Origin of the sequence: Sphingomonas gilva, from assembly GCF_003515075.1 — a bacterium.
Taxonomy (GTDB): Bacteria; Pseudomonadota; Alphaproteobacteria; order Sphingomonadales; family Sphingomonadaceae; genus Sphingomonas; species Sphingomonas gilva.
Genome location: NZ_QWLV01000009.1, coordinates 1 through 110,626, shown reverse-complemented (window position 1 = coordinate 110,626; position 110,626 = coordinate 1). Strand labels below are relative to the sequence as shown.

The 110,626-nt window shown below is 67.3% G+C and carries 114 protein-coding genes, 1 tRNA gene, 2 other RNA genes and 1 pseudogene (1 of these 118 cut by a window edge); 55 read left to right on the top strand and 63 right to left on the bottom strand.

The genetic code is table 11. The features are described from left to right. Both D1610_RS15570 and pspF read right to left on the bottom strand, forming a co-directional pair. On the bottom strand, nt 1-388 hold the 5' portion of the coding sequence (locus D1610_RS15570; protein WP_118865114.1) for a superoxide dismutase. 236 nt of this gene lie to the left of the window's left edge; the window shows 388 of its 624 coding nt (coding positions 1-388); the start codon lies at nt 386-388; the stop codon falls past the left edge of the window. Nucleotides 389-494: 106 nt separating this feature from the next. After that, a complete protein-coding gene (pspF, locus tag D1610_RS15565) occupies nt 495-1,502 on the bottom strand; it encodes a phage shock protein operon transcriptional activator (RefSeq protein ID WP_118865113.1) in 1,008 nt (335 codons plus the stop codon). A 163-nt stretch (nt 1,503-1,665) separates the two neighbouring features. On the opposite strand from pspF, the gene D1610_RS17190 reads away from it, so the two are divergent. From D1610_RS17190 to D1610_RS15520, 10 genes are all read left to right on the top strand, one after another. Further along, on the top strand, nt 1,666-1,815 hold the full coding sequence (locus D1610_RS17190; protein WP_182466869.1) for a hypothetical protein: 150 nt from the start codon (nt 1,666-1,668) through the stop codon (nt 1,813-1,815). 70 nt (nt 1,816-1,885) lie between these two features. Continuing rightward, the gene (gene pspA / locus D1610_RS15560) at nt 1,886-2,554 is read left to right on the top strand and encodes a phage shock protein PspA (RefSeq protein ID WP_118865112.1); all 669 of its coding nucleotides are present in this window, start codon (nt 1,886-1,888) and stop codon (nt 2,552-2,554) included. A 4-nt stretch (nt 2,555-2,558) separates the two neighbouring features. Further along, a complete protein-coding gene (gene pspB / locus D1610_RS15555) occupies nt 2,559-2,825 on the top strand; it encodes an envelope stress response membrane protein PspB (protein ID WP_118865111.1) in 267 nt (88 codons plus the stop codon). A gap of 1 nt (nt 2,826) precedes the next feature. Then, complete coding sequence (gene pspC / locus D1610_RS15550) at nt 2,827-3,207, top strand: envelope stress response membrane protein PspC (protein ID WP_118865110.1); 381 nt, start codon at nt 2,827-2,829, stop codon at nt 3,205-3,207. A 26-nt stretch (nt 3,208-3,233) separates the two neighbouring features. Next, nucleotides 3,234-3,521, top strand: a complete 288-nt coding sequence (locus tag D1610_RS15545; RefSeq protein WP_118865109.1) for a hypothetical protein — start codon at nt 3,234-3,236, stop codon at nt 3,519-3,521. 25 nt (nt 3,522-3,546) lie between these two features. Further along, complete coding sequence (locus tag D1610_RS15540; RefSeq protein ID WP_118865108.1) at nt 3,547-3,858, top strand: hypothetical protein; 312 nt, start codon at nt 3,547-3,549, stop codon at nt 3,856-3,858. A gap of 87 nt (nt 3,859-3,945) precedes the next feature. Beyond that, complete coding sequence (locus tag D1610_RS15535) at nt 3,946-4,143, top strand: hypothetical protein (RefSeq protein WP_245942322.1); 198 nt, start codon at nt 3,946-3,948, stop codon at nt 4,141-4,143. A gap of 30 nt (nt 4,144-4,173) precedes the next feature. Continuing rightward, nucleotides 4,174-4,443: a hypothetical protein gene (locus D1610_RS15530; protein WP_118865106.1), complete on the top strand. Its 270-nt coding sequence runs from the start codon at nt 4,174-4,176 to the stop codon at nt 4,441-4,443. A 16-nt stretch (nt 4,444-4,459) separates the two neighbouring features. Further along, nucleotides 4,460-4,705 (top strand): hypothetical protein, encoded by a 246-nt coding sequence (locus D1610_RS15525; protein WP_118865105.1) that lies wholly within the window; start codon nt 4,460-4,462, stop codon nt 4,703-4,705. A 128-nt stretch (nt 4,706-4,833) separates the two neighbouring features. Continuing rightward, a complete protein-coding gene (locus D1610_RS15520; protein ID WP_118865104.1) occupies nt 4,834-5,253 on the top strand; it encodes a SufE family protein in 420 nt (139 codons plus the stop codon). A 154-nt stretch (nt 5,254-5,407) separates the two neighbouring features. Here the strand turns inward: D1610_RS15520 and D1610_RS15515 are convergent, their stop codons facing one another. Continuing rightward, the gene (locus tag D1610_RS15515; protein WP_118865103.1) at nt 5,408-6,001 is read right to left on the bottom strand and encodes an alpha/beta hydrolase; all 594 of its coding nucleotides are present in this window, start codon (nt 5,999-6,001) and stop codon (nt 5,408-5,410) included. A 260-nt stretch (nt 6,002-6,261) separates the two neighbouring features. On the opposite strand from D1610_RS15515, the gene D1610_RS17185 reads away from it, so the two are divergent. Beyond that, nucleotides 6,262-6,435, top strand: coding sequence for a hypothetical protein (locus tag D1610_RS17185; protein WP_182466867.1), 174 nt, complete (start codon nt 6,262-6,264; stop codon nt 6,433-6,435). Then, nucleotides 6,432-6,692, top strand: coding sequence for a hypothetical protein (locus D1610_RS15510; protein WP_118865102.1), 261 nt, complete (start codon nt 6,432-6,434; stop codon nt 6,690-6,692). Before D1610_RS17185 ends, D1610_RS15510 begins: the two co-directional genes overlap by 4 nt. A gap of 31 nt (nt 6,693-6,723) precedes the next feature. On the opposite strand, the gene D1610_RS15505 is transcribed toward D1610_RS15510, so the two are convergent. The 13 genes from D1610_RS15505 to D1610_RS15445 form a co-directional block, all read right to left on the bottom strand. Continuing rightward, nucleotides 6,724-7,041: a (2Fe-2S) ferredoxin domain-containing protein gene (locus D1610_RS15505; protein WP_182466866.1), complete on the bottom strand. Its 318-nt coding sequence runs from the start codon at nt 7,039-7,041 to the stop codon at nt 6,724-6,726. Then, complete coding sequence (locus tag D1610_RS15500; protein WP_118865101.1) at nt 7,038-7,574, bottom strand: J domain-containing protein; 537 nt, start codon at nt 7,572-7,574, stop codon at nt 7,038-7,040. Before D1610_RS15500 ends, D1610_RS15505 begins: the two co-directional genes overlap by 4 nt. A 76-nt stretch (nt 7,575-7,650) precedes the next feature. Next, nucleotides 7,651-8,259, bottom strand: a complete 609-nt coding sequence (locus D1610_RS15495) for a Yip1 family protein (RefSeq protein ID WP_118865100.1) — start codon at nt 8,257-8,259, stop codon at nt 7,651-7,653. 77 nt (nt 8,260-8,336) lie between these two features. Next, nucleotides 8,337-8,699, bottom strand: an RNA gene (gene rnpB / locus D1610_RS15490) — RNase P RNA component class A. 131 nt (nt 8,700-8,830) lie between these two features. Next, entirely contained in the window at nt 8,831-9,505 is a 675-nt protein-coding gene (locus D1610_RS15485; protein ID WP_118865169.1) for an N-acetylmuramoyl-L-alanine amidase, read from the bottom strand. 14 nt (nt 9,506-9,519) lie between these two features. Next, nucleotides 9,520-10,434: a DMT family transporter gene (locus tag D1610_RS15480; protein WP_245942316.1), complete on the bottom strand. Its 915-nt coding sequence runs from the start codon at nt 10,432-10,434 to the stop codon at nt 9,520-9,522. A gap of 18 nt (nt 10,435-10,452) precedes the next feature. Further along, the gene (locus D1610_RS15475; RefSeq protein WP_245942315.1) at nt 10,453-11,307 is read right to left on the bottom strand and encodes a CheR family methyltransferase; all 855 of its coding nucleotides are present in this window, start codon (nt 11,305-11,307) and stop codon (nt 10,453-10,455) included. Then, complete coding sequence (locus D1610_RS15470; protein ID WP_245942313.1) at nt 11,304-12,371, bottom strand: chemotaxis protein CheB; 1,068 nt, start codon at nt 12,369-12,371, stop codon at nt 11,304-11,306. Before D1610_RS15470 ends, D1610_RS15475 begins: the two co-directional genes overlap by 4 nt. 4 nt (nt 12,372-12,375) lie before the next feature. Beyond that, the gene (locus D1610_RS15465) at nt 12,376-12,741 is read right to left on the bottom strand and encodes a response regulator (RefSeq protein WP_118865099.1); all 366 of its coding nucleotides are present in this window, start codon (nt 12,739-12,741) and stop codon (nt 12,376-12,378) included. Between the two features lie 62 nt (nt 12,742-12,803). After that, a complete protein-coding gene (locus D1610_RS15460; protein WP_118865098.1) occupies nt 12,804-13,250 on the bottom strand; it encodes a chemotaxis protein CheW in 447 nt (148 codons plus the stop codon). Then, nucleotides 13,247-15,550: a chemotaxis protein CheA gene (locus D1610_RS15455; protein WP_118865097.1), complete on the bottom strand. Its 2,304-nt coding sequence runs from the start codon at nt 15,548-15,550 to the stop codon at nt 13,247-13,249. The genes D1610_RS15460 and D1610_RS15455 overlap by 4 nt, the downstream gene beginning before the upstream one ends. Nucleotides 15,551-15,641: 91 nt before the next feature. Then, complete coding sequence (locus tag D1610_RS15450) at nt 15,642-16,286, bottom strand: histidine phosphotransferase family protein (protein WP_118865096.1); 645 nt, start codon at nt 16,284-16,286, stop codon at nt 15,642-15,644. After that, the gene (locus D1610_RS15445) at nt 16,283-16,762 is read right to left on the bottom strand and encodes a M67 family metallopeptidase (protein WP_118865095.1); all 480 of its coding nucleotides are present in this window, start codon (nt 16,760-16,762) and stop codon (nt 16,283-16,285) included. The genes D1610_RS15450 and D1610_RS15445 overlap by 4 nt, the downstream gene beginning before the upstream one ends. Nucleotides 16,763-16,780: 18 nt before the next feature. On the opposite strand from D1610_RS15445, the gene D1610_RS15440 reads away from it, so the two are divergent. From D1610_RS15440 to D1610_RS15425, 4 genes are all read left to right on the top strand, one after another. Then, complete coding sequence (locus tag D1610_RS15440) at nt 16,781-17,728, top strand: RluA family pseudouridine synthase (protein ID WP_118865094.1); 948 nt, start codon at nt 16,781-16,783, stop codon at nt 17,726-17,728. Nucleotides 17,729-17,800: 72 nt separating this feature from the next. After that, a complete protein-coding gene (gene rpoH / locus D1610_RS15435; protein ID WP_118865093.1) occupies nt 17,801-18,706 on the top strand; it encodes an RNA polymerase sigma factor RpoH in 906 nt (301 codons plus the stop codon). 146 nt (nt 18,707-18,852) lie between these two features. Next, nucleotides 18,853-19,587: a monofunctional biosynthetic peptidoglycan transglycosylase gene (gene mtgA, locus D1610_RS15430; RefSeq protein WP_118865165.1), complete on the top strand. Its 735-nt coding sequence runs from the start codon at nt 18,853-18,855 to the stop codon at nt 19,585-19,587. Beyond that, nucleotides 19,575-20,195, top strand: a complete 621-nt coding sequence (locus tag D1610_RS15425) for a CAP domain-containing protein (RefSeq protein WP_182466865.1) — start codon at nt 19,575-19,577, stop codon at nt 20,193-20,195. Before mtgA ends, D1610_RS15425 begins: the two co-directional genes overlap by 13 nt. Before the next feature lie 68 nt (nt 20,196-20,263). Here the strand turns inward: D1610_RS15425 and D1610_RS15420 are convergent, their stop codons facing one another. From D1610_RS15420 to ffs, 4 genes are all read right to left on the bottom strand, one after another. Next, nucleotides 20,264-20,560, bottom strand: a complete 297-nt coding sequence (locus D1610_RS15420) for a hypothetical protein (protein ID WP_118865091.1) — start codon at nt 20,558-20,560, stop codon at nt 20,264-20,266. A gap of 70 nt (nt 20,561-20,630) precedes the next feature. Next, entirely contained in the window at nt 20,631-20,966 is a 336-nt protein-coding gene (locus D1610_RS15415; RefSeq protein WP_118865090.1) for a YbaB/EbfC family nucleoid-associated protein, read from the bottom strand. Then, nucleotides 20,963-22,579: a DNA polymerase III subunit gamma/tau gene (locus D1610_RS15410; RefSeq protein ID WP_118865089.1), complete on the bottom strand. Its 1,617-nt coding sequence runs from the start codon at nt 22,577-22,579 to the stop codon at nt 20,963-20,965. Before D1610_RS15410 ends, D1610_RS15415 begins: the two co-directional genes overlap by 4 nt. A gap of 229 nt (nt 22,580-22,808) precedes the next feature. Beyond that, nucleotides 22,809-22,906, bottom strand: an RNA gene (ffs, locus tag D1610_RS15405) — signal recognition particle sRNA small type. Between the two features lie 123 nt (nt 22,907-23,029). On the opposite strand from ffs, the gene D1610_RS15400 reads away from it, so the two are divergent. The 3 genes from D1610_RS15400 to D1610_RS15390 are packed head-to-tail and all read left to right on the top strand — an operon-like array spanning nt 23,030 to nt 23,990. After that, nucleotides 23,030-23,401, top strand: a complete 372-nt coding sequence (locus D1610_RS15400; protein ID WP_245942311.1) for a PilZ domain-containing protein — start codon at nt 23,030-23,032, stop codon at nt 23,399-23,401. A 56-nt stretch (nt 23,402-23,457) separates the two neighbouring features. Next, nucleotides 23,458-23,691: a type II toxin-antitoxin system CcdA family antitoxin gene (locus tag D1610_RS15395; protein WP_222927034.1), complete on the top strand. Its 234-nt coding sequence runs from the start codon at nt 23,458-23,460 to the stop codon at nt 23,689-23,691. Next, the gene (locus D1610_RS15390; RefSeq protein WP_118865087.1) at nt 23,691-23,990 is read left to right on the top strand and encodes a CcdB family protein; all 300 of its coding nucleotides are present in this window, start codon (nt 23,691-23,693) and stop codon (nt 23,988-23,990) included. Before D1610_RS15395 ends, D1610_RS15390 begins: the two co-directional genes overlap by 1 nt. Nucleotides 23,991-23,997: 7 nt before the next feature. On the opposite strand, the gene D1610_RS15385 is transcribed toward D1610_RS15390, so the two are convergent. Genes D1610_RS15385 through D1610_RS15375 form a run of 3 tightly spaced genes read right to left on the bottom strand, consistent with a single transcriptional unit; the run spans nt 23,998 to nt 26,590 of the window. Then, nucleotides 23,998-24,327 carry a 2Fe-2S iron-sulfur cluster-binding protein gene (locus D1610_RS15385; protein WP_118865086.1) on the bottom strand — a complete coding sequence of 110 codons (330 nt, stop codon included), beginning with the start codon at nt 24,325-24,327 and terminating at the stop codon, nt 23,998-24,000. Further along, nucleotides 24,324-25,523, bottom strand: coding sequence for a cysteine desulfurase family protein (locus tag D1610_RS15380; protein ID WP_118865085.1), 1,200 nt, complete (start codon nt 25,521-25,523; stop codon nt 24,324-24,326). The genes D1610_RS15385 and D1610_RS15380 overlap by 4 nt, the downstream gene beginning before the upstream one ends. Further along, nucleotides 25,520-26,590 carry a cysteine desulfurase family protein gene (locus D1610_RS15375; protein ID WP_118865163.1) on the bottom strand — a complete coding sequence of 357 codons (1,071 nt, stop codon included), beginning with the start codon at nt 26,588-26,590 and terminating at the stop codon, nt 25,520-25,522. The genes D1610_RS15380 and D1610_RS15375 overlap by 4 nt, the downstream gene beginning before the upstream one ends. A gap of 110 nt (nt 26,591-26,700) precedes the next feature. Here D1610_RS15375 and D1610_RS15370 point away from each other — a divergent pair, with 110 nt between their 5' ends. Then, nucleotides 26,701-27,357 carry an alpha/beta hydrolase gene (locus D1610_RS15370; RefSeq protein WP_118865084.1) on the top strand — a complete coding sequence of 219 codons (657 nt, stop codon included), beginning with the start codon at nt 26,701-26,703 and terminating at the stop codon, nt 27,355-27,357. Between the two features lie 223 nt (nt 27,358-27,580). Here D1610_RS15370 and D1610_RS15365 read toward each other — a convergent pair whose 3' ends face one another. Next, nucleotides 27,581-27,763 carry a hypothetical protein gene (locus D1610_RS15365; protein WP_118865083.1) on the bottom strand — a complete coding sequence of 61 codons (183 nt, stop codon included), beginning with the start codon at nt 27,761-27,763 and terminating at the stop codon, nt 27,581-27,583. After that, the gene (locus D1610_RS15360; RefSeq protein WP_182466872.1) at nt 27,757-28,668 is read right to left on the bottom strand and encodes a threonine ammonia-lyase; all 912 of its coding nucleotides are present in this window, start codon (nt 28,666-28,668) and stop codon (nt 27,757-27,759) included. The genes D1610_RS15365 and D1610_RS15360 overlap by 7 nt, the downstream gene beginning before the upstream one ends. Nucleotides 28,669-28,870: 202 nt before the next feature. On the opposite strand from D1610_RS15360, the gene D1610_RS15355 reads away from it, so the two are divergent. The 7 genes from D1610_RS15355 (at nt 28,871) to D1610_RS15325 (ending at nt 34,786) form a co-directional block, all read left to right on the top strand. Further along, nucleotides 28,871-30,091, top strand: coding sequence for a type III PLP-dependent enzyme (locus D1610_RS15355; protein WP_118865081.1), 1,221 nt, complete (start codon nt 28,871-28,873; stop codon nt 30,089-30,091). Between the two features lie 128 nt (nt 30,092-30,219). Next, a complete protein-coding gene (locus tag D1610_RS15350; protein ID WP_118865080.1) occupies nt 30,220-31,272 on the top strand; it encodes a 1,9-bis(guanidino)-5-aza-nonane synthase in 1,053 nt (350 codons plus the stop codon). After that, nucleotides 31,269-32,240, top strand: a complete 972-nt coding sequence (locus D1610_RS15345; RefSeq protein ID WP_118865162.1) for an alpha/beta hydrolase — start codon at nt 31,269-31,271, stop codon at nt 32,238-32,240. The genes D1610_RS15350 and D1610_RS15345 overlap by 4 nt, the downstream gene beginning before the upstream one ends. 160 nt (nt 32,241-32,400) lie before the next feature. Then, the gene (gene rpsF, locus D1610_RS15340) at nt 32,401-32,805 is read left to right on the top strand and encodes a 30S ribosomal protein S6 (RefSeq protein ID WP_118865079.1); all 405 of its coding nucleotides are present in this window, start codon (nt 32,401-32,403) and stop codon (nt 32,803-32,805) included. After that, a complete protein-coding gene (rpsR, locus tag D1610_RS15335; RefSeq protein ID WP_066583513.1) occupies nt 32,805-33,029 on the top strand; it encodes a 30S ribosomal protein S18 in 225 nt (74 codons plus the stop codon). Before rpsF ends, rpsR begins: the two co-directional genes overlap by 1 nt. Before the next feature lie 14 nt (nt 33,030-33,043). Then, nucleotides 33,044-33,655 (top strand): 50S ribosomal protein L9, encoded by a 612-nt coding sequence (gene rplI, locus D1610_RS15330; protein WP_118865078.1) that lies wholly within the window; start codon nt 33,044-33,046, stop codon nt 33,653-33,655. Between the two features lie 162 nt (nt 33,656-33,817). Further along, a complete protein-coding gene (locus tag D1610_RS15325; RefSeq protein WP_118865077.1) occupies nt 33,818-34,786 on the top strand; it encodes a hypothetical protein in 969 nt (322 codons plus the stop codon). Between the two features lie 174 nt (nt 34,787-34,960). On the opposite strand, the gene D1610_RS15320 is transcribed toward D1610_RS15325, so the two are convergent. Continuing rightward, on the bottom strand, nt 34,961-35,371 hold the full coding sequence (locus tag D1610_RS15320) for a VOC family protein (RefSeq protein WP_118865076.1): 411 nt from the start codon (nt 35,369-35,371) through the stop codon (nt 34,961-34,963). A gap of 22 nt (nt 35,372-35,393) precedes the next feature. Beyond that, nucleotides 35,394-37,214 carry a DNA mismatch repair endonuclease MutL gene (mutL, locus tag D1610_RS15315; RefSeq protein ID WP_118865075.1) on the bottom strand — a complete coding sequence of 607 codons (1,821 nt, stop codon included), beginning with the start codon at nt 37,212-37,214 and terminating at the stop codon, nt 35,394-35,396. A 126-nt stretch (nt 37,215-37,340) separates the two neighbouring features. Here mutL and D1610_RS15310 point away from each other — a divergent pair, with 126 nt between their 5' ends. From D1610_RS15310 to D1610_RS15285, 6 genes are all read left to right on the top strand, one after another. After that, nucleotides 37,341-38,384: a rod shape-determining protein gene (locus D1610_RS15310; protein WP_118865074.1), complete on the top strand. Its 1,044-nt coding sequence runs from the start codon at nt 37,341-37,343 to the stop codon at nt 38,382-38,384. A gap of 13 nt (nt 38,385-38,397) precedes the next feature. Further along, complete coding sequence (locus tag D1610_RS15305) at nt 38,398-39,273, top strand: rod shape-determining protein MreC (protein ID WP_118865073.1); 876 nt, start codon at nt 38,398-38,400, stop codon at nt 39,271-39,273. Further along, complete coding sequence (mreD, locus tag D1610_RS15300) at nt 39,270-39,782, top strand: rod shape-determining protein MreD (RefSeq protein ID WP_118865072.1); 513 nt, start codon at nt 39,270-39,272, stop codon at nt 39,780-39,782. Before D1610_RS15305 ends, mreD begins: the two co-directional genes overlap by 4 nt. Nucleotides 39,783-40,052: 270 nt before the next feature. Next, entirely contained in the window at nt 40,053-42,071 is a 2,019-nt protein-coding gene (mrdA, locus tag D1610_RS15295) for a penicillin-binding protein 2 (RefSeq protein ID WP_118865071.1), read from the top strand. Next, nucleotides 42,068-43,180 carry a rod shape-determining protein RodA gene (rodA, locus tag D1610_RS15290; RefSeq protein ID WP_118865070.1) on the top strand — a complete coding sequence of 371 codons (1,113 nt, stop codon included), beginning with the start codon at nt 42,068-42,070 and terminating at the stop codon, nt 43,178-43,180. The genes mrdA and rodA overlap by 4 nt, the downstream gene beginning before the upstream one ends. A 110-nt stretch (nt 43,181-43,290) precedes the next feature. Then, nucleotides 43,291-43,366: transfer RNA gene (locus D1610_RS15285), tRNA-Lys, on the top strand. A gap of 105 nt (nt 43,367-43,471) precedes the next feature. Here the strand turns inward: D1610_RS15285 and D1610_RS15280 are convergent. The 6 genes from D1610_RS15280 to D1610_RS17550 form a co-directional block, all read right to left on the bottom strand. Next, nucleotides 43,472-44,116, bottom strand: coding sequence for a hypothetical protein (locus D1610_RS15280; RefSeq protein WP_118865069.1), 645 nt, complete (start codon nt 44,114-44,116; stop codon nt 43,472-43,474). A gap of 102 nt (nt 44,117-44,218) precedes the next feature. Next, nucleotides 44,219-44,557 (bottom strand): hypothetical protein, encoded by a 339-nt coding sequence (locus D1610_RS15275; RefSeq protein ID WP_222927033.1) that lies wholly within the window; start codon nt 44,555-44,557, stop codon nt 44,219-44,221. A gap of 327 nt (nt 44,558-44,884) precedes the next feature. Beyond that, a complete protein-coding gene (locus D1610_RS17180; RefSeq protein WP_182466864.1) occupies nt 44,885-45,040 on the bottom strand; it encodes a hypothetical protein in 156 nt (51 codons plus the stop codon). A gap of 78 nt (nt 45,041-45,118) precedes the next feature. Further along, a complete protein-coding gene (locus D1610_RS17295; protein ID WP_222927032.1) occupies nt 45,119-45,250 on the bottom strand; it encodes an Arm DNA-binding domain-containing protein in 132 nt (43 codons plus the stop codon). Nucleotides 45,251-45,261: 11 nt separating this feature from the next. Further along, on the bottom strand, nt 45,262-47,562 hold the full coding sequence (locus tag D1610_RS15265) for a putative bifunctional diguanylate cyclase/phosphodiesterase (RefSeq protein ID WP_182466863.1): 2,301 nt from the start codon (nt 47,560-47,562) through the stop codon (nt 45,262-45,264). A gap of 79 nt (nt 47,563-47,641) precedes the next feature. Next, entirely contained in the window at nt 47,642-49,567 is a 1,926-nt protein-coding gene (locus tag D1610_RS17550; protein ID WP_182466862.1) for a FecR domain-containing protein, read from the bottom strand. On the opposite strand from D1610_RS17550, the gene D1610_RS15250 reads away from it, so the two are divergent. Next, entirely contained in the window at nt 49,530-51,179 is a 1,650-nt protein-coding gene (locus D1610_RS15250; RefSeq protein WP_118865065.1) for a ShlB/FhaC/HecB family hemolysin secretion/activation protein, read from the top strand. The genes D1610_RS17550 and D1610_RS15250 overlap by 38 nt on opposite strands. A 294-nt stretch (nt 51,180-51,473) precedes the next feature. On the opposite strand, the gene D1610_RS15245 is transcribed toward D1610_RS15250, so the two are convergent. The 4 genes from D1610_RS15245 to D1610_RS15235 are packed head-to-tail and all read right to left on the bottom strand — an operon-like array spanning nt 51,474 to nt 56,023. Further along, nucleotides 51,474-52,265, bottom strand: a complete 792-nt coding sequence (locus D1610_RS15245) for a cyanophycinase (protein WP_118865064.1) — start codon at nt 52,263-52,265, stop codon at nt 51,474-51,476. Next, nucleotides 52,262-53,689 carry a Mur ligase family protein gene (locus D1610_RS17460; RefSeq protein WP_245942307.1) on the bottom strand — a complete coding sequence of 476 codons (1,428 nt, stop codon included), beginning with the start codon at nt 53,687-53,689 and terminating at the stop codon, nt 52,262-52,264. The genes D1610_RS15245 and D1610_RS17460 overlap by 4 nt, the downstream gene beginning before the upstream one ends. A gap of 28 nt (nt 53,690-53,717) precedes the next feature. Beyond that, nucleotides 53,718-54,983, bottom strand: a complete 1,266-nt coding sequence (locus tag D1610_RS17455) for a cyanophycin synthetase family protein (protein ID WP_245942306.1) — start codon at nt 54,981-54,983, stop codon at nt 53,718-53,720. A gap of 38 nt (nt 54,984-55,021) precedes the next feature. Beyond that, nucleotides 55,022-56,023, bottom strand: a complete 1,002-nt coding sequence (locus D1610_RS15235; RefSeq protein ID WP_222927031.1) for a methyltransferase — start codon at nt 56,021-56,023, stop codon at nt 55,022-55,024. Between the two features lie 138 nt (nt 56,024-56,161). Between D1610_RS15235 and D1610_RS15230 the strand changes: the two genes are divergently transcribed. From D1610_RS15230 to D1610_RS15210, 5 genes are read left to right on the top strand one after another with little or no spacing between them, the layout of a single operon-like run. Further along, nucleotides 56,162-56,419, top strand: a complete 258-nt coding sequence (locus D1610_RS15230; protein WP_118865062.1) for a hypothetical protein — start codon at nt 56,162-56,164, stop codon at nt 56,417-56,419. After that, nucleotides 56,419-57,183, top strand: a complete 765-nt coding sequence (locus D1610_RS15225) for a histidine phosphatase family protein (protein ID WP_118865061.1) — start codon at nt 56,419-56,421, stop codon at nt 57,181-57,183. Before D1610_RS15230 ends, D1610_RS15225 begins: the two co-directional genes overlap by 1 nt. Further along, on the top strand, nt 57,180-58,115 hold the full coding sequence (locus D1610_RS15220; RefSeq protein ID WP_118865060.1) for an NAD(P)H-hydrate dehydratase: 936 nt from the start codon (nt 57,180-57,182) through the stop codon (nt 58,113-58,115). The genes D1610_RS15225 and D1610_RS15220 overlap by 4 nt, the downstream gene beginning before the upstream one ends. A gap of 5 nt (nt 58,116-58,120) precedes the next feature. Next, the gene (locus D1610_RS15215; RefSeq protein WP_118865161.1) at nt 58,121-59,713 is read left to right on the top strand and encodes an alpha-amylase family glycosyl hydrolase; all 1,593 of its coding nucleotides are present in this window, start codon (nt 58,121-58,123) and stop codon (nt 59,711-59,713) included. After that, on the top strand, nt 59,713-60,756 hold the full coding sequence (locus D1610_RS15210) for a glycosyltransferase family 4 protein (RefSeq protein ID WP_118865059.1): 1,044 nt from the start codon (nt 59,713-59,715) through the stop codon (nt 60,754-60,756). The genes D1610_RS15215 and D1610_RS15210 overlap by 1 nt, the downstream gene beginning before the upstream one ends. On the opposite strand, the gene D1610_RS15205 is transcribed toward D1610_RS15210, so the two are convergent. The 3 genes from D1610_RS15205 to D1610_RS15195 all read right to left on the bottom strand — a co-directional run bounded on the left by D1610_RS15205 (nt 60,753) and on the right by D1610_RS15195 (nt 64,243). Next, a complete protein-coding gene (locus D1610_RS15205) occupies nt 60,753-61,238 on the bottom strand; it encodes a DUF421 domain-containing protein (RefSeq protein WP_118865058.1) in 486 nt (161 codons plus the stop codon). The genes D1610_RS15210 and D1610_RS15205 overlap by 4 nt on opposite strands. Further along, nucleotides 61,238-61,702 carry a hypothetical protein gene (locus D1610_RS15200; RefSeq protein ID WP_222927030.1) on the bottom strand — a complete coding sequence of 155 codons (465 nt, stop codon included), beginning with the start codon at nt 61,700-61,702 and terminating at the stop codon, nt 61,238-61,240. The genes D1610_RS15205 and D1610_RS15200 overlap by 1 nt, the downstream gene beginning before the upstream one ends. Nucleotides 61,703-61,837: 135 nt before the next feature. Further along, entirely contained in the window at nt 61,838-64,243 is a 2,406-nt protein-coding gene (locus D1610_RS15195) for a membrane-bound PQQ-dependent dehydrogenase, glucose/quinate/shikimate family (RefSeq protein ID WP_118865056.1), read from the bottom strand. Between the two features lie 82 nt (nt 64,244-64,325). Here D1610_RS15195 and D1610_RS15190 point away from each other — a divergent pair, with 82 nt between their 5' ends. Both D1610_RS15190 and D1610_RS15185 read left to right on the top strand, forming a co-directional pair. Next, nucleotides 64,326-65,069 (top strand): cytochrome c oxidase assembly protein, encoded by a 744-nt coding sequence (locus D1610_RS15190; protein ID WP_118865055.1) that lies wholly within the window; start codon nt 64,326-64,328, stop codon nt 65,067-65,069. Next, a complete protein-coding gene (locus tag D1610_RS15185; RefSeq protein WP_245942304.1) occupies nt 65,066-65,728 on the top strand; it encodes a cytochrome b in 663 nt (220 codons plus the stop codon). The genes D1610_RS15190 and D1610_RS15185 overlap by 4 nt, the downstream gene beginning before the upstream one ends. Nucleotides 65,729-65,732: 4 nt before the next feature. On the opposite strand, the pseudogene D1610_RS16900 reads toward D1610_RS15185, so the two are convergent. Beyond that, nucleotides 65,733-66,320 (bottom strand): annotated as a pseudogene (locus D1610_RS16900) (c-type cytochrome); the annotation flags it as partial. A gap of 153 nt (nt 66,321-66,473) precedes the next feature. Between D1610_RS16900 and D1610_RS15175 the strand changes: the two are divergent. From D1610_RS15175 to D1610_RS15160, 4 genes are read left to right on the top strand one after another with little or no spacing between them, the layout of a single operon-like run. Beyond that, complete coding sequence (locus D1610_RS15175; RefSeq protein ID WP_245942303.1) at nt 66,474-66,767, top strand: c-type cytochrome; 294 nt, start codon at nt 66,474-66,476, stop codon at nt 66,765-66,767. After that, the gene (coxB, locus tag D1610_RS15170) at nt 66,730-67,707 is read left to right on the top strand and encodes a cytochrome c oxidase subunit II (protein WP_118865053.1); all 978 of its coding nucleotides are present in this window, start codon (nt 66,730-66,732) and stop codon (nt 67,705-67,707) included. The genes D1610_RS15175 and coxB overlap by 38 nt, the downstream gene beginning before the upstream one ends. Next, on the top strand, nt 67,704-70,241 hold the full coding sequence (locus D1610_RS15165) for a cbb3-type cytochrome c oxidase subunit I (RefSeq protein ID WP_118865052.1): 2,538 nt from the start codon (nt 67,704-67,706) through the stop codon (nt 70,239-70,241). Before coxB ends, D1610_RS15165 begins: the two co-directional genes overlap by 4 nt. After that, complete coding sequence (locus D1610_RS15160) at nt 70,241-70,531, top strand: hypothetical protein (protein WP_118865051.1); 291 nt, start codon at nt 70,241-70,243, stop codon at nt 70,529-70,531. Before D1610_RS15165 ends, D1610_RS15160 begins: the two co-directional genes overlap by 1 nt. A 9-nt stretch (nt 70,532-70,540) precedes the next feature. Here the strand turns inward: D1610_RS15160 and D1610_RS15155 are convergent, their stop codons facing one another. The 9 genes from D1610_RS15155 to secG all read right to left on the bottom strand — a co-directional run bounded on the left by D1610_RS15155 (nt 70,541) and on the right by secG (nt 84,090). Beyond that, complete coding sequence (locus D1610_RS15155; protein WP_118865050.1) at nt 70,541-72,139, bottom strand: long-chain fatty acid--CoA ligase; 1,599 nt, start codon at nt 72,137-72,139, stop codon at nt 70,541-70,543. A 26-nt stretch (nt 72,140-72,165) separates the two neighbouring features. Continuing rightward, nucleotides 72,166-75,789 carry a DNA polymerase III subunit alpha gene (gene dnaE / locus D1610_RS15150; RefSeq protein WP_118865049.1) on the bottom strand — a complete coding sequence of 1,208 codons (3,624 nt, stop codon included), beginning with the start codon at nt 75,787-75,789 and terminating at the stop codon, nt 72,166-72,168. Between the two features lie 146 nt (nt 75,790-75,935). Further along, a complete protein-coding gene (locus D1610_RS15145) occupies nt 75,936-76,412 on the bottom strand; it encodes a glutathione peroxidase (protein WP_118865048.1) in 477 nt (158 codons plus the stop codon). Then, on the bottom strand, nt 76,409-77,005 hold the full coding sequence (locus D1610_RS15140; protein WP_118865047.1) for a GNAT family N-acetyltransferase: 597 nt from the start codon (nt 77,003-77,005) through the stop codon (nt 76,409-76,411). Before D1610_RS15140 ends, D1610_RS15145 begins: the two co-directional genes overlap by 4 nt. Then, a complete protein-coding gene (locus D1610_RS15135) occupies nt 77,002-77,676 on the bottom strand; it encodes an ABC transporter ATP-binding protein (RefSeq protein WP_118865046.1) in 675 nt (224 codons plus the stop codon). The genes D1610_RS15140 and D1610_RS15135 overlap by 4 nt, the downstream gene beginning before the upstream one ends. Further along, a complete protein-coding gene (locus D1610_RS15130; protein WP_118865045.1) occupies nt 77,669-78,919 on the bottom strand; it encodes a lipoprotein-releasing ABC transporter permease subunit in 1,251 nt (416 codons plus the stop codon). Before D1610_RS15130 ends, D1610_RS15135 begins: the two co-directional genes overlap by 8 nt. 502 nt (nt 78,920-79,421) lie before the next feature. Beyond that, nucleotides 79,422-81,824 carry a TonB-dependent receptor gene (locus tag D1610_RS15125; protein WP_118865044.1) on the bottom strand — a complete coding sequence of 801 codons (2,403 nt, stop codon included), beginning with the start codon at nt 81,822-81,824 and terminating at the stop codon, nt 79,422-79,424. A 160-nt stretch (nt 81,825-81,984) separates the two neighbouring features. Then, nucleotides 81,985-83,619: a CTP synthase gene (locus tag D1610_RS15120; RefSeq protein WP_118865043.1), complete on the bottom strand. Its 1,635-nt coding sequence runs from the start codon at nt 83,617-83,619 to the stop codon at nt 81,985-81,987. Between the two features lie 84 nt (nt 83,620-83,703). Continuing rightward, nucleotides 83,704-84,090 (bottom strand): preprotein translocase subunit SecG, encoded by a 387-nt coding sequence (secG, locus tag D1610_RS15115; RefSeq protein ID WP_118865042.1) that lies wholly within the window; start codon nt 84,088-84,090, stop codon nt 83,704-83,706. 241 nt (nt 84,091-84,331) lie between these two features. Here secG and D1610_RS15110 point away from each other — a divergent pair, with 241 nt between their 5' ends. From D1610_RS15110 to eda, 8 genes are all read left to right on the top strand, one after another. Then, nucleotides 84,332-84,658 carry a MarR family transcriptional regulator gene (locus tag D1610_RS15110; protein WP_118865041.1) on the top strand — a complete coding sequence of 109 codons (327 nt, stop codon included), beginning with the start codon at nt 84,332-84,334 and terminating at the stop codon, nt 84,656-84,658. Nucleotides 84,659-84,683: 25 nt separating this feature from the next. After that, a complete protein-coding gene (locus D1610_RS15105; protein ID WP_118865040.1) occupies nt 84,684-84,974 on the top strand; it encodes an SH3 domain-containing protein in 291 nt (96 codons plus the stop codon). Next, a complete protein-coding gene (gene argC, locus D1610_RS15100; RefSeq protein ID WP_118865039.1) occupies nt 84,971-85,888 on the top strand; it encodes an N-acetyl-gamma-glutamyl-phosphate reductase in 918 nt (305 codons plus the stop codon). Before D1610_RS15105 ends, argC begins: the two co-directional genes overlap by 4 nt. A 14-nt stretch (nt 85,889-85,902) precedes the next feature. Further along, nucleotides 85,903-87,360 (top strand): glucose-6-phosphate dehydrogenase, encoded by a 1,458-nt coding sequence (gene zwf, locus D1610_RS15095; protein WP_118865038.1) that lies wholly within the window; start codon nt 85,903-85,905, stop codon nt 87,358-87,360. Between the two features lie 25 nt (nt 87,361-87,385). Next, on the top strand, nt 87,386-88,096 hold the full coding sequence (gene pgl, locus D1610_RS15090; RefSeq protein ID WP_118865037.1) for a 6-phosphogluconolactonase: 711 nt from the start codon (nt 87,386-87,388) through the stop codon (nt 88,094-88,096). Next, on the top strand, nt 88,093-89,913 hold the full coding sequence (gene edd / locus D1610_RS15085) for a phosphogluconate dehydratase (RefSeq protein WP_118865036.1): 1,821 nt from the start codon (nt 88,093-88,095) through the stop codon (nt 89,911-89,913). Before pgl ends, edd begins: the two co-directional genes overlap by 4 nt. 111 nt (nt 89,914-90,024) lie before the next feature. Beyond that, nucleotides 90,025-90,993, top strand: coding sequence for a glucokinase (gene glk, locus D1610_RS15080; RefSeq protein WP_118865035.1), 969 nt, complete (start codon nt 90,025-90,027; stop codon nt 90,991-90,993). A 14-nt stretch (nt 90,994-91,007) separates the two neighbouring features. After that, nucleotides 91,008-91,592 carry a bifunctional 4-hydroxy-2-oxoglutarate aldolase/2-dehydro-3-deoxy-phosphogluconate aldolase gene (eda, locus tag D1610_RS15075; RefSeq protein ID WP_118865159.1) on the top strand — a complete coding sequence of 195 codons (585 nt, stop codon included), beginning with the start codon at nt 91,008-91,010 and terminating at the stop codon, nt 91,590-91,592. 113 nt (nt 91,593-91,705) lie between these two features. Here eda and alaS read toward each other — a convergent pair whose 3' ends face one another. The 11 genes from alaS to dapA form a co-directional block, all read right to left on the bottom strand. Then, nucleotides 91,706-94,360, bottom strand: a complete 2,655-nt coding sequence (gene alaS / locus D1610_RS15070) for an alanine--tRNA ligase (RefSeq protein WP_118865034.1) — start codon at nt 94,358-94,360, stop codon at nt 91,706-91,708. Nucleotides 94,361-94,400: 40 nt separating this feature from the next. Beyond that, nucleotides 94,401-95,624: a M24 family metallopeptidase gene (locus D1610_RS15065; RefSeq protein ID WP_245942301.1), complete on the bottom strand. Its 1,224-nt coding sequence runs from the start codon at nt 95,622-95,624 to the stop codon at nt 94,401-94,403. 14 nt (nt 95,625-95,638) lie between these two features. After that, a complete protein-coding gene (locus D1610_RS15060) occupies nt 95,639-96,955 on the bottom strand; it encodes a dicarboxylate/amino acid:cation symporter (protein WP_245942300.1) in 1,317 nt (438 codons plus the stop codon). Between the two features lie 29 nt (nt 96,956-96,984). Further along, nucleotides 96,985-97,611 carry a glutathione S-transferase family protein gene (locus D1610_RS15055; RefSeq protein WP_118865032.1) on the bottom strand — a complete coding sequence of 209 codons (627 nt, stop codon included), beginning with the start codon at nt 97,609-97,611 and terminating at the stop codon, nt 96,985-96,987. A gap of 137 nt (nt 97,612-97,748) precedes the next feature. After that, a complete protein-coding gene (gene recA, locus D1610_RS15050; protein ID WP_118865031.1) occupies nt 97,749-98,819 on the bottom strand; it encodes a recombinase RecA in 1,071 nt (356 codons plus the stop codon). Nucleotides 98,820-98,948: 129 nt separating this feature from the next. Next, nucleotides 98,949-99,302: a response regulator gene (locus tag D1610_RS15045; RefSeq protein WP_118865030.1), complete on the bottom strand. Its 354-nt coding sequence runs from the start codon at nt 99,300-99,302 to the stop codon at nt 98,949-98,951. A gap of 36 nt (nt 99,303-99,338) precedes the next feature. Continuing rightward, entirely contained in the window at nt 99,339-101,732 is a 2,394-nt protein-coding gene (locus D1610_RS15040; RefSeq protein ID WP_118865029.1) for a hybrid sensor histidine kinase/response regulator, read from the bottom strand. A gap of 235 nt (nt 101,733-101,967) precedes the next feature. Beyond that, the gene (locus D1610_RS15035) at nt 101,968-104,061 is read right to left on the bottom strand and encodes a M13 family metallopeptidase (protein ID WP_118865028.1); all 2,094 of its coding nucleotides are present in this window, start codon (nt 104,059-104,061) and stop codon (nt 101,968-101,970) included. Between the two features lie 63 nt (nt 104,062-104,124). Beyond that, nucleotides 104,125-104,673, bottom strand: a complete 549-nt coding sequence (locus tag D1610_RS15030; protein ID WP_182466860.1) for a DUF2062 domain-containing protein — start codon at nt 104,671-104,673, stop codon at nt 104,125-104,127. A 5-nt stretch (nt 104,674-104,678) separates the two neighbouring features. Continuing rightward, nucleotides 104,679-105,161: an SsrA-binding protein SmpB gene (gene smpB, locus D1610_RS15025; RefSeq protein WP_118865027.1), complete on the bottom strand. Its 483-nt coding sequence runs from the start codon at nt 105,159-105,161 to the stop codon at nt 104,679-104,681. Between the two features lie 116 nt (nt 105,162-105,277). Further along, nucleotides 105,278-106,156, bottom strand: coding sequence for a 4-hydroxy-tetrahydrodipicolinate synthase (gene dapA / locus D1610_RS15020; protein WP_118865026.1), 879 nt, complete (start codon nt 106,154-106,156; stop codon nt 105,278-105,280). Between the two features lie 109 nt (nt 106,157-106,265). Here dapA and D1610_RS15015 point away from each other — a divergent pair, with 109 nt between their 5' ends. Both D1610_RS15015 and greB read left to right on the top strand, forming a co-directional pair. After that, on the top strand, nt 106,266-108,275 hold the full coding sequence (locus D1610_RS15015) for a lytic transglycosylase domain-containing protein (RefSeq protein WP_118865156.1): 2,010 nt from the start codon (nt 106,266-106,268) through the stop codon (nt 108,273-108,275). A 167-nt stretch (nt 108,276-108,442) separates the two neighbouring features. Continuing rightward, nucleotides 108,443-108,919: a transcription elongation factor GreB gene (gene greB, locus D1610_RS15010; protein ID WP_118865025.1), complete on the top strand. Its 477-nt coding sequence runs from the start codon at nt 108,443-108,445 to the stop codon at nt 108,917-108,919. On the opposite strand, the gene D1610_RS15005 is transcribed toward greB, so the two are convergent. Together D1610_RS15005 and D1610_RS15000 are read right to left on the bottom strand one after the other, a co-directional pair. Continuing rightward, a complete protein-coding gene (locus tag D1610_RS15005) occupies nt 108,920-109,381 on the bottom strand; it encodes a DUF1203 domain-containing protein (protein WP_118865024.1) in 462 nt (153 codons plus the stop codon). A gap of 259 nt (nt 109,382-109,640) precedes the next feature. Next, entirely contained in the window at nt 109,641-110,414 is a 774-nt protein-coding gene (locus tag D1610_RS15000) for a polyphosphate kinase 2 family protein (protein ID WP_118865023.1), read from the bottom strand. Nucleotides 110,415-110,626 lie beyond the last annotated feature (212 nt).

Here is a 110,626-nt window from a genome sequence, read left to right as displayed (position 1 = left end):
GCCAGCCCCAGCCGCTGGCGAAATGGCCGACCGATTCCTCCTTCAGCTTGGTCAGCATCTGGTCGACGCCGCCGAAGCTCTCGGTGATCATGTCAGCCAGCTTGCCGCTGGGCTTCTGGTTCTCAGCGGGCGCAAGGCACTGCCAGAAGAAGCTGTGGTTCCAGATCTGCGCCGAGTTGTTGAACAGGCCCTTGTCGCCCTTGTCCCTCGCCGCCCTGATCACCTCGCTCAGGCTCGCGCCCTCCAGGCCCTTTTCGCCCAGCATTCCGTTGGTCTTGTCGACATAGGCCTTGTGGTGCTTGCCGTGATGATAGTCGAGCGTCTCGGAAGACATGTGCGGCTGCAGCGCATCCTTTGCGAAGGGGAGATCGGGGAGGACAAATGCCATGGGGTCGCTCCTATTGGCGTTGTGGATATGCGTGTCCCCTAACGCATAAGCCGCAGGTTGGTCGCGCAAGATTTGTTGCGCTGACGATTCTATTTGCTTGGAGCGTTCAGCCCAACGCGTGGCGTTTCATCGCGTGGCGCAACTGATCATAGCTGAGCCCGATCGCAGCCGCCGTGGCGCGCTGGTTGAACCGGTTGGTCTCCAGCGCATGGCTGAGCAGCTTGCGCTCATATTCCGCAACGCTGGTGCGGAAGTCGCTGGTCTCTGGTTGAAACTCGACCGCGACCAGCTGCGGCGCTTCTTCCTGCTGCTGGGGTACTGGCTGTGAAGACCGCGGGCTCCAGGGCGATTCGAAGGGATCGAACACGATCGTGCCGATGCAGCTCAGCGGATCGCGGCAGCGATAGACGGCGCGCTCGACGACATTGCGCAGTTCGCGGACATTGCCGGGCCAGTCATAGCTTTCCAGCAGCGTGATCGCGGGCTTGCTGAACCCCGGCCAGCTGTCCCAACCGAGTTCGGACGCCATGCGCCTGCCGAAATGATCGGCGAGCACCATCACATCCTCGCCGCGGGCGCGAAGCGGCGGCAGCGTCACGACCTCGAATGACAGCCGGTCGAGCAGGTCGGCGCGGAAGCGGCCCTGTTCGACGAGGCCGGGCAGATGCTCGTTGGTCGCGGCGACGATGCGCACATCGACCTGGATCGGGCGCGACGCCCCGATGCGAGTGATCTCGCCATATTCGATCGCGCGCAGCAGCCGATCCTGGGCTGGTTGCGACAGCGTCGCCAGCTCGTCCAGGAACAAGGTGCCGCCATCCGCTTCTTCGAAACGCCCCGCCCTGCCCTTGGCCGCACCGGTGAAAGAGCCAGCCTCATGGCCGAACAGCTCGGCCTCGATCAGCGTCTCGGGCAGGGCGGCGCAGTTCATCGTGATCAGCGGCTGGCCCCAGCGCGGCGACAGATGGTGCAGGCGCTCGGCGATCAGTTCCTTGCCGGTGCCGCGCTCGCCGATGACGAGCACCGGCCGATCCAGCGCCGCCGCCCGGCTGGCGCGCTCGACCGCGTCGAGAAAGGCGCTCGATTCGCCGATGAACTGAGTTTGCCGCTCCATTCCCAACTGTTGGCGTATTTCGCCAAGCCTTGGCAAGCCGCTTCGTTCATCGTGGAACAGGAAGCGCGGAATTTCGCCATTTTCGAATTTGGCACGCTTCATGCTGAGTACCAAGCGACCGCCTGACAACGGGGCGCGAAATACAAGGTTCAGGGAGACCACAATGTCGAAGTTCAACCAGAACGAGGTCCGCAGCACGGTCGCAGCCGCGCTCCTGACCATCGTCTTCAGCACGGTCTGCGTGCTCGGCGCGGTCGGACCGGCGCGCGCCGCACAGCAGGCACCCGTTTCCGTCGAAGGGCCCCTCGCCTGACGACAACCTCGCCGGGGCGGGAACCCCTTGCCCCGTCCCGGCCCCTTAGCTCACTACGGAGTATCACAAGATGGGTATCTTTTCCCGCACCCGCGACATCATCGCCGCCAACGTCACCGACCTGCTCGACAAGGCGGAGGATCCTTCGAAGATGATCCGCATGATCATCCTCGAGATGGAGGAGACGCTGGTCGAGGTCCGCGCTTCGGCCGCCCGGTCGATCGCCGACCAGAAGGAGATGCGGCGCCACATCGCCAAGCTCGAGAAGCTGCAGGACAGCTGGACCGAGAAGGCGGAACTTGCGCTGTCCAAGGATCGCGAGGACCTGGCCAAGGCCGCGCTGGTCGAAAAGCAGAAGGCGGCCGACATGGCCGACCAGCTGACAGCCGAGATCGCGGTGATCGACGATGCGCTGCGTTCCTACGAAGCCGACATCACCAAGCTGCAGAACAAGCTGGCCGAGGCGCGCACGCGGCAAAATTCGATCGTCACGCGCCTTGATGCGGCGCATAATCGCGCCCGTGTCCGCGAGGCCTATTCGGGCCACAAGGTCAATGACGCCTTCTCGCGCTTCGACCTGATGGAGCGCCGGGTGGACATGGCCGAGGGCCGCGCCGACGCGCTGGGCCTGGGCGCGCAGCCCAAGAGCCTGGAGGAGGAGATCGCCGAGCTCAAGTCGAGCGAGAAGGTCGAAGCCGAGCTCGCCGCGATGAAGGCCCGCGTGACCAAGGAAGGCTGAGCCGATGGACGATCTGATCCCCATCTTCGTCGTGGGCATGCTCTTCATCGGCCTGCCCTGGCTGATCTTCCACTACATCACCAAATGGAAGCAGGCAGCGACGCTGACCGGCGAGGACGAGAGGCTGCTCGACGAGCTGCACTACACCGCCCGCCGCCTCGAGGACCGGCTGATGACCATCGAACGGATCATCGCCGCCGACAATCCCGACTTCCGCCCGACCATGTCGTCGAGCGAGGATGTCGAACATGATTATTCCAGGAGGAACTGAGATGTCCGCCAGCCGCACCAAATATTATCTCGACAAGCAGAACGCCAAATGGCTGGGCGTCTGTTCGGGGATTGCCGACTATACCGGGGTCGACGTGCTCTGGGTCCGCATCGGCACCGTCGTCCTGACGCTGATGGGCGGCTTCCCCTGGACGCTGATCGCCTATCTGCTGGCCGGCTGGCTCGCCGATTCGAAGCCGCTGGCGATGTACGACACGCCGGAGGACACCAAGTTCTGGCAGGGCGTCCGCTCCAACCCGGCGCGCACCACCCGCGATGTCCGCTCCAAGTTCCGCGACATCGACCGCCGCATCGCGAACATTGAGATGCACTACACCAGCCGCAATTCGCGCCTGGCCAATGAGATCGACAGCCTTCGCTGAGGCGGGGCTGAACGGGGAGAAGACGAATGACGGGTGGACAGTTCATGGTTTTCGGGATCGTGGTGGTCTCGACCCTGGGATGGCTGATCTCGAGCTGGATCCGCGCCAGGCATGGCTATCCGATCGAGAATGAATGGCACGGCCATGCAACCAAGGCCGATCCGGCCGCCGACCGCAAGATCGCGCTGCTGGAGACCGAGAACGAGAAGCTGCACGGCCAGGTGAGCCGGCTGGAAGAGCGGATCGCGGTGCTCGAACGCATCGCCACCGATCCCGCCGAGCGCACCGCCCGCGAAATCGAGAAGCTGCGCTGAGCGCCGCGAGCAGGGAGGACACGAGATGTTTCCGTTCGAAAGCTTCGCCCCCGTCGCGGCGATCCTGGGCATCCTCGCCATCGGCGGCTGGGTGTTCACCACCTGGCTCCGGATGAAGCACGGCTATCCGCTGGACGGCGCCTGGGGCCAGGCGATCTATCCGCGCAAGAATGAGGAGATGGCCGAGCGCGTCCGTCTTCTCAGCCAGGAGAGTGCGCAGCTCCGCGCCGAGCTGGGCTCGATCAAGGATCGCCTCGCCAATGTCGAGCGCATCGTCACCGACGGCGCGCACGGGCTGACCAACGAGATCGAGCAGCTGCGCGGCCGCGCCAACTGAGGGGACAGGACGATGAACGGTTTCACGATATTCATGCTGGCCCTGGTCGTGGTCGGACTTCCCGTCACCCTGGGCATCGGCAGCGAGATGATGAAGCGCTGGCTGAAGCACAAGGAAGTGATGGCCCAGGCGCTCAACGCCCAGACCGCCGAGAAGGCCGCCCAATATGCGGCGCAGACCGAGCGGCTGGAGCAGCGGGTGCGCGTGCTGGAGCGGATCATCACCGATCGCGGCGGCGACCTCGCGCACGAAATCGAACGGCTGCGCGACGCGCCGCTGAACTGAGGAAACAGGGCTTATTCCAGGGAGGAAGACATGGGTCCGTTTGAAATGGTGGTCGGGATCGTGCTGATCGTCACGATCGGCAGCATCATCCGAGCCAAGCACGGCATCCGCCGCGACAGGCATGGCAACGAATACGGCCTGCACGATGAGCAGATCCGCGCGGAGAACCGCCAGCTGCGCGAAGAGCTGCGCGGCCTCAAGGAACGCATCGCGGTGCTCGAACGCCTGGCGACCGACGACACCAGCGCGCTCGACCGCGAGATCGAGAAACTGCGCGATCGCAACAGCGACCGCGTCTGAGACACGGAGACGATCGATGACCGATCCCTTCTTCTATCTGACGATGGCGACCGCCGGCCTTGCCGCCACCGCCATCGTCGCCTCGGCCGCACTGGTCGGCTGGCGTGGATGGCTGCAGCTGAAGGCGCAGGAACTGGCCGCGCACGCCAGCCCGGCCGAGCCCGGCTTGGCCGTTCCCAACGCCGGCGCGCGGATCGAGATCGCGGACCTGAAGGAACGCATCCGCAAGCTGGAAGCGATCGCCGCCGGGGTGGACCTGTAGAAAGCCGTCGCCCCTGCGAAGGCAGGGGCCGGGTTTGTGGCACACCGGCCACCGCCCTTGCCGATTGAGGCCCCTGCCTTCGCAGGGGCGACGGTTCACAAGCCGGCAATAGGCGGTATAGGCGCCGAATGAACCGCCTCGATGAGATACACGACGAATATGAGTTTCTGGACGCGGACGACCGCTACCGTCTGCTGATCGATCTGGGCAAGGCGCTGGAGCCGATGCCCGATCCTCTGAAGACCGATGCGACGCTGGTGCGCGGCTGCTCCGCCGCGGTGTGGGTCTATCCGACCGTGACCGATAACGGACGGCTTCATTTCCTGGCCGACAGCAACGCGGCGATCACCAAGGGGATCATCGCGCTGGTGCTGGAGACGGTGCAGGACCGCACGCCGGCGGAGATCGTCGCGACCGACATCGCCGCGGCGCTCGCCCCGTTCGACCTGCGGAACCAGCTCAGCTCCAACCGCACCCAGGGCATCCCCAACATGATCGCCCTGATCCGGGCGACGGCGGAGCGGTACGTGGCGACTGACCCAAAGTAACCGTCACCCCGGACCCTTCGACAAGCTCAGGACAGGCTTGCTGCGGGGTCCATCTCTCTAGATGCACATTCCGTGCTTGGGCACGATGGATGCCGGAACAAGCCTGTCCTGAGCCTGTCGAAGGGTCCGGCATGACGGTAACCTCGCAACGTTCCTACCGCAGGCGTTCCCGCGTTGTGCGGATGTCGCGCTTGACCACAGCCGCCGTGTAGCGCTCGATCATCCGCTGCGCCTGGCGCCACGGGCTGACCCTGGGCGCCGCCAGGCGGACGAGATCGCCACGGTCGGCCAGGCGACTGCCCCAATCGTTCGCGATCGTGCGGAGCCGGTCGCTGACGGGATCGCGATCGAGCAGGATCGATGGGAAGGGCAGCACCGAGCGCGGCGACGCGAATGTGCGCATATTGTCGGCGACCTCGCGCTCGTCTTCGCTGATCGGGTTGAACAGCAGCGCCCCGGCGACACGCTCGACATAGGATGACGGTGAGAGCCGAGCCCACCAGGCCGCGGCGAAGCAGCTTGCGCCTTCCGCGACCAGCAGGACCGGACGCGCCGCCCGCGCGACGGCATCATCGAGATGCGCGGCGGACGCATTGCGCTGATGCGCGTTCGCGGCTGCAAAGGGGACGTGTTCGTCGCCGGCCTCGGGCCAGCCCAGCATGGTGCGCCACGCCGGTCGATCGACGCGCCGATCGGCGATCGTCACCACCGAAAGGGGGCCGGGAACTGCAAGCGCCGTGGTCGCCATCTCCGTTCCTTTCGAGTCTTTCGTGAAGGGCGATCATATTCCTATCTTTGAACTAGGCAATCGGCTTTCGGCGAAACGGTTGATCTTCCGCCGCAAGGAGTCCTCGATTCGGCGTGGGCGCGCCTGTGACGCAGGGGAATGGATATCGTGTGCTGGCGCGCTGCACGAATAGCTGCTAGGAATGCGTATCGCTGGCATTCATCGTAAGCTTCAGCGACTGAGAGACCATTGTGCTCCCGCTTACAAACGGGATTGAAGCCATGGACCTCAACTATCTTCTGAGCCGGCACCAGCTTTCGTTACTGGCGGCGGACAATGCGGCTTCGCCGGAAGCGCGCATGGCGCACCGCGGATTGGCCAAAGGCTATGGGGATCGCGTTCGCGCCCTGCAGATCGCCATGGGCGCCACCAGCCGGCTGGCCACCGTCCGATGAGCTGGCGTCAATCCACCAGCGCCTGGCCCCAGGGCCCATCCGTCTCGCGTGCGATCAATGTCGATGCGGACGAAAAGGACGTGCGCGCCGCCTGCGCCCGCCAGTCGGCGACGATCAGCGCGATCGAGCCCCTGCTGCCCAGCGGCACGCGCGTCGTGCTGAACAATGCGGGCGCCGCCGCCAAAATGCGCAAGGCCTTCGGGTCCAAGCTCCTGACCGGCCCCGTCACGCGATTGCCCTGGGGCGGCGGCGGATGACCGGCCGGAACGACGAACCTCGGCTGGTCCGTTAGCGTCCGCTGGGTTTTGCACCGCTCAGTCCCAGCACTGCCGCGACCTCGCCCAGGTCTGCCCCGGCGCGCACCAGCCGCCACTGTCCGGGGTCGCGGCTGTCGATCACCGTAACCGCGCCCTTGGGGCAGACGCCCAGGCACTTGACCTCGACCACGCCGATGCGCGCCTTGCGGCCCTTGCCGCTCCCCACTTTCCTGAGCGCCTTGGCGAGCGGCATCTTGCCCTTGGGGCCGAAGCCGCCGCCCAGCCTTTTCGAGCATTTGCGGCAGACGAGCACGCTCGCCTCCCAGTTCGAGCTGGCGAACAGCTTCAAGTCGCCGCGCCGCCGCGACGTTCCTCTGCGGTGCGCAGCACGTCCCACGCCGCCTGGATCACGCCGAAGCGCGCCGCGGCCTCGGCGTCGTCTGGGCGGACATCAGGATGGTTGGCCTTGGCCAACCGGCGCCAGGCCGCCTTGATCTCGGCGAACTCTGCATCGGATTCGAGCTCCAACGCCTCGAGCGCGCGCATCTCGTCGCGCGAGCGCGTGCCGTCGCCCGCCCCTCCCCAGCCGTAGAATTTGGCGTCGCTATAGCCGGACGCCGCGCGTCGTTCCTCGGCCTCGCGCGCGGCCGCCTCCTCGGCGGTCAGGTTCTGGAAATAATCCCAGTTGCGATTGTACTCGGCGGCGTGCGCCTCGCAGAAATACCAGCGCTCGCGGCTGTTGGGCGATTTGGGCGCGGGGCAATCGCCCGGCTCGTCGCAGCCATGCCGATCGCACAGGCGCACGCTGACCGCCTCGCGCTCGGCGCCATAGCTGCGCCAGCGCGGGAAGCCCCAGTCATGCGAACGTGTCGGACGCGCCATGCCGCCCAGATAGGCGGATGCGCGCGAAAGGCAAAGGGCGCGCCGGCGGAAAAGCCGGACGCGCCCTTCGATTCGATCAATAGGTGGACATCGCCCCACCCATGGCGGCGCTGCCGAGCATGCCCGTCATCAACGCACCGACGACGACCGCGGTGATGATGAAGTAGAGGATGAGCCAGATGATCACCACCACCGCAGCGTACCCGCCCGATTTCGCTTCGGGCACGCGCACGGTGTGCGGCGCGCCGAGATAGATCAGGTAGATCGCATAGGCGAAACCGATCAGCGCGGCGATCGAGCCGAGGATCGGAATGATCGACAGGAAGCTGAACACCCAGACCGCGGTGCCGGCATAGACCAGCAGCTTGAGCGCCGAGAGATTGTCCTTCTGTCCATCGAAGCTGGGCGCGAGAGCCCCGGCGATGATCGACATGATGAAGATGATGGCGAGACCCAGAAGCCAGCTGACCACCGCCGATGCGACGACGAATGTCGTGCCCATCCCGACGGCGCCCATTGCTCCGCTCAACAGCAGCGCTCCGATGATGCCGCAGATCTGTGCGATGCCCGAAAGAATGGCGGCATAGGTCATCAGGCCGCCCGTCGTCGCCGGTTCGGCGCCGATGATCGGCCATTCGGTCTTGGGCGATGTCAGGATGTTCTTCGCGCGATTGACGATGCTCATGATATGCCACTCCCCCGGCTGTTGCGGACGCGGAGTGTGTCGCAGGCGAAACAATGTGTAAAGCCGCGATGGAATCAGGTGCCAGAGGGTCTGTAAGCCGGGTTCTGTCCACCGGCGTGAAGCCGGATAGGCGACCATTCCTCTAGGGCGGCGCTTGCGCGCCGTCTCAAGCAATCAACCCGGGCGACGAGCTGGAACGAAGCCCATGTGCCGCCCCTATTCGATCTTGCTCCCGGTGGGGTTTGCCGTGCCGCTGCCGTTGCCGGCCGCGCGGTGCGCTCTTACCGCACCCTTTCACCCTTGCCCCTTGCGAGGCGGTCTGCTCTCTGTGGCACTTTCCCTGGAGTCGCCTCCGCCGGGCGTTACCCGGCACCGTCGTTCCGCGGAGCCCGGACTTTCCTCGCGACGCTTGCGCGCCGCGCGGCCGCCCGACCCTCTGGCGCGGCTCAGGTAGGGCATTCTCGGGAATGACACAATATTGGCGCCCCGCGGAAGGCAGGGCCGCGGGTTCGTGGCACATCCGGCGCGCCGCTTGCCGACAGCGGCCCCTGCCTTCGCAGGGGCGACGGGCTCAACCGTCCCCCATGGGTTTGGGGAGCAGCAGCGCGAGCAGGATGCGGCGGCATTCGGCATCCACCTCGCCATCGACCATCTCGGGGCGGAAGCGGCGCTGAAAGGCCATGATCGCCGCCATCGGCTGACCGACGTCATAGCCGAAGCGTTCGAGCGCGAGGAGGAATCCGGCCTCGGTCCAGTTCGGATCGATCAGGTTCTGGGTTGGGCGGGGCAGCGCCAGCCGGAGCTTCGCCAGCCGCGCCCAAGGGAACAGTTCGCCCGGATCGCGCTTGCGCGCGGGCGCCACGTCCGAATGGCCGACGACATTGCCGCGCGTGATCTCGTATCTGTCCTTGATCGTCGCCACCAGCCGCACGACCGCGTCGATCTGTGCGTCGGGGAATGGGCGATAGCCGAATTCGTGGCCGGGATTGACGATCTCGATCCCGATGCTCGCGCTGTTGACCTCGGTCAGCCCGCGCCAATGCGATTTGCCGGCATGCCAGGCGCGCTTTTCCTCGGCGACCATGCGCAGCGTCCGGCCGTCTTCGTCGACCAGATAATGGGCGGACACCTTGGCCTCGGGATCGGTTAGGCGGGCGATCGCGCTCGGCGCATCGGCCATGCCGGTATAGTGGAGCACGATCATCGTGATCGGCAGCGTTCGCTCGTCCCAGTTGGGCGAAGGCATGTCGATGATCGTCGTCACCTCTTCTCCCCTCCGTCCAGGTTCGTGCGACTGGCGCTGCGCAGCGCGACGATGCTGACGCCCAGCATCGCAATCCCGCCGCCTGCCGCCATCAGCCACGTCACCGGCGTGCCGAACCAGAATGCCGCGACCACCACCGACACCACCGGGGCGGCAAGCGTCAAGGGGGTGACGAGGTTGACCGGGTGGCGCTGCAGCAGCCACGACATCGCCCCCTGTCCCGCGACGGTCGACCCGATGGCGGAGAACGCCACCCAGGCGAGGGCCGCGAGCGGGATAGAGCCCAGATCGCGCATTGTCGCGGGCTCCCAATGCAACGCTATCGGCAGCAGTCCGGCGGTGCCCCAGAAGCCGACCCAGGCGTAGATCGTGAGCACCGGCACGCCGCGCAGGGAGCGCTGGATCAGCGAGCAGCAGGCCCAGATGGCGGACGCAATCGCGGTGAGCGCGATGCCGGGAATCTCGTTGGCCGCAGCCGGGTCGAACACCAGCAGCACGACGCCGGCGAAGGACAGGAGAATGCCGGCGATGCGCGGCCAGCGAATGCGCTCGCGGAACACGATGACGGCGAGGATCAGCGAGAAGGGCACGCCGAGCTGGCCGGCGATGGCGAGCGCGCTGACATTGTCCGAGATCGCTAGGCTGAGATTGACCGCGACGTAGAAGGCGCAGCCCGAAAGCAGCCCGAGCGCGGTCAATGCCAGCATCTTGCCGCGGATGATCCTGAGCGCGGTGATGCACACCAAAAGCACGATCGCCTGGCGCAGCAGCGCCGCGGTCACCGGTGCGATCAGGTCGACTGCCATCTTCGCCGCGACGATGTTCAGCCCCCACAGCACGTTCATCGCCGTTGCGATGGCGAAGTCCTTGGTGGTCAGACCGCCGGGCGTGATGGATTGGGAGTCGCGCACATGCGTGCGATTGAGGTGCTAGGCGGCGAAAGTAAACCTCGCGTCCGCTTGCCGGCGATACAGCCCGCGAAAGCGCTGGCAGGGCGCGAACGCGTCGGACAGGCCGAGCACGGTCTCGCCCGCCCCGAGCACCAGCAGCCCGTCGGGCCGGATCGCGCGCGCCAGCCGGTCCAGCACCTTCTCGCGCACGGCCTGCGGAAAATAGAGCAGCACGTTGCGGCACATGACGATATCGAACAGGCCTGGAGGCATCGGTCCATCGACCAGATCGTGCTGACGGAATTTCACCGCCCGCGTGATCTCCTGCCGAATCCGCCATGTTTCGCCGGCCGGTTCGAACCACCGCATCAAAGTCCGAACCGGCAACCCGCGCTGCACCTCGAACTGGCTGAACTGCCCGCTTCGCGCGCGGGCCACGGTGGCGGCGGAGACGTCGCTCGCGAGCATGTCGGGCAGGCTGGCGCTGCGGAAATTGCCCCGATCGAGCAAAGTCATCGCCAGCGAATAGATTTCCTGGCCGGTCGAGCACCCCGCCGACCAGACGCGTACGCGCCGCAACGGCTCAGCCGTATCGAGCTGTTCGATCGCGGTGGCGACGCTTTCGATCACCAGCGCGTCGCGAAAGAACGAGGTTTCCTGATTGAGCAGCGCATCGACCACGCGGTCGGCCAGGCTTGCCGCGTTGGGACCGACCAGGGCCGCGACGAGCTGGTCGAAACCGTCGAGTCCGAGCTCACGCAGCAACGGCTTGAGCGCGGTGCCGATCCGCCACACGCGCGTCGGTTCGATCTGCTGGCCGGTGCGCGATTCGAGCAGCGATGTCAGCACCTGCGTGGCCGCCGGCGACAGCGAGGCGGTCATGCCGGCGTTCATCGCACGGCCCCCGCGATCAGCGCGCCGATCCGGTCTGGCGGCAGCACCGCGGTGGCATGGCCGGCGCGCGCGACCGCCCCCGGCATGCCCCATATCACCGAGCTCTCCGCATCCTGGACGAGGATTTGCGCGCCGGTTTCCGCCAGCGCCGCCGCGCCCATCGCGCCATCGCGCCCCATGCCGCTCAGCGTGATCGCCAGCGCCTGCGCGCCATAGACCTTGGCGAGCGACGCCAGCATCGGATCGGCCGAGGGCATGCAGCCGGAGGCAGCCCGCAGGCGCTGGAGGCGCAGTTGCACCTCGCCGTCCGCCGACTTCGCCACGGTCATGTGCGCGTCACCCGGCGCGACATAGACCCGCCCCGGAAGCACCGGCTGGCGATCGGTCGCAACCGTGCTCGGACGGCCGGCGAGCAGCGACAGCTGCGCCGCGAAATAGGGCATGAAGGAAGGCGGCAGATGCTGGGTCACCAATATCGGCGTCGTCAGATCGCGGGGCACCGCGCGGAGCAGCTGCGATAGCGCATGGATTCCGCCGGTCGACGCCGAGATGGCGATCACGTCGAACGGCTTCAGGCTTGTTTCCGGTTCGGCTTCCGGCGTAGCAGAGACCACATTCCCCGTATCGTTCGCCAGCCGTGCGATGCGATCGGCCAGTTGCGTCGAGAAGCCGGTGCCGAAGCTCCCCGGCGCAGGTTTGGCCAGCGTGTCCGCTGCACCGAGCGCCATCGCCTGGACCGCTGCGGCGCCGCCTTCTTCGCATGAGGCCGATACGACGATGATCCGCGCGCCCTCGGCCGCGGCGAGCAGGTCCGGAAGCGCGGAAAGCCCGTCGGTACCCGGCATGTCGATATCGAGCAGGATCAGATCGACCCGCTCGCGCGCCAGGAAGGATAGCGCGGCGGAGGCGTCGCACAGGCTGCCGACGATGGCGACGCCGGGACATTCGGCGCAGATTCGCGCGAACACCGCCCGTGCGACCGCCGAATCGTCGACGATCAGCACGCGGGTCTCGGGCAGAACTACGGATTCGGGTTCGACGGCGCGTGGGGACAGCATCGCCATGGCCTCAGGCCATGCCGACGATCTGCAGCTTGCTCTCCAGCGTTTCGCGGTCGAACGGCTTCATCACATATTCGTCGGCGCCCGCGTCGATCGCGGCGCGGATATGGCCAAGGCCGTTCTCGGTCGTGCAGAACACCACCTTCGGCGCCCCGCCACCTTCGGTCTGGCGCAGCGCGCGCAGGAAATCCATTCCGCTCATCACGGGCATGTTCCAGTCGAGCAGGATCACGTCGGGCGAATCCTGGCTGCATGCCTCAAGCGCCTCCTGCCCGTCGCCGGCTTCGCGCACGTCGAAGTCGAGCGTCTCGAGGATATGGCGCGCGACCTTCCGGATGACCTTCGAATCATCGACGACGAGGCAGGTTTTCATGGCAAGGGGCCCTGTATCTTCTTGTTGCGACGCCGGATTAGCCGACAAAAGTAACGCCGCCGTTAAGCGGCGAGCATTTCGGCGGCTTTTCCCGTGCCGGCGATCAGCGCGGCGGGATCGATGATCAGCACCGCCTCGCCACCCCGATCGATGACGCCGCGTGCGGCCTTTGACCAGCCGGCATCGAGATTGACGCCGTCGGGCAGACGCGAGGATGCGAAGGGCGCGACATCCTCCAGCCGATCGACCAGCACGGCATAAACATGCCCCGTAACCGTGACCACCACCGCGCGGCCTACGGCGAGCGCGGCATCGGGCTCACCCAGCGCGATCGCCGCGTCTATCACCGTCACGACCTTGCTGCGCAGCGCCGCCAGTCCACGGACGTGAGGCGGCGCGGCGGGCACCGGCACGACCGGCCCGAGATCGACCACCGAATCGACACAGTGCGACGGCATCGCGACGGCGCGTCCGGCAATCGCGGTGATCAGATACAGCTCCTCCCTCATGCGCGCCCTCCTTTCACGGACAGTTGCTCCAGCGCGGCGAACAGGCCGTCCCGATCGTAGCGATAGACGCTGCGATCGTCGGGTCCGCCCGGATCGGCATCGCGACGCAACGCGACCACCGGACCTTTCGCCCGTGTTTCGCCGAGCGAAACGACCGGCCCCTCGGCCTCGTCCGGCGAAGCGACCATCGTGACGCGGTAGCCCGCGCTTTCGATCAGCGGGCGCAGCATGCCCGCCATCCAGCCGTCGGCATCGGCAACCAGCGCGCAGGTCCGCTCGAGATACGACGCCTGGCCCTGTCGGGCGAACAGCCAGTACGGATCCAGTATCTCCACCGGATCGCCATCGATCAACGCAATTCCCAGGATGCCGCCATCGCGTTCGGACGGTGGTGCGAGCTCCGGCGCGATCTCGACGATGTCGAGCGCCTGGTCGATTGCGTAGGCGACGGTCGCGACTCCATCGTGCAGGCGAAGCACCGAAATCTCGTCCGTCATCGCGGCGCCGCCGGCCAACGGCACGACGCGCCCATCGAGTACGACGTGCGGCTTGCCACCGACGATACTGACCGCACCGTGACCAAGCGATTCGATTCGGTCGACCAGCGACAGCCCGATGCCGCGCCGGATGCCGTCGGTGCCCCGAAACAACAGTATCGATCTGCGGTCCGCCGCGGCCTCGATTTCGCCATTGTCCTGATCCGGTCGCGCAGTCCGATCGAAGCGCAGGCCGGCGACGCGCGCTATGCCGGAGATGTCGAGCACCAGCATCGGCATTCCGCTGTCCGGCAGAGTCTCCCCGGCATAGCGTCCGGTCGCCATCACAAGGGGGGCCGCCGGCTTGATGACGAGTTCCTCATGGTCGCCGATGGCGTCGGCGGCGAGCGCGAAGCTGCCTTCGCTCGCCGAAACCACCGCGATGATTCCGCTCCCCTCTGCGGGCAGGGCAAGGATGTCGCCCAGCTGGACCAGCGGCATCGCGCGATCGCGCAAGCGCACGACGCTGGCGCTGCCCACTTGATCGCGGTGGAGCATCGGATTGTCCGCCGCGACGATCTCCTCGATCGCGGTGCGCGGGATCGCGAAGCGCTGGCCGCCCACGCATACCGAGATCGCCGAGATGATCGAAAGCGTCAGTGGCACGCGGATGACCACGCTCAATCCCTGCCCCGCCTCGCTGTCGAGCGCGACCACCCCCCCGATGCGTTCGACATTGGCGCGGACCACGTCCATGCCGACGCCGCGGCCCGAAACCTGCGTGACGGCCGCAGCGGTCGAAACGCCAGGACGGAAGATCAGCTCGCGCTTGGCCGCCTCGCTCATCCGAGCGAATTCGGCGGCAGTGAGCGTGCCCTGATCGATCAGCTTGCGGCCGAGCTTTTCGGTATCGATCCCACGGCCGTCGTCGGAGACGATGATCTCGATCTGATTTCCCGCCTGGCGCGCGCAGACGCGGATGCGGCCATTCTCGCGCTTGCCCAGGCGGGTGCGTTCCGCCGGTGATTCGATGCCATGATCGATCGCATTGCGCATGATATGCGCCAGCGGGTCGCGGATCATCTCGATCATCTCGCGATCGAGCTCGACATCGCCGCCCTCGACCACCAGCGTCACGGCCTTGCCCAGCTCGGCCGCGGTATCGCGCGCCATGCGCGGCAGCGCGGAGAACAGCGATTCGATGCGCTGCATGCGCGTTCGCGTGACCGTATCACGCAGGTCGGCGACGGTGGTCGAAAGGCGATCGAGCGCCGCTTCGATCTCAGGCGCGGCGCCCGCGTCGCGAATGCGCCGGGCCAGCTCGTTGCGGACGAGGACGAGGTCCGACATGCCGCCCATCATCCGGTCGAGCAGTTCGACGCCCAGTCTGACGCTGCGCGCGGGAAGCTTGCCGCGATCATTGGCCGGGCCGGCGGACTCGGCGGCGACGATCGCGGGGGCGCCGTCGATCGCGCGAATCAGGTTCTCGTCGTCCGAATCGTCGAGCGAGCGGCCCTGGTCGATCGCTTCGGTCAGTTCGCCGATGCGATCGACGATGGCGAGCACGGCATCGACGAAATGGCTGTCGGGCACGCGTTTCCCCTCGCGCACGGCCTGCAGGCCGTCCTCGGCGGCATGGCTCAGCCGGGCGAGGCGCGGCAGATCGAGAAAGCCGCAACTGCCCTTCACCGTGTGGACGAAGCGGAAGATCGCATCCAGCCGCGCCCGATCGGTAGGATTCGCCTCCCACGCGACGATCTCGCCCGAGAGCGCCTCAAGCGTCTCGCGCGTTTCCGCGATGAATTCCTGGATCAGATCGTCCATCCCGCCCGGCCTTTGCGCACCTCAGTTTGCGCGACCATGGCGGGATCGGGTTAAGAGCGGGTTTACCCTGTGACGGCGTGCCTCTCCATCTTCAGCCCGTGCGCATCTCCGCGCCGAAGACCAGCACTGGATCGGCCGGATCGGAGAGGCGGACCTCGCCGCCATGCTTGCTGACCAGTTCCGCGACCAAAGCTGCCGCCGCCGCTCGGGGCGTCAGGCCATCGGGCGCGATCTCTCCCGCCAGGGCCGTGCGCAGTTCGGGATCGAGCACGATGCGCTGGCCTTCGGCGCGCACCACCATCTCGACCACGCCTTCGGCCTCCTCGGCGCCGATATCGAGGCGGCCGCCGCGGATCAGCGCATCCCCGCCGATCAACGCCAGGTTGAGCAGCGCCTTGATCGCCGGTTTGGGCAAGGTCGCCGCCTCGACCATCCAGCCGATCTCCAGCCGGTGATTGTCGGCGAACAGGCCTTGGATCGCCACCTGCGCCTCGCGCGTGTCGACCGTTTCGCCGAAACCGCCCGCCGATCCGAAGGCGAGGCGGAAGAATTTCAGCTTATTTGCGGATGCCCGTGCGCTTTCGGCGAGCAGTTCGAGGCAGCGCGCGCGCATGTCGGGATCCTGCTCGTCGGCGAGCAGCTCGAGACCGTTGTTGAGCGCGCCCACCGGGCTCAGCAGATCGTGGCAAAGGCGCGAGCAAAGCAGGCTGGCGAAGTCCAGGGGGCTGATATTCAAGCGTCGAGGCTCCGGATATGCGGTTCGCCCGGCCTTTTGGAGAAGGCCGGCCCATCGCGCAACCCGGATGGCGTCATGACGGACCAGGCAACGGGCTCGAACCGGCCGAAACGCCCGCCATCGGCGACGGCGCGCCAAAGGCCGACCTTGGTCCGCCCGATGATCAGCCACAATTTGCCGTCGGGGGCCGCGTCCGCCGCGTCGCGTTCCGAGGGCGCCGGATCGTCCGACGGATGCGAGTGATAGCAGCCGACCACCGTCTCGCCGCCGCCCCGCTCGGCCTTGAGCGCCGCGAGCAGCGTCGCGGGATCGATCTCGAAACGCGTCGCGGGATCGGCGGCGACGTTCGCCGCGGCGATGTGCCCCGTCACCGCATCGCCCCGCCCGGTCAGCAGGCCGCAGACTTCCCGGGCCGGCGCGCTGTGCGCCAGGGCGGCAAGCGCCTCCAGCACCGATCTTGAAAAACGCGCCTCCATCCCCATCTTCCTACAAGAATGAGCCGGGGGGTTTCCACTATCAACGCGACGATCACGGCGGCAGCCAATGGCTGGCGGCTCGATCGCGCGCTGGCGGACGCGGTGCCGACGCTCTCGCGCGAACGGCTGAAGGTGCTGATCGCCAGCGGCGCGGTGCGCGACGCGCGGGGCCTGCAGGTGCGCGATCCGGCGAAGAAGGCGGCGGCCGAAGCAGCCTTCGCCATCGAGGTGCCGCTCCCCGCGCCGCCGCACAACGAGGCGCAGGATATCCCGCTCGAGGTGGCGTTCGAGGACGAGCACCTGATCGTGATCGACAAGCCCGCCGGGCTCGTCGTCCATCCGGCCGCCGGCAATCTGGACGGAACGCTGGTCAATGCGCTGCTGCATCATTGCGGCGGATCGCTGTCCGGCATCGGCGGGGTGGCGCGGCCGGGGATCGTCCACCGGATCGACAAGGACACGTCGGGGCTGATGGTGGCGGCCAAGACCGACCGGGCGCATGAAGGGCTGGCGAAGCAGTTCGCCGCGCATTCGATAGACCGGCGGTACAAGGCGATCGTCAGCGGCCGCCCGACCCCGCCCGCGGGCGCGATCGACGCCCCGCTGGCGCGATCGCCGGCCAATCGCAAGAAGATCGCCATCGTGGCGAGCGGCAAGCGCGCGGTGACGCATTATGCGACGCTCAAGGCGGCGCGTGATGCGGCGCTGGTCGAATGCCGGCTGGAAACCGGACGGACGCATCAGGTGCGCGTGCACATGGCCTCGATCGGCCATCCGCTGCTGGGCGATCCGGTCTATGGGCGATCGGGCAAGATGAAGCCGCTCCTTGAAACCCTGGGTTTCAAACGGCAGGCCTTGCATGCCGCACGGCTGGGCTTCATTCACCCGGTGACAAGCCAGGCTTTGTCGTTCGATAGCGAAATGCCGGGCGACATGCAGGAACTGTTCAGGGCAATTTTCGTATAGCTTTTCGAGGTTTTCCGCGGGGCTCCGGCCGTACCGGCCTCCACCCTCGCGGACGTTAGGGAGAACTTCACCATGGCAACCGGCAGCAATGTGCCCGCAACGATCCCCGCACTGGGCGGCGAGGCGAGCCTCAACCGCTACCTGGCCGAGATCAAGAAATTCCCCATCCTGGCGCCCGAGCAGGAATATATGCTCGCCAAGCGCTTTCAGGAGCATGGCGACACCGACGCCGCCGCGCAGCTGGTGACATCGCACCTGCGCCTCGTCGCGAAGATCGCGATGGGCTATCGCGGCTATGGCCTTCCCGTCTCCGAGCTCATCTCCGAAGGCAATATCGGCCTGATGCAGGGGGTGAAGAAGTTCGAGCCCGATCGCGGCTTCCGCCTGGCCACCTATGCGATGTGGTGGATCCGCGCCTCGATCCAGGAGTTCATCCTGCGCAGCTGGAGCCTGGTGAAGATGGGCACCACCGCCGCGCAGAAGAAGCTGTTCTTCAACCTCAGGCGAATGAAGGCCCGCCTCGACGCGTTCGAGGACGGCGACCTGAAGCCCGAGCACGTCGCCAAGATCGCCACCGACCTGGGCGTCACCGAAGCCGAAGTCACGAGCATGAACCGCCGCATGGCGATGGGCGGCGACACCTCGCTCAACGTGCCCATGCGCGAAGATGGCGAAGGGCAGTGGCAGGACTGGCTGGCCGACGACGCGCCGCTGCAGGACCAGACCGTCGCCGAGGCGCAAGAAGCCGAGGTGCGCCACGACATGCTCAACGAGGCGATGGAGGATCTGAACGATCGCGAGAAGCACATCCTCGCCGAGCGCCGTCTGGCCGACGATCCCAAGACGCTCGAGGAGTTGAGCCAGGTCTATGGCGTGTCGCGCGAGCGCGTCCGCCAGATCGAGGTCCGCGCCTTCGAGAAGCTGCAAAAGGCGATGATGCGCCTCGCCGGTGAAAAGAGGTTGCTCGCCGCGGTATAAGCGCGCTCAACTCTCTCCGGCCGTGCTGAGCTGGTCGAGGCACCGTCCTGCCCCTTCGATGCCGGCAAGGAAGAGCAGGGCTTCGACGGGCTAAGCCCGAACGGATTGAGTTTGTGGACACGGCAATTCGCGCTAGTTGATTGTCGATGACAGGCGGATATGCGACCACGATAGGCGCACGCCCGCCGCGCAAGAAGCGCGGCTGGGTGCGGAGCATCCTGCGTTGGATATGGCGGCTCGCCTTCTGGTTCGTCCTCATCTCGCTGCTGCTCGTCGTCATCTACCGCTTCGTGCCGGTGCCGTTCACCGCGACGATGGCGGGCGACCTGTTGGGCGGACGCGGCGTCACCAAGGATTGGACGCCGCTCAACCGGATCGATCCCGATATGGCGCGCGCGGCGATCGCCGCCGAGGACGGCAGCTTCTGCGATCATTGGGGCTTCGACTTCGAGGCGATCGCGGGCGCCGCGGTGCGCAACGCCAAGGGCGGGCGCATACGCGGCGGATCGACGATCAGCCAGCAGACCGCCAAGAACGTCTTCCTGTGGCAGGGCGGCGGCTTCTTCCGCAAGGGGCTGGAGGCCTGGTTCACCCTGCTGATCGAGGGGATCTGGGGCAAGCGGCGGATCATGGAAGTCTATCTGAACGTCGCCGAGACCGGGATCGGCACCTATGGCGTTGAGGCGGGATCGCATCGCTATTTCGGCCATGGCGCCGCCTCGCTGACCGAGACCGAGGCGGCGCGCATCGCCGCCGTCCTGCCGCTTCCGAAAAAGCGTGAAGGGATATCCCCGACTGGCTTCACCCGACGCTACGGCAATACGATCAGACGGCGGATCGGCGTCATAAGACGCGAAGGTCTCGACGCGTGCGTACGCTGATCGCGCTGCTGCTTTTCACCTCCGCGACCCCTGCCGCGGCGCAGGACGGACTGCCATCGGGCGACGAACTGCTTGCCGAGATCAACCGGATTCGGGCCAATCCCGCGCGTTATGCGCGGGAATTGCGTGTCCAGCGCACGTGGTTTCGAGGACGGATCTTCATGTCGCCGGACGGCTATCCGCTCCAGACCGCCGAGGGCGTTGCCGCGCTCGACGATGCGATCGCCGTCCTCGGCCGCCAGCCCGCGCTGCCGCCGCTCGCGTGGAGCGATGTGCTGGCCGAAGCGGCGACCGATCATGCGATCAGCCAAGGCGAGGCCGGCGCGCGAGGCCATATCGGACGCGACGGCAGCAATCCCGGACAGCGCGTCAAGCAGCATGGCGGCGACATCTATGTCGCGGAGTCGATCGCCTATGGGCCTTTCGATGCCGCGGGCGTGATCCGCTCGCTGATCGTCGACGACGGCGTTGCGGCGCGCGGGCACCGGAAGATGCTGCTCGCCTCGCAATATCGCCATGTCGGCGCGCTGTGCGCCGAGCACGCGGTCTCGCGCGTGATCTGCGTCTTCGACTTCGCGGCGACGCCCGACGGCCGACCGGTGACTTAGTACCGTCGCCCCTGCGCAGGGGGCTCGATAAACTCAGAGGCCCCTGCCTGCGCAGGGGCGACGGCATATTACTTGTTCTCGCCGTCCACGGCGTCGACCACCGCGTCGCCGGCCTTTTCGGCGCTGTCGCCGACGCTCTGCGCGGCTTCGGTGATCGCCTTGGTCTCGGCGGCGTCGTTCTGGCCCTGCATGAACAGGAAATAGGCGCCGACCAGCACCGCGATCAGCACGGCCAGGCCGATCAGCATGCCGCCGCCCCCGCCGCGCCGCTCGACCACCGTGGTGGTGTGGGTGGGCTCGCCACGCTCGGTCACGCGCTCGGTGGTCACGCCGTCGGTGCGTTCGGTGATACGCTCTTCACTCATGTCGCAGTCCCTCCTGTTGGACGGTGCATGCAACGAGCCGGACGGTGAAGATGTTCCCGCAGCGTAACGGTCAGAAGGGCAGCTTGAACCCCGGCGGCAGCGGCAGCCCCTGGGTCATCTTGCCCATTTCGGCCTGCGAGGCGGCGTCCGCCTTGGCGCGGCAATCGTTGAACGCCGCCGCGACAAGATCCTCGAGCATCTGCTTTTCGCCCGGCTGCAGCAGGCTCTCGTCGATGTCGACGCCGATCACGCGGCCCTTGGCGGTCGCCTTGACCTTGACCAGGCCGCCGCCCGAGGCGCCCTCCACCTCGATCTTGTCGAGTGCGGCCTGGGCCTCCGCCATCTGCTTCTGCACCGTCTCCGCGGCGCTCTGCGCCTGGGCGATCAGGTCGTTCAAATCCTTCATGCGGCACTCCGATTGTCTGTCCAGCCGATCAGCTCGGCTTCGGGAAAGGCTTCGATGATCGCGCGGACGTTGGGCGCGGCGAGGACCGCGTCGCGCGCCGCGGCCTCGCGCGCGGTCTCCTGTTCCTTGAGCGTCAGCTCGGCCGGCCCGTCGCCTTCGGCGACGCGCCATGCCTGCCCCGTTTCAGCCTTGAGCCAGCCGGCCAGCTCACGGTGGAAGTCCGCGCCCAAGGGCCGCACCGGCGCGATCTCCAGCTCGGGCGGCGCATAGCGCACCAGCCGCACATCGTCGTGCAGGCGGAGCGCCCATTGATGCTTGCCCCTCGCCGCGAGCAGATCGACCAGCGCGGCGAAGCTCGCCGGGCCGGACTGCGGCGACGGCGCCGTCGGCTGGGCGGCCGGCGCCTCCTCCCCATTCGCCAGCCGCCGGACGAGATCGGCGGGATCGGGCAGCGAGGCGGCATAGACGATCCGGAGCAGCGCCATCTCGCACGCCTCGATCGGCAAGGCGGCGCGCTGGACCTCGTCATGGCCCTTGAGCAACAGCTGCCACAGCCGGTGCAGCGTGGCGAAGGACAGACCGGCGGACCAGTTCGCCAGCGCCTCGCGCTCCTCCTCGCTTTGCGCCGGATCGCCTTCGCGCCGGACCTTGGCGAGCGTGACGGCGTGGACCGTCTCCAGCAGGATGCGCAGCACCGCGCCCGGATCGACCCCCAGATCATATTGCTGGCGGAGCCCGGCGAGCGCGCCCGGCGCGTCGCCCTCCAGCAGCATCGCGAACAGCGCGCGGATCGCGCCGCGATCGGAAAGGCCGAGCATCGCGCGCACCGCCGCGGCGGTGACGCGCCCCTCCCCCTCCATCGCCGCATGGGCGATCGCCTGGTCGAGGATCGAGAGCCCGTCGCGCGCAGATCCTTCGGCGGCGCGGGCGATCAGCGCCAGCGCCTCTGGCTCCGCCGAGACCTGCTCCTCGCCGCAGACCCAGGCGAAATGGGCGGCGAGCATGTCGGCGGGGATGCGGCGCAGGTCGAAACGCTGGCAGCGCGACAGCACCGTCACCGGCACCTTGTTCACCTCGGTCGTGGCGAACAGGAACTTCACATGCGGCGGCGGCTCCTCCAGCGTCTTCAGCAGGCCGTTAAACGCCGCCTTCGACAGCATATGGACTTCGTCGATGATGTAGATCTTGTAGCGGGCGGAGACCGCGGCATATCGCACCGCCTCGATGATCTCGCGGATGTCGTCGATGCCGGTGTGGCTGGCGGCGTCCATCTCCACCACGTCGATGTGGCGGCCCTCGGCGATGGCGCGGCACGGCTCGCACACGCCGCAGGGCTCGATCGTCGGGCCGCCGTTTCCGTCCGGCCCGATGCAGTTGAGGCCCTTGGCGATCAGCCGCGCGGTCGAGGTCTTGCCGACGCCGCGCACGCCGGTCAGCAGGAAGGCGTGGGCGATGCGGTCTCGCCGGATCGCGTTGGCCAGCGTCTGCACCATCGCGTCCTGGCCGATCAGCGCGGCGAAGGTCTGCGGCCGGTATTTGCGCGCGAGCACGCGGTAGGCCTCGGCGCGGGCCGGCTGCGGCGGTTCGCCGAGATCGAAGCCGCCGTCGGTCATGCGGTGTGAACTTTCGTAACTTCTCGATCTTCGCGCATATGGGGATAGAGAGCTTTCCGTGGGATTCGTGGCCGAGTCTGACAGGTTGGGGGCTTGTAGGACAGGGGGAATGCGTCTGGGGGGCTGGAAAAGCGCCGCGGGCGAAGCCCGCGTCGTCGGACGGCGCCGAAGGCGCCGCCGGCCGCGCGCGCTGCTGTTCGCGCCATAGCTCCGCTATGTCTTGGCAGCGCGCGGTGGGAGCCGGAACGACCCGCGGCGAAATCGTTGTGGCTGCTTCCTTCCGGATCTGACCAGGTTGGCGACGACCACGTCCGCCCGACTCCCGTGCGGGCATATGGCGAAGGTCGGCCCTGTTTGCAACGCATCGTGGTGAACGCGGCGTTAGGGCGATCCGCACGCGCGATGTTAAGCGCGGGAGGCGCATCACGCCCCGTCGGAAAGGAACTGGTGATGGGGACCGGTCACGGAATTCGCGAGGCGGTGCTCGGCCGCATGATCGAGCAGACGGTGCCTTACGCGCTGGCTGCGGAGGAAGATCGCTGCGCGCCGCGCTTCGACGTGCATATCCCGTCGATCCTGCGGCCATCGGGCGAGGCGGGGTTCAAGGTGATCGTCACCAACCTGTCGGTCGCGGGCTTCGCCTGCGACGTGGTGACCGGCATGCGCGCGGGCGCGCGCTGCTGGCTGACCCTGCCGGGCCTTTCGGGGCTGCAGGCGGAGATCGTCTGGAACAACCACGGCGCGGTGGGCGGCGCGTTCAGCAATCTGATCAACGAAGCCGTGCTGGCGACGATCGTGGCGAGATACCGCACGGGCGGGTAAGTTGCGGCCTTCACGCGATGCGCATATATCATGCGCATTCATCCGGAGAGGCCGTCATGCGTCACGACGTAATTCGCAAGGCTACAAACGTCTCGCTCGACGTGGATCTCGTCAGGCAGGCGCGCGAGCTCGGCGTCAACATCTCGCGGGCCTGCGAGAACGGGCTTGAGAAGCAGGTTGCCAAGGACCGCGCGGAGCGTTGGCGGGAAGAGAATCGCGAAGCGATCGAATGCTGGAACGATTATGTCGAGGAGCATGGACTGCCGCTAGCGCGCCACCGCACCTTCTGATGGCGCAGCACGACGTACACCGAGGAGACGCCTTCGAAGGCTATCTGCTCAATTGCCAGTCCGATCTGCTCGATCACATGAAGACGCGCTTCGTTGTTCCGCTGCTGCCGGAATCGCGCGTCGCCAAGTTCGCGGAGAGGCTCAATCCCGTGTTCGAGATCGATGGCCGCCGCTTCATCATGGCCACGCAGGGCGCGGCGACGGTGACGGCGCGCGAGCTGGGCCCGGTTGTCGCTTCGCTCGGCAATGAACACGAGCGGATCATGGGCGCGCTGGACATGCTCCTGACCGGGTGCTGAGCCGCCTTTAGCGCCCCTGCATGTCCCTCGCTTCCGCCGGGATGCGGACGGTGAGGCCGTCGAGCGTGGCGTCGAGCCAGATCTGGCATGAGAGCCGGCTGGTGCGGGTGGCGCCGGCGGCGAGATCGAGCATGTCCTCCTCCATCTCCGATGCGGGCGGCAGGCGGGCGAAATCCTCCGCCGCGACGACGACGTGGCAGGTCGAGCAGGCCATCTGGCCCTCGCAGGTGCCTTCGAGCGGCTGATCGTGCGCCTGGGCGACGTCGAGCAGCCGGTCGCCCTCCCCCGCCTCGACAGTGAGCGGATCGCCGTTGCGCTGGATGAAGGTGACCTTCATGCGGCGATCCGCTGCGCGCGGGCGGCGGCGTCGATGCGGGTGAGGGCTTCGACCAGCTCGGCCTCGCCGGTGTAGCGGCCGAAGCCGAGGCGGATGCTGGAGCGCGCCGCCGCGTCCGACAGGCCGATCGCCTTCAGCACATGGCTGGGCCGGCCCGATCCGCTGGCGCAGGCCGAGCCGGCGGAGAAGGAGATGTCGCGCAGCTCGGACATCAGCCGGGCGACGTCGAGGCCTTCGCGGCGGATGTTGAGGTTGCCCTGGTAGCGGTGATCGGTGGAGCCGTTGAGCGTCCAGCGGGGCTCGCTTCGCTCGCCACCCACCCCCGCCCCCTCCCTGGAAGGGAGGGGAGATTGGAGGATATCGAGCGCCACTTGCCAGAGGCGTTCGATGTGCGCGGCGTCCTGTTCGCGGCGTTCGCGCATCAGGCGGGCGGCGGCGCCGAAGCCGGCGCAGAGCGCTGGCGAGAGCGTGCCCGAGCGGCCCGACGCTTCCTGCCCGCCGCCGTGGAGCAACGGCGCGAGATCGATGCCATCGCGTATCCACAAGGCGCCAATTCCCTTTGGCCCGTGGATCTTGTGCGCGGATATGGCGACCAGATCGCAGGTTGCGGGAATGGGAACGCGGCCATAGCCCTGCACCGCGTCGCACAGGACGAGCGCGCCGGCGGCGTGCGCCTGCTCGGCGATTTCCGCGACCGGATGGATCGCGCCGATCTCGTTGTTGACCAGCATGGCCGCGACGAGCGGGGCGGCGGAAGAGGCTGGATTCCCGCTTTCGCGGGAATGGCGGGTTGGGCTTGGCTTTCCGGCAGTCAAATGCCCGTGCAACGCGTCCAGATCCGCCCTGCCCTCGCGGTCGACCGGCAGGATATCGAATCTTCGCCCCTGCGCCTCGATCGGGCGCGCGCAATCGAGCACCGCGGCGTGCTCGGTCGCGAAGCCGAGCACATCGCGCCCGGCGCCCTTGATCGCCCAGTTGATCGCCTCGGTGGCGCCGCCGGTGAAGCCGACGGCGCCGCCCGGCGGCAGCAGCGCGGCGACCTCCGCGCGCGCCGCCTCGACCGCCGCCTTCGCCGCGCGGCCCTCGGCATGGGCCGAATGCGGGTTGGCGTGCTGGCGATCGAGCCAGGGCAGCATCGCCGCCAGCGCCTCCGGCGCGAGCGGGGTGGTCGCCTGATAGTCGAGATAGACGCTCATGCGTCCTTGCCCGCGATGCGGCGCCAGCAATCGACGAAGCGATAGACGTCGGCGCGGGTGGTCTCGGGTCCGAAGCTGACGCGGATCACCTCGCCGGCCGGCTCGGGATGCCAGCCCATCGCGGCGAGGACATGGCTGGCCTTGAGCGTACCCGACGAGCAGGCGCTGCCCGCCGACACCGCGATTCCCGCCATGTCGAACTGGATCAGCTGCGCCGATGCGGCGACGCCGGGCATGCGGTAGCTGGCGATGCCGCCGAAGCGCGGGCTGTTGCGCGCGACCACGTCTCCGCCCGCGGCCTCGATCGCCGCGTCGCAATGCGCGCGCAGATCGTCCGCGCGCTGGGTCCAGCCGTGCGGCGCCTCCAATGCGGCGGCGAGGCCGAGCGCGCCTGGCAAATTCTCGGTGCCGGCGCGATAGCCCTGCTCCTGCCCGCCGGTCGCTTCGAGCAATGCGAGATCGCCGACCAGCAGCGCGCCGATCCCCGGCGGGCCGCCCAGCTTGTGCGCCGACAGCGCGATCAGCTGGGCATCGGGAAGCGGCAGCTTCCCCGCGCTTTGCGACGCGTCGGCGAACAGGATGCCGCCCGCTTCGCGCACCACGGCGCCCAGCCGGTCGAGCGGCTGGATCACGCCGGTTTCGCTGTTGACCGTCTGGATCGCGACCAGCGGGCTTGCCGCGCCCAGCGCGCCGAGGCGGCCGGTGAGCGCATCCGCGGCGACGAGACCGTCGTCGCCGACTGGAATGTTGTACGCCTCCCTGCCGCCGGCGCGGCGCACCGCGTCATGCTCGACCGTGGTCATCAGCACCGCATCCGCCCGCGCGCGGCCGATGGCGATGGCGATCGCCTCGCTCGCGCCCGAGGTGAGGATCACCTCGCCATCCCATTCGAGCGCCGCGGCGATGCGGCGGCGGGCGTCCTCCAGCGCGGCGCGCGCGGCGCGGCCGGGGGCGTGGGGCGAGGATGGATTGGCCCAGCGTTCGAAACCGTGCGCGACCGCGGCGCGCGCGGCGGCGATCACCGGCGTGGTGGCGGCGTGATCCAGATAGAGGCGATCGGCGACCAGAATCCCTCCAAGATTGCCATGTCGGCGGCCCGGCCTATATAGGCGCTTTCCCCGCCGCGGCCCGTTTCCGGACCGCGACTGTCTGAACCCCATTTGCGACGGCAGGTCAAATGCCCGAAGTCATTTTCCCCGGCCCCGAAGGCCGTCTCGAAGGCCGTTTCGCGCCGGGCCCCAAGCCGCGGGCGCCGGTGGCGATGATCCTCCACCCGCACCCCTCTTCGGGGGGGACGATGAACAACCGCATGGTGCAGGAGCTCTACAAGACCTTCCAGCGCCGCGGCTTCGCCACCCTGCGCTTCAATTTCCGCGGCGTGGGCAAGAGCCAGGGGACGTTCGACAACGGCATCGGCGAGCTGTCCGACGCCGCATCCGCGCTCGACTGGGTGCAGTCGATCCATCCCGAGGCGTCGACCACCTGGATCGCGGGGGTGAGCTTCGGCGCGTGGATCGGCATGCAGCTGCTGATGCGCCGGCCGGAGATCCGCGGCTTCATCTCGATCGCGCCGCCCGCCAACATGTACGACTTCACCTTCCTCGCCCCCTGCCCCGCCTCGGGCATCATCATCCAGGGCGAAGGCGACGAGGTGGTGACGCCGGGCGCGGTGCAGAAGCTGGTCGACAAGCTGCGCACGCAGAAGCACATCACCATCCATCACGACACGATCCCGAAGGCCAACCATTTCTTCGAGAACGAGATGGACGAGCTGATGGGGAGCGTGAACCGCTATCTGGACATGCGGCTGGATCCGAATAGCCCTATTCGTTGAGCCGCACGTCGCTCCAGCGAAAGCTGGAGCGCGCAAACTGCGGCTCAACCGGCCGGCGGGGCCGCCAGCCCCGGCCGACGGCATGGGCTTTGCCCATGCCCCCTCTATCTTACCCGTCATGCCGGACTGGTTCCGGCATCCATCGTGCCACAAGCGAAGCCGTGCGGGTGGAGAAATGGACCCCGGAACAAGTCCGGGGTGACGGGTAGGAGTTCGCGCGCCGTCACACCGTCCAGATCAGCACATTCGCGAGCAGCACGATCGCGGCGGCGAGCATCAGCCAGGCCTTTTGGCGGTGCTCGCCCGGGCCCTTGCGGAACAGGCTGATGCCGCCGAGCACCAGCGCCGCCACGCCGAGCATGGCGATCGACAGGATGACCTGGAAGGTGGTGTGGCCGATCAGCAAGTGGCGCGCCCCAAATCGAGATGTTCCAGAAGAGCTTGTGGGTCGATATTGCCGCCCGATAGCAGGATGACCGTGTCGTCCTCCGCCGGCACCCTGCCCGCGAGCAGCGCGGCCAGCGCGATGGCGCCGCCGGGCTCGATCACCAGCCGCAGCGCCCGCGCCGCATAGGCGATGGCGCGGCTGATCTCCGCCTCGTTCACCGCGATGCCGGTCGCGCGACGATCCCGCAGCACATCGAAGGTCAGCGGCGAGACGCGTGTGGTCATCAGCGCGTCGCATGAGGTGGACGGCGGATTCGCGCCGACGGGGACGATCGCGCCGCGGCGGAGCGATTCGCCCATATCGTCCCAGCCCTCGGGCTCGACCACGACGATCTCGGCATCGGGGCAGGCGAGCGCGATACCCGCCGAAAGGCCGCCGCCGCCGCAGGGGATGACGATCCGGCGCGGCCGGCGGCCGAGCTGCGCGGCGATCTCCACCCCGGCGCTGCCCTGCCCTTCGATCACCCACGGATCGTCGAAGCTCGGCACCAGCACGCAGCCGCGCTCTGCGGCGAGGCGCTCGCCGATCGCCTCGCGGCTTTCGCGCGCGCGATCATAGAGGACGATCTCCGCCCCCAGCGCGCGGGTGCCTTCGAGCTTCAGCCGCGGCGCGTCCGCGGGCATGACGATCGTCGCGGGAATGCCGAGGCGCTTCGCCGCCCAGGCGACACCCTGCGCATGGTTGCCCGAGGAGAAGGCGACGACTCCGGCGCGCGACTCGTCGGGGCTCAAGGCGGTCAGCCGGTGCCAGGCGCCGCGCAGCTTGAACGCGCCCATAGGCTGGAGCGATTCGGCCTTGGCGAGGACGCGCGCATCCCGCCACGCGAACCGCAGCAGCGGCGTGGGCGGCAGGATTTGCGCCATCTTCTCCGCAGCTTGCGCCACGCCTTGAGCGGTTGGCCGTCTCAATTCTGCAACACTCCAGCGACGCGAACATGCGTTTACGGGCCAACCACTTTACAGGGGGGACCCCTCCCCATATATCGCGCCTTCCGCTGCCCCATGGGACTTCCAACCGCAAGGCAGCTTTTATCGTCCGCCACTAGGCACTTGGAGGTCCCTTGAGTTGCACGAGCATCATAGCGCGCTGGGGCTAGCGACCGCCCTTCGCAACGCCGACAGCGGCGTTGCAATCGCCAAGCTGTCGCCGGTTCAGCCGGTCACGCTGATACGCCCGCATGCCGCCACGCGTGCCGCCCGCTTCTTCGTGGAGAAGTTTCCGGGGCGGACGCTCTATGCGGTCAAGGCGAATCCCTCCCCCGAGCTGCTGCAGACGCTGTGGGACGCGGGCGTGACGCATTACGACGTCGCCTCGATCGCCGAGGTGCGGCTGGTCGCGCGCGCGCTGCCGGAGGCGACCTTGTGTTTCATGCACCCGGTCAAGGCCGAGGAGGCGATCCGCGAGGCTTACCACACGCACGGCGTGCGCACCTTCTCGCTCGACACGATCGACGAGCTGGAAAAGATCATGCGCGCCACCGGCGACGCGACCGATCTTACGCTGTGCGTGCGGCTGCGCGTGTCGTCCGAGCATTCTAAGCTGAGCCTGGCCGCCAAGTTCGGCGTCGATCCGGCCGAGGCCAAGGCGCTGCTGTTCGCGGCGCGCCAGGCGGCCGACGCGCTCGGCATCTGCTTCCATGTCGGTTCGCAGGCGATGACGCCCGACGCCTATGCCCAGGCGATGGAGCGCGTCCGCGCGGCGATCGTCGAGGCGGCGGTGACGGTCGACGTGGTCGATGTCGGCGGCGGCTTCCCCAGCGTCTATCCGGGCATGGAGCCGCCCTCGCTCGAGGCCTATTTCGCGGTGATCCACCGCGCGTTCGAGAGCCTGCCGATCAGCTATTCGGCGGAGCTGTGGGCCGAGCCGGGCCGCGCGCTGTGCGCCGAGTACAGCTCGCTGATCGTCCGCGTCGAGCGGCGGCGCGGGTCGGAGCTCTACATCAACGACGGCGCGTACGGCGCGCTGTTCGACGCGGCGCATATCGGCTGGCGCTTCCCCGTCCGCCTGCTGCGCGAGCCCGAGAGCGAGGTGCGCGACCATCCGTTCAGCTTCTATGGGCCCACCTGCGACGATCTCGACCATATGGCCGGCCCGTTCGAGCTGCCCGCGGACGTCCAGGCCGGCGACTATATCGAGATCGGCATGCTCGGCGCCTATGGCAGCGCGATGCGCACCGCGTTCAACGGCTTCGGCTCGGACGAGACGGTGATCGTCGCCGACGAGCCGATGGCCTCGCTCTACGCGGAAGCGGACGAGCGGCTTTCGTCGAACGTCGTCACGCTGTAACGGCCTATTTTCAATATGACGTCGCCCCGGCGCAGGCAGGGGCCGCTGCGTTGTGGCATACCGACGCCCGCCCTTGCCGACCGAGGCCCCCGCCTGCGCGGGGGCGACGCAATTCCTAAGGACATGAGATGACCGACACCCCCGTCAACGACACCCGCAAGGCGGAGCTGCTCTCCACCAAGGTCGAGCATATCGACATCAAGAGCTTCGACGCGCGGCCGATCGTCGATGCGATGAAGAAGATGAGCTTCACCAGCCGCGACCTGGGCCGCGCGACCGAGATCTACAACCAGATGCTGGCCGATCCCGATTGCACCATCTGCCTGGTGATCGCGGGCTCGACCTCGGCGGGCGGCTGCATGGACCTCTATGCCGAGCTGGTGAAGAGCAACATGGTCGACTGCATCGTCGCCACCGGCGCGACCATCGTCGACATGGATTTCTTCGAAGGGCTTGGCCACAAGCATTACCAGGCGCTCGAAGTGCCCGACGACGATACGCTGCGCTCGCTCTATATCGATCGCATCTACGACACCTATATCGACGAGGAGCAGCTGCAGGACTGCGACTTCACGATCAACAAGATCGCGAATTCGCTCGAGCCCAGGGCCTATTCGAGCCGCGCCTTCATCCGCGAGATGGGCAAATATCTCGTCGAGCACGGCAAGAAGGAGAACAGCCTCGTCAAGCTCGCCTATGAGCATGACGTGCCGATCTTCTGCCCGGCGTTCGTCGATTCGTCGGCGGGCTTCGGGCTGGTCAAGCACCAGGTCGATGCGATGAAGGCGGGCAAGCCCTACCTCACCATCGACGCGATCGCCGATTTCCGCGAGCTGACCGACATCAAGATCAAGGCGGGCGAAACCGGCCTGCTGATGATCGGCGGCGGCGTGCCCAAGAACTTCATCCAGGACACGGTCGTCTGCGCCGAAATCCTGGGCCATGAGGACGTCGCGGTGCACAAATACGCGGTGCAGATCACCGTCGCCGACGTGCGCGACGGCGCCTGCTCCTCCTCGACGCTGCAGGAGGCGGCGTCGTGGGGCAAGGTCTCGACCGCGATCGAGCAGATGGTGTTCGCGGAGGCCGGATCGGTGATGCCGCTGCTGGCCAGCGACGCCTATCATCGCGGCCACTGGAAGACGCGCGCCAAGCGCAAATGGGCGTCGATCTTCCAATGATCGAGCTCGGCCGCCGCGACCTGCTCGCCCTGCCGCTGGGCGCGCTCGCCGCGCCCACGCTCGCCCAGGCCGCAGCCGACGAGCTGCCGAGCTGGCCGCCGGCCGAGCATATCGCGCTGTGGCCGGGCCGCCCGCCGGGCGCGCCCGAGGAGCTTCCCGCGCTCAACGCCCAAGTGACGGGCAAGCCGGGCGAGTATCGCGACCTGGCGATGCGCGGGGTGGCGCGCCCCGATATCGGCGTGTTCCGCCCTGCGAAGCCGGACGGGCGCGGCGTGCTGGTGATCCCGGGCGGCGGCTATGAGTTCATCTCCCTGCGGAACGAAGGCATGGACGTCGCGCGCGTGCTGAACGCCGCGGGGATCACCGCCTTCGTGCTCCGCTACCGGTTGCCGAACGAGGGGTGGCGCGACCGCGCCAATACGCCGCTGGCCGACGCGCAACGCGCGATGCGCGTCGTTCGCCACGGCGCGCGGCGCTTCGGCATCGATCCGGACAGGCTGGGCGTCATCGGCTTTTCGGCGGGCGGCCACCTCGCCGGATCGCTGGCGACGCAGCATGCCGCCAAGGTTTACAAGCCCATCGACGCCGACGATCGCCAGTCGGCGCGTCCCGCCTTCGCCGGCCTGATCTACGCCGTGTCGAACGTCGATCCCGGCCGCAGCCATGCCGGATCGCGCGCGATGCTGCTCGGCCCCTCGCCCGACCCCGAGATGCAGGCGCGCTACGCGGTCGAGCGCAACATCGGTGCCGGCACGCCGCCGCTGTTCCTGCTCCACACGACCGACGACACCGTCGTGCCCGTCCAGAACAGCATCGACAGCTTCGCCGCGGCGCGCGCCGCCAAGGTGCCGGTCAGCGCGCATTTCATGCCGCATGGCGGGCACGGCTTCGGCGTGCGCCTGCCCGCGAGCGAGCCCGCCAGCCTGTGGCCTGAGCTGTTCATCCGGTGGACCGCCAAGCCGGCCTGACGCGTCCACCGGGGCTTGATTTCCCGGCCCCTCTGTGACAGGGGCGGCGGCATCGGGGCGGAGGGTTCATCCTTTTCCGCCCCGTCTGACTTGAAGACGACAGCCGGAGGGGCGTTCGCATGGTGCGGCGTCAGCGATCGGCCAAGAGAAGGTAAGACACATGGCTCTTTACGAGCACGTGTTCCTTGCGCGCCAGGACTTGGCGCAGGCGCAAGTGGACGCTCTGGCGCAAGCCGCCACCGAGATCGTCGAGAAGAACGAGGGCAAGGTCGTCAAGACCGAGACCTGGGGTCTGCGCGGTCTCGCCTACAAGATCGCCAAGAACCGCAAGGCGCATTATGTGATGCTCGAGATCGACGCGCCCGGCGCGGTCATCGCCGAGCTCGAGCGCCAGACGCTGATCAACGAGGACATCATCCGCTTCATGACCGTGCGCGTCGATGCGCATGAGCAGGGCCCGTCGGTGATGATGCGCAAGAACGAGCGCGACAGCCGCCGCGGCGACCGCGAAGGCGGCCGCGAGGGCGGTCGTCCCCGCCGCGACCGTGACGAGGAGCTGAACTGATGGCCCGCCCGTTTTTCCGCCGCCGCAAGAGCTGCCCCTTCTCCGCGAAGGATGCGCCCCGGATCGATTACAAGGACGTGCGCCTGCTGCAGGGCTTCGTGTCCGAGCGCGGCAAGATCGTGCCGTCGCGCATCACCTCGGTCTCGGCCAAGAAGCAGCGCGAGCTCGCCCAGGCGATCAAGCGCGCGCGCCATCTGGGCCTGCTGCCCTACCTCGTGAAGTAAGGGAGACCACGCACATGGACGTGATCCTGCTCGAACGCGTCGAGAAGCTCGGCGCCATCGGCGATGTGGTTTCGGTGAAGCCCGGCTTCGCCCGCAACTATCTGCTGCCCAACAAGAAGGCGCTGCGCGCCAACGAAGCCAACCGCAAGGTGTTCGAAGCCAACCGCGAACGGATCGAGGCGGAGAACGCCAACCGCCGCGGCGAGGCCGAGAAGGACGCCAAGGGCATCGAGGGCACGCAGGTGACCCTGATCCGCCAGGCCTCCAACACCGGCCAGCTCTACGGCTCGGTCGCGGTGCGCGACCTGGTCGAGGCGCTCGAGGCCGAAGGCAAGAAGGTGACCAAGAGCCAGGTGGTGCTCGACAAGCCGATCAAGGCGATCGGCATGTACACCGTCAAGGTCGCGCTGCATCCCGAGGTTTCGGTGACCGTCAAGGTCAACGTCGCCCGCTCGCCCGAGGAGGCCGAGATGCAGGAACAGGGCGTCGACGTGATGGCCGCGATGTTCGAGAAGGACGAAGCGGGCTTCACCGAGGACTATGATCCCAACGCCGAGCCCGGCGCGACCGCCGAGGCGCCGGCGCGCGGCGAGACGGAAGGCGAGGAAGAGGCCGACAAGGCCTGATCCGAGCGCTGATCAAGATCAAGGGCCGTCCGGAGCGATCCGGGCGGCCCTTTCTGTATGGGCCGGTCGCCATTGCTTGTCGCGAAGCCGCCGGGGTTGTAAAATCGCCGCCATTCGACTCGGGCCGCATGTATCCATTGCACCTGTTTTCAGGGGGATCACGTGGCCCATGTTCAGCTCGCCGGCCCGGTCGGCCTTCGTTATAACGCGCAAAACGTCCTCAACCATGCCGATGACCAACGCAAGGTCATCGATCTGCTCAGCAGCATCGCCGACGGAGATGGCGGGAAGCAGCAGAGCTGGGGCGCGCCGCCCCTGACGGGGAGCACGGGCGCCTGCCCTCGCTTTCTGACCGACGCAATCTGGGATTTCCAGCGTCACTGGAAGAGCAAGGGCCGCTTCCGCAACATCGACGGCGTGGTCGATCCGGGCGGCAATACGCTGAAGATGCTCAACCTATTGTCTTCCGGCATACCTCCCTCACCCGAGCCCGACCGGCCGCCGATCCCGCCCAACCGGACCCATGTTCGTATTCCGGGAACGTGGCAGGTGACCAATATGTGGTCCTCCGGGCTAGGCGAGGTGGGGCTGATCGGGTCGGTGGCGGTCGAGGTGACCCCGCCGGACGAGAAGAAGTTCATCGTCTACGGCGCGGGAGCCGGCGTCGGCTACAGCCTCGATCCGGTTGCGCTCATCAAGGGACTCAAGACCCTGCAAGCGCTCAATCCGTTCGCGAGCAAGGATCTCGCCAAGGCGATCGACGTGCTCGAAATGCTGGCCAAAGGCGTCGGCTTCGGCATCGGCGACTATCTGCAGGCATTCGGGGTTCCGCTGACCAGCGTGACCGGAGGCGTGCTGATCCCCAATCCGATCAACCGCTATATCGGCAGGCCGATGATCGTCAGCCGCTATACCATGACCGAAGCGGGCAACGCCAATTTCGCTGTCGCATCTGCAGGCGGTGGGTTCGGCGCCGGGATGGAGGGCGGATTATTGGGGTTCGGCGGACCGGCGGTCGGCCCCGCGATGCTGCTATGCCCGGTGCTCGGTTACTACGGGACGTCGGGCGTGACGCTGAAATTCGGCATCGGCGGGCAGGTCATGCTCTACAGCATCGTCAAGGTGGTCTGAGGTTCTTCCTCAGGGCGCGACGACGCAGGCGCTGACGACGGCGGCCAGCGGGATGAGCGCAAGGATGAGCGGGACGATCTGTTTCATAGGGGCGATAATGCGTGGCGGCGCAATTGGTTGCGCGCAGATGAACGGCGGGGCGGAAGCGCGCGCGGGGGCCCGCCTTCAAAACCGCTAGATGCCGAAGGTCACCAAGCCGCGTTCGTCGATCCTCCAGGCCGGGTTCCAGGCGATCTCCCAGGCGTGATCGTCAGGATCAGCGACATAGCCGCGAAAGCCGCCATGCGGCGGCGCGTCGCCTTTGCGCAGGATGCGCCCGCCGGCGCCGGCCAGCCGGTCGATCAGGACCTGCACCTCCTCCTTCCCGCCCACATTGTGCGCGAGAGCGAAGGCGCCCGGGCGGCGAAGCCCGGCGACCTGCATATCGCCCTCCAGCCCGCCTTGAAGCCAGGTGCCGAGCACGAAGCCGTTCATCTGATAAAATGCGATCTCTTCATTCTCGAAGATCGACGCCCAGCCGAAGCCCTCCGCGTAGAAGCGCCTGGACCGCCCCAGGTCGGCTATCCCCAACGTGATGACGGATATCTGCTACATGGTCATCTGCCCCTCACTTCCGCCCGAACAGCTTCTCGATATCGCCGTGCGCCAGCTTCACCCAGGTGGGGCGGCCGTGGTTGCACTGGCCGGAATGCGGCGTGACCTCCATTTCGCGCAGGAGCGCGTTCATTTCGGTGACCGAAAGGATGCGGCCGGCGCGGACCGAGCCGTGGCAGGCCATGGTCGCGGCGACGTGATCGAGACGTTCCTTGAGGCTCAGCGCCTCGTCATAGGCGGCGATCTCGTCGGCGAGATCGGTCACGAGGCCCTGCACCTCGCCCTGCCCCAGCAAGGCGGGCACGGCGCGGACGAGCATCGCGCGGGCGCCGAAGCGTTCGAGCTCGAGCCCCAGCTCGGCGAGCTCGGCGGCGCGCGCCTCGAGCCGGTCGCAGGCGGTCTCTTCGAGCTCGACCACTTCGGGCAGGAGCAGTGCCTGGCTGCGCACGCCGCCGTCCGACAGCGCACGGCGCATCCGTTCGAGGACGAGGCGTTCGTGCGCGGCGTGCTGATCGACGATGACGAGGCCGTCCTCAGCCTCGGCGACGATGTAGGTCCTGGCGATCTGGCCCCGCGCCACGCCGAGCGGGTGGCTGGCGGTTTCGGGGACGGGCTGCGCGGCGGCTTCGGCGCGGCCGAGTGGGGGTTGCGTGAGGAAAGTCGGGTGACGGTCCTGAACAGCCGCAAGATATTCGCGCCCATCCCATTCATGGGAGGGGATGGAGGTGGAGGATGCCTCACCAGGCTGTGCGCCTGCGGACAGGCCCCTCTCCCAACCCTCTCCGCTGAAGGGAAGAGGGCTTGAGCGCCATGCCCCCAGCGCGGCTTCGCTCGGTCGCTGCACGCTGCGATGGCCGGCCTCGTCGAGCGCGCGGCGCAGGCCCGAGACGATCAGGCCGCGGACCAGACCGGGATCGCGGAAGCGCACCTCGGTCTTGGCGGGGTGGACGTTGACGTCGACCATGTCGGCCGGCACCTCCAGGAACAGCGCCACCACCGCGTGGCGATCGCGCGCGAGCATTTCGGCATAGGCGCCGCGGATCGCGCCCATCAGCAGCCGGTCCTTCACCGGCCGGCCGTTGACAAAGAGATATTGATGATCGGCGACGCCGCGGTTGAAGGTCGGCAGCCCGGCGACGCCGCCGAGCAATATCCCCTCGCGCGCGAAATCGATCGCGACGCTGTTCTCGATCAGCATCCGATCGGTGAGCGCGGCCACCCGCGCCGGGCGGCCTTCATCGCGCTGGACCGAGAGGCTGCGCCGGCCGTCATGCTCGAGCGTGAAGGCGATGTCGGGCCGCGCCATCGCCAGCCGGCGGACGACATCAACGCAGGCGGCGTATTCGCTGCGCGCCGAGCGGAGGAACTTGCGGCGCGCGGGCACCTTTTCGAACAAGCCTGCGACGCGCACGCGGGTGCCGGGCGGAATCGCCGCCGGCCCCTCCCCCGCCGTCGCGCCATTGTCGATCTCCAGCCGCCAGCCTTCCTCGCCGCGCACGCGGCTTTCGATCGTGACGCGCGCGACGCTGGCGATCGAGGGCAGCGCCTCGCCGCGAAAGCCAAGCGTCTGAACGGCTTCGATGGCGTCGTCGGGCAGCTTCGAGGTGGCGTGGCGCTCCACCGCCAGCGCGATTTCGCCACGGCTCATCCCGCAGCCATCGTCGATCACTTCGATGCCGTCGACGCCGCCGCCTGCGAGTCGCACCGAAATATCGCGTGCGCCCGCGTCGATCGCGTTCTCGACCAGCTCCTTCAGCGCGCTCGCCGGACGCTCGACGACCTCGCCCGCGGCGATGCGATTGACCAGATGTTCAGGCAGGCGGCGTATTGACATGGGTGAAGCTCTAGCCCAAGCGACGGGCTTCCGCGACCCGTGACGAGCCCGCTTGCCCAAGCGACCGTGAGGTCCGCTTTGGGGAGGAGCAAGTCGCATGTGCATGGCAGGACCCGACACCCCCCGATGATCTTTCAGCGCCTCTTCAAATTCATGTCGCACGACATGGCGATCGACCTCGGCACCGCCAACACGCTGGTCTATGTCCGCGGCCGCGGCGTGGTGCTCGACGAACCCTCGGTGGTGGCGATCGAGAACATCAACGGTGTCAAGCGGGTCAAGGCGGTCGGCAACGACGCCAAGCTGATGATGGGCAAGACCCCCGACACCATCACCGCCATCCGGCCGCTGCGCGACGGCGTGATCGCCGACATCGACGTCGCCGAGCAGATGATCAAGCACTTCATCCACAAGGTGCATGGCGGCAAGGCGAAGCCCTGGCGCTTCCCGGTGATCGTGATTTGCGTGCCTTCGGGCTCGACCTCGGTCGAGAAGCGCGCGATCCGCGATGCGGCCTCGAATGCCGGCGCGCGCGAGGTGTTCCTGATCGAGGAGCCGATGGCCGCGGCGATCGGCGCCAACATGCCGGTGACCGAGCCGATCGGATCGATGGTGGTCGATATCGGCGGCGGCACGACCGAGGTCGCGGTGCTCTCGCTGCGCGGGCTCGCCTACACCACCTCGGTCCGCGTCGGCGGGGACAAGATGGACGAGGCGATCGTCAGCTATGTCCGCCGCAACCACAATCTGCTGATCGGCGAAGCGACCGCCGAGCGGATCAAGAAGGATGTCGGCATCGCCAAGCCGCCATTGGACGGCGTCGGCCAGACGATCCACATCAAGGGCCGCGACCTGGTCAACGGCGTGCCCAAGGAGATCCAGATCAACCAGGGGCAGATCGCCGAGGCGCTTTCCGAGCCTGTCGGCACGATCGTCGAAGGCGTGCGCATCGCGCTGGAGAACACCGCGCCCGAGCTGGCGGCGGACATCGTCGACCAGGGGATCGTGCTGACCGGCGGCGGGGCCCTCCTGACCGGTCTCGACGAGGTGCTGCGCGACGAGACCGGCCTGCCCGTCACCGTCGCCGAGGACCCGCTGACCTGCGTCGCGCTGGGCACGGGCCGCGCGCTCGAAGACCCGGCGTTCCGCGGCGTGCTCCTCACCGTCTAGGAAGGACGCGCGCATGGCGCCGCCAGCGAAACGGCGCCCCGGCCATTCGCGGCGGGCGCAATATTCCCTGTTCCTCGCCTATGTGCTGGCGATCGGCGGCGCCACGCTGGGGCTGCTGCTGGTCGTGCTTTCGCAGTTCGACCCGCCCGCCTTCGCGGCATTGCGCAGCGCGGCGGCCGAGATCTTCATGCCGGTATCCTCGGGCGCCGACCGTACGCGGCGCGGGATCGGATCGATACCGCAGGCGATCGGCGACTATATCCGCGCCGGCAGCCAGAATGACGACCTCCGCCGCCGCCTGATCGCCGAGCAGCGGCTGGTCCGCCAGGCGCGCTCGCTCGCCTATGAGAATGCGCGGCTCAGGCGGCTGGTGCGGCTGCAGGAGGGCGCGACCGATGCGATCGTCACCGCGCGACTGGTGAGCTCCACCGGCAGCAGCACGCGCCGTTTCGGCACGCTCAACGCCGGCCGCCGCCACGGCGTGCTCCCCGGCCAGCCGGTGCGCGGCCCGGACGGCTTGGTCGGCCGCGTCGTCGAAACCGGGATCAACGTGTCGCGGGTGATGTTGGTGACCGATCCCGAAAGCGTCATTCCGGTGCGCCGCGCGCGCGACGGACTGCCCGCCTTCGCCTATGGCCATGGCGACGGGCTGGTCGAGATCCGCGGCGTCACCACCGGGGTCAACGCGTTCCGCGCAGGTGACCAGTTCGTCACATCGGGCGCGGGCGGCGTGTTCGCGCCGGGCACGCCGGTGGCGCAGGTAACGCGGCCACTGGGAGACAGCGCGCTGGCGCGGCCCTTTGCCCATCCGGATCGGCTCGATTTCGCCGTCGTCCAGCCGATCTTCCTCGCCGCACCACCTGCGCCGGCGGGCGCGGAGGAGCCATGAGGCGCCCCGTCGCGACCGCGATCGCCAGGAGCGCGACGCCCGGCAGATCGCTGTGGATTCCCGCGGTCTCGATCATGGCGGGATCGTGCATGACGATTTTTCCGCACATCTTCGTCATGCCGTTGCTGCCGCCCTTCGGTTTCCTCATGCTGCTCGGCTGGCGGCTGCTGCGCCCCGAGCTGTTCCGCATCTGGGCGCCGGTGCCGCTCGGCCTGTTCGACGATCTGTTGAGCGGGCAGCCGCTGGGCAGCGCCATGTTGCTGTGGACCCTGTGTTTCCTTGCGCTCGATATGGTAGACCGGCGCATGTTGTGGCGTGATTTCCGGCAGGACTGGATCATCGGGACCGCGATGATCGCCGGTGTGATCATGGGCGGCGCGGTGATCGCCTGGCCCGGCCCTTCGGCGGGGCTGCCCTTTATCGCGCTCGGCGCGCAGGTCGCGCTTTCCGCGGCGATGTTTCCGCTGGTGACACGCATCGTCGCGCGGCTCGACAGCTGGCGCGGCTAGGGTTCAAACTCAGCTAGAACAGGGATCGTGATCGCCCATGGAAGGCCGCCGACAAGAAGCGCAGCGCAGTCGCGTAGCATTCGCTACGCGCAAGCAAGCGACGCCGCTCGGCGGCCTTCCATGGGCGACCGCCTTCGGCGGCGGGCCGATTTTGGCGCACAGCGGCGTCGCGCGTCGGTTACGATGCAAAGGCATCGCTCCCTCCTTGCTCCTACCTGTGCGCCAAAATCGGCTACGTCACGACCCTGTTCTAGCTGAGTTTGAACCCTAATGTTCGGTCTGCAGTCCAAGCGGCTGACCGACGTCACCCAGGGCTTCACCTTCACCCGCCGGGCGATGGTGCTGGGCGGCGTCCAGGCCGGCATCGGCCTGCTGCTCGCCGGGCGGATGGGCTATATCGCCATCGCCGAGGGCGACCTTTATTCCACGCTCGCCGACAGCAACCGCATCAACCTGACGCTGATCCCGCCGCGGCGCGGCTGGATCGTCGACCGGCACGGCCAGCCGATCGCCAACAACCGCACCGATTTCCGCGTCGACATCATCCCCAGCCGGCTGACCGACAAGGAGGCGACGCTCGCCAGGCTGACCGAGCTGCTCGCGCTCGAGCCAGACGATCTCGCGCGGATCAACGAGGAACTGAAGGTCTCGCGCGGCTTCCAGCCGGTGCAGGTCGCCGCCGATCTCGACTGGCAGCGTTATGCCGCGGTGAGCGTGCGCCTGCCCGAGATGCCTGGTGTCGCGCCCGCGCGCGGCTTCACCCGCAATTATCCCGACGGCGCGGCGGTGGCGCATCTGATCGGCTATGTCGGCGCGGCCTCGGCCGAACAATATGAGAAGACGCGCAACCCGCTCTACCTGACCCCGGGCTTCAAGGTGGGGAAGGACAATCTCGAAAAGACGCTTGAGGCGCGGCTGGCGGGCAAGCCCGGCGCCAAGCGCGTCGAAGTGACCGCGCGGGGCAAGCTGGTGCGGGAGCTGACGACCCGGCCCGACACCCCCGGCGAGACGATCCGCCTGACCGTCGACGCCGGGCTGCAGCGCTTCGCCGCGCGGCGGCTGGGCGACAATTCGGGATCGGTCGTGGTGATCGACCTCCTGACCGGCGGCATCCTCACGATGGCGTCGATGCCCGCCTATGATCCCAACAGCTTTTCGGACGGCATCGGCCATGACGAATGGGACATGCTGTCGAACGACGACCATCTGCCGCTGCTCAACAAGGCGATGCAGGGGCTGTATCCGCCGGGATCGACGTTCAAGCCGGCCTCCGCGCTGGCGCTGCTCGGCGCAGGGGTCGACCCCGAGGAACGCGTCTATTGCAACGGCGGCTATCAGCTCGGCAATCGCCGCTTCGGCTGCCTCGGCCGCCACGGCCCGATGAACCTGCACACCGCCATCGCGCGGAGCTGCAACACCTATTTCTATCATATGGGCCGCCGCGTCGGGATCGACGCGATCGCCGATGCGGCGCGCAAGCTGGGGCTGGGCGCGGAATATCCCCTGCCCCTCCCCTCGCAGCGTTACGGCACGGTGCCCGATCCCGCATGGAAGCGGCGGCGTTACGACCAGGCCTGGGCGCAGTCGGACACGCTCAACACCTCGATCGGCCAGGGCTATCTGCTGGTCAATCCGGTGCAGCTGGCGGTGATGGCCTCGCGCGTCGCCTCGGGCCGTGCGCTGGTGCCGAACCTGCTGATGGGCCGGGAGAAGCCCGCGCCGCCGCTGCCCTTCCCGGCCGAGCATCTTGCCGCGGTGCGGGCCGGCATGGACGAGGTGGTCAACGGCCACGGCACCGCCGGGCGCAGCCGCCTGCCGCTCGAAGGGATCAGGCTGGGGGGCAAGACCGGCACCGCGCAGGTCCGCCGCATCTCGGGCGGGGCGCGCGGTGGGCTCGGCGTGCCGTGGAAATATCGCGATCACGGCCTGTTCGTGTGCTTCGCGCCCGTGGACAATCCGCGCTACGCCGCGAGCGTGGTGATCGAGCACGGCATGTCCGGCTCCGGCGCCGCCGCGCCGGTCGCGAGCGATACGTTGCTCTACCTGTTCGACCGCGAAAAGGCGCTCGCCAAGCTGGAGACGCTCGAGGCCGGATGGGGCGGCGGGATCGAGGAGCGGATGGCGCGCCAGGCGGCGGCGTTCAAGGCGATGAAGGCGGGCGCCGGCCTGCCCCCAGCCCCGCCCGCCGAGGCGGCGAGCACCGTCGCCAACGCGACCACGCCGACGCCGGCGCCGATCCTCGACCGCGCCAACAACACCGTCGCCCCCGTCGTGGTGCCCGGCGAATGAGCCGTCCGTCGATCGTCCCCCAGCCGTTCGCAGCATTGCCGTGGAAGTTGCTGCTGACCGTCATCGCGATCGGCGGATTCGGGCTCGTCGTGCTCTATTCCGCCGCCGGGGGCAGCGTGACGCCCTGGGCGGGGCTGCAGGGCGTGCGCTTCGTCGTGTTCCTCGTGATGGCCCTGGTGCTGTCACGCTTCCCCGAAGGTTTTTGGCGGCAGATGGCGCTGCCCGGCTATCTCGCCATTCTGGTGATGGTGATCCTGGTCGAACTGCTCGGCGCGGTGCGCGGCGGCAGCCAGCGCTGGCTCGATCTCGGCTTCATCCGCATCCAGCCATCGGAACTGATGAAGCCCGCAATCGTGCTCGCCTGCGCGTGGTTCTACGATCGCCTGCCCGCCGCGGCGATGCGGACATGGAGCGCATTGTGGCCGGCCGGCCTCCTCATCGGCGTGCCGGCCGCCTTCGTCATGCTCCAGCCCGATCTCGGCACCGCGCTGATGATCACCGCGGGCGGCCTGTCGGTGATGTTCCTCGCCGGCGTGCCGCTGCGCCTGTTCATCGGCGGCGCCGTCGTGCTCGCGGCGATGCTGCCGCTCGCCTATGCGATGATGCACGAATATCAGCAGAACCGCGTGCTGATCTTCCTGGACCCAGCGCGCGACCCGCTCGGCACCGGCTATCACATCACCCAGTCGAAGATCGCGATCGGATCGGGCGGGCTGACCGGCAAGGGCTTTCTCCGCGGCACCCAGAGCCATCTCGACTATCTGCCAGAGGGCCATACCGATTTCGTCTTCGCGACGATGGCGGAGGAATGGGGGCTGGTCGGCGGGCTGCTGCTGATCCTGGGCTTCGTGCTCGTCGTGCGATGGGGCGTACGCGTCGGCATGCGCGCGCAGACGCGCTTCGCCCGGCTGGTGGCGGCGGGATTGTCGATGACGGTGTTCTTCTATTTCGCGATCAACCTGATGATGGTGATGGGCCTGGCCCCCGTGGTCGGCATCCCCCTGCCGCTCGTCTCCTATGGCGGATCGGCGATGATGACGGTGATGATCTGCCTCGGCATCATGATGTCGATCGATCGCGCGAGCGGCGGCCGCCGGGGCTTTGCCTGACCGCCGGACACAAAATCGCGCAAAGGGGTTTGCATCGCGGGAAACCCCATGCTAGCGGGCACGCCCTGCCGACGGAACGACGGACACGCCGCCGATTTCCGCAGCCATGTGGACGCATAGCTCAGTTGGTAGAGCAGCTGACTCTTAATCAGCGGGTCCTAGGTTCGAGCCCTAGTGCGTCCACCATCTTCTCCAGAAAAAGCATTAATTTACGCCAGTGAGGGAACGTGCTCAGTGCGCCGCTGTTGGTCGTGCTAGCGTTATACTAGCCTCTGTCGGGCGCGCACTCGCTCAGAAGTGGAACTTTACCGTTACGGTGGGGACCGGCGGCAACTCGGCCACCATCGGGGCAACGAATGCGTGGACCTTGTGATCCTCCGGGCTGTCCATCTGTATCAGCCATAGGTCCTTCGTTCCGACGAAGTGAACTAGGTGGTGATCCAACAGCGCAGTGATGCGCGCCACCCACTCCGCAATTGAACGCTGGAAGTCGAGCACGCGCTCTGCGTCCTTGAACGGGCTCCAAGTGTGTATGCCATTGCTCACCGTGTCGTAGAGGAAGACAAACTCGTCCTTCGTGAGGAACCCGTCCTTCACCGGATCGAAGTGGTGGTGAACGCCCAGATGCTGACTGACCCCGCGCGTTACGGGCGAGGGATAGAACTCGGGGTGCAGTTTCTCCATTCGCTCAAGGAGGCGCTTCGCTCGCCAGATGGTGCCGAGGTCGTTATGCACTGCCTCGTAGGTCTCCCGATGAGCTACCAGCGAACTGAACGCGATCTGCTCTAGCACCTTTCGCAGGAGCAGACAGACGACCTCTCCGTCCAACCCCTCCGACCCGAGCGGTGAGCGCCCCTCGGTAATCTCCTTGATGAGCTTCAACCGCGCCTTCACGTCCTCCATGCAGTTGCAATAGGCGACGGCGGCTTCGGTCATCCGGCGATGGTAGGCGATGCCTCGCTAAGCCTCAATCTTGGTGGCGTCCGTACGATCCGCCCGATTCGCCCTGCGCGAACCGGTCCTAGTTCTCGCCGCCGGTTATGTCCCGTCCAAGGCTGACGAACCGATGCGATGCCAAGCATCCCGAAACTGGGCCTGTTCATAATCTCGCGGCTCAAGCCAATACTGCTGCTGACCACCCTTGTCGCGGCAAGCGATTTCTCGCACCTCATCGAGGGAGAGAACGTAGCAGACAGGCGCGTCGGCGTTCGCGCTAACTGTCACAATCCACCAATCAGATCGTAAGCTATTGAGCGACAGGCCAAGCCCAATCGCGCTTCGCTTGCTCAATGCCTTGGATTGGATACCGAGGAACATCGTCTCGTCCTCGTTAACAACGATCAAGTCTGAGCCGCGAGCGTTGCGAACGGTAGGCATCACATGCCATCCCCGCCGGGATAGCTGCCAAGCCGCATAGTAGAGGCCCGCATTGCCCGTAATTTGGCTTCGTGGTCTGCTTGGATTGGTTACCAACTGTCGCTCCGCCGAGAGTGGAGCGACCCGGCGAAAGCCAGGTGTTAGAATCCTCGTGCGTAGCCCGAGACACCGCCGCCTTTGGGCGCGAGCCTTGGACATACGCGACGGTCACCCGGCCGAAAATTCGACCGAGCTACGCATCAGAGGGGATTCTACGCCCCGCGGACGGAATTTGCCGTGCCGCAGGGTTTCTTTGCCATCACTAGGATGGACGCATCAAGTGATTGCTCACCGCGCCCACACGCCGTCGCGGTGCCAGCGTTCGACGCTGGCGATAACCACGGGCATATCGCGCGGGTCGTAAGTGCCAGCGTCTATCCCCGCCCACACCTCGTCGCAAAAGGCGTCGGCTGACCCGAACCAGCGCTGGAAGGGCGACGACACGGCCCTCGCCGCTTCGAGCCGCTTGTCTTGCAGGATGCTCCGCGCCTTCGAGCGCGCCTTGTCCTCGGTATAGAGGCCCTACCGGCCAATCGTGACGATGACCGCCTTTCCCATTACCCGGCCCTGCGCGACGAAGCTGCGCACCCCGCTGGATGTGACCCGCAGGCCGTAGCCGGGCACCTTGTCGTCCCAGTGGATCGCGTAGCCCAAGGGCCGCTGCGCTATGCAGCGAGCTTTGCATTGATCTCGAGCGCCATGGCTCGCGGCGACGGTTTGGCAATGAGGTAGCCTTGCGCCATATCGCAGCCGATCGTCCGGAGGAAATCGAGACATCCTTCGTCCTCGACCCCTTCGGCCACAACTTTCAGTCCGAGCTTATGGGCCAGGTCGACGGTCGAGCGGACGAGCACAGCGTCGTTCGGATTGATGTGCGCATGTTGCACGAAGCTGCGATCGATCTTCAATTCGGACAGCGGCAGATCGCGCAGATAGGTCAGCGTTGATTGGCCTGTCCCGTAATCGTCCATCGAAATGGCGATTCCCATGTCACGAAATTCGATGAGCGCCGCCACTGCCTCTTTCGGATTGGAGATGGTGGCGGATTCGGTAATTTCGAAGATCAGCTGACTGGTGGGCACCTGGCTATTGGCGAGCAAGGATTTGACTTCGTCCGCAAAGGCCCGTGACGCGACAAGTGTAGCCGAGATGTTGACGGCGGCTTTCACCACCCTGCCCTCCATCATCCACTGCCGCAGATCGCAGAGCACGCGCTCGAGGACGCAAAGTGTCAGACCTAGAATGCGGTCGTTCTCCTCCGCCATCGGAATGAAGACATCGGGCCGCAGATATCCACGAACCGGGTGGCGCCACCGCACCAGCGCCTCAAGGCTCGAGATGGTGCCAGCTGCAATATCGAGCTTAGGCTGATAAACGACCTCGATCTGGCGTTCGAGGATTGCGGCGCTGAGTTCGCCCATAAGGGACACTTGCCAGGCGAGTTCCTCCTTGTCGGCGCTCGCGATCCTCCATGGCACGTGCGCATCCGCGGCTTCGGAGGCGGCAAGCGAAGCACGGCTGAGCAGATCGGCTGCATTGTCGCCGACTGCGAGCCCGCAAGCCAATGCCACATCGACACTGCGGCCGCCGATCTCGACGGGGTTCAACATCATGGCCGCTACCGCATCAAGCCGCGCGGCCGCTTCCGCGCCGACCGCGCACATCGTCCAGGCGATAGTGCGGTCCTCGATCCTGTACATCGTGGCCCGGTCGCTGGCGAAGGTAATCCGCTCAGCGATCCGGGTTACCAGCGCCGTCGTACCCGTTGGCCCAAGCACCGTCGCCAGCCGATCAAATCCCTGGATCGTGGCGACCACGAGCGCCAGTTCCCGGGGGCTCACCTCATGGTCGATGAGGGCGATCCGATTGGGCATGCCGGTCGCCAGGTCGTGGGATTGGCGGTAAGCTCGTTGAGCACGGATCATCCGTATCGCCACGCCGAGCCCGACCGTCCCGATCGCGACCAGGCCCGGCAGGATATCCGCAACGGCGCCCCAGATGGCGTCCAGCACGACGGCCATCGCGAAGATGCCGAGCCCAGCGACAATCGATGCAGTCTGAATTTCCGCAAGCGTTCGACAGCGGGCCAACCCCATGCACATGATCAATGCCGTGATCGTACCGGGAAGCCATCCAAGTTGGAGCGGTATTCCGCGGATGAGGGTCTCGGCCGCCATGGCCTGGATGATAACGCCGGGCAGGACGCCGTAGCGCGGCACGGCATAGCGATCCCCCATCTCGATCGCCGTGGCGCCGATCAGGATATCGCGCCCGGCAACCTGCCGGGGGTCGATCCGTCCTTGAGCAACATCGATGAAGCTCAGACGCGGCACCGTCAGTGGCCGGACCGAAAAGTCGATAGAAAAATCGGCATCGGCCGCGCCGCTACGTCGACCGATGAAGGCTGACAGCGACGGGCGCGGCGTTCCGGCGGTCATTGTCCCAAGCGGCATCCTGCGGACCATGCCATCGCGATCCGGAGCGACGGCAACCGCTGCCAGCGTGGCGTTCTCACGCAGCTCCGCGAGGGGGAGCGAGTCTATCTGCCGGCCATCGGCGGATTTGGCGCGTTGGCGAAAGGTCGGAAGGACGACGGTACTGCGCGCGCGAAGGATCGATTCAGCCAGCAGTCGATCGTCCTCGCGGTTCGAAACGGCGGAGAAATCGACATCGAATGCGATTGTGCGGGCGCCCGCGCGATCAAGCGCGTCGACGATGTGCGCGTAGTTCCGTCTCGGCCACGGCCATCGCTTCAGCGCCGCAATGCTCGCAGCATCCATTTCGACGACCACAATCTGGCCGGTGGCGTCCCGGGTCGCGACCGCGTCGCGCTGTTCGCTCAGCCAGTTCTCCAGTGGGCGCCCAAGTCCCGCAATTCCAACAGCAATCGCAGCTAGCGCCGCAAGCATGAATATCAGGGCCGATGGATGCCGAGCGACACCGCGCATTTGATCGACCTTCCCCATCCCCACGCTTACGGTTCGTCGTCCTAACGCCGGCATCTCAACAGACTGTTACTCCAACTGCGTCAGCGGGAACCGCAGCTTAATCGTTGTCGCCGCCGCGGCCGTTACCGCCACCGTTTCCATTGCCGTTGCCACCGCCGTTGCCACCGTTGCCGGGGCCGCCATTAGCTGGGCCACCGTCCCCGGCGCCGCCCCCATTGCCATTGCCGCCACTGGGACCGCCATTCCCGGGTCCGCCGTTCCCGGGCCCGCCGCCATTGCCATTGCCGCCACCATTGCCCGGACCGCTGTTCCCGTTGCCGCCGCTCCCGTTGCCGGGTCCGCCACTGCCAGGGCCGCCGTTGCCGGGGCTGCCGTTGCCACCACCGTTTCCATTGCCGGGACCGCTGTTCCCGTCGCCAGGGCCGCCACCGCCGGAACCGTCATTGCCCGGGCCGCCGTTCCCGTTGCCGCCTCCGTTCCCGTTGCCGGGACCGCCGTTGCCGGAGCCACCGCCGGGACCGCCATTGTCAGGACCACCATTGCCAGGGCCGCCGTTCCCGTTGCCGGGACCGCCGTTACCGGGGCCACCGCCGGGTCCGCCATTGCCGGGACCACCATTGCCCGGGCCGCCGTTCCCGTTGCCGCCTCCGTTGCCAGGACCGCCGTTACCGGGGCCGCCGCCGGGACCGCCATTGTCAGGCCCGCCACTGCCGGGGCCACCGCCGGGTCCGCCATTGTCAGGCCCGCCATTACCTGGGCCGCCGCCGGGACCACCGCTGCCCGGGCCGCCGTTCCCGTTGCCGCCGCCATTCCCGTTGCCAGGGCCGCCGTCACCGGGCCCAGCACTACCGGGTCCGCCATTGCCGGGGCCGCCACCATCTGCGTTCCCAGGATTGTCGTTGCCATTGCCGCCATTGCCGGCGTCAGGATTATTGTTTCCGTGGCCGTCATCTTCCGCGCCGCCGGGATCACCGGCCGGACCACCATTGTCGTTGCCGCCCGGCTCTCCTGTTGCCGGCGGCGGTGCGGGAGGAGGTGCGGCCACGGGTGACGCGAGACTTGCAAGAGCCACGCTTGCTTCACCGCCAATCAAGCCATCGGTGACCACCGAGAGGTCGGCCGGCCGGCTAACAAATGCCGTATCGACGCTATCGGCCGGAACGGCTTCGCTGAGCAGCTCCGATTCCACCGGTGGTGCTTCGCTTTTCACCGCAGGTTCGGGTGCAGGCGGAGCGGTCGGAGGAGTTGTGGGTCGCTCGGGCGAGTCGATGACCCGTTGCTGGTCGCCGGATATCGACAGGCGGTAGCGATCGCTTGCGCCGATCATCGCTATCGCGCCCGGGCGGATGAGATCTCGGGCCCCGCCGTCCAACGTCGCAACCTCCACGACGCCCTCGGTCACCTGCAGCGAAGAGCCGTCCGGTGAGACGGTGATCGAAAAGGTCGTGCCTTTGACCACAGCCGCGAGATACGGGGTATCAACCGCGAAGTGCGGCTTTCCTTTTTTCTCGATCCGGAAAACCGCATTTCCCCACTCCTGGATCATGCGGATCAGTCCGCCGCGCTCCTCAGCCGGCACAGCCAGGCGGCTATTTGCAGCGACGGTAACGAAATCCTTGTCGCGGACGAGCACTGCGCTGGCGCCGCGACCGGTCAGGATCATCGATCCGGGTGCGACCGTCATCCCCCGGCGAGCGGCCTGCTTGGTCGTGCCCTGGCGGACCTGAACCGACCCGGATAGCTCGGAGATGCGCCATTCGGTGCTTTGAGCCAGAGCCACCGTGCTGGTGGCGGACAGTAGCGCGGCAAGCAACGCTCGGTTGATCAATCTGGTCACGGCTCGTCCTTTCCCCATGCCTGACAATAGCGCCGCCTGGTCATCGACAGGTTCACAGACTTGGTTACCGCCGCAGCAAGTTGACGGTTTCTCAACTGCTTGGAGGTAATCGGCCAGAAACGCCCGTGCACAAGGATCAACCTCGGCAATGCCCTTCAGCATGCGATCTGCAGCAATCGCGATCATCTTCCTGGCTGCCGGCGCGCCCGCGGTTGGACAATCCACGCTGGATCGCGTCGATCCGTCTAAAGTCGAACGGTACGAGGATCGCGAGCATACACCCGCCCCTGCGGATGGATTGATCGCTACGCCGGCGCCTGATCGGGCGCCCACGCCCGACACTGCGACGGTTCGTATCGGAGGTGTGCATGTCGCGGGGCTGGTTGCGCTGCGGCAAGCTGACTTCGCCGACATCGTCGACGGATATCTCGGCAAGACGGCCACGAACGAAGAATTGGCGGCCCTCGCAGACCAGATCGCCGATCGCGCGAGAGACAAGGGCTATGTGCTCGCATCAGCCCGCATCGACCCTCAACCGCTCAAGGCCGGCATCCTCGAGATCGTGCTCGATGAGGGCGTGGTTGATGAAGTCCGCGTCGAGGGCACGTCGAGTGCCGCGGTCCGGCGGGCACTCTCGCCTCTCGCGTCCGGTTCGCCCGTGAGGATGGCCGATCTTGAAAGGCGCCTGCTGCTCGCCGGCGACATCGCGGGCGTCCGCATGGGCAAGTCGCGCGTTATCCAGAGCAATGGAAGAAAGATCCTGGTCGTCGAAGCGAGCCACCATCCCATCACCGGCTGGGGCGGGGTGGATAATGACGGCACAAGCACACTGGGTCCCGTAGCGGTGAACCTGACCGTTGACGTCAACGGCGTCGCGACGGGCGCCGACTCCTTGCGCTTGACTGCCTATAATACGCTGTTCGAACCCCAGGAGCTTGGGTTTGTGCGCGCGCAGTACTCGTCCCGAATTCATTCGTCGGGCACGGAGGTGTCGCTCACCGGCTCCTGGTCGCGCAGTGAGCCCGGCGCCTATCTCTCGCCGGCTGAGATCGTAGGGAAGAGCTGGTTCGGCAGTATCGGCGCCGCCCAGCCCTTGCTTCGGCGCCGATCGGCCAGCCTATGGCTCAACGCCTCGCTCGATGTGCGGGATGTTCGGCAGCGCAAGGCCGACATCCCGGTGCGGCGTGACCGGCTGACTGTGCTGCGCGCGAGCGTCTATGCCAATATTGCCGTCTTTGGCGGTCGCCTTCGCTCAAATATCGCAGTGAGCCAGGGGATCGACGCGTTCGATGCGACGCGTCCGGGCGATCCTCTCGCCTCCCGCTTCGATGCCGGCGCGCGCTTCACCGCGGCGACGGTCTGGGCGGACTGGACGAGTCGCCGTTATGGCGATTTCAGCCTCAATGCGGCGGTGCTCGGACAGGTCGCCGACGGTCCACTTTTGCTGACAGAAGAACTGGGCCTGGGCGGCAGCCGCCTCCTGCGCGCTTATGATTATAGCGAGCGCTCCGGCGATCGCGGCGCGATCGGATCTGTGGAAGTGCGCTATGACATGGACGGCGTCATCGCGCGCAACCGCGGTGCGCAGGCTTATATCTTTGCCGACGGCGGGAGCGTTTCGAATTCGGGACATGGGTTCGGTGGCGGCTCGCTGGCCTCGGCGGGAGGCGGAATTCGCGCCGGTATCCTTCCCTTCACCGATGCTGGAGTCGAGATCGCGATACCCTTGTCGGGCAAACGGTATGACAGCGGCAACGAGCACCCTCGCTTCCGCTTCAGCATCACGCGCCGCTTCTGATCGGAAGCCGGCAGGGAAGCGGATGAGACGCCCAATTGAGCGGTCCATGTGACATTGTCTGACAAACCGTATCCGACCGGCGATGTGTGGTCGACCTGTTGGTCACAGGCTTCAGATGTGAGACGAGCCTCACGATCTAACTAGCTAATTTATTTTAATTTTTGTCTAGACTGGCCGGACCGGAATACCCCCTCTCTCCCCCTCACCCCTCAGGCGAGCGCCGGCACGCCTTTCGATCCTGCCGCGGGCGGTCGACGGGGGAAACCGGCGATGCGAGAGCACCACCAAACTATCCTAGAACGGGCGTCGCGAGGCCAATTCGAACCTATCGGTGCAGCATAGCACGTGCAGTTTCACGTCATGCATCGACAGCGGACGATCCGGCTCGGCCTCGGCGATGTTGGAATGCGTCATCCCGGCTCCGTCGATGACCGTGACCGCCCCTGATCCGATCACATGAAATTGCCCGTTTTCGACGACAATCGCGGTATTCTCGTCGATCCCGATCCCTAATACGCGCGGGTTTTGGGCCACCGCGCCCAGCAGCCGCCCGATCCTGCCGCGCTCCGCGAAATGCTGATCGATGATCGCGTCCGGCATCAGGCCGAGACCGGGAGCCATGTGGAGATCACCGATGCGGTGCGACTCCGCGCTCGATCCCTTCACCAGCATCGTTCCGCTCATCACCGAGGCTCCCGCCGACGTGCCCGCGATCACACCGCCACGCGCGTGGATGTCGCGCACCAGCCGCTCGATCGGCGTATCGCCGATCTGACTCGAGATGCGGAGCTGATCTCCGCCGGTGAAGAAGATGCCGGCCGCCCTCATCAGCTTGTCGTTCATGCTGCCGTCGAAGGTCTCGCTACGCTCATTGACGTACAGCTCGACGAGGTCGGTCACGCCGAGCGCACCGAAAGCCTCTTGATAGGTCTCGAAATAGCCTTCGGGCTGGTGGCTCGCGACCGTTGCGATGATCAGCCGCCCCTCGCCGAGCCGCCCGACGACCTCCTTGAGGATGGCGCGGTCGCCGTCCTTGTCCTCGTTGCCGCCAATGATGATCAGCGGCCCGGGCTTCTCCTCCGTCATGCGACCGGCAATTCAGCGGCGCGCATCGCGGCTGGCGGAGCGGGTTCGAACGCCAGCACCTGATTCCAGATCTGCTCAACTTCGGTGGGCATCAGCACGACGAGATCGCCCGGCCGGGCCGCCCCCAGGCATGCGTCGGCCGCGGCCTCCTCGTTGATCATCCGGTGGACGCGGCTGGCGGGCATCCCCGCGAGCAGCGCACCTTCGCTCATCAACGCGTTGATCGATCCGGCAGGGCGGCCTCGGCCATCGGGTGCTTCGCGAAACATGATCTCGTCGAAGATCGACGCGGCGAGCCGGCCCATCTCGATCAGGTCTTCGTCGCGCCTGTCGCCCGGGATGCTCACCATGCCGAAAACACGGCCATGATCGGCGCGCATCGCCTGGATCAGGTCGCCGAGCTGGACGAGCGCGGCCGGATTGTGCGCATAATCCACGATCACCCGGAAACCGTGTTCGTCGTGAACGTTGAGCCGGCCCGGCGACTCCTCGAAAGAAGTGGTGAAGCGCGAGAGACCCGTGCGGATCGCGTCAAGCGCCACGCCTTGCGCGGCGCACATCGCCGCCGCGGCGGCGGCGTTGAGGATGTTGAATTCCGCCATGCCGTCCATTGTCGCTGGGATATCCGCGGCGCGGATCAAGTCGACAGCCTCGCCGTCGCGGTGAAGCACCAACGTGCCGCCGGACGGGCCCGGCTCCCGAACCACCGCCATGCCGCCGCCTTCGACATGCGCCCGCAATGCAGGGGACATCGCGCTGCCGCCTTCTGCGGAAAACCACGCGATGCGCCCGCGCGCGTGCCGCGCCATGCGCACCGTCATCGGATCGTCCGCGTTGAGAATGCTGTGCCCGCGCCGGGCGACGCTTTCGACGACGACCGACTTCACCTGCGCCAGGTCCTCGATCGAATGGATGCCCTTCAGTCCGAGGTGATCGGCCGTGACGTTGAGCACGGCGCCGACATCGCATGTGTCGAAACCCAGCCCTTCGCGCAGGATGCCGCCGCGCGCGGTTTCCAGCACGGCGACATCCACCTTGGGATTGCGCAGCACCATGCGCGCGCTCTTGGGGCCGCTCGCGTCGGCTTCGATCATCAGGCAATCGTTGAAATAGATGCCCGACGTCGTCGTCATGCCGACGTTCAGGCCGGCCTCGCGCAGGATTCGTGCGACCATCCGCGCAGTCGTCGTCTTGCCGTTCGTGCCCGTGAGGGCGAAGATCGGGATGCGGCTCCGCGTCCCGCGCGGAAAGAGCATCTCTAGGATGGGCTTCGCGACGTCGCGCGCTTCGCCCTCCGAGGGTTCGAGGTGCATGCGCAATCCCGGCGCCGCATTCACCTCGACGATCCCGCCACCGGTTTCGCGGACCGGCAGCGATATGTCGGGCGACAGGAAGTCGATCCCCGCGATGTCGAGGCCGACCACCGCCGCCGCCTGTTCCGCGACCGCGACATTATACGGATGGATCTTGTCGGTGCGATCTATCGCAGTGCCGCCGGCGGAAAGATTTGGCGGTATCGCGGAGCCGCACCTCTTCGCCCGGCAAGGGCACGCTTCCGAGCGTCCTGCCCCGCCGTGCGAGCGTGGCGAGCAGTGCGGCATCGGGAACGATCCGCGTGAGCGCGTTCTCGTGCCCGACGCCGCGGCGCGGATCTTCGTTGACGAACTCGATCAGCTGCTCGATGCGGTGCAGGCCGTCGCCGAACACGCGCGCGGGCATACGTTCGGCGACCGCCACGACCTTGCCGTCCACCACCAGGATTCGGTGGTCGGCACCGGGGAGCTGCCGCTCTACGACGACGCTGCGGCCATGCCTGGCCGCGCGGGCGAAGGCCAGCATCACCGCCTCCTCATCCCTCACGTCAGTCGTGACGCCACGTCCGTGATTCCCGGCGAGCGGCTTCACCACCACCGGAAAGCCCAACCGCCGTGCGCTCAGCACGGCTTCCTCGGCTTCGCGCACCACCGTGCCGCGCGGCACGGGCAGCCCGGCCTCGGCCAGCAGCCGCTTGGCCTCATGCTTGTTGCCGGCGAGTTCCGCTCCGATCAGCGAGGTCCGGCCGGTCATGCTCGCGCGGATGCGCCGCTGGCGGCTGCCCAGGCCGAACTGCACCAGGCTGCGGTCGTCGAGACGAACGGCCGGAATGCCGCGGCGTCGCGCCTCTTCGACCAGCGCGCGCGTCGTCGGACCGAGCGCCGCTGATCGCAGCATGGCGCGCAGCTCATCGGCGATCGCGCCTATGTCGAGCGGATCGTCGGCCGCGGGCACGCCCAGCAAATCGATGCCGTCTACCCGCGCAAGATCGGCGGGAAGCAGAGCGGCGGCCATCCGCAGCGCGTGGGCGCCGGCGGCCACGCCTACCGCCTCGTCGCGATAATGATAGAGGATGTTGTAACAGCCGGGCCTGCCCTTCACCGATCGCGTCTTCCCCCGCGTTACGTCGCCGCCCGACAAGCGCTGCATCTCGATCGCGACATGTTCGACGACATGGCCGAGCCAGGTGCCGTCATGCAGCCGCCGGACAAAACCGCCGGGCGCGCGATAGCTGCAACCATGATCGGCCAGCCCCGGCAGTAATGCGATCAGCCCGCCCGAAAAGCCCGGAAGCCGGTCGGTCGGCCAATGCTCCAGCGTGCCCAGATCGATCTGGATGCGGATCATCGGCAGCGCGCTGAAAAGATTGGGGCCGCGATATATGCTGCGTTCGAGCACCCGCATCGGCGCGGCCCCGCCCGCGGCTGACATCGCCGTGGCGCTTAGGCGCGCCATACGCCCCCGATCTGAGCGTCGCCTCCGATGCGCGTCACGCATAGTCCGACGGCGGCGATGCGATCGACATCGGCATAGGCCGGCTTGTCGAGCTCGTCGCCGAAAATGTCGGGATCGAGCTCCCGATACTCCATGGTCAGGCCCACCCCAGGCAGCGCATCGCGCAGCCGGTCGCGCAGCATATCCTCCCCATCGACGATCGAGACGCCGGTATGAAGGATCAGCCTGCCGCCGGGAGCCAGCTTTCCGGCGGCGGCCACCGCCCAATCAAGCGAGAGCCGAGCGCCATGCAGATCGCCTCCGTCGCGATAGGCGCGCTTTTCGGCGTCGATCATGAACGGCGGATGGGTGACGACCAGATCGTAGGGACCTTCGACCTCGGTTGGTTCTGTCACCTCCACGCCGTGCGCGGTGACATCGGCATGCTCAGCGTTGATGCCGGCCAGGAACAGCGCGTCGGGATTGATGTCGGCGATCGTCAGCGTCGAACCCGGCTGGGTGCGCGCCGCCACGATGCCGCCGACCCCCGCGCCGGCGCCATAATCGAGAATGCGCGCGCCGTCCGGCAGCGATCCCATGCGGGCCAGGATCAATTCGGCGAAGCGATAGCTGTCCGGACCGAGAAAGACCGAGTTCCATGCCGTGGTGGGATAGGCCGAATGGAGAAACAGGGTGTCACGCACCCTCGACACCCGTATCCTGGACGCGAACAAACCATCGTCGCCCTCGACTATTACGCCGCCCGCCTGCAGCCGCCCGAACATGCCGGCCGGCAGGAGCGCGGCGTCGAACGGCAGGCTCCAGCCGAAGATGTCCCGCATATCTCGCGCCTGTCGGCGATGCGTCCGCGCCACCACCCGGGCGTGGCTGACAGGTGTGACGGTGACGAAGTCGTACCCATCCTGTTCTAAAATATTAAGAAGTTCGCGCAGGCATGGACGCGCGTCGGGTGTCGTCGCGGCGGCGTCTGGAGAAGCGCGTCCAAGCAATACTAACCTTTGTTAAGTCACTGTTTTATTTGAGTCCTGGCGCTCAACCAGTCGAGAGCGCGTTGGTTCCATGCCGAAGAGGAATGCCATTGCCGCTCTTCGATCATCGGCGTCGATCACGAAGAAGCGAGCAGTCGATTGCGAACGGCGGCAAGCCAGGACGAGGATGAGATCAGCCCTCCGCTCGCGCCGCCGACGAAGACGGCGCTCGACACAAAAATGGAACGTCGGTTCTCCGACTTGGTTGGAGCGAGGTGCGGGAAAGAAGCGGCCGATCGGCTGTCCTCACCGACGAAGAAGGATGACACCATGGTCGACAGCGCCCGGAAGCTCGATCACACGCAGCGTGCCGACGCGAATGCCCGCCGCGCTGATCGCATTCCGGCGATAGGCTGATGGCGCAACGCTGGCCTGCGACATTGTGGATCGTTCGCCATGGCCAAAGCGCCGGCAATGTCGCGCGCGACGCGGCGCATGCCCAGCGGCTGGAGCGCATTGCGCTCAGCGGGCGCGATGTGGACGTTCCGCTCTCCCCGCTTGGCGAGACGCAGTCTCGCGCGTTGGGCCGCTGGTTCGCCGACATGTCGCCCGATCAGCGACCGGACGCGGTGCTCGTGTCGCCCTATGCCCGCGCGGTGCGGACCGCGCAGTTGATTCGCGATTCCGGCGGTGTCGACGCCGACGAGCCGTTGTGCGTCGACGAACGCTTGCGTGAAAAGGAATTCGGCATTCTCGATGGGCTGACCACGATGGGTGTAGCGAGCGCGTTTCCCGACCAGGCGGATTTTCGCCGTATCCTCGGAAAATTCTACCATCGACCGCCCGGCGGCGAGAGCTGGTGCGACGTGATCCTGCGGCTGCGATCCCTGCTCGATACGGTCAGCCTGCATTATGCCGGACGACGGGTGCTCATCGTCGCCCACCAGGTCGTGGTCCTGTGCCTGCGCTACATCGTGGAGAATCTGGACGAGAGTAAGATCCTGGCGATCGATGGCGCTGGCGACGTCGCCAACTGCTCGGTTACGGAATATGTCTTCGATGAACGCGCCGGGCGTTCCGGCTGTCTCAAGCTGGTGCGCTACAATTACACCCTTCCCGTCGAGGAGGAGGCAGTGCCTGTGACCGACGCCGCCGACTCGCCTGTCGCTGCGCGCGGATGAGCCGGGCGTTTCCGCTGGATGCGGCGTGGCGCGCGGCCAACCCGCTTCCGCCGATCGGCGAGGGACAGGACAAGCACGAACGTGGCCGCGTGCTCGCGGTGGGAGGATCACGCCTCGTTCCGGGCGCGTTGCTGCTGACGGGCACCGCGGCGCTGCGTGCGGGTGCGGGCAAGGCGCAGCTGGCGACGGTCGGCGAAGCGGCGACCATGCTCGGCGTCAACTTCCCCGAAGCGGCGGTGATCGGCCTAACCGTCGACGATACGGGTGAGATCGCAGCCGACGCCGCGGGCCCGCTCGCGGAGAGGGCGGCGGCGTGCGACGCCCTGGTCATCGGGCCCGGCATGGCGGAGCGCGACCAGACCGCCGGTCTGGTCGGTGCGGCATGCCGGGCGCTTGGAGACGAAGCGGCGGTGCTGCTCGATGCGGGCGCGCTCACCTCCTGCCGTTCGCAGCCCGGCCTGCTTCATTGTCTTGGCGGGCGCGCGGTGATGACCCCGCACCACGGCGAGCTCGCCAGACTGCTCGGGATAGAGCGCGATCGGATCGCATCCGATGCAGAGCGCGTCGCGCGGGAGGCGGCGGATCGTTTTGGCGCGGTGGTGATGCTCAAGGACAGCCGAACGCTGATCGCGGAGCCCGGCGGAGGCTTGATCGCCTATGAAGGCGGCGTCGCGGGCCTGGGCACCGCAGGATCCGGCGACGTCCTGGCTGGGATCGCCGCCGGGCTGCTCGCACGCGGCATGACGGCCGCGGCCGCCGCTGGCTGGGCGGTGTGGCTGCACGCCCAGGCTGGGCGAGTCGCGGCGGAGCGCATCGGCGCGCTCGGTTTCCTCGCCCGAGAGCTGTTGCCGCCGCTCCCCCGGCTGATCGAGGCGGCCTCCCCTCGTCACGCTCCCGGCACGGGCGACACCGAACCGGCCGGGCGGGGTTGAAGTTGATGTCGAGCGCGGCGCCGTGGTGGGAACGCGGGGTGATCTATCAGATCTATCCACGGTCGTTCCAGGATAGCGACGGGGACGGGATCGGCGATCTGGCGGGGATCGAGCGGCAGCTGGATCATATCGTCGACCTGGGCGTCGACGCGATCTGGCTGTCTCCCATCTTCCCGTCGCCGATGGCCGACTTCGGCTATGACGTCGCCGATTATTGCGGGATCGAGCCGATATTCGGCGATCTCGCCGCTTTCGACCGGTTGCTCGCGGCAGTGCACCGACGCGGCCTGAGATTGATCCTGGACTTCGTGCCGAACCACAGTTCCGATCAGCATCCATGGTTTCGCGAAAGCCGCAGCGCGCGCGATAATGCCAAGCGGGACTGGTATATCTGGCGTGACGCCGCGCCCGGCGGCGGTCTCCCCAATAACTGGATCAGCGACTTCGGCGGGTCCGCCTGGGAGTGGGACGAGGCGACCGGTCAATATTATCTCCACGCCTTTCTGAAGGAGCAGCCGGATCTCAATTGGCGCAATCCGGACATGCGCGCGGCGATGATGGATGTCCTGCGCTTCTGGATGGACCGGGGCGTCGACGGATTCCGGATCGATGTGCTGTGGCACATCGTCAAATCCGAACGGTTCGAGGACAATCCGCCCAACCCCGATTGGACGCCCGACCGCACCGAGCGCGATCGCGTGCTCCAGCTACATTCGACCGATCAACCCGAAGCGCACGCCATCTCGGCCGATTTTCGCGCGCTTGCCGACAATTATGGCGACCGCGTCCTCATCGGCGAGATATTCCTGCCCAATGACCGCCACGCGCGGTGGTACGGCACCGCCGAACGGCCGCAGGTCCATTTGCCCTTCAACTTCCAGCTGATCGAAAATGCCTGGGATGCGCGCACATTGTGGCGGGTCATTGCGGATTATGAGGCCTCGCTCCCCGCGTTCGGCTGGCCCAACTGGGTGATGGGCAGCCATGACGCGCCGCGGATCGCCGCCCGGGTCGGCGAGGCGAAAGCCCGCGTCGCCGCGATGCTGCTGCTGACGCTGCGCGGCACGCCTACGCTTTATCAGGGGGACGAGCTCGGGATCGGCGAGGTCGCGATCCCGCCCGACCGGGTTCGCGACCCGCAGGGCCTGCGCCAGCCGGGGCTCGGGATCGGCCGCGATCGCGCGCGGACGCCGATACCATGGGACGCCTCACCGCACGCCGGCTTCAGCACCGTCGAGCCCTGGCTTCCGCTCAACGCCGACTGGCCCGACCGCAACGTGGCGGCCCAGAGCCGCGATCCGAGTTCGATGCTTGCGCTCTACCGCACGCTGCTGCGATTGCGTCGTGCGCATTCCTCCCTGTCGATCGGAGGCCTTACGCTGCTTGATGCGGACGATCATGTCCTCGCCTATGAACGGCGACATAGCGACGAGCGGCTTCTCGTCGCGCTCAACTTCGGTGCGGAAACGCATCGCCTCCCGGTCGCACCCGGAACCATCGCTCGCGAGGTGCTGGCGTCCACATGTCCCGGGCGAACGACGGATGCGGAGCTGGCGGGCCATGAAGGCAGGATCGTCGTGATCGAGGACGGCGGCTGATGCGGATCGCCATGCTCGCGCCGATCGCCTGGCGCACGCCGCCACGGCATTACGGCCCCTGGGAGCTGGTAACGAGCCTGCTTACCGAGGCGCTCTTCGCTCGCGGGGTCGATGTGACCCTGTTCGCGACGCTCGACAGCGTCACCGCCGCGCGGCTCGATGGCGTAGTCCCCGCGCCCTATAACGAGGATCCGCAGATCGACGCCAAGGTGTGGGAGTTCCGCCACCTGGCGCATCTGTTCGAGCAGGCGGACCGCTTCGATCTCATCCACAACCAGGCCGATTTTCCGGCGCACGCCTTCGCCAATCTGACCGGGACGCCGATCGTGACGACGATCCACGGCTTCTCCTCGGATCGGATTCTGCCGATGTACCTGCCCTATCAGGACCGGGTGAGCTATGTCGCGATCAGCGCCGCGGACCGCCATCCGGCGCTGCGTTATGCGGCGACCATCCATCACGGCATCGCGGTCGAGACCTTCCCCTTCGATTCCGCCGGAAGCGAGGACCTCCTTTTCTTCGGCCGCATCCATCCCGACAAGGGCCCGGTAGAAGCCATCGCGGCCGCGCGCGCAAGCGGCCTCAGGTTGCACATGTACGGGATCGTCCAGGACGAGGACTATCATGTGCGCCAGGTCGCGCCGCTGATAGACGGCGAGGTCATCCGCTATCACGGCGTCGCAGGCGGAGCCGCGCGGCTTGCCGCGCTCGGGCGGGCAAGGGCGCTCCTCCACCTCATCAACTTCGACGAGCCGTTCGGCCTGTCGGTGGTCGAGGCGATGGCCTGCGGCACGCCCGTCATCGCCATGCGGCGCGGCGCCATGCCCGAGCTGATCGAGGACGGCATGACGGGATTTCTCGTCGACAGCGTCGACGAAGCCGTCGAGGCGATCGCGCGCGTCGGCGGCATCGATCGCGCAGCGGTGCGCCACGCAGCAGTGGAGCGGTTCGGCGTCGCGCGGATGGCCGACGAATATCTTGCTCTATACCGGCGGACGATCGCGGCCGAAGCCCGCCGTCGAGCATCCGCAGACGGCGTCTAGCCGGCCTGCGTATCCTCGGCAGGCGGTTGCCCGCCTTCGTCCTTCCCGCGGCCGATGAAGCTGATCTTGCCCTGCGGCTCGACGATCGCCCAGGCGACGTCGTCCATCCGCGCGATGCCCGCGAGGCGCATCTCCGATTCCACCTCGCCCGGCGTGATGCGGCTGCCGCGCAAATTGTCCCTCAGCAGCTCGCCGTGACGGATGATGACCCGCGGCGTGCCTTCGAGCGCATCGCGCACGCGCGGCCAGCGATAGGTGATCCAGCCGAGCAGCACGCTCCAGAAGGCGAAGGTGGCGATCGCCAGCGTCGCCCCGGTGACCGAGAAGTCGTTGTGGGTGATGCCTTGCTGGATCAGGTCGCCGATGACGATCAGGCTGACCAGCTCGAACGGCGTCATCTGCGCAAGCTCGCGCTTGCCGAGCAGGCGCAGCAGCGCGAACACGACCAGGAACATGAAGGTCGCGCGGAGGACGATGTCCATCAGGGAAAGACCCGGATGGTCACGGGCAGCGCGGTGATCGGCGTGTCGCCGTCGAGCAGCCGGACATGGCCGCGCGTGCCGACCGTCAGCGCCGGGTTGAGCTGACCGTCCACCTTGACGCTCAACTTGTCTCCGGCGCGGAACGGACCGTAGGAAAACCGGAAGGCGCCGTCCTCATGGCTCTCCTTCTCGGGCGCGGGGATCATGGTGTTGATGGTCATCTCGTGCCAGAGCCCCGGCGGCAGCGCGATGACTAGGTCGGAGATGTCGGAGCGGACATCGGCGTCAATCTGCATCTCGAAGAACATGCCGCTGCGCATCGTCGTCGGAATCTTGACCGTCAGGTCTGCGCGAGGCGCGGAGGCCGTCATGATCTCCGCCTTCCCGCCGCCAAGGACCCCGGACAGGGCGATCAGCAAGATCGCGCCCAGCACCCAGACCGGCGCGCTCGCGATCTTTCGCAACCCCTTCGCAGCTTCGAGGTTCTTCGAACTGATACCGTCGGGAAGCGATTGACCGGCCACAAAAGACCCTTTCGCCACCAGAACGATCCGTATGATCGAGAGGTTCCGGCGCGCTTGGCGTGGTGCGATCGGAGATCAAGGGAGAGCGTAGGCGACCAGTTCGTCACCCACCGGCGTTTCCATGAAGTGGTGTCCGCCGGCCATCACGACGACATATTGCCTGCCGTTCGCTTCATAGGTCATCGGCGTCGCCTGCCCGCCCGCCGGCAGCGCATCCTCCCACACCGTCTTGCCCGTGCGAATGTCGATCGCGCGCAGGATATTGTCGGTGGTGGCGGCGATGAAGATCAGCCCGCCCGCCGTCACCACCGCGCCGCCATTGTTGGGCGTGCCGATGGTCAGCGGCAGCATCGATGGAATGCCGAAGGGGCCGTTGCGCCGGGCCGAACCGAACGGGCGATCCCAGATGGTTCGGCCGGTGCGCAGGTCGATCGCGCGGATGCCGCCATAGGGCGGCTGCTTGCACAACAGGCCGGTCGCGGGGAGCCGCCAGCCAGCGTTGACGTCGATGGCATAAGGCGCGCCGACCTGTGGATCGCCCTCGCCTTCGGATCCGCCCAGGCTGCCGCCACGCGCCGCCCCGCGCGGCTGCCAATCGAGCTTCTCAGCTTCCGCGCGCGGCACCAGCCGATTGTAATTGGGCATGTCGTTATAGTTGGCGACGATGATCCCGCGCACCGGATCGACCGCGATGCCGCCCCAATCGCTGCCGCCATTATAGCCGGGATACTGGATGTAGCGGCGATCGGCGACGGGCGGGGTGTACGGCCCACGATATTCGGCGCGGCGGAACTGAATGCGGCAGACCATCTGATCGATCGGCGACATGCCCCACATGTCGCGCTCCTCGAGATCGTCGAAGGCGAGCGTGTGATAGCTGGAGAAGGGCTGGGTCGGCGATCGCAGCTGCGGTTCGACGCCCGTGCGCGGCACCGGCCGTTCCTGCACCGGGAACAGCGGCCGTCCGTTGCGCCGGTCGAGCACGAAGATGTCGCCCTGCTTACTGGGCAGCACCATGGCGGGGATCGCGCCGCCGGCGGTAGGGAAATCGACCAGGGTCGCCTGCCCGCCGAAATCATAGTCCCACACGTCCATATGGACCGCCTGGAAATGCCAGCGCGGCCGACCCGTCGTCACGTCGAGCGCGACCAGCGACGTCGCATATTCATTCTCCTGCGGTCGGCGGCTGCCGCTCCAATAATCGACCGCCGAGTTGCCCATCGGCAGGTAGACGAGGCCCAGCGCCTCGTCGCCGCTGGCGATCGTCCACATATTGGGCGTGCCGCGGGCATAGGTCTGGCCTGCGGGCGGATCGCCCATCCAATCGGGATTGACCATGTCCCACGCCCAGCGCTTTGCGCCCGTCACCGCATCGAAGCCCTGGATGACGCCAGAGGGCGCGTCCCGGCGTTGGCCGTCAAGTACCTGATGCCCGGTGACGATCACGCCGCGCACGATGGTCGGCGGCGAGGTGATCGAGACCATGCCGGGGATCACCCTGCCCAGGCCCGCCTTCATGTCGACCTGGCCGCCGGCGCCGAAGCCGGCGCATGGCCGGCCGGTGCGCGCATCGACGGCGATGATGCGCCCATCAAGCGTGCCTTCGACGATGCGCGCGGCGCAGGCGCTCGCCGGATCGGCATCGGGCACGGCATAATAGGCCACGCCGCGACAGGCGGCGGTGTAGGGAATCCATTCGTCCGATACCTTGGGATCGTAGCGCCAGCGCTCGCGTCCCGTCGCCGGGTCGAGCGCGATCATGATGTTCTTGGCGGAGCAGAGATAGAGCGTGTCGCCGACCTTGAGCGGCGTGGTCTCCGCGCCGTAGGTGCCCGCCGCCCGCGCGCTCGGCAGGTCGCGGGTATGATGAACCCAGGCGCGGCGCAGCTTGCCGACATTCGTCGGCGTGATCTGCGCGAGCGGAGAGAAACGCTGCGCCGCATAGCTGCCGCCATAGGCCGGCCAATCGGTGCCCGGACGCAGCGGAGACGGATCGGCGACGGTCGATGCGATCCGTGGCGGCAGCGCGCCGACATGGGGCTGGTTGATGCGCGAGATTGCGAGCCCGCTCAGCGCCACGACCAGGATCACCGCGACCGTGCCGCCGATCGCGGTGCGCCACCGCCATCTTTCGGGCCGGAGCAGCGGCAGCGCGAGCAGGACGAGGATGAGCAGCACCGTCGGCGCGATCACGCGCGGCACCAGCGCCCAGCCGTTGAGCCCCACCTCCCACAGCGCCCAGACGATGGTCAGCAGCCAGACGGCGAGATAGGTCCATGCGCCCGCCGGGCGACCGCGGAACAGCAACGCCCCGGAAACGACCAGGCCCAGACCGGCCAGGAGATAATAAGGCGAGCCGCCGAGCAGCGCGAGCCAGACGCCGCCGATCACCAGCGCGATCCCGATCAGGCCGAACAGACCGCCGAGCAGCATCAGCACCAGCGAACGGTTGCGCGGCCGGGCAGCTTCCGCATGCGCCATGGAGACTCTCCCTGTGTGAAGAGGGAACAGACCCGTCGCCGATCGGTTCCGAAGTGGTACGGAACGGGAGGAACGCCGCCTCATGAACGAGCCGCAGGCCTGGACGCCCTATTGCGGCGCGGCGCCATCCCCGGCCGAGCTGCTCGCGCGCTGGAATTTCGATCCGCTGCTGCTGCTCGCGCTCGTCGCGGCGGGAGGAATTTATGCGTGGCGCGCGGGGGAGGCGCGTCATCGGCGGCACCGTTTCGCCGCGGCCATCGCGCTGCTGGCGATCCTCTTTATCTCGCCCTTCTGTGCGCTGACCTCGGCCCTCTTCGCGGCACGCGTGGTGCATCACGTGGCGCTGACCGCGGTTGCCGCGCCGCTGATCGTCCTGGCGTTCGCGTCCGAGCGGATCCGGCCGGCGGGCGGGCTGGCGACCTGGACCGCGCTGCATGCGCTGGTCTTCTGGCTGTGGCATGCGCCGCCCATCTACGCCTGGGCGCTGTCGGGCGATGCGGCCTATTGGCTGATGCAGGCGACCTTGCTCGGCAGTGCGTTCGGCTTCTGGGCCGCGCTCCGTCGCTCGCCCGCGCTCGCGGGCGTCGGCGCGCTGCTGGCGACGATGGTGCAGATGGGGCTGCTGGGCGCGCTGATCACCTTCAGCGGCGGCCCGCTCTACGCGCCGCATCTGGTCGGGCCGCAGCTCTGGGGGTTCTCGCCGCTCGAGGATCAGCAGCTCGCCGGGCTGATCATGTGGGCGCCCGCCGCGGGGCTCTATCTCGCCGCGGCGCTTGTCCTGCTCGGCCGCTGGCTGCGGCGCGAGGCTCGGCCGGCCCTGCCATGATCGATAAGCTGCGCGCCTGGGCAAGGCGACATACCGAGCAGAACCGCTATTCGCCGGTCGGCGTCGTGTTCCACTGGGTGATGGCGTTCATGGTGCTCTTCCAGCTCGGCTGGGGCTGGTACACCAGCTGGATTCCGCCCGGCGGCGACAAGCTCTACGCCTATGAGGTGCACAGTGCGGTCGGGCTACCGATCATGCTGCTGGCGGTCGGCCGTCTTGTGTGGCGGATCATCATTCCCGGCCCCGAGAACGACGCGGATACGCAAGGTATCCAGACGCAGATCGCCTATGCGTTCCACTATGTCTTCTACGTCTGCTTCTTCGGCCTGCCGCTCAGCGGCTGGGTGATGTGGTCATCGGTCGCGGAGCCCGGCCCGCTCTATCTCGCCGGCCTGGTGCCCTGGCCGCAGATTCCGTTCGACCAGCTCCAGCTCACCACCCGCTGGATCGTTATGGATGTGGCGGAGGACGTGCATCACCTGCTTGTGCTCGCGCTGCTCATCACCGTGCCGCTGCATGTCGCCGCGGCGTTGAAGCATCATTTCTGGGATCGTCACGACGTGCTGCGGGGAATGCTGCCGGATATTCCGGACGACCCGGAAGCGTCGCCGCATAGGCCGCGAGAGCCGCGACTTCCTGCTGGCTCAGGCGGCGGCTGATGCCAAGCATGACGTTTCCGGGATCGTTGCGCCGCTCGCTGCGGCGCCATTTCGCTAGCTGCTCCGCCAGATAGGCGGCGGGCTGGCCGGCGAGCGGAGGATTGGCAGGCCCCCCGCCCTCTCCCGCCAAGCCGTGACATGCCGCGCACGGCTGCAGCCCGCGCGCGGGATCGCCGGCTGTGTAGAGCGCAGGCGGGGGCGAAACCGGCTCTCCCCGCACGCCGGGATCGAAGGGCATCGCGGCATAGTGGAACGAGACCGCCTGGCGATCCGCCTGGGAGAACTGCCGCGCGATCGACTCCATTTCCGGATGCCGCCTGAGGCCGTCCGCATAGGCATCCATCTGGCGCGCCAGATAGCCGGCATCCAGCCCCGCGAGCCGCGGTGCGCCGGCGCCGTTCCCCTGCCCGTTCAGCCCGTGGCACGCGAAGCAGGCATTGGCCGCGCCGGCATCGCCGCCGCTCAGCGCCAGCAGTTCGCCGCTCCGGGTGAAACGGTCCGCGGCGGTGCGTTCGGCGACGCCGCACGCCGCGAGCGGCGCGAGGCACGCCGGCCAGAGCCATCGAGAGAGCAGTTGCGAGGCGCGCGACATCGTTTCGGGAACCTCCCCCCGCACACAATGGTTCCGCTGACGAAACGCCGCATTTTCCATCGCCGACAGGGGGGATGCTTGCCAACCGCCCATGTCCTGTTGCCGCTCCTGCTGCTGGTCGCGTGCAAGCCGCCACCCGACGAGCGCCACCACATGCCCCAAGCCGACGCCGCGCGCGGCAAGGCGGCGATCGAGCGCGTCGGCTGCGCCAGCTGCCACGCCATTCCGGGCGTCCGTTGGCCGCAGGGTACGATCGGACCTTCGCTCGACGGATTTGCCGAGCGTGCGCTGATCGCCGGCCGCTTGCCCAACCGGCCCGACGTGCTCGCCGCCTTCGTCCGCGACGCGCCGTCGCTCGCGCCCGGGACCAACATGCCCGCCATGCCGCTGAACGAGGAGGAGTCGCGCGATGTCGCCGCCTATCTCTACACGCTCGGCGATCGCTGACGCGCTGGCCGGCTGGCCGCCGCCGGTGTTCGATCCGGCGGGCCCCTATGCCGGATCGATCACGACGCTCGCCTGGGTGCTGCTGGTGATGAGCGTGGTGGTGCTGGGCGTCGTGCTGGTCGCCCTCTGGCTGGCTCTGTTCGGCAGCAAGCGTCAGCGGGCGCGCGTCGGCGGGACCAAGGCGGTGTGGACCGGCGGCATAATCTTCCCGGTGATCGTGCTGACGCTGCTGCTGGTCTACGGACTCTCGCTCACCCGCAGCCTCACCGCCCCGATCCGCGGCGACGAGATGCGCGTGCGGATTACCGGAGAGATGTGGTGGTGGCGGGTCGCCTATCTCGACGGCGAAGGCCGGGCGACGATGGTCGACGCCAACGAGCTGCACATCCCCACGGGGCGGCCGGTGGTGCTGGAGCTCGAATCGAGCGACGTCATCCACAGCTTCTGGGTGCCGCGACTGTCGGGTAAGCTCGACATGATCCCCGGCCGCCGCAACCTGATGCGGATCCAGGCGGACCGGCCGGGTGTGTTCGGCGGACAATGCGCCGAATATTGCGGCGGACCGCATGCGCTGATGGGCTTCGTCGTCGTGGCGCACCGGCCGCAGGATTTCGCCGCGATGATGGCGGCGCGTCGGACGCGGACGGTGGCGCTCTCCCCACAAGCGGCGCGCGGCGCGCAGCTGTTCGCCGATGCCGGCTGCGCCGCGTGCCACCGCATCGCCGGCACCCCCGCCAACGGGCTGGCCGGCCCGGACCTCACTCATGTCGGATCGCGCCGCAGCCTGGGTGCGGGCATCCTGCCCAACAATCGCGGCACGATGATCGGCTGGATCGGCGACAGCCAGGCAATCAAGCCCGGCAACCGTATGCCGCGCTACACCGTGCTGCCGGGCGAGGACCTGCAGGCGCTCGCCGCCTATCTAGAGGCGCGGAAGTGACCTCCGAAACCGGCTTCGACCCGAAGCTCTACGATCGCTTCCCGACCAGGGAGCCGCGGCCTGAGGGCGAGCTGGAGGAGCTGGAGCGCATCTGGCACGCCCCCACCGGCTGGGCCCGGCTGACCGTGGTCAACAACAACTTCATCGGCACCTGGTATGTCGGCGCCGCCTTCCTGTTCTTCATCCTCGCCGGCGTGCTCGCGCTGGTAATGCGCACCCAGCTCGCACTGCCGCTGCAGGGCATATTGCCGCAGGAGACCTACAACCAGTTCTTCACCATGCACGGCACGGTGATGATGTTCCTGTTCGCCGTGCCGGCGGTCGAGGCGCTGGGCGTCCTCCTCCTGCCGCAGATGCTGGCGGCCCGCGACCTGCCCTTTCCCCGGCTGTCGGCCTATGCGTTCTGGGCCTATCTGGTCGGCGGCCTGAGCTTCTTCTGTTCGCTGTTCTTCGGCCTTGCGCCCGATGGCGGCTGGTTCATGTACCCGCCGCTCACCAGCATCGCCTATTCGCCCGGGATCAACGCCGATTTCTGGCTGCTCGGCATCGGCTTCATCGAGATTTCGGCGATCGCCGGCGCGATCGAGATCGTCGTCGGCGTGCTGCGCACCCGCGCGCCGGGCATGACGCTCGACAAGATGCCGATCTTCGCCTGGGCGATGCTCGTCTTCGCGGTGATGATCATCATCGGCTTCCCCTCGATCATCCTCGGCACGCTGCTGCTGGAGCTGGAGCGTGCGCTCAACTGGCCCTTCTTCGATCCGACCCGAGGCGGCGACGCGCTGCTGTGGCAGCATCTGTTCTGGTTCTTCGGCCATCCGGAGGTGTACATCATCTTCCTGCCCGCCGCCGGCCTCGTTTCGATGATGGTGGCCGCGCTCGCGCGCACGCCGCTGGTGGGATACCAGCTGATCGTCCTCGCGCTGCTCGCCACCGGCTTCATCAGCTTCGGCGTGTGGTCGCATCACATGTTCGTGACGGGCATGCCGACCTTGTCGGTCAGCTTCTTCTCCGCCGCCAGCATGGCGGTGAGCGTGCCGGCGGGGATCCAGGTCTTTTCTTGGATCGCCACCGTCGCGGTGGGCAAGCCGCGCAACAACACGCCGACCTTGTTCCTCTTGGGCGGCCTCGTCACCTTCGTCATCGGCGGGCTTACGGGCGTGATGGTGGCACTGGTGCCGTTCGACTGGCAGGCGCACGACAGCTATTTCATCGTCGCGCACCTTCATTACGTGCTGATCGGCGGCATGGTGTTCCCGCTGTTCGCCGCCTTCTACTACTGGGCGCCGATGATGAGCCGTCGGGCGTTGTCGGAGCGCCTGGGCAAATGGGTGTTCTGGCTGATGTTCGCCGGCATGCAGGTCGCCTTCCTGCCGATGCACCTGACCGGGCTGATGGGCATGCCGCGCCGGGTCTATACCTATCTTCCCGGCCGCGACTGGGAGGTCACCAACATGATCTCCACGATCGGCGCGTACATGATCGGCCTGGGCGTGCTGCTGTTCGTCATCGATCTCGCCCGCAACTTCCGCTTCACCGCCGGGGACGAGGCCGGCAACGTCTATGGCGGCGGCACGCTCGAATGGCTGCCGACAGGGCTCTACTCGACCCGCAGCATCCCGGTGGTCAAAAGCCGTGAGCCGCTGTGGGACGATCCCAAGCTCAGCGACGATGTCGAGGCGGGCCGCTATTTCCTGCCCAACTCGGCGACCGGCCACCGTGAGACGTTGATCACCAGCCCGATCCGCGCCGAGCCCGAATATCTCCAGATCATGCCCGGCCCCTCGGCCTGGCCCCTGTTCGCGGCGATCTTCACCGCCGGCTTCTTCCTGCTGCTGACGGTGCAGGCGTACAACCCGTCGATCGCGAGCGGCGTGCTCGCGGTGCTGTGCGTGCTGCGCTGGCTGTGGGAGACCGACCGGCCGGTCGCCAAGGCGCATGCCGATGTCGGCGCGGGGATCATCCTGCCGACCTACGCGACCGGCCCGCGCACGCATGGCTGGTGGGCGATGACCGTGCTGCTGGTCGTCATCGGCATGATCTTCGTCATGGCGGTGTTCAGCTATCTCTATCTCTACGGCGTGCACCCGTCCTTCTGGACCTCGCCGCCCGACGCGCCGTGGCTGCTGCCGATCATCGGCGGCCATGCGGCGGCGGCGGGCTTCGCCCTGCTCGCGCGGCGGCTGCTCGCGCGCGAGAGGACGACCTTGTGGACCCCGGCGACGCTGGTGCTGATCGCCGCCGGCTTCGCCCTCTTCGCCTTCGCCATCGACTGGTGGAGCTGGCGCGCCACCGGGCTGACCGGCGCGACCAGCGGCCAGGGCGCCACCGTCCACGCCTTCCTTGCGCTTCAGGGCATCCTCACCGCGATCGTCGCGCTGATGGCGCTCTACCTCGCCGCGCGCAACGCCCGCGGCATCGTCACCCGGCCGCGCAACAACAGCATGGACCTGACGGTGATGTTCATCGCCTATACCGCGGCGCAGGGGACGCTGGCGGCGCTCCTCACCCGCCTGTTTCCGGGCGCGATCTGATGCGCGCCTGGCTGCTGCTGCTCGGCGGGCTGATCGTCTGGGCGGTCCATTTCTTCGGCCTCTACATCGTCGCCAGCGTCTTCCTGACGACGGACACCGCGCGCATGCTCGCGCTCCTCGTCACGCTCGCCTGCCTGATCGCCGATGCGATGCTCCTCGCCGCCGCCATGCGGGCGAACCGCGCCGCGGACGACGGCACGCGCCGCTGGATCGCATCGCTCGCCGCGCTCGGCGCCGCGATCTCGCTGGTCGCGGTGATATGGCAGGGCCTGCCGGCGCTGCTCGTATGACCGCCGCGATCAGGCGGCGGTCGCCAGCCGGTGGTCCTTGTATTGAGCCCGCAGCGCGGTCTTGAGCAGCTTGCCGGTCGCGGTGTGCGGCAGTTCGTCGACGAACAATATCTCGTCGGGCAGCCACCATTTGGCGACGTGCTTCGCCAGATGCGCCTGGATATCGTCGGCGGAGACCTCGCTGCCGGGCTTCCTCACGACCAGCAGCAGCGGGCGTTCGTCCCACTTCGGATGGGCGATGCCGATCGCCGCGGCCTCGGCCACGCCGGCACAGCCCACCGCGGCGTTCTCCAGCTCGACCGAGCTGATCCACTCGCCGCCCGATTTGATCACGTCCTTGGCGCGGTCGGTGATCTGCATCACGCCGTCGGGGTGGATCACCGCCACGTCGCCGGTGTCGAACCAGCCCTCGGGACAAGTGCACGATCCGCTGTCGTCCTGGAAATACTGCTGGATCACCCAGGGCCCCTTGATCTGCAGCCGGCCGGAGCTTTCGCCGTCGCGCGCCAGCTCCTTGCCCTCGTCGTCGACCACGCGCAGCTCGACGCCGAAGGGGACGCGGCCCTGCTTGCAGGTGATGTCGACCTTGGTCTCGAAATCGAGATCGGCCCAGTCGGCGCTGGGCGCGCCCATCGTGCCGATCGGCGAGGTCTCGGTCATCCCCCAGGCATGGTTGACCCGGGCGCCCATCCGCATGATCCGCTCGATCATCGCGCGCGGTGCCGCGGAGCCGCCGATGGTGACGACCTTCAGATGCTCGGGCTTGTCGCCGGTCGCATCCATATGCTGGAACATGCCGAGCCAGACGGTCGGCACGCCGGCGGAATGCGTCACCTTCTCGCGGTTCATCAGCTCGCACAGCACCGCGGGCTCGTTGACCGCCGAATAGACGAACTTGATTCCCGCGGCGGCGCCCGCGAACGGCAGCCCCCAGGCGGCGGCGTGGAACATCGGGACGACGGGCAGCGCGACCGCGGTCGAATCGAGATTGAACACCGCCGGCTGCATCTCCGCCATCGCGTGGATGACGGACGAGCGGTGGGTATAAAGCACGCCCTTGGGATTGCCCGTGGTGCCGCTAGTGTAGCAGAGCATGCACGGCTCGCGCTCCGGCCCCTCGATCCAGGCGTAGTTGCCGTCCTCGCGGCCGATGATGCGTTCGAAGCTATCCTCGCCAGCGCCATCGAACACGATGTAATGCTCGATCGTCTTCCACTTGTCCCTCATCCGGTCGACGATCGGCTGGAACACGGCATCGTAGAGCAGCACGCGGTCTTCGGCGTGGTTTGCGATATATTCGAGCTGATCGTCGAACAGGCGCGGGTTGATCGTGTGGATCACGCCGCCCATGCCGATCACGCCGTACCAGGCGACGAGATGGCGGCTATGGTTCATCGCCAGCGTCGCGACGCGGTCGCCGCGCTTTATGCCCATCCTCTCAAGCGCTTGCGCAAGCTTCTTCGCATCGCGTGCGATGCCTGCCCAGTCGGTCCGCGTCTCGCTCCCATCGGCCCAGCGGCTGACGATCTCGCGCGTGGGATGCTCGCGCGCGGCGTGATCGATCAGGCGCGGCACGCGCAGTTCGTAGTCCTGCATTCCACCCAGCATCGCACATCCTCTTGTGGGTCGTTGCCCTATCCCGCCAGCGCGAGGCGCGGCGCGTCGGCGGCCTTGAGCTCCGCCGATGCGACACCGTGCAACGACTCGACGCGCGCGGCAAGCTCGCCGTCGAGGCGGAAATCGCGGCCGAGGACGAGATCGGCCGCGCCGCCGTCCGGCAGCGGCGCGGCGACGCGCGCCTCGCCGCGCCCGCCGCGCTCACCGGCGAGCAACTGGGCGAGCGCCGCCGCCCCCTCGGCATGGTCGAGCGCGATCGACAGGACGAGCCGCGCCGATCCCGCCAATCCTTCGAGCGGCTGTATGCGGCGGATGGTGACTCGCGGCTGATCCTCGCCGGGCTTGCGATCGAGCTCCACCGTCAGCAGCCCGCAGCCGCCCGAGCGCGCCGCTTCCTCAAGATCGGCGCTGGCGTCGTCATCGAAACAGGTCGCGACGAACTGGCCGGTCGCGTCCGAGATCGTCGCCATCAGATAGCGCCGCCCGCGCGCCGAGGTGCGCCAGCGCGCCTCCTCGACCAGCCCCGCCATCACCGCGCCGACGCGGCCGCCATCGGCGGGCATCGGCACCTGGCCGAGCGCGGCGAACGGCCGCGCGCCGTGCGCCTGGGTCAGATGGCGGTAGCGATCGACCGGATGGGCGGAGAAATAGAAGCCGAACGCCTCCTTCTCCTGCGCCATGCGGTCCGCCATCGACCAATGCGCCGATTGGGGCAGCTTGATCGCGGCATGGGTGCTGGGGCCGTCGCCGAACAGGCCGCCTTGCCCGCTGATCCGCGCGCTCGCGGCGTTGGACGCGACGGCCATCAGCGTTTCGGCGACGGCGAAGGCGCCCGCGCGATTGCCCTCGATCGCGTCGAACGCCCCCGCGCCCGCCAGCGATTCGATCTGGCGCTTGTTCAGCGAACGCGGATCGATGCGGTGGGCGAGATCGTCGAGGCTGGCAAAGGGGCCATTGGCGCGCCGTTCGGCGACCACCTCCTCCATCGCCTTCTCGCCGACGCCTTTGAGCGCGCCGAGCGCATAGCGCACCGCCAACCCCTCGCTCGTCTCCTCAACGGTGAAGCTGGCGTGGCTGGCGTTGATGCACGGCGGCAGGCAGGCGACGTCCATGCGGCGCATGTCGTCGGCGAAGATCGCCAGCTTGTCGGTCAGTCCCATGTCGAACGCCATCGATGCGGCGAAAAACTCCTCCGGATAGTGCGTCTTGAGCCATGCGGTCTGGTAGGTGAGCAGCGCGTACGCCGCGGCGTGGCTCTTGTTGAAGCCGTAGCCGGCGAACTTGTCGATCAAGTCGAACAGCTCGTTGGCCTTGGCCTCGGCGATGCCGTTGGTCTTGGCGCAACCCTCGACGAAGATCGCGCGCTGCGCGTCCATCTCGGCCTTGATCTTCTTGCCCATCGCTCGGCGCAGCAGATCGGCGCCGCCCAGCGTGTAGCCGGCGAGGATCTGCGCGGCCTGCATCACCTGTTCCTGATAGACGAAGATGCCGTATGTTTCGGCAAGGATCGTCTCCAGCAGCGGGTGCGGATAGGCGATCTCCTCCTGTCCGTTCTTGCGCCGCCCGAACATCGGGATGTTGTCCATCGGCCCCGGCCGATAGAGCGCGTTCAAGGCGATGATGTCCTCGAACATCGTCGGGCGCACCGCGGTCAGCGTGCGGCGCATGCCTTCGGATTCGATCTGGAACACGCCGACCGTGTTGCCGCTCTGGATCAGGCGGAAGGTCGCCTCGTCGTCCCAGGGCAATGTGTCGAGATCGACGATGATGCCGCGGGAGGCCAGCATCTGCACCGCCTTCTGGAGCACCGACAGCGTCTTGAGGCCGAGAAAGTCGAACTTCACCAGCCCCGCGCCCTCGACATATTTCATGTCGAACTGGGTGACCGGCATGTCCGATCGCGGATCGCGGTAGAGCGGGACCAGCTCGGCGAGCGGCCGGTCGCCGATGACGACGCCCGCCGCGTGGGTGGAGCTGTGGCGGGGCAACCCCTCGAGCTTCATCGCCAGATCGAGCAGCCGCTTGACGTCGTTGTCGTTGGCATATTCCTTGGCGAGCTCGCCGACGCCGTTCAGCGCGCGGTCGAGCGTCCAGGGATCGGTCGGGTGGTTGGGGACGAGCTTGGCGAGCCGGTCGACCTGGCCGTAGCTCATCTGCAGCACGCGGCCGGTGTCCTTCAGCACCGCGCGCGCCTTCAGCCGCCCAAAGGTGATGATCTGCGCCACGCGGTCGCGCCCATATTTGCCCTGGACGTAGCGGATCACCTCCTCGCGCCGGGTTTCGCAGAAATCGATGTCGAAATCAGGCATCGACACGCGTTCGGGGTTGAGGAAGCGCTCGAACAGCAGCCCGAGCTTCATCGGATCGAGATCGGTGATGGTCAGCGACCAGGCGACCACCGACCCTGCGCCCGATCCGCGGCCGGGGCCGACGGGAATGTCGTTCGCCTTGGCCCATTTGATGAAGTCCGCGACGATCAGGAAATAGCCGGGGAAACCCATCTGGATGATGACGTCGAGCTCGAAATCGAGCCGGTCGAAATAGGCGGCATATTTTTCCCGCAACCCGCCGCCCGTGGAGCCCCCCTTCCCCACTCCGTTCGGGCTGAGCTTGTCGAAGCCCTGTCCTCCTTCTCCGACGCTGGAGGAGAAGGACGGCGCTTCGACAAGCTCGGCACGAACGGCGTTGGGATGGGAACGATGTAGGGTTTCCAGTCTATCCAGCCGCGCGACCAGCCCGGCATGCGCCTGTTCGCGCAGCATCGCCGCCTCGCCCGCGAAATCTCCGGCGAGGCTGGGCAGGATCGGCTTGCGCTTGGGCGCGGCGATGGCGCAGCGCTGGGCGACGACCAGCGTGTTGGCCAGCGCCTCGGGCAGGTCGGCGAACAGCAGCTTCATGTCCTTGGCCGGCTTCATCCAGGCATCGGGCGAGCTTTTGGTCCGGTCGTCGCTGTCGACATAGCTGGAGCTGGCGATGCACAGCATCGCGTCATGCGCCGGATGGAAGGCCTGATCGGCGAAGCAGCACGGATTGGTCGCGACCAGCGGCAGATCGCGGGCATAGGCCAGGTCGATCAGATCGGGCTCGGCGCGCCCCTCCACCTCGTCGAGGCGGCGGACGATCTCGATGTAGAGGCGGCCGGGGAACAGCGCCTCCAGCCGGTCGGCATAGGCGAATGCGCGCTCGGCCTGCTCCTCGGCGAACAGGCGGGCGAGCGCCCCCTCCCCGCCCGCGGTCAGCGCGATCAGCCCCTCGGTTTGCGCTTCGAGCGCCGCCATCTCGACATGCGGCTGCTCGGTGATCGGGCGATCGAGATGCGCCCGGCTGACCAGCGCGCAGAGATTTTCATAGCCCGCCTCGTCCTGCGCGTAGAGCGCGATCCAGTCGTACACCGCATCGACGCCCTCGGGCAGGTCGGGCCGCCGCACCGAAAGCATCGCGCCGATGATCGGCTGCACGCCCGCGCCCCGGCACGCATCCGAAAAGGGCATCGCAGCATAAAGCCCGTTGCGGTCGGTCAAGGCGACCGCGGGAAAACCCAGTTCACGCGCGCGCTTGGCGATCGCCTTCGGCTCGATCGCGCCGTCGAGCATCGTGTAGGACGAAAAGACACGCAGCGGCACGAATTCGGAATGGGGCATGCGGCGGAGTGTAACAGCGGGGAGCGATTCGGGAAGGGTGAGACGAACGTCGTCGCCCCTGCGCAGGCAGGGGCCGCCGTCGGCATATGCGGCGTTGGCTGTGGTACAAACTCAGCGGCCCCTGCCTGCGCAGGGGCGACGCAGCATCACAGAAGCTTGACGATATCCGCCTCGATCGCTTCGGGCTTGGTCGTCGGCGCGTAGCGCTCCACCGCCTTCCCTTCGCGGTCGGTCAGGAACTTGGCGAAGTTCCACTTGATGCCCTTGGAGCCCATCAGGCCAGGCGCTTCGGCCTTCAGGTGCTGGAATAGCGGGTCGGCATCATCGCCGTTGACGTCGATCTTGGCGAAGACCGGGAAGGTGACGTCGTAGTTGAGCGAGCAGAAGCTCGCGATCTCCGCGGCGTCGCCCGGTTCCTGCGCGCCGAACTGGTTGCAGGGGAAGCCGAGCACCTCGAAGCCCTTGCCCGCATATTTGCGGTGCAGCGCCTCCAGCCCGGCATATTGCGGGGTGAAGCCGCATTGCGAGGCGGTGTTGACGATCAGCAGCACCTTGCCGGCATGGGCGGAGAGGTCGATCAACTGGCCGTCCGCGCCCTTCACGGTGAAATCGGTCGCCTTCATCTGGCCTTCTCCTCATATCGGCGCATCAGGGCGTCTAGATTGCGCCGCACGCCGGGCCATTCATGGTCGAGGATGCTGTAGACCACCGTGTCGCGGCGATGTTCGCCGAGCAGCATATGGCCGCGCAGCACGCCGTCCATCCGCGCGCCCAGCCGCTCGATCGCGGTGCGCGACTGGCGATTGAGGAAATCGGTGCGCAGCTGGACGCAGAGCACCTTCAGCACATCGAAGGCATGCGCGAGCAGCAGCCGCTTGGCCTCGGTGTTGAGGCCGGTGCGCTGGACGCGCGGCGAATAGACCGTGCCGCCGATCTCGACCCGGCGATGCGGCTCGCTCATCCTGAGGAAGCGGGTGACGCCGGAGACGCGGCCCTCGGCGTCGAGCACGGTGAAGGGCAGCACCCGTCCGGCCGCCTGCTCCCGCTCCAGCCGGTCGTACCAGCCGTCGATGGTCGCCTCGTTCGGCACCATCGTCGCGAAGCTGCCCTCCAGCCCGGCAAACGCGTCAAGCAATGCGGGGCGGTCCTCGCGAGCAATCGGTCGCAGCGTGACATGGCGCCCGGCGAGCACCGGCGTCTCGCGCCAGGCGCTCACTCCAGCACGCCCTCGTGCAGCCGCACCACCCGATCCATCCGCGCCGCCAGCCGTTCGTTGTGGGTCGCGACCAGCGCCGCCGATCCCTCGCCGCGCACCAGCGACATGAACTCGGCGAACACGATATCGGCGGTCGCCTCGTCCAGATTGCCGGTGGGCTCGTCGGCCAGCACCAGCGCCGGCCGGTTGGCAAGCGCACGGGCAACCGCAACTCGCTGCTGCTCCCCCCCCGAAAGCTGGCTGGGGCGATGGGTCAGCCGATTGCCGAGCCTGAGCGACGACAGCAGCGATTCGGCGCGCGCATCGGCATCGGCTCGCGTGGCGCCATGGACCATCTGCGGCAGCACGACATTCTCCGCCGCGCTGAAATCAGGGAGCAGATGGTGGAACTGATAGACGAAGCCCAGCGTATCGCGACGGATGCGCGTGCGGCCGGCATCGTCGAGCTTGGAGGCCTCCTCGCCGGCGATGCGGATCGATCCCTCGAACCCGCCTTCGAGCAGCCCGACGGCCTGAAGCAGTGTCGATTTGCCCGATCCCGAGGGGCCGAGCAATGCGACGATCTCGCCGGGCGCCACTGTCAGGTCGACACCGCGCAGCACCTCGATCACGACGCCGCCCTGGGTGAAGCTGCGCTTCAACCCGCGTGTCTGGAGAACCGGTTCACTCATAGCGCAATACCTGCACCGGATCGGTGCTCGCCGCCTTCCATGCCGGGTAGAGGGTGAAGACGAAGGTCGAGCCGATCGCCAGCGCGACGATCGCGATCACCTCAAACGGATCGGTGCGCGATGGCAGCTCGGTGATGAAGCGGATCGACGGATCCCAGAGATTCTGGCCGGAGACCGTCTGGACAAAGTTGACGATGCCCTGGCGGAAATAGAGCACGACGAACCCGAGGACGACACCGGCCGCTGTGCCGAGCGTGCCGATGGTCACCCCCACCGTCATGAAGATGCGCAGCATCGCCCGCCTGCTCGCACCCATGGTGCGCAGGATGGCGATGTCGCGCGTCTTGGCGCGAACGAGCATGATCAGCGAAGACAAGATGTTGAACGCGGCCACCAGGATGATCAGCGACAATATCCAGAACATTACCACCCGTTCGACCGCCAGCGCCTCGAACAGCGTCTCGTTCATCGACCGCCAGTCGGCGATGGTTCCCTTGTCTCCGACCCGCGCGGCGAGCGGCGCCAGGATTTCCCCGACGCGGTCTGCGTCGACCGTCTCAATCTCGACCATGCCCACCGCATCGCCCAGCAGCAGCAGCGTCTGCGCGTCCTCCATCGACATGACGACGAACGCCTTGTCGTAGTCATAGATGCCGACCTCGAAGATCGCTGCGATGGTATAGGGGATAACGCGCGGGACGGTTCCGAACGGGGAGGCGTGCCCCTGCACGTTGACGATCGAGAAGGTGTCGCCGACGCTGGCGCCGAGCGATTCGGCAAGCCGGGCGCCGATCGCAACCTTGCTGGAACCGGGTACGATCTCGGCGAGGTCGCCCATCTTGACATTCTTGCTGATCGCCTCGTTGGTCCGGATATCGGACACCAGCATGCCGCGCGCGAGGATGAATTCGGACCGGCCGTTGAAAGAGCCGAACAGCGGCTGTTCAATCAACGGCGTCGCGGAGACGACGCCAGGGGTCGCCTTGGCCTCGCGGATCACGTCGCGCCAGTCGGGCAGGCGCCCGCCATAGCCCTGCACCACGGCATGACCGTTCAATCCGACGATCTTGTCGAACAGTTCGGCGCGGAAACCGTTCATCACGCTCATCACGATCACCAGCGCCGCGACACCGAGCATCACGGCGATCAGGCTGATCGAGGCGACGAGGAAGATGAACCCCTCCCCTTTGCCCGGCAGCAGATATCTGCGGGCGATCATCCGTTCGTAGCGGGACAGGATCATGGGCGGCGGCGGGCCGTATCGGCGTGGTGCATGGCCCTGCTCTACGGTGCGTGGTGCTGCGGCGCAATGGCGTCAGCCCTGTTGCCGATTCAGCACAGCGGCCGGGCAATCGGTTCACATCGGGCGGTTTGGCGGTGACAATGTGGCGAAGGCCGCATAGCAATGCCTTATTCGAAGCGCAGGCAAAAGGCCGTGGTTCGGGGAGACCTCCAGCACCGCCCTTCACGGGGTGTCGATTGCGGAGGTACTTAAGGGGGCTGACGAGCAATCGTCACGCAGGCGCCCGGACTGGTGACAGTCCGGGCGTTTGTTGTTTGCGGCGAAGGTGGCATACGCACTGGTGCGCAAAGCGCATCGCCGCAAAACGGCCGGCGGGCGACATAAGGCCGCTCGTCCGACGAAGGCTTTGCCGGCATCCTCTACGCACATGCAAGAAGCGGCCCGCCGTCGCTGGCGGGCCGAGGTTGTCGCGCGAACGGTTCGGGAGCTTCGCGTGACGGTTCTAGAAAGTCTTGCTGAGCGTGAAGCCATAGGTTCGTGGATCGCCCGGCTGGCCGACGATCAGCCCGGTGCTGCCCGACTGGGTGGCGAGCACCTCGTAATATTCTTCGTCAAAGGCGTTGCGCACCCAGCCGAACAGATTCCATTCGTCGTCCGATCGAAAGCCGAGGCGAAAATTGGCCAGCGAATACCCCTCGATATCGGTGTAGACCGAACGCGAGGGATTGGACGAGAATTTGCTCCGCGCATTGCCATCGAAACCGAAATAGACTTGGCCGCTCGATCCCAGGACGCTCGCGGGCACGTTATACTCGAAACCGTAGGAGCCGGCGAAGCGCGACACGCCGGGCAGCCACTGGCCGGAAATGTCGCAATTGGCCGGACTGAAGCCGTTCGGCGTGCCCGGCGCATCGGGTGTGGCGCCGGCCGGCGTCGCCCGTCCGCCGGAAAGCTCGGGCGGGCATGGCGCATCGGTGAACTTGACGTACTTCGCGTCTGTGAAAGCGCCGCTCAGGTAGAAGGTGAGGCGTTCGCTCGGCCGCATGTTGAAATCCGCCTCCATCCCGCGCACGCGCACCTTCTCTGCATTTGCCAGATAGCCGCGCAGCACGCCCAGCTGGCCGTTGGTCACCGTCGCCTGATAATCGCGGATCTCGGTCCAGAAGCCGGCGAGATTGAAGGTCGCGCGCCGATCGAACAGCTGGGTCTTCAGCCCGATCTCGAAATGGTCGACCTTTTCCGGGCGGATGCTGGCGACGCTGAGGATCGGGTTGTTCTGGGCGTCGAGCGGCAGGCCCGACAGGTTGATGCCCCCCGATTTGAACCCCTTCGAATAGGTGGCGAAGGCGAGCACGTCGTCCGCCAGTTCGTAGGACACGGTGAAGTCGTAGGACAGGTTCCAGCCGCTGAACTCCGCCGTGTAGCTTTGCGGCGCGAGCACGCCGCGTTGGTCGCTGGTCAGCGGCGTGCCCGTGCCGTTCGTGACGGTCGCGACATAGCTGCCGTCCTTCTTGTCGTAGTTCAGGCGGATGCCGGGCTGCAGCTTGAGCCGATCGGTCACGCGCCAGCCGAGCTGGCCGAACGCGGCCAGGCTGGTGCTGCTGAAGCGAATGTCGTTCTCCGACCTGAGGCCGTCCAGCGTGGCGGAATCGTTTGCCGCCGAGCTGGTGGGGTTGAGCAGCCAGCGGCTGGCCGCGGGTCCCTGTTCCTGCGCGCCCGTCGTCACCTGCTTCTGGTGATAGGCGAACAGCCCCGCGACATAATCGAGCGTCTCGCCTGAGGCGGCATAGCGCAGCTCCTGCGAATATTGATCCTGCTGTGACGGATTGGCGGAAACGGTGGTGATCGGCAGGCCGGTGAAGTCGCGGTCGTTGGATGGCCCCCAATTCCAGAAGCGCCAGGCGGAGACCGAGGTCAGCGTGCCCGGCCCCACATCCCATTCAGCGCGCAGCGAGACCCCGCCGATTTCCTGGAATGCGTCGAGCGCGGTGTCGAGATCGGTCAGCCGGTCGAACGCGTTGCGGCTGGGCGGCTCGTAGCCGAACGCTTCGGCCAGGCCATCGAACTGCCGATTGAGCGGTCGCTGCGTCGCGCCGGTGCGGACATATATCTGCGCGCAGCATTCGGGATTCTGGCGATTGTAGTCGGCCGACAGCGTCAGATCGAGGTTCGGGCTGGCGCGCAGCAACAGCTGACCGCGCAGGCCGAGATTGTCCTGCTCGTTGACCCACTTGTCCGTCGTAACGTTGTAGATCGTTCCCTTCCGACGGCCCGACGAGGCGGCGAGGCGAATCGCAAGCACCTCATCGACGATCGGGCCCGAGACCGAAGCCTTGGCCTGGACCAGCTCGAGATTGCCGATGGTGATCTCCGCGCGTCCCTCGGGCGTGAAGGTGGGCTGGCGCGTGGTGATGTTGATCGCGCCCGCGGTGGTGTTCTTGCCGTAGAGCGTGCCCTGCGGGCCGCGCAGCACCTCGACCCGTTCGATGTCGAGGAAGTCGAAGGTCGCGGCCGCGATGCGGCTGTTGTAGACTTGGTCGATATAGACGCCGACGCCCTGTTCGATACCGTCGTTGGTCAGCCCGAACGGCGCGCCGAGCCCGCGAATGTTGGCGGCCGAATTGCGCGGGTTGGTCGTGTAGAATTGCAGCGACGGCTGCAGCTGCTGCAGCTTGTTGACGTTGATGTTGCCGGTCGCCTCGATCTGCTCGCCGCCGATCACGGAGATGGCGATAGGCACGTCCTGCACGCTCTCTTGCCGACGACGCGCGGTGACGAGGATGTCCCCTTCCCCGCTTGCGGACTCGGTCGTCGCCACATCCGCTGGCGGCTCTGCATCCTGAACTTCATGAGGTGTCTGCACCGCTGTCGCCAGCAAAATCCCCACGATCGAAGACACACCCATTGCCTGCTCCCTTTGTTGATCCTTTATTCCTATCTGAAAACTAGGATATAACGACAAGGCTGTTCTTGGCGAGAGGCAAGCGTGGCTATCCGGACGCGAACGCCGAACGGCTCGTCGTGATGTGGAGGTTAGCGCGTCTCAGGCGACGCGCGGTGTCGGATCAGACCAGCCGGCTCTGCTTGACCGCCGCCTCGATGAAGCTGGCGAACAGCGGGTGCGGATCGAACGGTTTGGATTTCAGCTCGGGGTGGAACTGCACGCCGACGAACCAGGGATGATCGGGCCGCTCGACGATCTCGGGCAGCTGGCCGTCGGGGGACATGCCGGAAAACACGAGCCCGCCCTTTTCCAATGCGTCGCGGTAGCCGGTATTGACCTCGTAGCGGTGGCGATGACGTTCGCTGATCGCATTCGCCCCGTAGATCGCGGCCACTACCGAATTGCCCGACAGCTTGGCCTCATAGGCCCCCAGCCGCATCGTGCCGCCGAGATCGCCGCCTTCCTCGCGCAACTGCAGGCCGTCGGCCGTCATCCACTCAGTGATCAGGCCGACGATGGGCTCTTCGGTCGGGCCGAACTCCGTGGAGGACGCGCCGTCGATTCCCGCCAATGACCGCGCGCCTTCGATGCAGGCCATCTGCATGCCGAAACAGATGCCGAAATAGGGGATGTCGCGTTCGCGCGCGAAGCGGACGCTGGCGATCTTGCCTTCCGCGCCGCGCTCGCCGAACGCGCCGGGGACCAGGATCGCGTGGCACGGCTCGAGCGCCGCGGCGATGTCGCTGTCGCCGCGTTCGAACAGCTCGGCATCGATCCAGCGAATCTTGACCTTCACGCGGTTGGCGATGCCGCCATGGACCAGCGCCTCGTTCAATGACTTATAAGCGTCCTGCAGGCCGACATATTTGCCGACGACGCCCACCGTCACCTCGCCCTCCGGATTGGTCAAGCGATCGACGATGTCCTCCCAGCGCGAAAGGTCGGGCTTGCCCTCGGGCACGATTCCACAGGCGCGCAGCACCTCCTCGTCCAGCCCCTCGGCATGATATTGCAGCGGCACCGCATAGATGCTCGCGGCATCGAGCGCGGGGATCACCGCTTCGCGCCGGACATTGCAGAACTGCGCGATCTTGGCGCGCTCGCTGGGCGGCAGCGGATGCTCGCAGCGGCACACCAGCACGTCAGGCTGGACGCCCAGCGCGGCAAGCTCGCGCACCGAATGCTGGGTCGGCTTGGTCTTCAGCTCGCCCGCCGCGGCGATGTAGGGCACCAAAGTCACATGGATGCTGACGGTGGAACCACGCGGCAGCTCGTTCCTCAACTGGCGGATCGCCTCGATGAAGGGCAGCGATTCGATGTCGCCGACGGTGCCGCCGATCTCGCACAGCACGAAATCTAGACCCTCAGTATCGGCCTGGGCGAACGCCTTGATCGCATCGGTGACGTGCGGGATCACCTGCACCGTCGCGCCCAGATAATCGCCGCGCCGCTCGCGCTGGATGATCGTCTGGTAGATCCGTCCCGACGTGACATTATCCGACTGGCGGCTGGGAACGCCGGTGAAGCGTTCGTAATGGCCGAGATCGAGGTCGGTCTCCGCGCCGTCGTCGGTCACATAGACCTCGCCGTGCTGGTACGGGCTCATCGTCCCGGGATCGACGTTCAGATACGGATCGAACTTGCGAATCCGCACATTATAGCCGCGCGCCTGCAGCAGCGCCGCGAGAGAGGCGGCCATCAGGCCCTTGCCAAGCGAAGACACCACGCCGCCGGTGATGAAAATAAACCGCGTCATGGGAGGATACGCCTAGGACAAAGCATGGCCGGGCGACAAGCGCCCGACTCCGCAAATATGGAAATAAAGGTTCGGGTTGCGCGCTTACTGCGCGAGCGGCACGTCGCCCGCAGGCGCGGTCTCGTTGCCGGCCGCCTGCGCCCCCGCGGCGGCGCCCGCCGCGAGCGGATCGGCCGGCGCGCCCTGCGGCGCGGTCTGCGCTGGCGTGCGGGCGAGTGAGGTATCGATCTCGCCGCCGCCATGACGGACCGACGCGATCGCCGCGAGGATGATGCTGAGCGTGACGAAGGCGATGGCGAGGCCGGTGGTCGCCCGCGTCAGGAAATTGGCGGCGCCGCGCGCCGACATCAGTCCGCCCGGACTGCCGCCGCCGCCCATGCCGAGCCCGCCACCCTCCGACCGCTGGATGAGAATCACGCCGACGAGCGAGGCGGCGATGATCGCCTGGATGACGAGGAGGAAGGTGAACATGCTGATCCCGATGTGCGAAGAGCGGCCAAGGCCTTGCGCGCCACATAGTCGCCGCGCCCTTCGCGATCAACCGGGCTGATCTCCTCCGCATCTGCTCGGACAAGAGAAAGAACAGGTGCGAAACCCCACGGCGTTCCGTGCGTTGTTTCGCCTGCGAGTGGTTTCTCCGCCCGCCCCGCTTCGGTTCGAAGTCGATTACGCGAGAGGTACAAAGGTGGCCCACCCCAGGCTCGGCCAATGGATGAAGACGCTGGTGGATTATGTCCGGTCGGGCGAGCCCGATCTCACCAATCGCCAGATGGCGCTGCTGCTGCTGGTTTATCTGGTGCCGGGGCCGCACACGGTGCGCGGTCTGGCGGCGAAATTGCAGGTGTCGAAGCCCGTCGTCACACGCGCCTTGAACAGGCTGGGCACGCTCGGCTATCTGCGCCGCCAGCGCGATGACAGCGACAAGCGCAACATCTTCATCGCCCGCACCGACGAAGGGGCCCAGTTTCTTGGCGAGTTCGAACAGTTCCTCTCCGCCGCCGCGGACCAGCAAGGGCGTCCCGCCGCCGCCGGCGCGTAGCCGCTTCGCGCTCACGGGTCCGTCCGTGAAGCTCGATCCGGCGCGCTTCGCGGTGCGCAGGGACCTAGCCGACGTCGCGCTCGCCGACCGGGTGTTTGCTCCGCATTATGCCAAGGCGCTGATGGCGGCGGCGATCGCCGATGACGTCGCAATCCTCGACGCTGGAAAGCCCGATGCCGGCCGGATAGCCGTGCTGGAAAAGGGCGACGTGTTCCGCGTGCTGGAGATCACCGACGATTACGCCTGGGGCCAGGCGGGCGAGGCCGGCGCGGTCGGCTTCGTCGATCGGCACGCGCTGGCGGCGACGGCCGAATGACCGCACGGGTCTTCATCGATGGCGCGCACGGGACCACCGGTCTCGAAATCCGTGAACGGCTGGGCGAACGGCGCGATATCGCGCTGATCGTCCTCGACGAGGCCGAACGGCGCGATCCGGCGGCGCGCGAGCGTGCGCTCAAGGGCGCCGACTTCGCCATATTGTGCCTGCCCGACGACGCCGCGCGGGAAGCGGTGGCGCTGACCGGCGACGCGCCGGTGCGGTTCATCGACGCATCGACCGCGCACCGCACCGATCCCGCCTGGGTATACGGTTTTCCGGAATTCGCCGCCGGACAGCGCGCCGCGATCGCAAGCGCCCGCTATGTCAGCAATCCGGGTTGCTATTCTACCGGCTTTCTCGCGCTCGTCGCCCCGCTCGTCGCCGCCGGGGTGCTCGATGCCGCGACGCCGTTCACCGTCAACGCCGTCTCGGGCTATTCGGGCGGCGGCAAGGCGATGATCGCCGAGTTCGAGGGCGGCGGCGAGGACACCGCCTTTCGCGCCTATGCGATGGGCCTGCAGCACAAGCATGTGCCGGAGATGCAGGAGCGCGCCGGACTGTCGCGTGCGCCGCTGTTCGCCCCAGCCGTCGTGCGCACCTATCGCGGGATGGTGGTCGAGGTGCCGCTGGTCGATTCGCCGCCGGTCACCGTGCTGCACGAGGCGCTCGATAGTTTTTATAGGGACGCCGCATTGGTTTCGGTGGTTCACGGCGACCAGGCCGATATCGTACGGATCGAGGAGAATGCGGGCAGCGATCGAATGACGCTGCGCGTGTTCGGCAATGACGACCGCCGCCAGGCACGCCTGGTCGCGACGCTCGACAATCTGGGCAAGGGCGCGTCCGGAGCGGCGGTGCAGTCGCTCAACATCATGGCGGGGCTCGAAGAGACCGCGGGCCTGAGGCTCTGAGGGGGAAGACACGCATGCGAGAGGCCGTTTCCAAGCTGCTGCTGTTCGGCGCGACGGGCGATCTGGCCAAACGGATGCTGTTGCCCTCGCTCTACGGCCTCCATGCAGACGGGCTGTTGCCGCAGGGCCTGGAAATCTACGCCACCGCCCGTTCGGACCATGACGACGCCGCCTATCGCGATCTCGCCAAGGCGGCGCTCGACGAGTTCCTGCCCGACGACCGCAAGGACGAAAGCCATATCGGCGGGTTCCTCGACCGGCTGTTCTACCAGCCGCTCGACGCCTCGAAGACCGAGGGCTTCGACGATCTGGCGAGGAAGATCGGCGACGTCTCGGGCGGACTCGCCATCTTCCTCTCGACCGCGCCCTCGCTGTTCGAGCCGACCATCGCCGGGCTGAAATCGGCAGGCCTGGCGGGCGATAACGTCCGCATCGGCCTGGAGAAGCCGCTGGGCCATGATCTCGAATCGTCGCGCCATATCAACGATGCGGTTGCCAGGGCGTTTCCGGAGGATCGCACCTTCCGCATCGACCATTATCTGGGCAAGGAGACCGTCCAGAACATCCTGGCGCTCAGGTTCGGCAACACCATGTTCGAGCCGGTGTGGAACGCCAACGGCATCGCCCATGTCCAGATCACCGTCAGCGAGACGGTCGGGCTGGAGGGTCGCGCCGGCTTCTACGACGATACCGGCGCGATCCGCGACATGGTGCAGAACCACATGCTCCAGCTGCTCGCGCTCGTCGCGATGGAGCCGCCCGCGCAGTTCGACGCGACGGCGATCCGCAATGAAAAGGTCAAGGTGCTGCAATCGCTGCGCACCATCGGCAAGGAAGAGGTCGCGACGCACACCGTGACCGGCCAATATGCGGAAGGCGCGGTCGGCCAGCAGCCGGTGCCAGGCTATGCGGAAGAGCTGGGCAAGCCCTCCACGACCGAAACCTTCGTCGCCGTGAAGGCGCACATCGACAATTGGCGCTGGCAGGGCGTGCCCTTCTACCTGCGTACCGGCAAGCGTATGCCCAGACGCCAGTCCGAGATCTATATCCAGTTCAAGGCGGTGCCGCATTCGATCTTCGCCGAGCGTGGCGGCGCGCTGCAGCCCAACAAGCTGATCATCCGCCTGCAGCCCGAGGAATATGTCCGGCTGATGGTGATGGCGAAGGAGCCGGGGCTGGACCGCGAGGGCGTGCGCCTGCGCGAGGTGCCGCTCGACCTGTCGCTGACGAGCGCCTTCGCCGGCACGCGCCGCCGCATCGCCTACGAACGGCTGCTGCTGGACTTGATCGAAGGCGACCCCACATTGTTCGTGCGCCGCGACGAGGTCGAGGCGCAGTGGAGCTGGATCGATTCGATCCGTGCCGGCTGGCAATCGGGCGGGATCACGCCCAAGAGCTACGCCGCGGGCAGCTGGGGCCCGTCATCGGCCATCGCGCTCACCGAGCGCGACGGCGTGACGTGGCACGACTGACGTATGAACACATGAAGGAGACACCATGACGACCGAGATCGAATGGTGGGATTATGACGATGCCGATGAGTTCGCGGAAGCCGTGGCGGGCGATGCGGGCTTCGTCATCGAAAGCGCGATCGACGCGCGCGGCGCGGCGGTGATCGCGCTCAGCGGCGGCAGGACGCCATGGCCGGCCTATGAGGCGCTGGCGAAGCAGAAGCTCGACTGGAAGCGGGTGACGATCATCCCGACCGACGACCGGCTTGTGCCGATGGGTCACGAGCTGTCGAACGTCACCGGCCTCGCCAAGATATTCATGGCAAAGGGCGCGCGGGTATTCCCGATCACCAGCGATGCGGCCGAAGATTACAAGGCCGCCGGGCGCGCCGCCGATGCGCGGCTGCAGGACGTCCACTGGCCGCTCGATTTCTGCCTGCTCGGCGTCGGCGCGGACGGGCATACCGCCTCGATCTTCCCCGGCCCCGATTTCGACGAGGCCGTGGCCGGTCCCAAGGAGCGCCGCGCGCTGGGCGTGCGCCCCGATCCGCTGCCGCCCGAAGCGGCGGTCGACCGCGTGACATTGAGCCGCGCGGCAATCGTCTCCGCCCGGGCGCTCGCCATCGCCATTTCCGGCAAGGAGAAGAAGGCGGTGGTTGAGCGCGCGATCAACGAAGGGCCGCTCTCCACCTTCCCGATCGGTCGCGTATTGTCGGATGCCGAGCTGCCCGTCGATATCCACTGGTTGGACGCATGACTCTCCATGTCGAGCTCGAAGCGGTCACCGCGCGCATCCGTGCCGCATCGGCGGAATCGCGCGGCCGCTATCTCGACCTGATCGCCCGCGAGCGCGATTCGGGCGTCGATCGCCCCCGGCTCGGCTGCGCCAATCTGGCGCACGGCTATGCCGGCACCGACGAGCAGCGCGACGCGATGCGCTTCGGCGGCGCGATGAACATCGGCATCGTCACCGCTTACAACGACATGCTGTCGGCGCACGCGACCTATTATCGCTATCCCGAGCAGATCAAGATCTGGGCGCGCGAGTTCGGCGTCACCGCGCAGGTCGCGGGCGGCGTGCCGGCGATGTGCGACGGCGTCACCCAAGGCTATCCGGGCATGGAGCTGTCGCTGTTCAGTCGCGACACCATCGCGCTCTCCACCGCCGTAGCGCTGAGCCACGGCATGTTCGAGGGCGCGCTGCTGCTGGGCATTTGCGACAAGATCGTTCCCGGCCTGCTGATCGGCGCGCTCCGCTTCGGCCATCTGCCGATGGTGATGGTGCCGGGCGGCCCGATGCGTCACGGCCTGCCCAACAAGGAAAAGGCGGCGGTCCGCGAACGCTTCGCGGAAGGGAAAGCGACCGCGGAAGAGCTGCTCGACGCGGAGATCGCCGCCTATCACGGCAAGGGCACCTGCACCTTCTACGGCACCGCCAATTCCAACCAGATGATGATGGAGGTGATGGGCCTCCATGTTCCTGGCGCCGCCTTCGCCAATCCGCAGACCAAGCTGCGCCAGGAGCTGACTCGCGAGGCCGTGCGCCGCGTCGCCGGCCTGGGGGCGAAGGGTGACGATTACCGCCCGCTCGGGCTCTGCGTGGATGAACGCGCCATCGTCAACGCGGCGGTGGTGCTGCTCGCCACCGGCGGATCGACCAACCATCTGATCCACCTGCCCGCCATCGCGCGCGCCGCGGGCGTGGCGATCGACTGGGAGGATTTCGACCGCCTGTCCAAGGTCGTGCCGCTGCTGGCGCGCGTCTATCCCAACGGATCGGCCGATGTGAACGCGTTCGAGGATGCCGGCGGGCCACCGTTCGTCATCCGCGAGCTGTTGTCGGGCGGGCTGCTCCACCGCGACATCCTGACCATCGCCGACGGCGACCTGGGCGCCTATACGCGCAAGCCGGTGATCGAAAGCGATGCGCTCGCCTGGCCCGAGTTGCCCGCCGAAAGCGGCGATTCGACCATCGTCCGCACGCTTGCCGATCCCTTCTCGCCCGAAGGGGGCTTTCGCATTCTGGCCGGCAATCTCGGCCGCGCCTGCATCAAGGTCTCGGCGGTCGAACGCGATCGCTGGACAATCGAGGCGCCCGCGCGCGTGTTCCACGATCAGATATCGGTGCAGGAAGCGTTCAAGCGCGGCGAGCTGGATCGCGACGTCGTCGTCGTCGTCCGCTATCAGGGTCCCCGCGCCAACGGCATGCCCGAACTGCACAAGCTGACCCCGCCGCTCGGCGTGCTGCAGAATCGCGGCTTCCGCGTCGCGCTCGTCACCGATGGCCGCATGTCGGGCGCGAGCGGCAAGGTGCCCTGCGCCATCCACACCAGCCCCGAAGCGCTGGGCGGCGGGCCGCTGGGCAAGGTGATCGACGGCGACATCGTCCGCGTCTGCGCGGTCGAAGGCGTGCTGGAGGCGCTGGTGCCCGCGGACGAATGGGCGGCCCGCCCCTTCGCCCCGGCGCCCGTAGCCGCCGACGGCACCGGCCGCGAACTGTTCGCCATGCTGCGCAACCATTGCGACGAAGCCGAGAGGGGCGCCTCGGCAATGTTGGCGGAGGCTGGATTGTGAACTGTTCCCTCCCCCTTTCGGGGGGAGAGAGGGTTGGGAGAGGGGAAGTGCGAGACGGTGGTGACGGGCCCCTCTCCCCGACCCTCTCCCCTGAAGGGGAGAGGGAGTTAAATGGAAATCGTATCCGTCGATATCGGCGGCACCCATGCCCGCTTCGCCATCGCTGACGTGGCGGAGGGGCGCGTCGCTTCGCTGAGCGAACCGGTGACGATGAAGACCGCCGAGCATGGCAGCCTGCAACTCGCCTGGGAGGCGTTCGGCGAAACGCTCGGCCGGCCGCTGCCGCGCGCGGGCGCGATCGCGGTCGCTTCGCCGATCTCGGGCGAATTGATCAAGCTGACCAACAATCCCTGGGTGATCCGCCCCGCGCTGATCCCCTCCAAGCTCAACCTCGACAGCCATGTCCTGATCAACGATTTCGGCGCGGTCGGCCATGCCGTGGCTCAGGTAGGGCCCGAGCATTTCGAGCATCTGTGCGGCCCGGACAAGGCCTTCCCCGATCGCGGATCGATCACCGTCTGCGGCCCCGGCACCGGGCTCGGCGTCGCGCAGGTGCTGCGCACCGGCCATGGCTATCATGTGATCGAGACCGAGGGCGGGCACATGGATTTCGCCCCGCTCGACAAGCTGGAGGACGCGATCCTCGCCCGGCTGCGCAAGAGCTATACGCGCGTGTCGGTGGAACGCATCTGCGCCGGGCCGGGGATCATCGCAATCTATGAGGCGCTCGCCTCGATCGAGGGCCGCGCGGTGCGGCAGGTGGACGACAAGACTTTGTGGGGCATGGCGCTGGAGGGAACCGACAGCCTGGCGGCGGCCGCGCTCGACCGGTTCTGCCTCGCGCTAGGCGCGGTCGCCGGCGATCTGGCGCTGGCGCACGGCCCGAAGGGCGTCGTCATCGCCGGCGGCCTCGGTCTCAGGATCAAGGACGCGCTCAAGCAATCCGGCTTCGCCAACCGCTTCGTCGCCAAGGGGCGCTTTCAGTCGCTTATGTCGACCATCCCGGTGAAGCTCATCACCCATCCCCAGCCGGGCCTCTACGGCGCCGCGGCCGCCTATGCGCAGGAGTTCGCCAAGTGAGTATCGATCAGATCATGCGAACCGCGCCGGTAATTCCGGTGCTGGTGGTGGAAGACGCCGCCACCGCCCGCCCGCTCGCGGAAGCATTGGTCGCGGGCGGCTTGCGCGTGCTCGAAGTGACGCTGCGCACGGCCGCCGCGCTCGACGTGATTCGCGAGATGAAGACGGTCGAGGGCGCGATCGTCGGCGCAGGCACGGTGGTGCGCGAAGACCAGTTCGCGCAAGCCGTGGACGCGGGGGCGGAGTTCATCGTCTCCCCCGGCCTGACGCAGCGGCTGGGCGACGTGATCGTCGAAAGCGGCGTGCCCTATCTGCCCGGAGTCGCCAATGCCGGCGACATCATGCGTGGCATGGAACTGGGGCTGAATCGCTTCAAATTCTTCCCCGCCGAAGCCGCTGGCGGGCTGAAGGCGTTGAAGGCGCTGGCCGCACCCTTCTACGAAGCGCGCTTCTGCCCCACCGGCGGCATCACCCAGGCGACCGCGCCCGAATGGCTGGCGTTCGATCCGGTGCTGTGCGTTGGCGGCAGCTGGATCACCGGCGGGAGCATGGAAGAGGTCACCGAACGAGCAAAGGCTGCGGTGCGTTTGGGCGCCTGACTCTCAACCCGTCACCCCGGACCTGTTCCGGGGTCCATCGTGCCCCAAGCTCGGCCCGTTCATGTGGAGAGATGGACGCCGGAACAAGTCCGGGGTGACGGAGGGATGGGGTGCTAAGCCCCCACCGTCTCCAAAGCCTCGCGCACCGCCGCGATCGCGTCGGAAGCCTTGGCTCCATCGGGCCCGCCGCCCTGCGCCATGTCAGGCCGGCCGCCGCCGCCCTGACCGCCCAAAGCAGCGACTGCGCGCTTGACCAGGTCGACCGCGCTGCGGCTCGCCACCAGATCGTCGGTCACGCCGACGGCGACCGAGGCGCGGCCTTCGTTGACCGCGACCAGCGCCGCGACGCCTGATCCGATACGCTGCTTCATCTCGTCGACCGCGCCGCGCAGACCCTTGGGATCGAGTCCGTCGACCACCTGACCGAGGAACGCGACACCGCCGATATCCTCCGGCCCGGCCGCATCCGTCGCCTTGCCGCCGCCCATCGCCAGCGCCTTCTTCGCGTCGGCCAATTCGCGCTCCAGCCGGCGCCGGTCTTCAACGAGCGTCGCAACGCGAGCGGCGGCCTCCTCGGGCGAGGCCTTGAGCGTCGCGGCGATTTCCTTCAGCCGTTCGTCCCGACCGTTCAGCCATTGCCGCGCGGCCTCGCCGGTCAACGCCTCGATCCTGCGGACGCCGCTGGATACGGCGCTCTCACTGACGATCTTGAACAGCGCGATATCGCCCAGCGCGCGGACATGCGTGCCGCCGCACAGCTCGACCGAATAATGTTTATCGGCGAGCGCGCCCATCGAAAGCACGCGCACTTCGTCGCCATATTTCTCGCCGAACAGCGCCAGCGCGCCAGCGGCGACGGCGTCGTCCGGGGTCATCAGCCGGGTGACGACATCCTCGTTGCCGCGGATCTCGCGGTTTACGTCCGCCTCTATATCGGCGATCTGCTGCGCGGTCAGGGCATTGGGGTGCGAGAAATCGAAGCGCAGCCGATCGGGCGCGACCAGGCTGCCCTTCTGCGTGACGTGCCCGCCCAGGCGCTCGCGCAGCGCCGCGTGCAGCAGATGCGTCGCCGAATGGTTGGCGCGCAGCATGTCGCGGCGCGCGACGTCGATCGCGAGGTGGACGGTGTCGCCCATCGCGATCTCACCCGCCTCGATCCTCGCATGCATGGCGTGCAGCCGGCCCAGTGGTTTCGACGTGTCGGCAACAGTTGCACGCAAGCCCTTGTCATTGCTGATCGCGCCCGCGTCGCCCATCTGGCCGCCGCTCTCGCCATAGAAGGGTGTCTGGTTGGTCAACACGACACCCTCGTCGCCGTCAGCCAGCCGCTCCACCAGCGCGCCGTCCTTGACAAGCGCGACCACCTGCCCCTCGCCTTCGGTCGAGGTATAGCCGGTGAACTCGGTGCCGCCTGCTTCCTCGGCGATGTCGAACCACAGATCGTCGCTGGCTTTGGCTCCCGATCCCTTCCACGCGGCGCGCGCCGCACGCTTCTGCTCGGCCATCGCCGCATCGAAACCGGCGCGATCGACGTGCAGACCCTGTGCGCGCAGCGCATCCTCGGTCAGGTCATAGGGGAAACCATAGGTGTCGTAGAGCTTGAACGCCGTTTCGCCGGGCAGCGTGCCGCCCTCTCCCAGCCCCTCGGTCGCCTCGTCGAGCAGCTTGAGCCCGCGGTCGAGCGTCTGGCGGAAGCGCGTCTCCTCCTGCAGCAAGGTGGCCTCGATCAGCGGCTGGGCGCGGACCAGCTCCGGATAGGCCGCGCCCATCTCTGCGACCAGGCTCGGCACCAGCCGGTGCATAAGCGGATCCTTCGCGCCCAGCAGGCGCGCATGGCGCATCGCCCGGCGCATGATCCGGCGCAGCACATAGCCGCGGCCCTCGTTCGCCGGCAGCACGCCGTCCGCGACGAGAAAACCCGACGAGCGCAGATGATCGGCGATCACGCGGTGGCTCGCCTGGGTGCGTCCGGTGGTTGGGGTATGGGTCAGCGCGCCGCTTTCGGCGATCAGCGCCTTGAAGGTGTCGGTGTCGTAATTGTCGTGGACGCCCTGCAGCACCGCCGCGACGCGCTCCAGCCCCATGCCGGTGTCGATCGACGGACGCGGCAGATCGCCGATGATCTCATCACTCTCCTGCAGAAACTGCATGAAGACGAGATTCCAGATTTCGACGAACCGGTCGCCGTCCTCATCCGGGCTGCCAGGAGGGCCGCCTGGAATGTGATCGCCATGATCGTAGAAGATTTCCGAACACGGCCCGCACGGCCCGTCCGCGCCCATCGCCCAGAAATTGTCCTTGGTCGCGATGCGGATGATGCGGCTTTCCGGAAGCCCGGCGATCTTCTTCCACAGATCGAACGCCTGATCGTCGGTGTGATAGACCGTAGCGGTCAGCTTCTCCGGGGCCAGGCCCCAGACCTTGGTCAGCAGCGTCCAGGCGTGCGTGATCGCCTGTTCCTTGAAATAGTCGCCGAAGCTGAAATTGCCCAGCATTTCGAAGAAGGTATGATGCCGGGCGGTGTAGCCGACATTGTCGAGATCGTTGTGCTTGCCGCCGGCGCGGACGCACTTCTGGCTCGACACCGCAGTCGAATAGGGGCGCGTTTCAAGGCCGGTGAAGACGTTCTTGAACGGCACCATGCCCGCATTGACGAACATGAGCGTCGGATCGTTGTGCGGCACCAGCGGGGCGGACGGCACGCGGGCATGCCCGGCGCTCTCGAAATAATCGAGGAAGGAACGGCGGATGTCGTTGGTCGAGCTCATGCGTGCGATCTAATCGCGGACATGCGGCTTGCCAAGAACATCAACCGAACGGAGCGTCGAGCGATTTGGGCGGGGTGGAGAACCATTGCGGGCCGGCTGCCGCCATATGCAGGCAGTCCTCCAGGCGGACGCCGAACATGCCGGGGAGGTAGAGGCCCGGCTCGTTGGAGAAGCACATGCCGAGGGCGAGCTTCGTCGTCTCGCCGCGGACGAAATTGACCGGTTCGTGGCCGTCCATGCCGATGCCGTGGCCGGTGCGGTGCGACAGGCCGGGAAGCGCATAGTCCGGACCGAAGCCGTGCTTGAGATAGAAGGCGCGCACGGCATCGTCGACCGATCCGGCGGGCCGGCCGATGCGCGCGGCGCGGAAGGCGACCTGCTGGCCTTCCGCGACCAGATCCCACACGCGGCGGACTTCGGCCGGAGCGGCGCCTGGAACGAAGGTGCGCGACACGTCCGATTCATAGTCGTGGACGCTGCAGCCGCAGTCCATCAACACGACCTCCCCCTCGCGCACCGCCTGGGGCTTGCCGGTGCCGTGCGGATAGGCGGCCGCCTCGCCAAGCAGGATCAGGTTGAACTCGGGACTGCCGCCCAGCGCGCGGGTGGCCGCGGACATCAGCGCGCCGATCTCGCGCGGCGTCATCCCTTCACGGATACGCGGGTAGATCCATTTGTAGGCGGCGATGGTGACGTTGGTCGCCGCCTGCATCAGCGCGATCTCCGCGGCGGACTTGATCATGCGGCAGCCGCGCACGACGGGGTTGGCGGAGACGATCTCGACCCTCGGCAGCACCTTGCGCAGACCATCGACGGCGAAGAAACGGACGGTCTCCTCGACGCCGACGGGCTTTGCCGCAACGTCGCGATCGCGCAGCACGCCCGCGACTACGGTCAGCGGGTCCTCATGCTCCTGCCAGACGCGGATATCGGCGTCGATGCCCAGCGATTCCTCGACCGAGGGCCGTTCGAAAAAGGGCGTGACGATCACCGGCTTGCCCTTCGCCGGGATCACCGCGGCGGTCAGCCGCTCGCTGCGGCCCCAGCGCACGCCGGTGAAATAGACCAGGCTGGCGCCGGGTTCGACCAGGATCGCGCCGATGCCGTGCTCGGCCATCAGCGCCTGCGCGCGCTCCAGCCGCGCCCGCCGCTCGGCCAGGCCGATTGGATGGACGGCGGCGGTGATGTTCGACAGGCCGCTGGTGTCGATTTCCTGCGGGAATGCCTTCGCGGCGAAGGGGAGCGCCAGGCCGGCACCGATCATCGATCGCCTGGAGATCATGTGCCGGCGACCTCCACCTCGGCGGGCTCACCGGCGGAAATAACCTGGGCCGCGACGAGATCGCCGATGACGTTTAGGGTGGTGCGGCACATGTCGAGGAAGCGGTCGACGCCAAGCACGAGGCCGATGCCCTCGGGCGGCACGCCCACCATGCCGAGGATCAGCGCGACGACGGGGAGCGAACCGGCCGGCACGCCGGCGGTGCCGATACCGCCCAGGATGCAGACGAGCATCACCATCACCTGCTGCCACAGGCTCAGTTCGACGCCGAAGAACTGCGCGAGGAACAGCACGGTCACGCCCTCGAACATCGCGGTGCCGTTCTGGTTGGCGGTGGCGCCGATGGTGAGGACGAATCGGGCGACGCGGCGCGGCAGGCCCAGCATCTCGTCCGCGACGCGCAGCGAGGTGGGAAGTGTCGCGTTGGACGAGGCGGTCGAGAAGGCCATGACGCTCGCCTCCTGCGTCTCGCGGAAGAAGGCGATGGGCGACTTGCCCCCGGCGAACTTCAGGAGCAGCGGGAAGACGACGAACATCTGGATGGCGAGCGCGAGCAGCACCACGCCGACGAACGCCGAGAGCCGCACGAGCAGGTCCCAGCCGAACAGCGCCGCCAGGTTGAACATGAAGCAGGCGACGGCGAGCGGCGCGAGGCGGATGACGATGCCGATCAGGCGCATCGTCACCTCGAACAGACCCTCAATGCCGGCCTTCAGCGCGCGGGCGTTGGGCGTGTCGGTCAGCATCACGCCGATGCCGAAGAACAGCGCGAAGAACATCACCGACAGGATCGCCGCGTTGCTGCCCATCGCGCCGACGACATTGTCCGGCACGATGCCGACCACTGCGGACATGCCGCTGGGCGTTTCCGCACCCCGATCGATGATCGCGCGGGCGCCGGCTTCGGCGTCGGCGAGCATCGATCGGGCGAGCACGGGATCGACGCCGTTGCCGGGCTGGAGCAGGTTCACCACCACCAGGCTGACGATGACGGCGATGGTCGAGACGATAATCGTATAGCCGAGCGTGCGCAGGCCGACGCGCTTCAGCGAGCGTATCTCACCCATTTCCGAGATGCCGACGACGAGCGCGGAAAAGAGCAGAGGGATGACGAGCATGAACAGCAGGCGCAGGAAGATCTGGCCGATCGGACCGGTGACGTAGGTGGTCACCGCTTCCACCCACGGCGCACCGGGTGCGGAGACGTGGACGATCAGGCCGCCGATCAGGCCGACAAGGAAGCCGACCAGCATCTGATATTGAAGCGACAGCCCCTTCTTCTCGGTCGCCCGTTCGGCTGCGGTTTCAGGCATCTACGCGTCCCCCAATTCGTGTTTTGCCGTCACGCATAGGCATAGGGGCCGCCCTTGGCGAGGGCTGTCTTGTAAGCGGGGCGGGAATGGATGCGCTCGAGCCAGCGCATCAGATGCGGACGCGAGGGCCCGAGACCGCCGCGCGAACGGGCGGCTTCTAGCGGGAAGCTCATCATCACGTCGGCGGCGGTGAACTCGCTTCCGGCGAACCAATCGCGGGTGGAAAGCTCCGATTCCAGCCAATCGAGATGGACGTCGAGCATCGGCTGGACACGCGCCATCGCGCGCTTGCCGAGGATCGGGATGCGGCTGAGGACGAGCAGCACGAGTAGCGGCGGCATCAGCGAGCCCTCGGCGTAATGGAGGAAATGGCGGTAGCGCAGCACCGCTTCACGGTGCGCCGGCGGGCCGAGCCTGCCGTCGGCCTTTTCGACCAGATATTCGACGATCGCGGCGGTCTCCGCGACGGTGACGCCGTCGTCGGTGATGACCGGCGACTTGCCGAGCGGATGGACCGCCTTCAACTCGGGCGGGGCGAGCATGGTCGCCTTGTTGCGCTCGTAGCGCTTGACCTCATAGTCGAGGCCCAGTTCCTCGAGCAGCCAGAGGACGCGCTGCGAGCGCGAGTTTTCGAGGTGATGGACGGTGATGGTCATGCAGGGCTCCCTTGCGCGCCCATGCTTCGCACGCCGCCGCGAAATGCGAAAGGCCCGCGCTGGGGCGGGCCTTTCTGGTCTGGCCGGCGCATACCGGCCCTTTCAAAGGTCACACAAAGTTCACACCAAAGCGCGTTTCAAGCCTCGTCGTCCGGGCCGACGCCGGCGATCATCTCCTCGGCGACCTTGTCGGTGCGCGCGCGGATCGCCGCCTCGAGCTTCGAACAGAGCTCGGGATTCTCCTTGAGGAAGGTCTTCGCGTTCTCGCGGCCCTGGCCGATGCGGACCGAATCGTAGCTGAACCAGGCGCCCGATTTCTCGACCAGGCCGGCCTTGACGCCGAGATCGAGGATCTCGCCAATCTTCGACACGCCCTCGCCGTACATGATGTCGAACTCGACCTGCTTGAACGGCGGGGCGACCTTGTTCTTCACGATCTTCACGCGTGTGGAGTTACCGATGATCTCGTCGCGATCCTTGATCTGGCCGGTGCGGCGGATGTCGAGACGGACGGAGGCGTAGAATTTCAAGGCGTTGCCGCCGGTCGTGGTTTCCGGATTGCCGTACATCACGCCGATCTTCATGCGCAGCTGGTTGATGAAGATGACGATGCAGCGCGAGCGGCTGATCGAGCCGGTGAGCTTGCGCAAGCTCTGCGACATCAGCCGCGCCTGCAGGCCGACATGGCTGTCGCCCATCTCGCCCTCGATCTCCGCGCGCGGGACGAGCGCCGCGACCGAATCGACCACCAGCACGTCGATCGCGTTGGAGCGGACCAGCGTATCGACGATCTCCAGCGCCTGCTCGCCGGTGTCGGGCTGCGAGACGATCAGCTCGTCGATGTCGACGCCGAGCTTCCTGGCGTAGCCGGGATCGAGCGCGTGCTCGGCATCGACGAAGGCGGCGGTGCCGCCCATCTTCTGCGCCTCTGCGATGACGTGCAGCGCGAGCGTGGTCTTGCCCGAGCTTTCCGGGCCGTACACCTCGATCACGCGGCCGCGCGGCAGGCCGCCGATGCCGAGCGCGATGTCGAGCCCGAGCGAGCCGGTCGACACCGCCTCGATCTCGATCGCCTCGCGGCTGCCGAGCTTCATCGCCGAGCCCTTGCCGAAGGCGCGGTCGATCTGCGCCAGGGCGGCGTCCAGCGCCTTCTGCTTTTCGGTGGTGGTAGCCATGCCGTTATCGATCACCTTCAGCTGTGCCGCCATGTCGCGCTCCTTTGGTCACGAATATGACGGGGTGTGTATCGCGTTTGTTCCGGAAGAACAAGAGGAGAACTTGCATTCCGATCACGCAGAGGCCCCTGCCTTCGCAGGGGCGGCGATTCTAGCCCATTTTCACGCGAACAAGTCACCCACCGCGCTCGTCACGCCGTCCAGCGTATAGGGCTTGATGATGGTCGGACGGCCGCGGAAGGCCTCGTCGATCGAGCCGTCGCCGCCGCCCGTCGCGAACAGGAACGGGATGTTCTTTTCCGCCAGCGCCTGCGCCACCGGCCAGCTCTTCTCACCGCCCGAGAGATTGACGTCGAGGATCGCCGCATCGACGCCGCCCTCCCCCGCCACCGCCAGCGCGCTCTGCACGGTGTCGGTCACGCCCGCCACCGCCATGCCGCCGGCTTCGAGGAAATCCTCCAGCATCATCGCGATGAGGGGTTCGTCCTCGACGATCAGAATACGGCGCTTGGTCATTGCGGTTGCATAACCAGCAAGCAGCACACGGCCAACCTATTTCCCATGCCGCGCCAGCGCGACCTGCACCGCCGCGGCCAGATCCTGCACCGAGAAGGGCTTGGGCAGGAACGCGACATTGTCGAGGTCGATCGACTTCCTCAGCTGCTCCTCGGCATAGCCCGACATGAACAGGATCGGCAGCGACGGATAACGCTGGCGCGCGTGGCGGACGAGGGTCGGCCCGTCCATCGTCGGCATCACCACGTCGGACACCATCAGGTCCGGATTGGCGCCGTCTTCGAGCAGCTCGAGCGCGGCCTCGCCATGCTCGGCGGTGAGCACGGTGTAGCCGTGGCGCACCAGCGCGCGCTCGGCGACGGCGCGGACCATCGCCTCGTCCTCGACGAGGAGGATGGTGCCCGATCCCCACGCCGCCTCTACCCTTTCCTTCGCGGGCGGCGGGGCGACCTTCGGCGCTTCCTCGGCGCGGTGGACGGGAAGATAGATGGTGAAGGTCGCGCCCTTGCCCGGCGCCGAATCGGCGAAGATGAAGCCGCCCGACTGCTTGACGATACCGTAAACGGTGGAGAGGCCGAGCCCGGTGCCCTTGCCGACATCCTTGGTGGTGAAGAAGGGCTCGAAGATCTTGGGCAGCGCCTCGGCCGGGATGCCGGTGCCGGTGTCCGACACGCTCAAGGCGGTATATTCGGCCTGGGGCAGCAGATCGTCGCCCATCCGGCGCGCCTCCGCGACCGAGACCGCGCGCGTCTGGATGGTGAGCACGCCGCCCGAACCCTTGGACTGCATCGCGTCGCGCGCGTTGACCGCGAGGTTGATGATGACCTGTTCGAGCTGCCCCGGATCGGCGCGCACCGCGCCGAGATCGCGGCCATGCTTGATCTGGAGGGTGACGGTCTCACCCAGCAGGCGCTTGAGCAGGTTCGACACCTCCGAGATGACGTCGGGCAGCTGCAGCACCTGGGGGCGGAGCGTCTGCTGGCGCGAGAAGGCGAGCAGCTGGCGGGTCAGGCCGGCGGCGCGGTTCGAATTGGCCTTGATCTGCTGGATATCGTCATAGTCGCTGTCGCCCGGCGTGTGGCGCATCAGCATCAGGTCGCAATGCCCGATGATAGCGGTCAGGATGTTGTTGAAATCGTGCGCGACGCCGCCGGCGAGCTGGCCCACCGCCTGCATCTTGGTCGCCTGCGCGACCTGGCGCTTGAGCTTCGATTCCTCGCTGTTGTCCTTGAGGCTCAAGAGCACCGCCGCTTCGCCCAGCCCGCGCGCGCCGGCGATGGTCAGCGCGACCGGCTCGTCGGGATGGTCGCGCAGGCGGACCGCCATGTCGGCGACATAGGGATTGCCGCCGGCGTGGCGGCGCACCGCGTCGGCGACCGCCGCCTTGTCCTCGCGGATGACGAGGTCGCCGGGATAGACCGGCGGCGACTGCGCCTCGACATGGGCGGCGCGGGCGAAGGCCTCATTCATGTGGATGAAGCGGCCGTCGCGATCGACCAGCGCGAGGCCGAAGGGCAGCAGATCGACCAGCGCGCGCGCCGGTTCGGAGGTCTGCGCGCCCCCCCGGCCGCTGACGACGGGGCGATCGTCGTCGATCAGGAACAAGAGCGAGGGCGATCCCGCGGCGAGCGGAACGTGGACGATGCGCAACGGCCGGCCGAGCGGGCCTTCGCTGGCGAAGCGGATCGCGCCCTCGCCGTCTGCGGTGAGCATCGAGGCGAAATCGCGGCCCTCGATCGCGCCTTCCTCATGCCCCATCGCGCGCAGGCGGAGCACGCGGTTGGCGGCGATCGCCCGCCCCTGCGGCGCCATCAGCGCGGCCATCACCCCGGCGCGGCCCAGCGCGTCGCCCGCGCTGCCGCCGAGCAGCCGGCCGGCGTCCGCCGCCAGATCGGTCTCCGCCGTCGGGACGAAGCGCCAGACGAGCAGATCCTCCTGCGCGCCGCTCCGCTCCACCGTCACGCCGAACTGCGCGCCGTTCGCGACGAGGCCGGGCGCCCCGCCCATGCCGTCGCGCCAGGCGGTGCGGCCCGCGGCGGTGAGCGCGGCCACGCCGGCGTCGCCGACGGGCAGGCTCGGCGGCGTGACGAAGCCGCCGAACGCGGCCTCGTAGCGGTCATTGGCGCAAACGAGCCGGCCGGCGCGATCGGTGACGGCGAGCGCGCCGCCCTCCCCGCTCGCCAGCGCGCGGGCGATGGTCCAGTCGATCACCGGCGCGGCAGGCTCCGTCCCCCCGCCCAGGCGACGGGCGAGGACGACGATCCCCATGATCGCGATCACGCCCGCCAGGAACGCGGCGGCGACGATCGCGCTGCCCACCGCCCACAGGACCAGCCCGCTGGCGGCGATCGCGGCGAGCGACGCGACCGCCAGCGCGACGGGATCGCGCAACGCGACGTTGGATTGGGATGAGGCGGTCAGGCTGCGCATGAGGACCGGCCCCTTGTGGTGCGCAAGCGGCGGGCGTCAAGGGTGAGTGGTGTGGATCGCCCCTAGCGGTCGGTCGGCCCGTTGCAGATCACCTTCTCGTCGCCCCTGTGCCGGGTCCCATCAAAGTATTACTTTGATGGGTGCCCGTGGAGGCAGGGGCCGCTGGGTTTGTGGCACATCAAACATTGCGTATGCCGACTGAGGCCCCTGCCTGCGCAGGGGCGACGCCCCCACCTTACCAGATGCGGACGCGGGCGTCGGGGGCGAGGTGGAGCTTGCCGCCCTCGGTGTCGAACGCCGCCGACCACGGATCGAGGTTGCGCACCACCCAGATGCGCTGCGCGCCGGGGCTGTGCGGATCGCTCAGCAGCTGCTGGCGCAGCGCCGCCTCGCGCATCTTGGTGCGCCACACCTGCGCCCAGCCGAGATAGAAGCGCTGATCGCCCGTCATGCCGTCGATCACCGGCGCCTCCTTGCCGCCCAGCGAGGCGCGATAGGCGTCATAGGCCACCGTCAGCCCGGCGAGATCGCCGATATTCTCGCCCAGCGTCAGCCGGCCGCTGACATGCTGGCCGGGGAGCGGCTCATAGGCGTCGTACTGCGCGACGAGCTTGTCGGTCAGCGCCTCGAAACGCTTCTCGTCCTCGGGCGTCCACCATTCGGAGAGGCGCCCGGTGGCGTCGTATTTGCGGCCCTGATCGTCGAAATGGTGGCTGATCTCATGGCCGATCACCGCGCCGATGCCGCCATAGTTGATCGCCGGATCGGCCTTGGGATCGAAGAAGGGCGGCTGCAGGATCGCGGCGGGAAAGACGATCTCGTTCAGGGTCGGATTGGCGTAGGCGTTGATCGTCATCGGCGTCATCAGCCATTCGGTGCGGTCGACCGGGCCGGGCAGGCGCTTCAGCTGGCGCTCATGCTCGAAGATCTGGGCGCGCATCGCGTTGCCCAGCGCATCGTCGGGCCTGATCTCCAGCGCCGAATAGTCGCGCCAGTTGCTCGGATAGCCGATCTTGGGCGTGAAGGCGGCGAGCTTGGCGCGCGCCTTGACCTTGGTCTCGGGCGCCATCCAGGTCAGCCCCTGGAGGCGGCGGTCCATCGCGGCGATGACGTTCTTCACCAGATCGTCCATCACCGCCTTGGTCTCGGCGTCGAAATGGCGCTCGACATAGATCTTGCCGACATCCTCCCCGAGGATGCCCGAGACGAAGCTGACCCCGCGCTTCCAGCGCTCGCGCTGCTGCGGCGTGCCCGAAAGCGTGGTGCTGAAAAAGGCGAAGCGCTCGTCGTCGAAGGCCTTGGGCAGATAGCTCGCATAGCTGTCCAGGCTGCGGATCAGCAGCGCGTCCTTCAGCGTCTCGACCGGGGTCTTGGCGACCAGAGCCGCGCTGGCGGTGATCGCGCTCGGCTGGACGACGATCAGATCCTCGGGAACGACGCCCGATTCGGAGAAGAAGCCCCGCCAGTCGAAGCCGGGCGCCTCCGCCTCCAGCTGGGCGAAGGTGCGCAGGTTGTAGGTCTTGTCCGCGTCGCGGCTCTCCTCCCTGGTCCAGTGGACCTTGGCGAGCTCTGTCTCGAAGGCGAGCACGCGCGCGGCGCGGGCGTCGGCATCGGGCTCGCCCGCGAGCGTGAACATCTTGGCGATGTGCGCGCGGTACGCCTCGCGGTACTTCACGAAGGTGTCTTCGGTCTTCAGATAATAATCGCGATCGGGCATGGCGAGGCCCGCCTGGGCGAGCGACAGGGCGTAGCGCACCGGGTTCTTGTCATCGATGCCGGCGCCCATGCCGAACGGCGATTCGACGCCGATCCGGTTGGCGCGGCCGATGAGCTTCGCATATTCGGCGTGGGTCTTCACCGACTTGATGTCGTCGATCCAGGGCTTGAACGGGGCGAGGCCCTTCGCCTCGATGCCGGCCTGGTTCATGAAGCTGGCATAGGCCGCGCCCGACTTGCTCGCGGGCTGGCTCCGCAGCTCTTCCAGGATCGCGCGGGTGCGGGCGAGCGAGAGATCGTCGAGGACGTGGAACGCGCCGTAGCTCGAGCGATCGGCGGGAATCTCGGTCTCCGCCTTCCAGGTGCCGTTGGCATAGAGGTCGAAATCGTCGCCGGGCGCGACCGCGCGATCCATGCCGGCGGCGTCGAAGCCGTAGCTGCCGATCTGCGGGCCGGGCGCGGCGGCGGGCTCGACCGGGCCGGCGGCGGCGTCCGAGACGATCTCGGTCTGCTCGGCGCTGGTCACCTGCGCGGCGTCGTTCGTGGCGGTGGTCGCGCAGGCGGAGAGCGCGGTGGTGGCGAGCAGCAGGCAGGCGAGGCTTGTGGCCTTCATGGAGAGCGATCCTTATACCGGGAAATATTATTACACCGGTGTATTAGACCGCCGTCACACGCGTCAATGCCTGCGGCGATGATTCCGCCATTTGTGCGCGATCCACCAGCGCCAGCCGAACGCGGCGATCAGATAGCCGATCGCGGCGCCCACCACCGCGATGATCAGGAGACCGAGCGCGGTCGCCGGCGCGGCGTCGGACACCAGCCATTTGAGCAGGTCGCCGATCGACGAATCGAGCGTGTCCTGCACCGGCCGCGCGTCGATCTGCGCATCGAGGTGCAGCGCCCAGTCGCCGATGCGATAGGCGGCGTACCAGATCGGCGGGGTGGTGAAGGGATTGGTGAGGAAGGTGGTGAGCGCCGCCACCGGCACGTTTGCGCGGGCGGGCAGCGCGAGCAGCGCGGCGAAGATGGTCTGCGCCACCGGGATCAGCACGCCGACGATCCAGCCGAGCGCGACGCCGCGCGGCACCGACCGGCGGTGGAAGCGCCACAGCTCGGGCCGCAGCACACGGTGCGCGACCGGGCGCAGCCAGCGGTTGCCCTCGAACTGCTCGCGGGTGGGGGTGTTGCGCCGCACCCAGGCGACGCTCTTCTGGAACACGCCCATCGCCGTCAGCCGCGTTCGCGCATGATGCGCTGGGCGTCGCGCTTCCAGTCGCGTTCCTTGATCGTCTCGCGCTTGTCGTGCGCCTGCTTGCCCTTGGCGAGCGCGAGCTCGACCTTGGCGCGGCCCTTGCCGTTGAAATAGACCGACAGGGGCACGAGCGTCATCCCCTGCCGCTCGACCGCGCCGGTCAGCTTGTTGATCTCGCGTTCGTGCAGCAGCAGCTTCCTGGGCCGCTTGGGCTCATGGTTGAAGCGGTTGCCGTGGCTGAACTCGGGAATGTTGGCGTTGACCAGCCACACCTCCGCCCCCTTCACCTCGGCATAGCTTTCGGCGATCGAGCCTTCGCCGCTCCGCAAGGACTTCACCTCGGTGCCGGTCAGCGCGATCCCCGCCTCGAAGGTCTGCTCGATGAAATAATCGAACCGCGCGCGCCGGTTCTCGGCGACGGTCTTGACCTTGTCGAAGGTGGCGGGCTTGGGACGGGCCATGATTCAGTTCCGTCGCCCCTGCGCAGGCAGGGGCCTCTGTCGGCAAACGCGGCGACCGGTGTGCCACGAACCCAGCGGCCCCTGCCTGCGCAGGGGCGACGATGATGGGAGAAGGATCATATCAGCCCCGCATGGGCGAGCGCGGCGTCGACGACCTTGCGGCTGGCTTCGGAGGGAGGGGTCATCGGCAGGCGGAGGTCGGCCGGGAAATCGGGGCGGACGCGGTTCAAGGCATATTTGACCGGGCCGGGCGAGGCGTCGGTGAAGAGCGCGGCGTGCAAGGGGAAGAGCTTGTCCTGCAGTTCGAGCGCGCGCGCGTAGTCGCCCGCGAGGGCCGCGGCGTAGAAATCGGCGCAGAGGCGCGGGGCGACATTGGCGCTGACCGAGATGCACCCGCGCCCGCCCATCGCCATGAACGCCAGGCCGAGATCGTCATTGCCCGAAAGCTGGCAGAAATCCGTGCCGCAGCTCTCGCGGTGCCGCGACACGCGGGCGAGATCGCCGGTCGCGTCCTTGATGCCGACGACGCTCGGGATGTCGGCGACGATGCGCGCGACGGTCTCCGGCTGGATGTCGGTCACGGTGCGTGCCGGGACGTTGTAGAGGACGAGCGGCAGATCGCATGCGTCGGCGATCGCCTCGAAATGCCGGTAGATGCCCTCCTGGTTGGGACGGTTGTAATAAGGCGGGACGAGCAGCCCCGCGTCGGCGCCGGCCGCCTTCGCCTCCTCGGTGTTGCGGATCGCCACCGCCGTGTCGTTCGATCCGCAGCCGGCGATGACCGGCACCCGCCCCTTCGCCTGGTCGACGCAGACGCGCACCACCGCGAAATGTTCCTCGAAGCTCAGCGTCGCGGATTCGCCGGTGGTGCCGCACGGGACCAGCGCCGACGATCCTTCGGCGATCTGCCATTCGACGAGGTCGCGATACGCCGCCTCATCGAACGCACGCCCGCGAAAAGGCGTGACCAGAGCCGGAATCGACCCGGAAAACATTGCGGCACTCCTTCAAATATGCGGGCGCGCGCGGCATAAGGGGCGCGGGCGGAGGGAACAAGCGAACTGTTCAGGTGCAAATAAGGACTGGCTGCGTATGATGTCCAGCATGGTTGCTCTCGCGTTCAAATCCGCCCTCGTCACCATGGGTCTTTCGGGGGCGCTGATCGCGGCCCAGCAGCAGCTGACCCCCACCCAGCGCCAATATTATGCGCAGCAGATGGCCTCCACCCGGCCGCAGCCCGCGCCCTCGACGATTCCCGCGGACCGGCTGGCCGATGCGATCGTCGAGTGGAAGCGGCTGCGCCAGTCGGACAGCCTGGGCTTCGACGCCTATGCGCGCTTCCTGATCGACCATCGCGGCTGGCCGCAGCAGGACGGGCTGCGCCGCAGCGCGGAACGCGCGATCGTCCCCGGCAGCGCCAACCCCGGCCTGGTCGCGGCCTTCTTCGACGCGCACCCGCCGCTGACCCAGACCGGGCATCTGCGCTATGCCGAGGCGCTCGCCGCGGTGCAGCGCATTCCCGAGGCGAACCAGCAGGCGCGCGAGGCATGGCGCGCGGCGGGGCTTTCGCCCGAGGACGAGCTGCGCCTGCTCGGCCGCTTCTCCAGCGCGCTCACGCCGGGCGACCACGACACGCGGATGGATTCGCTGCTCTGGGCCAATGCGACCACCGCCGCCACCCGGCAGCTGAGCTTCGTCACGCCGGCAAGGCGGCCGCTGTTCGCCGCGCGGATCGCCTATGGCACGCGGGCGAGCGACGCCGCGGCGCTGGGCGCGGCCGCCGCCGCGCTGGGGGCGAGCGATCCCGGCTATCTCGCCGACCGCGCGGGCTGGCAGGTCGCCAACCGGCAACTGGCCGCCGCGCGCCAGGGGCTGGCGACGCGCCGCCTGCTCGCGGTCAGGCCGACCGATGTCGAGGAATGGTACGAGGCGCTGCTCGAACAGGCGCGCAACGCCTATAACGACCGGCAATATCAGACCGCCTACGACATCGCGCGGCAGGTGGACGACGCCTATGCGCCGGGCACCGACGTCTCGATCCAGCCCTATGGCGAGCGCGACGACTATACCAGCCTGGTCTGGCTCGCCGGGACCACCGCCTTCTATGAGATGAAGCGCCCGGCGGACGCGATCGGCATGTTCGCGCGCTATGCCGGCGGGTCGCAGACGCCGCAGACGCGCTCCAAGGGCTATTACTGGGCGGGGCGCGCGGCCGAGGCCGCGGGGCAGCGCGAGGTGGCGGACCGCTACTACGCGCAGGCGGCCGCCTATTCGGACCAGTTCTACGGCCAGCTCGCGCGCGAGCGCACCGGCCAGCCGCTGACCCCACCCCCGGTCATCACCGCGACAGCGCCGGAGCCGGCACGGCAGGAGTTCTACCGCCGCGAGGTGGTCCGCGCCGCGCAGATGCTGGGCGAGCTTGGCGCATGGAGCGAGCAGACGCTGTTCCTCCGCCAGATCGCGATGGACGCCAAGTCCGACACCGACCATTTGCTCGGCGCCGAGCTCGCCAAGCGGCTCAACCGGCCCGACCTCGGCGTGATGGTCGGGCGCAGCGCACGGACCAACGGGCTCAACGACTATGTGGCGAGCGGCTATCCCACCGTCGCCATCCCGCCGCAGCACAATGCGCATTGGGTCATCGCGCACGCGATCATGCGGCAGGAAAGCCAGTTCGACCGGCAGGCGGTGAGCTCGGCCGGCGCACGCGGGATGATGCAGCTGATGCCGGGCACCGCGCGCGAGCAGGCGGGCAAGCTCGGCCTGCCCTATATTCCCGGCAACCTGACCAGCGATCCGATGTACAACATCAATATCGGGTCGAGCTATTTCCGGCGGATGTACGACGCCTATGGCAGCTATCCGCTGGCGCTCGCCGCGTACAATGCCGGGCCGGGCAATGTGAACAAATGGCTGCGCGCCAACGGCGATCCGCGCAAGGGCGAGGTCGACTGGCTGCGCTGGCTGGAGCAGATCCCCTATTCCGAGACCAAATATTATGTGCAGCGCGTGCTGGAGAACGCAGTGGTCTACGGCCTGATGAACCCCCAGCGCGCGACCAATCGGGCGGATGCGCCGCTGTCGCGCTATATCGGGAAGAGCCAACCGGGTTAGAGTCGCCCAGCACCACGCACACCCGTCACCCCGGACCCTTCGACAAGCTCAGGACAGGCTTGTTCCGGGGTCCATCGTGCCACAAGCCGAACCTACGCTTGCGGCACGATGGATGCCGGAACAAGTCCGGCATGACGAACTGAAAAGATGCGCGTAGCTTCCAGCCAATGGACCGCCCCAACTACATCACGCCCGTCGGCTATGCCGCGCTGCGCGCCGAATATGACGCGCTGTTCCGGGAGGAACGGCCGCGCATCGTCGAGACGGTCAGCTGGGCGGCGGGCAATGGCGACCGGTCCGAGAACGGCGATTACATCTACGGCCGCAAGCGGCTGCGCGAGATCGACCGGCGGCTGGGCTTCCTCTCGAAACGGATGAAGGCCGCGAAGGTGGTCGATCCGGCGGCGCAGGCCGACCGGAGCAAGATATTCTTCGGCGCGACGGTGACCATCGCCGACGAGGACGACAATCACCGCACGTTGACCATCGTCGGCAATGACGAGGCCGACGCCGGCGCCGGCCGCATCGGCTGGGATTCGCCGATCGCGCGCGCCTTGCGCGGCGCGGGCGTGGGCGATGTGCGCAAGGTCGCCCTGCCCGCGGGCGAGCGCGAATATGAGGTGATGGCGGTCAGCTATCCTTGATCACAAGCGGTCGATCCGGGCCGCATAGCAACCGCGCCGGGCATAATGGACGTGGAGATAAGCAGTGCCGGACGCGGCGAGCAGGCGTTCGATCACCGGCGGCGCCTCGCGGCCTTCCACCACATCGGCATCGGTCATCATGCCCGCCGCGTCGAACGCGCGCAGCGAGAGGAGGCGGGAGGCGAGTTGTTCAGGCAGGTGGTCGGTCTCGACGCGCCCCGTCGCGCCTTCGCGGACGAAGATCGCGTGACGCGAGCGGAACGGCGTGTTGGCGCTCTGGTGCTCGTAATTGAGCAGTAGCACCTTCTCGCCCGGCTCGGCGTCCTCCAGCGTGACGCGGCAGGGAAAGCCGGGCCTGGCGTCCGCCGTCATGCGGATCGCGCCCTCCCAGGCGAGCACGTCGTCGTCAAGGCCGTAGAGATGGGTGAAAGGCTTGGCGTCGAGGCCGCTGACGCGGAACATGGCTGATCTCCCGAATGGTGTCGGGAAGGGGATTAGGCGCTGTCTGGCGGCGTGCCGTCCCGGCGTTTGCGATCAAAGTCGGTTGGAAGAGGAATGAATCGCTCCCCTCCCTGAAAGGGAGGGGCTGGGGGTGGGTGCGCGCGTCTGCGCGCTCAAAAAAGACTCGCCTCCGCTCGAACCGACAGCGCCGATCGAGGCATCGAGCCTCGACCGGCGCTACACCCACCCCTTTTTCCCCTCACTTTCAGGGAGGGGAAAATCATATGCCCAATTCCCTCTTCGCCAGCTTTTCCAGTTGCGGATCGAGCGGGGGCGGGTCCATCGGCGCCAGCGCCTCCAGCCTCTCGGCGACATGAGTCAGCGCGGCGATGCGGGCGGCCTTCTTGTCGCCCCCGTCGATCACCGTCCAGGGCGCCCAGCGGGTGTCGGTCTGGCGGAACATCTCCTCCAGCGCCTTCAGATATTCGGGCCGCTTCGCGCGGTTGCGGTAATCGTCGGCGCCGGTCTTCCATCGCTTCCACGGATCCTCGAACCGCTTCTTGAAGCGCTTGTCCTGCTCCTTCTGGGTGATGTGGACGAACAGCTTGATGATCGGCGTGCCCGAATCGCGCTGCTGCGCCTCGAACTCGTTGATCTCGTCATAGCCGCGGCGCCACTCGGCCTCGCTGGCATAGCCCTCGACGCGCTCGACCAGGACGCGGCCGTACCAGCTGCGATCGAAGATGTTGATGCTGCCGTCGGCGGGAAGCCGCTGCCAGAAGCGCCAGAGGAAATGGCGCGCCTTTTCCTCTGCGTTGGGCGCGGCGATCGGCCAGACCTCGAACCAGCGCGGGTCCCATTCGGCGGTGAGGCGCCGGATGATCCCGCCCTTCCCCGCCGCGTCCCAGCCTTCGAACAGGACCACCGCGCGGCGCTGGTGGACGATGAACGCGGTCTGCGCGCGCGCGAGCCGCTGCTGCGCGGCCTTCAGCGCATCCGAATAATCGCCGGGGAAATCGGCGCCGGTTTCGTAGTCGGCAAGGTCGATGGCCATGCGGCCACCCTATCCGCTCGCCGCGCGGAGTCGAGACGGCCCCGCAGGGCGCACGGTTTTGGGACAATATGGTCCTCCCCCGCTTTGCGGGGGAGGGGGACCATGCGCAGCATGGTGGAGGGGGCGCCACAAGCGATCCGCTCGCGGCGCGGGGGGGGGGGGGGGGGCCGGGGGGGCGGGGGGGGGGGCGCCCCCCACGCTGGCCCCGGGCT

Excerpts from the sequence above, each read along its gene's own strand:
- pspF (WP_118865113.1), bottom strand. The coding sequence starts at position 1,502 with ATGGAGCGGCAAACTCAGTTCATCGGCGAATCGAGCGCCTTTCTCGAC.
- D1610_RS17190 (WP_182466869.1), top strand. The coding sequence starts at position 1,666 with ATGTCGAAGTTCAACCAGAACGAGGTCCGCAGCACGGTCGCAGCCGCG.
- pspA (WP_118865112.1), top strand. The coding sequence starts at position 1,886 with ATGGGTATCTTTTCCCGCACCCGCGACATCATCGCCGCCAACGTCACC.
- pspB (WP_118865111.1), top strand. The coding sequence starts at position 2,559 with ATGGACGATCTGATCCCCATCTTCGTCGTGGGCATGCTCTTCATCGGC.
- pspC (WP_118865110.1), top strand. The coding sequence starts at position 2,827 with ATGTCCGCCAGCCGCACCAAATATTATCTCGACAAGCAGAACGCCAAA.
- D1610_RS15545 (WP_118865109.1), top strand. The coding sequence starts at position 3,234 with ATGACGGGTGGACAGTTCATGGTTTTCGGGATCGTGGTGGTCTCGACC.
- D1610_RS15540 (WP_118865108.1), top strand. The coding sequence starts at position 3,547 with ATGTTTCCGTTCGAAAGCTTCGCCCCCGTCGCGGCGATCCTGGGCATC.
- D1610_RS15535 (WP_245942322.1), top strand. The coding sequence starts at position 3,946 with ATGATGAAGCGCTGGCTGAAGCACAAGGAAGTGATGGCCCAGGCGCTC.
- D1610_RS15530 (WP_118865106.1), top strand. The coding sequence starts at position 4,174 with ATGGGTCCGTTTGAAATGGTGGTCGGGATCGTGCTGATCGTCACGATC.
- D1610_RS15525 (WP_118865105.1), top strand. The coding sequence starts at position 4,460 with ATGACCGATCCCTTCTTCTATCTGACGATGGCGACCGCCGGCCTTGCC.
- D1610_RS15520 (WP_118865104.1), top strand. The coding sequence starts at position 4,834 with ATGAACCGCCTCGATGAGATACACGACGAATATGAGTTTCTGGACGCG.
- D1610_RS15515 (WP_118865103.1), bottom strand. The coding sequence starts at position 6,001 with ATGGCGACCACGGCGCTTGCAGTTCCCGGCCCCCTTTCGGTGGTGACG.
- D1610_RS17185 (WP_182466867.1), top strand. The coding sequence starts at position 6,262 with ATGGACCTCAACTATCTTCTGAGCCGGCACCAGCTTTCGTTACTGGCG.
- D1610_RS15510 (WP_118865102.1), top strand. The coding sequence starts at position 6,432 with ATGAGCTGGCGTCAATCCACCAGCGCCTGGCCCCAGGGCCCATCCGTC.
- D1610_RS15500 (WP_118865101.1), bottom strand. The coding sequence starts at position 7,574 with ATGGCGCGTCCGACACGTTCGCATGACTGGGGCTTCCCGCGCTGGCGC.
- D1610_RS15495 (WP_118865100.1), bottom strand. The coding sequence starts at position 8,259 with ATGAGCATCGTCAATCGCGCGAAGAACATCCTGACATCGCCCAAGACC.
- D1610_RS15485 (WP_118865169.1), bottom strand. The coding sequence starts at position 9,505 with ATGCCTTCGCCCAACTGGGACGAGCGAACGCTGCCGATCACGATGATC.
- D1610_RS15475 (WP_245942315.1), bottom strand. The coding sequence starts at position 11,307 with ATGAACGCCGGCATGACCGCCTCGCTGTCGCCGGCGGCCACGCAGGTG.
- D1610_RS15470 (WP_245942313.1), bottom strand. The coding sequence starts at position 12,371 with ATGGCGATGCTGTCCCCACGCGCCGTCGAACCCGAATCCGTAGTTCTG.
- D1610_RS15465 (WP_118865099.1), bottom strand. The coding sequence starts at position 12,741 with ATGAAAACCTGCCTCGTCGTCGATGATTCGAAGGTCATCCGGAAGGTC.
- D1610_RS15460 (WP_118865098.1), bottom strand. The coding sequence starts at position 13,250 with ATGAGGGAGGAGCTGTATCTGATCACCGCGATTGCCGGACGCGCCGTC.
- D1610_RS15455 (WP_118865097.1), bottom strand. The coding sequence starts at position 15,550 with ATGGACGATCTGATCCAGGAATTCATCGCGGAAACGCGCGAGACGCTT.
- D1610_RS15445 (WP_118865095.1), bottom strand. The coding sequence starts at position 16,762 with ATGGAGGCGCGTTTTTCAAGATCGGTGCTGGAGGCGCTTGCCGCCCTG.
- D1610_RS15440 (WP_118865094.1), top strand. The coding sequence starts at position 16,781 with ATGAGCCGGGGGGTTTCCACTATCAACGCGACGATCACGGCGGCAGCC.
- rpoH (WP_118865093.1), top strand. The coding sequence starts at position 17,801 with ATGGCAACCGGCAGCAATGTGCCCGCAACGATCCCCGCACTGGGCGGC.
- mtgA (WP_118865165.1), top strand. The coding sequence starts at position 18,853 with ATGACAGGCGGATATGCGACCACGATAGGCGCACGCCCGCCGCGCAAG.
- D1610_RS15420 (WP_118865091.1), bottom strand. The coding sequence starts at position 20,560 with ATGAGTGAAGAGCGTATCACCGAACGCACCGACGGCGTGACCACCGAG.
- D1610_RS15415 (WP_118865090.1), bottom strand. The coding sequence starts at position 20,966 with ATGAAGGATTTGAACGACCTGATCGCCCAGGCGCAGAGCGCCGCGGAG.
- D1610_RS15410 (WP_118865089.1), bottom strand. The coding sequence starts at position 22,579 with ATGACCGACGGCGGCTTCGATCTCGGCGAACCGCCGCAGCCGGCCCGC.
- D1610_RS15400 (WP_245942311.1), top strand. The coding sequence starts at position 23,030 with ATGGGGACCGGTCACGGAATTCGCGAGGCGGTGCTCGGCCGCATGATC.
- D1610_RS15395 (WP_222927034.1), top strand. The coding sequence starts at position 23,458 with ATGCGTCACGACGTAATTCGCAAGGCTACAAACGTCTCGCTCGACGTG.
- D1610_RS15390 (WP_118865087.1), top strand. The coding sequence starts at position 23,691 with ATGGCGCAGCACGACGTACACCGAGGAGACGCCTTCGAAGGCTATCTG.
- D1610_RS15385 (WP_118865086.1), bottom strand. The coding sequence starts at position 24,327 with ATGAAGGTCACCTTCATCCAGCGCAACGGCGATCCGCTCACTGTCGAG.
- D1610_RS15380 (WP_118865085.1), bottom strand. The coding sequence starts at position 25,523 with ATGAGCGTCTATCTCGACTATCAGGCGACCACCCCGCTCGCGCCGGAG.
- D1610_RS15370 (WP_118865084.1), top strand. The coding sequence starts at position 26,701 with ATGCCCGAAGTCATTTTCCCCGGCCCCGAAGGCCGTCTCGAAGGCCGT.
- D1610_RS15360 (WP_182466872.1), bottom strand. The coding sequence starts at position 28,668 with ATGGCGCAAATCCTGCCGCCCACGCCGCTGCTGCGGTTCGCGTGGCGG.
- D1610_RS15350 (WP_118865080.1), top strand. The coding sequence starts at position 30,220 with ATGACCGACACCCCCGTCAACGACACCCGCAAGGCGGAGCTGCTCTCC.
- D1610_RS15345 (WP_118865162.1), top strand. The coding sequence starts at position 31,269 with ATGATCGAGCTCGGCCGCCGCGACCTGCTCGCCCTGCCGCTGGGCGCG.
- rpsF (WP_118865079.1), top strand. The coding sequence starts at position 32,401 with ATGGCTCTTTACGAGCACGTGTTCCTTGCGCGCCAGGACTTGGCGCAG.
- rpsR (WP_066583513.1), top strand. The coding sequence starts at position 32,805 with ATGGCCCGCCCGTTTTTCCGCCGCCGCAAGAGCTGCCCCTTCTCCGCG.
- rplI (WP_118865078.1), top strand. The coding sequence starts at position 33,044 with ATGGACGTGATCCTGCTCGAACGCGTCGAGAAGCTCGGCGCCATCGGC.
- mutL (WP_118865075.1), bottom strand. The coding sequence starts at position 37,214 with ATGTCAATACGCCGCCTGCCTGAACATCTGGTCAATCGCATCGCCGCG.
- D1610_RS15310 (WP_118865074.1), top strand. The coding sequence starts at position 37,341 with ATGATCTTTCAGCGCCTCTTCAAATTCATGTCGCACGACATGGCGATC.
- D1610_RS15305 (WP_118865073.1), top strand. The coding sequence starts at position 38,398 with ATGGCGCCGCCAGCGAAACGGCGCCCCGGCCATTCGCGGCGGGCGCAA.
- mreD (WP_118865072.1), top strand. The coding sequence starts at position 39,270 with ATGAGGCGCCCCGTCGCGACCGCGATCGCCAGGAGCGCGACGCCCGGC.
- mrdA (WP_118865071.1), top strand. The coding sequence starts at position 40,053 with ATGTTCGGTCTGCAGTCCAAGCGGCTGACCGACGTCACCCAGGGCTTC.
- rodA (WP_118865070.1), top strand. The coding sequence starts at position 42,068 with ATGAGCCGTCCGTCGATCGTCCCCCAGCCGTTCGCAGCATTGCCGTGG.
- D1610_RS15280 (WP_118865069.1), bottom strand. The coding sequence starts at position 44,116 with ATGACCGAAGCCGCCGTCGCCTATTGCAACTGCATGGAGGACGTGAAG.
- D1610_RS15275 (WP_222927033.1), bottom strand. The coding sequence starts at position 44,557 with ATGCCTACCGTTCGCAACGCTCGCGGCTCAGACTTGATCGTTGTTAAC.
- D1610_RS15265 (WP_182466863.1), bottom strand. The coding sequence starts at position 47,562 with ATGGGGAAGGTCGATCAAATGCGCGGTGTCGCTCGGCATCCATCGGCC.
- D1610_RS15250 (WP_118865065.1), top strand. The coding sequence starts at position 49,530 with ATGCCCTTCAGCATGCGATCTGCAGCAATCGCGATCATCTTCCTGGCT.
- D1610_RS17550 (WP_182466862.1), bottom strand. The coding sequence starts at position 49,567 with ATGATCGCGATTGCTGCAGATCGCATGCTGAAGGGCATTGCCGAGGTT.
- D1610_RS15245 (WP_118865064.1), bottom strand. The coding sequence starts at position 52,265 with ATGACGGAGGAGAAGCCCGGGCCGCTGATCATCATTGGCGGCAACGAG.
- D1610_RS17455 (WP_245942306.1), bottom strand. The coding sequence starts at position 54,983 with ATGCGGGTGCTCGAACGCAGCATATATCGCGGCCCCAATCTTTTCAGC.
- D1610_RS15225 (WP_118865061.1), top strand. The coding sequence starts at position 56,419 with ATGGCGCAACGCTGGCCTGCGACATTGTGGATCGTTCGCCATGGCCAA.
- D1610_RS15220 (WP_118865060.1), top strand. The coding sequence starts at position 57,180 with ATGAGCCGGGCGTTTCCGCTGGATGCGGCGTGGCGCGCGGCCAACCCG.
- D1610_RS15215 (WP_118865161.1), top strand. The coding sequence starts at position 58,121 with ATGTCGAGCGCGGCGCCGTGGTGGGAACGCGGGGTGATCTATCAGATC.
- D1610_RS15210 (WP_118865059.1), top strand. The coding sequence starts at position 59,713 with ATGCGGATCGCCATGCTCGCGCCGATCGCCTGGCGCACGCCGCCACGG.
- D1610_RS15205 (WP_118865058.1), bottom strand. The coding sequence starts at position 61,238 with ATGGACATCGTCCTCCGCGCGACCTTCATGTTCCTGGTCGTGTTCGCG.
- D1610_RS15195 (WP_118865056.1), bottom strand. The coding sequence starts at position 64,243 with ATGGCGCATGCGGAAGCTGCCCGGCCGCGCAACCGTTCGCTGGTGCTG.
- D1610_RS15190 (WP_118865055.1), top strand. The coding sequence starts at position 64,326 with ATGAACGAGCCGCAGGCCTGGACGCCCTATTGCGGCGCGGCGCCATCC.
- D1610_RS15185 (WP_245942304.1), top strand. The coding sequence starts at position 65,066 with ATGATCGATAAGCTGCGCGCCTGGGCAAGGCGACATACCGAGCAGAAC.
- D1610_RS15175 (WP_245942303.1), top strand. The coding sequence starts at position 66,474 with ATGCCCCAAGCCGACGCCGCGCGCGGCAAGGCGGCGATCGAGCGCGTC.
- coxB (WP_118865053.1), top strand. The coding sequence starts at position 66,730 with ATGTCGCCGCCTATCTCTACACGCTCGGCGATCGCTGACGCGCTGGCC.
- D1610_RS15160 (WP_118865051.1), top strand. The coding sequence starts at position 70,241 with ATGCGCGCCTGGCTGCTGCTGCTCGGCGGGCTGATCGTCTGGGCGGTC.
- D1610_RS15155 (WP_118865050.1), bottom strand. The coding sequence starts at position 72,139 with ATGCTGGGTGGAATGCAGGACTACGAACTGCGCGTGCCGCGCCTGATC.
- dnaE (WP_118865049.1), bottom strand. The coding sequence starts at position 75,789 with ATGCCCCATTCCGAATTCGTGCCGCTGCGTGTCTTTTCGTCCTACACG.
- D1610_RS15145 (WP_118865048.1), bottom strand. The coding sequence starts at position 76,412 with ATGAAGGCGACCGATTTCACCGTGAAGGGCGCGGACGGCCAGTTGATC.
- D1610_RS15135 (WP_118865046.1), bottom strand. The coding sequence starts at position 77,676 with ATGAGTGAACCGGTTCTCCAGACACGCGGGTTGAAGCGCAGCTTCACC.
- D1610_RS15130 (WP_118865045.1), bottom strand. The coding sequence starts at position 78,919 with ATGATCCTGTCCCGCTACGAACGGATGATCGCCCGCAGATATCTGCTG.
- D1610_RS15125 (WP_118865044.1), bottom strand. The coding sequence starts at position 81,824 with ATGGGTGTGTCTTCGATCGTGGGGATTTTGCTGGCGACAGCGGTGCAG.
- D1610_RS15120 (WP_118865043.1), bottom strand. The coding sequence starts at position 83,619 with ATGACGCGGTTTATTTTCATCACCGGCGGCGTGGTGTCTTCGCTTGGC.
- secG (WP_118865042.1), bottom strand. The coding sequence starts at position 84,090 with ATGTTCACCTTCCTCCTCGTCATCCAGGCGATCATCGCCGCCTCGCTC.
- D1610_RS15110 (WP_118865041.1), top strand. The coding sequence starts at position 84,332 with ATGAAGACGCTGGTGGATTATGTCCGGTCGGGCGAGCCCGATCTCACC.
- argC (WP_118865039.1), top strand. The coding sequence starts at position 84,971 with ATGACCGCACGGGTCTTCATCGATGGCGCGCACGGGACCACCGGTCTC.
- zwf (WP_118865038.1), top strand. The coding sequence starts at position 85,903 with ATGCGAGAGGCCGTTTCCAAGCTGCTGCTGTTCGGCGCGACGGGCGAT.
- pgl (WP_118865037.1), top strand. The coding sequence starts at position 87,386 with ATGACGACCGAGATCGAATGGTGGGATTATGACGATGCCGATGAGTTC.
- edd (WP_118865036.1), top strand. The coding sequence starts at position 88,093 with ATGACTCTCCATGTCGAGCTCGAAGCGGTCACCGCGCGCATCCGTGCC.
- glk (WP_118865035.1), top strand. The coding sequence starts at position 90,025 with ATGGAAATCGTATCCGTCGATATCGGCGGCACCCATGCCCGCTTCGCC.
- eda (WP_118865159.1), top strand. The coding sequence starts at position 91,008 with ATGCGAACCGCGCCGGTAATTCCGGTGCTGGTGGTGGAAGACGCCGCC.
- alaS (WP_118865034.1), bottom strand. The coding sequence starts at position 94,360 with ATGAGCTCGACCAACGACATCCGCCGTTCCTTCCTCGATTATTTCGAG.
- D1610_RS15065 (WP_245942301.1), bottom strand. The coding sequence starts at position 95,624 with ATGATCGGTGCCGGCCTGGCGCTCCCCTTCGCCGCGAAGGCATTCCCG.
- D1610_RS15060 (WP_245942300.1), bottom strand. The coding sequence starts at position 96,955 with ATGCCTGAAACCGCAGCCGAACGGGCGACCGAGAAGAAGGGGCTGTCG.
- D1610_RS15055 (WP_118865032.1), bottom strand. The coding sequence starts at position 97,611 with ATGACCATCACCGTCCATCACCTCGAAAACTCGCGCTCGCAGCGCGTC.
- recA (WP_118865031.1), bottom strand. The coding sequence starts at position 98,819 with ATGGCGGCACAGCTGAAGGTGATCGATAACGGCATGGCTACCACCACC.
- D1610_RS15045 (WP_118865030.1), bottom strand. The coding sequence starts at position 99,302 with ATGACCAAGCGCCGTATTCTGATCGTCGAGGACGAACCCCTCATCGCG.
- D1610_RS15040 (WP_118865029.1), bottom strand. The coding sequence starts at position 101,732 with ATGCGCAGCCTGACCGCCTCATCCCAATCCAACGTCGCGTTGCGCGAT.
- D1610_RS15035 (WP_118865028.1), bottom strand. The coding sequence starts at position 104,061 with ATGAAGGCCACAAGCCTCGCCTGCCTGCTGCTCGCCACCACCGCGCTC.
- D1610_RS15030 (WP_182466860.1), bottom strand. The coding sequence starts at position 104,673 with ATGGGCGTGTTCCAGAAGAGCGTCGCCTGGGTGCGGCGCAACACCCCC.
- smpB (WP_118865027.1), bottom strand. The coding sequence starts at position 105,161 with ATGGCCCGTCCCAAGCCCGCCACCTTCGACAAGGTCAAGACCGTCGCC.
- dapA (WP_118865026.1), bottom strand. The coding sequence starts at position 106,156 with ATGTTTTCCGGGTCGATTCCGGCTCTGGTCACGCCTTTTCGCGGGCGT.
- D1610_RS15015 (WP_118865156.1), top strand. The coding sequence starts at position 106,266 with ATGGTTGCTCTCGCGTTCAAATCCGCCCTCGTCACCATGGGTCTTTCG.
- greB (WP_118865025.1), top strand. The coding sequence starts at position 108,443 with ATGGACCGCCCCAACTACATCACGCCCGTCGGCTATGCCGCGCTGCGC.
- D1610_RS15005 (WP_118865024.1), bottom strand. The coding sequence starts at position 109,381 with ATGTTCCGCGTCAGCGGCCTCGACGCCAAGCCTTTCACCCATCTCTAC.
- D1610_RS15000 (WP_118865023.1), bottom strand. The coding sequence starts at position 110,414 with ATGGCCATCGACCTTGCCGACTACGAAACCGGCGCCGATTTCCCCGGC.